Here is a 115,343-nt window from a genome sequence, read left to right as displayed (position 1 = left end):
CCCTGCCAGTCGGCACGCAGGCCTTCGAGCGCCTGGCGCAAGGTATCGCCGGGCATGCCGGGGGCGGACTCGTCGGGCTCGAACATGCGCTTGAGCTCGTTCAGCGACAGCGGTTCCACCGCCACCAGCAACGCGGCTTCCAGCACGCGCTTCAAATCGTCGGGAGAATCATTCGGCTGCAGGTTCATGGATGCTGGTATGAAGCTTCACGTAAATGGGGGCGAAAGGCTCGGCCTGGGTGACATCGAGCAGGGTTTCCTTGGTCAGTTCCAGCACCGCCAGGAACGTGACCACAAGTTCATGTACGGTCGAAGACTCCGGAAACAAGTCCTTGAATTCCATGAACTCTCCGGGCGTCAACCGCTTCAGGATACGGCTCATGTGTTCGCGAATGGAGAGTTCCTGACGGCCGATGCGGTGATGGGTGCGGTTCTTGGCGCGCGACAGGATGGCCAACCAGGCGGCGGCGAGTTCTTCCGGATGGATGCTCGGCAGCTGCTTCGATACGGCGGGAATGAACACGCTGGCGGTATGGAAATCGCGCCCGGCCTGCGGCATGGCATCGACGTGCTGGCCGGCGAGCTTCATCTGCTCGTATTCGAGCAGGCGCCGCACCAGTTCGGCACGCGGGTCGTCGACCTCGTTCGCCTCCTCGGCCTGCTCGCGGCGCGGCAGCAGCATGCGCGACTTGATGTCGATCAGCATCGCGGCCATCAGCAGGTATTCGGCGGCGAGTTCGAGCCGGGTGGCGCGGGCGGCTTCCACGTAGGCCATGTATTGGCGGGTCAGCGCCGCCATCGGGATGTCCAGCACGTCCAGGTTCTGGCGGCGGATCAGGTAGAGCAGCAGGTCGAGCGGGCCCTCGAAGGCGTCGAGAAACACCGCCAGCGCGTCCGGCGGGATGTAGAGATCCTGCGGGAGGTCGGTAAACAGCTCGCCATGCACCTTGATAACAGGTACGGCGACTGTTTCGAGGAGCGCTGGATTCATCAGTTCGGCGGCGTTCATGCCGGCATTTTACCCGACTCGACGGTTTCCAAATCCCCGGTGTGGCGGCACGGCCTGTCCTTCAGTTTTTCTGATGCCAGCGCCATCAGATTTCGTGATTGGTTCCGGCAGCGTCGCACGCTAGGCTTAAAGCCGTTCGCTATTGGAGTCGAAAGGAGTGGACCATGTATATGACCGACGTCGTGCTGCATGTCGATGAAACACTGGACGCGCAGGGCAGGCATGCACTCGAGGATGAAATGCGCGGTATCGACGGCGTGATCTCACCGGGTTTCAGTCCGCGCACGCCCCACCTGATGATCGTGACCTATAACCCCGACCGTATTCCGACCGGGATGCTGCTGCATGAAGTGCAGCGCCGTGGCTATCACGCCCAGCATTGCGGCGGATAAACCGCCCTACCCTCGCCCTGCGGCTGCAGGCGTGCCGAACACCACCGCCGCTACGTCCTGATAGCGCTTGGCAAAGTGCACGGTCAGGCCTGCGCGGATGTGATCGGGCAGTTTGTCGAAATCGCGCCGGTTGGCGTCCGGCAGGATGAGCTCGGTGATGCCGACGCGGCGGGCCGCGATGACCTTCTCGCGGATACCGCCGACCGGCAGCACCTGGCCGGTAAGCGTGAGTTCGCCGGTCATCGCCAGCGGGCGGCTGATGCGGGCTTTCTTCGCCAGCGAAAGCAGCGCCGTCGCCATGGTGATCCCGGCGCTGGGGCCATCCTTGGGGGTGGCACCTTCCGGCACATGCAGGTGGATGAAGCTGCTGTCGAAGTACTTGTCATCGGCCGCAAAGGTTTTCAGGTTCGAAACCACGAAGCTGTAGGCGATCTCGGCTGATTCCTTCATCACGTCGCCGAGCTTGCCGGTCAGCTTGAAGCCGCGCGTCAGGCCATGGATGCGGCTGGCCTCGACCGGCAGCGTGGTGCCGCCCATGGCGGTCCACGCCAGACCGGTGACGATGCCGACACCGCTCATCGGCTTTTCGCGCGTGAACACCGGCTTGTCGAGGTAGGCCTCGACTTCCTTGATGCCGATTTTGATCGGCGTGGCCGCGCCGCCGAGGATTTTGACCACGGCCTTGCGCGCCACCCGCCCCAGCTGCTTCTCCAGATTGCGCACCCCAGCTTCGCGCGCGTAGCCGTCGATCACATGGCGCAGCGCGCCTTCGCTGATGGTGAGCTGGTTCTTCTTGAGGCCGGCGCGGGTCAGCACGCGCGGCCACAGGTGGTGCTTGGCGATGGCGATTTTTTCTTCGGTGATGTAGCCCGACAGGCGGATGACTTCCATCCGGTCGAGCAGCGCCGAGGGGATGGTGAAACCGTTCGCGGTGCAGATGAACAGCGCCTTGGACAAGTCGAAGCGGACGTCGAGATAGTGGTCGAGGAAATCGGCGTTCTGCTCGGGATCGAGCACTTCCAGCAGCGCCGAGGCCGGGTCGCCCTGGTAGTTGGCGCCGATCTTGTCGATTTCGTCGAGCATGATGACCGGGTTGGCCGAGCCGACTTCTTTCAGTGCCTGCACGAACTTGCCCGGCATGGCGCCAATGTAGGTGCGACGGTGGCCTTTGATTTCGGCTTCGTCGCGCATGCCGCCGACCGAGAAGCGGTAGAACTTGCGTCCCAGGGTTTCGGCGATGGATTTGCCGATCGAGGTCTTGCCGACGCCGGGCGGGCCGATCAGCAGCAGGATCGATCCCGCCATTTCGCCGCGCATCGCGCCCACCGCGAGGAATTCGATGATGCGGTCCTTGACGTCGTCGAGGCCATCGTGGTCGCGGTCGAGGATCTTGCGCGCATAGTCGAGATCGATCTTGTCCTGGGTGTGCACGCCCCACGGCAGCACGGTCAGCCAGTCGAGATAGTTGCGGGTGACGCTGTATTCGGGCGAGCCGGTTTCCAGCAGCGCCAGCTTGTGCATTTCCTCGTCGATGCGCTTTCTGGCCGCCTCGGGCAGGCTCAGTTTGGCGATGCGTTCATTGAAGGTGTCGAGCTCGGCGGTCTTGTCGTCCTTGGCGATGCCCAGTTCCTTCTGGATCGCCTTGAGCTGCTGGCGCAGGAAAAACTCGCGCTGCTGCTCGGTCATCTTCTCGTCGACCTTGTCGCGGATGTCCGATTGCAGACGCGCCACGTCGAGCTCTTTCTTCAACAGCACCAGCACTTTTTCCATGCGCTTTTTCAGCGCGAAGGCTTCCAGCACGTCCTGCAAGGCCTGCTTCGATGCGGTGGTGAGGCTGGCGGCAAAGTCGGTCAGCTGCGACGGTTCGTTCGGCCCGAAGCGGTTGAGAAAGAACTTCAACTCTTCAGAGTAAAGCGGATTAAGCGGCAGCAAGTCCTTGATCGTATTGATGATCGCAATGGAATAGGCGCGGATTTCCTCGGACTCCGGCTTGCCGGTTTCGTTCGGATAATCGACCCGCACCTTGAACGGCGCCGTCTCGGACAGCCATTCGACAATGCGGAAACGGCGGCGGCCTTCGGCGATGAACTGCATCTTGCCGTCGGAGCGAACCGGGTGATGGATGCGCACCAGGGTACCGATATTGCGGAAATCCACGCGCTTCACTTCGTCGGTGTTGTCGGGCTTAACCACCACCAGCCCCACCATGTGGTGGCTGGATTCGCCGATGGCCTCGACCGTGGTCAGCCATGGCGCTTCGTTCATCAGCAGCGGCATGGTTTGCGCGGGGAAAAAGGGCTTTTCGGTCAGCGGCAGCAGGTACAGCTCGTTCGGCAACAGCGGATCGACCGGCAGTTGCAGCTCGACTGAAGGCTCGCCTTCGGGCGCAGCGGAATGGGGCATGAGGTCTTGATTCTCGTTGGATTCGGACAGCCGAACCCGAAGTATCGGGCTTATCGGCGGGTTTTCAAGGCCGGATCGGGCTTGCAGTCTTGGCCGCGGGCTGCGCAAGCGGGATTTCTTCCACGGTATCCGGCAAGCTGGAGAGCACCATCAATTCGACGCGGCGGTTGCGCGCCCGCCCATCTTCGGTGTCGTTGGAGGCGATCGGCTTGCTCGCCTCGCTGCCGATCGCCAGCAGGCGCTCCGAATCGATACCGTTGGCCGCCAGCAGGCGCACCACGCTGGTGGCGCGCATCGCGGAAAGCTCCCAGTTCGAGGCAAAGGTCGAATTGCTGATCTGTACGTTGTCGGTGTGGCCGGTAACTTCGAGCTTGAACGGTTCGTTCTTCAAGGCCGCGGCCACGGCTTGCAGCACTTGCAGCGAATGCGGATGCAATTGTGCCTGCCCCGGCTCGAACAGGACATTGGCGTTGATTTCGATGCTGATGCCGCGCCGGCTCTGCGTGACCTTGACCTTGCCCTCCTTCACCAGCGGTCCCATGGCCGCCAGCAGCGTGCTCGCCACATCGGTCATGTGCGTCTGTTCTTCAAAGCGTTGCTGTTGTTTGAGGGTGCGCTGTTTGACCTCGGGTGGCAGTTTGACGGTCGGCAACTCCGGCACGCTGGCGTCTTCGCCAGTGGGCGCCTTGCCGAAGGCGTCGCCCAGCGAATGGGCGAGCACCCGGTATTTGCCTTCGTTGACGGCGGAAATGGCGTACATCACCACGAAAAAGGCAAACAGCAGGGTGATGAAGTCGGCGTAGGAAATCAGCCAGCGGTCGTGGTTTTCATGGTCGTAATTGATCCGCCGCTGCTTGCGCATCAAAGATAGCCTTTCAGGCGCGCTTCGATGATGCGCGGGTTGTCGCCGTGCGCGATACCGATGAGGCCGTCGCAAACGATCTCGCGCTCGGTGACGCGGCGCGCGATGGTGAACTTGATCCGGTTGGCGATCGGCAGGAAGACCAGGTTGGCCAGCCCCACACCGTAGATGGTGGCGACGAAGGCGACCGCGATGCCCGCCCCCAGCCGGCTCGGGTCGGACAGGTTTTCCATGACGTGGATCAGGCCGATCACCGCGCCCAGAATCCCCAGGGTCGGCGCATAACCGCCGGCGGATTCCCACACCCGCGCGGCCTGACGCTCGGTCGTTTCAAACTGGTTGATCTGCACCTCGAGGGTTTCGCGCAGCTTGTCGGCGTCCGCGCCATCCACCAGCAACTGCAGGGCGCCTTTCTGGAACGGGTCATGGGTCATGTTGACATGCCGCTCCAGCGCCAGCACGCCCTCTTTGCGCGTGGCGCCGGACCACAGAACAATCCGGCGGATCAGCGCCGGGGCATCGGATTCGGGCGGACGGAACACCCACTTGGACATGCGCATGCCTTGCAGGAAAACCGGCAGGGGAAAATGCAGCAGCACCGCCGCCAGGGTGCCGAGGACGACGATCACGAAGGCTGCCGGTTGCAGGAACAGGCCGATATGCCCGCCTTCCATCGCCTGGCCGCCGAGTATGGCGACCAGTCCCAGGCCGAGGCCAATCAGACTGCCACGATCCATGCATCCTCCTTGAGTTTGGTGCGAATACGCGCGATCGCCTGGCCGTGCAGCTGGCAGATGCGCGATTCGGTGACGCCGAAGACTTCGCTGATTTCACGCAGGTTGAGTTCCTGTTCGTAATACAGCGACATCAGCAGTTGCTCGCGCTCGGGCAACGCTTCGATGCCGCGGATGATGCAGGCGCGCAAGTTGGCGTCGAGCAGCTGGGGCAAGGGCATGCTGGCTTCGTCTGCCGATTGCTTGTCGAGAAAGGAATCATCCTCGTCGCTGTCGCCGAAATCCTCGAAATACAGCAGCTGATGGCCGCGCGCGTCGCCCAGCATGTCCTGATATTCGGCCAGCGGAATTTTCATCGACTCGGCAATTTCGGTTTCGCTGGGTTGCCGGCCGAGCTTGTGCTGCAAGGCGCCGATGGCCGCCTCGATCTTGCGCATCGACTGCCGGGCGGTGCGCGGCATCCAGTCGGAATGGCGCAGCTCGTCGATCATCGAGCCGCGGATGCGCTGGATGGCGTAGGCCTCGAACTGCGCGCTCTGGGCGTCGTCGTAGCGGCTGATGGCGTCGAGCAGGCCGATCATCCCGGCCTGCACCAGGTCGTCCTCCTCCACGCTGGGCGGCAGCCGGCCCATCATGTGATGCGCCAGCCGCTTGACCATCGGCATGTAGTGCGTCAGCAGTTCGCTTTTTTCGCTTTTTCCGCTCGCGGTGTACACCCTTATCCCCTTCTATAGGCTTCCATCAGACGACCGCCTTCGATCACGCGCTGCATGAAACCGCCGAGGTTGCCGAGGCTGGGGGGCTGCGGCCAGCGCAGCAGACCATCCGCCAGCTTGCGGAACTGCGAGGTTGATTGCGCGACCGGGAAGGCATCCACCACCGAGGTACGCAAGCGGTTGGCGCGGTTGAGGCGCTCGTCCAACGGAATATAGCCGAGGTAGTCCACCGACACACTCAAATAGCGTTCGGCTGTCTGCGCAAAATTGCGCGCCACCGCTTGCGCCTGTTCGGGCGATTCGATGCGGTTGAGCAGCAGACGGAACTGGCGCTTGCCGAAATTTTGCGACAGGCGTTTCACCAGCGTGTAGGCCTGCGTGATCGCGGTGTTGCCCGGCGGCAGCACCACCATGATTTCGGAGGCGGCCAGACCGAGCGGCAGCGCGTCGGGATCGGTGGCCTCTTCCATGTCGACCAGTACCACGTCGACGCCGCACTGCAGCTGGTTGAAGCTTTGCGCCAGCCATTCCTGATCGCGTTCGGACAGGCGGCCAAGGCGGCTGAAGCCACCGCCGATCGGCAGCACCTGCACGTTGTCGGGGCCGGTGAGAATCAGCGCGTCGAGGGTGCAGCGCCCGGCCAGCACGTCCATCACGTCGTGACGCGGCGTCAGTCCGAGCGCGGCGGCGGCGCCCTGCCCCTTGTGGCTCTGGTCGATGATTAGCACGTCGCGTCCGCCGCGCGCCAGCGCGACAGCCAGATTGGCGGTCGCGGCGGTCTTGCCCGCGCCCTGCTGCCCCGACATCACGGTTATCACCTGAAACCCGGCCTGCTGGCCCAGTCCAAGCAGGCTGCGCAGCCCGGCGGCCTGATCGCTGTTGAACTTGTCGCCTTTGAGCTCAGCCATGGGACACCGCGCTTTCGCGATGCTGGGTCGGCTGGCCGCTCAGGGCGAATGCGAGTTCGCTGTCGTCGAGCTGCCACGGCGAAGACAGGGTTCGCGTCTTGAACGCTCGATGGATCAGGTATTGGCGGTTGGCCAGATGCAGGTCTTCGGGCACGCGCTGGCCGGTCGCCAGGTAGTGCACATTGAGCTGGTGACGGATCGCGCAGTCGAGCGCGGGGCCGAGGCTGGCGGCTTCGTCGACTTTCGACAGGATGCAGCCGTCGAGCCCGCGCGACTGGTAGGCGCGCACCACTTCGTCCAGCGTATCGCCGTGGCTGGTGGCGTTGAGCAGCAGCAGGCGCTTGATCGGGTGCTCGGCCTGGCACAGCATTTCGACCTGTTCGGCCACCGCCTGATCGCGCTGGCTCATGCCGACGGTGTCGATCAGTACGGTGTGCTTGTTGCGCAATTCTTTCAGCGCAATGCGCAGGTCGGCGGCGTCGCGCACCGCGTGCACGGTGACGCCGAGGATCTTGCCGTAGATGCGCAACTGCTCGTGACCGCCGATCCGGTAGCTGTCGGTGGTAAGCAGCGCCAACTTGCCGGCGCCGTGGCGGACCACAAAACGTGCGGCCAGCTTGGCGGTGGTGGTGGTCTTGCCGGAGCCGGTCGGGCCCATCAGGGCGAACACGCCGCCAGCGTCGAGCATGTCGGTTTCGTTCTGCATCACCTGCAGGCGCTTCATCAGCGTGTTGCGCATCCACACCTGCGCCTGCTCGGCATCGCTGCGTTCCTCGCCGCGCGGCAGGCTGTCCAGCAGTTCGCGCGCCAGGGTGGCGCTGAAGCCCGCCGCCAGCATGTCGCGCATCAGAGTGGCGCCCGAGGGGTCGCGTCCGGGCAGGTCGCGCCAGGCCAGATCGGCCAGCTGGTTTTCCAGCCGCGACTGCATCATCTTGATTTCGCTGATCACGCTCTTGGCCAGCTGGGCGCCGTCCTGGCTCGGCAGGGCAACCCGTTCCACCAGACGGCGCTTGAACGTCACCTCCGGCAACGGTTCGCTCTGCACGTCGGCCACAGCTTCGCGTGGACGTTGCGCCGCAGCGGGCGTCGCAGTGGCGGTAGGCATATCCACCACCGGCGGCGCCATCGCAGCGATGTCTTCAGCCGGAATCGCCAGCACCTCGACCCCGCCATCGACGGCGCGGTTCGACAGGATGACGGCATCAGGCCCGAGGACTTCGCGCAACTGGCGCATGGCCTCACGGGATGTTTTGGCGACGATACGTTTGACGTTCATGCTGCTCCTCCTACAAGGGAAGTGACTTTGATGTGTTTGCCTTCGGGTACTTCAGCGTGCGAAAGCACTTTGAGTTGCGGCACGGTGCGCCGCAGAAAACGTGCAAGCAAGGGACGCAGGGCAACCGGCGTCAGCAATACGGGGGGATGGCCCAGCGCTTCCTGGCGCTGGGTTGAGGTCTGGGTGCGTTCCAGCAGGGCATCGGCGAGGCCGGGCTCCATCGCGGCGGCGTCGCTGCCGGCCTGCAGGGTCTGCATCAACAGCCGCTCCAGGTTCTGGTCGAGCGCGATCACCGGCAGCTCGCCGACCGAACCGTAAATCTGCTGCACGATGGAACGCCCGAGCGCCACCCGCACCAGCGCGGTGAGCTCGCCCGGATCCTGCACGCGCGGCGCTTCTTCGAGCAGGGTGTCGATGATGCTGCGCATGTCGCGGATGGCCACGCCTTCGATCAGCAGGTTTTGCAGCACTTTCTGCACGATGGAAATCGACAACAGCTTGGGCACCAGGTCTTCCACCAGTTTGGGCGCGCTCTTGCCCAGATGGTCGAGCAGTGCCTGCGTTTCCTGGCGTCCCAGCAGTTCGGCCGCATGCTGCGTTACCAGATGGTTCAGGTGGGTGGCGATCACGGTACCGGGATCGACCACGGTATAGCCCATGGCCTGCGCCTGGTCGCGCAACTCGCCGTCGATCCACACCGCAGGCAGGCCGAACGCGGGGTCGCGCGTGGCCACACCCGGCAGGGTCGCCGTGATGTTGCCCGGATCGATCGCCAGGAACTGGCCGGTACGCACTTCGCCGCTACCGATTTCCACGCCCTTGAGTGTGATGCGATAGCTGTTCGGATTGATTTCGAGGTTGTCGCGGATATGCACGGCGGGCGGCAGGAAGCCGATTTCGCGGGCGAACTTCTTGCGGATGCCCTTGATGCGGCGCACCAGTTCGCCGTCGGCGGCGGCGTCGACCAGCGGGATCAGGCGGTAGCCGACTTCCAGCCCCAGCGTGTCGATGGGAGCGACGTCTTCCCAGCTGGCTTCCTGGCTTTCGACCATGGCGGTCGGGGCCGAAGGCACTTCCTCCGGCACAGCCTGCTTGGCCTTGCTGCTCTTGTTGGCGAGCCAGACCATGCCGCCGGCCAGCAGCAGGAAGGCGAAATTCGGCATGCCCGGGATCATGCCCATCATGCCCAGAATCGCGGCGGTGATGTAGAGCGCCTGGGGTTTGCTGAAAACATTGGACATCACCTGGCCGGCGATGTCTTCTTCGGTGCTGACACGGCTGACGATGAGGCCGGCTGCGATCGAAATCACCAGCGCCGGAATCTGCGCCACCAGGCCGTCGCCAATCGCCAGCAAGGTGTAGTTGCGGGCGGCGTCGGCCAGCGACATGTCGTGTTCCATCAGGCCGATGATGAGGCCGCCGATGATGTTGATCAGCAGGATCAGGATGCCGGCGATGGCGTCGCCACGCACAAATTTCGAGGCACCGTCCATCGATCCGTAAAAGTCGGCTTCCTGCGCGACTTCGGCGCGACGGCGGCGTGCTTCGTCCTCGTTGATCAGGCCGGCGTTGAGGTCGGCATCGATGGCCATCTGCTTGCCGGGCATCGCATCCAGGGTGAAGCGTGCGCTGACCTCGGCGATACGGCCGGCGCCCTTGGTGATCACGATGAAGTTGATCACCACCAGAATCACGAACACGATGATACCGACCGTGTAATCGCCGCCGACCAGGAAATGGCCGAAGGCTTCGATCACCTTGCCCGCTGCGTCCGGGCCAGTGTGGCCTTCCAGCAGCACGACGCGGGTCGATGCCACGTTGAGCGACAAACGCATCAGGGTGGACAGAAGCAGCACCGTGGGGAAGGCAGCGAAGTCGAGCGCCTTTTTGGTGGACAGGCTGACCAGCAACACCATGATCGACAGCGCGATGTTGAAGGTGAACAGGATATCCAGCAGGAAGGTGGGCAACGGCAGCACCAGCATCGCCAGAATCAGGATGATGAAAATCGGTGCGGCCATCGATTTCAGGTTCATCGCCGCGAACGTTTTGGAGAAATTCAGCGTGCCATTCATGGGGTGGCCTGCAAGGGATCAAGTTCGGGGGGAACCGGCAAGGCGGTCGGCGCATTCGGGTAAACCCCGCCCACCTGCTGGTAGTGACGCAACTGGAACACGTAGGCCAGCACTTCGGCCACGGCGGTGTACAGCGTGGCGGGAATTTCATCGCCAAGCTCGGTGTGGCGGAACAATGCGCGGGCCAGCGGTGGCGCTTCCAGCAGCGGCACCCTGTTTTCGGCGGCCAGCTCGCGGATTTTGGCGGCTACGGCGTCGGCCCCCTTCGCCACCACGCGCGGTGCGCCCATCTTGCCTTCGGTGTATTTCAATGCGACGGCGTAATGAGTCGGGTTGGTCACCACCACATCGGCGGTCGGCACTTCGCTCATCATGCGGCGGCGCGACATTTCGCGCTGCTGCGCACGGATGCGCGCCTTGAGGTGCGGGTCGCCTTCCGATTCCTTGGCTTCCTGACGCAGTTCCTCTTTGGTCATCTTCAGCTTGTGGTAGTGATGCCAGAGCTGATACGGCAGATCCAGCGCCACAATCAAAATCATGGCGCCCGAGGCCAGCAGGAACACCTTGCCGATCAGGTCGCCCATGTGCCGGATGGCGGTAGAAGGCGTTTCCAGGCTGAGCGAAAAAATGGCGTCGATATTGGACCAGATCAGCCAGGTCGCCACCACACCTAGCAGGCCCACCTTGGCCAGCGATTTGACCAGCTCGATCAGGCCTTGTGACGACAGAATGCGCTTGATACCCGAGATCGGATTCAAGCGGTTGAATTTCGGCGCAAGCGCCTTGGCGCTGAACAGCCAGCCATGCGTCATGAAAGGCGCAGCCAGCGTAGCGATCACGACCACGGCCAGAAACGGCGCGAGGGCCAGCGCCGCCTCAACCACCTGACTCGAAAACTGGTTCATCACCTGCGCACTGTCGCGTGCAATGGCCGGTTCGAACTGCAGGCCGCCGCGCACGATTCCGGACAGCGTCTGGCCCATGCCGCTGGCCATCATCCACATCGCTGAACCGCCCGCCATCAGAACGACAAACGTAGCCAGTTCACGCGACTGCGGCACCTGGCCTTCTTCGCGTGCTTTGTCCAGTCGTTGTTGCGACGGGGCTTCGGTCTTTTCCTGATCGCTTTCTTCAGCCATCCCTGATTCACCTGTTGAGGGCGCCCGCCACACGAATCAAATCGAGGCGGGCTTTCTTAGACTGGATTATTGGCCATGCCGGGGCCGGGCGATCAGGGGAATAGAGCGGGTTTTGTACTGCTATTTGGCGCCAGACGGCGCCGGCGGCTCATTGAGCCGGGGTGGCGGCGTGTGCCTGGGTAACGGAGTCGCGCACGGCAGCTTCGTCGGCGATGCTGACGCCGCTGGCTTCCTTGGTGACCGCGTCTTCGGTGCGCTTGTTCATGACGATGATGCTGATGCGACGATTGACCGGGTCAAAGGGTTCAGCCTGGTTGAATGCAACTGACGAAGCGAGGCCGACCACTCGCAGCATCTTGGCTTCATCCATGCCGCCCGCAACCAGTTCACGTCGCGAAGCGTTGGCACGATCGGCCGACAGTTCCCAGTTGCTGTAACCGCGACCCTGATTCGAATACGGCGTGGCATCGGTATGGCCCGACAGGCTGATGCGGTTCTGCACATCGTTCAGCACCTTGCCGATCTCGCGCAGGATGATCTTGGTATAAGGCTGCAATTCAGCGCCTGCCAAGTTGAACATCGGCCGGTTCTGTTCGTCGACGATCTGGATGCGCAGGCCTTCGGTCGTGATGTCGAGCAGGAGCTGGCGCTTGAACTGCTTGAGCGTGGGGTTGGCGTCGATTTCCGCTTCCAGCCGCCCTTTCAGCATTTTGAGCTTCTCGGCCTCGACCCGCTCCAGCTCGGCCTTGGCGGCCTCCAGGTTGTAGGACTTTTTCTTGGTGTCGGCTTCGCCATCCTTGACCTGCCCGGTCTTGCGCGACAGGTCCTGACCACCGCCCTTGATCACGCTCGAACTATCACCGCTGCCCGAACCGCCCTGCATGGCGACTTTAAGCGGCGTCTTGAAATATTCGGCAATGCCGTTGAGATCGCCCTTCGCGGTCGAACCCAGCAGCCACATCAGCAAAAAGAAAGCCATCATCGCCGTCACGAAGTCGGCATAGGCGATCTTCCACGCCCCCCCATGGTGGCCGCCGGACACCTTCTTGATGCGCTTGACGATGATGGGCGCTTTTTGTTCGCTCATTGATGCACTTCAGCTCTGGGAAAACTCAAATTGGCGAAAAAAATCAGCGCGACTTGGCGCCCTTGACGTGCTCTTCCAGCTCGCTGAAAGAAGGGCGCTCGGTCGAGAACAGTACCTTACGGCCAAACTCGACCGCAATCGCCGGTGCATAACCATTGATGCTGGCCAGCAGGGTGACCTTGACGGTCTGGAACATCTTGGTCGACTCGTGCAGCTTCTGCTCGAGCAAACCCGACAGCGGGCCGACAAAACCATACGCCAGCAGAATACCAAGGAAGGTGCCGACCAGCGCGTGAGCGATCAGGATGCCCAGCTCGGCCGGCGGCAAGCTCACCGATTCCATGGTGTGCACCACGCCCATCACCGCAGCCACGATGCCGAACGCGGGTAAGCCGTCGCCGAGCTTGGCCACGACGTGCGCCGGCACCTCCCCTTCGTGATGGTGGGTTTCGATTTCGTTGTCCATCAGGTTTTCGATTTCGAAGGCATTCATACTGCCGCTCACCATCAGGCGCAGATAGTCGGTGAGGAATTCAACAATGTGATGGTCGGCCATGATGGTGGGGTATTTGGAAAACAGCGGGCTGTTCTCCGGCGAGTCCACATCGCTTTCCACCGACATCAGGCCTTCCTTGCGGATCTTGGTCAGCAGCTCGTACAGCAGCGCAAGCATGTCCATGTACATGGCCTTGGTGTACTTCGATCCCTTGAACACCGTCGGCAAGGCCTTCAGGGTTGCCTTGATGGCCTTGGCATTGTTGCCCACCATGAATGCACCACCCGCGCCGCCGCCGATCATCAGCAGTTCCAGCGGCTGAAACAATGCGGCCAGGTGTCCACCGGCCAGTGCAAAGCCACCGAACACAGAAACCACGACAACAACATATCCAACTATGACTAGCACGAGCGTCCATCCCTTTTGGTTGTCTCACCGACGGTGGGCAGCGACTTGATTAACCCTGATCCCACGTATGAGATTTCGACAGGATCGGCCGAAACTTGATGCTGCGCAGGCGAAGAATTCCGGCGTCCGTTCACATGCGCCACGCGTAAAGCGTGTGACGCGCGCCTTCAGCCAGGGGGATCACAAGATCCGGTTGCCGCGCCTGCGCTTCGAACGACAGGCTGATGAGCAGACTGCCTTGGCGCATCTGGGACTGCGCCTGCTGCCACAGTTGCGGCATCGCAGCCGGAGAGAGGAAGGCGAACACCACGTCGTATCCGGCCAGATCGAGCGCCGCATAGTCGCGGCGCAGAAACCTCACCCGGCTGTGCCTGATCCAGGATCGAACCCGGCTGATGAGCCAGGGTGCGGGGGCAATCTCGGTGCCGGAAAACTGCGCCTGCGGAAAGCGCGACTCCAGATAGAACGGCACATCGCCGAAGCCGCTGCCGATATCGATAAAGCGAAACGGGGTCGCCTGCGGCAACAGGGGGATGATCGCATCCCAGGCTTTGCGATCGGACAGATACAACGGCACCCGAGTGCGAAAGCTGCTCCAGTAAAACAGCACCAGCAGCAAAAATGCCGCCAGATAAATCCAGGCAGGCAGACTGAATTGCTGTGCCAACACGATGACGGGGAAGAATCCGAAATGCAGCGGCAGCCACCAGACAGGTTGCCGCCACAAGCGGCTCAAGACCGCAGCCGTGGCACCCTGAACCAGGGCGAATTGCCACAGGGCAGCTTGAAAGGGAATCAGGGATCGCAGCAGGAGTGCCAGCAGTGCAACCAGAAGCAAGGCTGCGCACTGGACAAGAAGGGATTGCAGGCTGACCGGCAGACGCGTCATCACCCGCAAGTCTTCACCCACACGGCGAAGCGCGGTATCAGGCCGCGGCCAGAACGGCTTGTGCTTCGGCTTCTGCCTTGGCTTTGCGGGTTTTGCCGGCGCGTGCAGGGACGTTGCACAGGCCGCACACGTAATGGCTATGCAGGTCGTCGGGATGCACCACGAAATTGCCGCCGCAGCAGCTGCAGGCCGCGGTTTCGAGCATGCGGCTTTCAAAGAACCGGTTCAGCGTCCAGGCACGGGTAAAGCTCAAGACTTCTTCGATCTGGTTGGAGTGCAGATATTCCTGGTACAGCCGATAACTTTTGAGGATTGCTTCGATACCGCTGCATTCGCTGTTTTTAACGAGGTAACGATGAATATTGATGAACAGCGAGGAATGCACATTGGGCAGCCAGGTCAGAAACCAGTCGGTCGAAAACGGCAGCATGCCCTTGGGTGGCGACACGCCTTTGACTTCCTTGTAGAGCTTGAGCAGGCGTTCGCGCGACAGCGAGGTCTCCGACTCCAAGACCTGCGGACGGGCGCCCAGTTCGATCATTTCGATCGCCAGCTGGGTGTCGCGCATTTCGGTCAACAGACTTTTTTTACTCATTTGAACGCTCCTCGAAACACCCGACCCGAAATCAGACAAAAGCCGCCTGCCCTGCCATCAGGATCGCTGCATGCGACTGCGCCAGCGCCCGGTCCTTGGTGTAAGACGTCAGCATGTTGAGCACCAGGCCGTCATCGAAGCGGAAACGCGACACCAGCATGCCCGAGCTGGCCAGCTTCAGCACTTGGGCCGGAGTCAAGGTTTCGATCAGGTCGGCCACATCCTGGCTGATGCCCAAACGAAAGACGGCTGCCGCCTTGTCGTGTTGAATCATGTGTTGTGCCAGCATCAGGTAGTTGAGGTTGACATCACGGATTTCGTCCATCATTTCGTCGAGTTTCATGTTGTCTGTCCTTGCTTCGTAGAATTATTTTCGAATTCGCACTTAAGTCAGCGTTGTGAAATCGTTATCGGTCGACACCCTTGAAAGATAATACAGACAAAGAACTAATAAACTGACAGAAAATAACCCAACGTTGTCTTGGTGTTTGTCTTACACGTAATCCGGCAAGCTGCCCGCACGAATCCGTGGGCAGCATCGGATATGCGCGAACAAACCTTTGAATTAAAAGGTGAATTGCAGAAGAAAAACGGCTGCGGGCATTGCACCCGCGGCAGGGTAGCTCAGGCCGGGCTGGTCAGCTTCGCTGGTAAATATCCTCGAAGCGAACGATGTCGTCTTCTCCCAGATAAGTGCCCGACTGCACCTCGATCATGTGCAGGTCGATCTTGCCGGGGTTTTCCAGGCGGTGCGAGGTCCCCAGTGGAATATAGGTGGACTGGTTCTCGGAAAGCAGCGCCACGCTCTCGCCACAGGTCACGCGCGCCGTGCCCGACACGACGATCCAGTGTTCGGCACGGTGATGATGCATCTGCAGGCTGAGTTTCTCGCCCGGCTTGACCATGATGCGTTTGACCTGGAAGCGTTCGCCTTCGTCGATCCCCTCGTACCAGCCCCAGGGGCGATACACCTGCTTGTGGATCAGATGCTCGCAGCGCTTTTCTGCCTTCAGGCGATCGACCAGCTTCTTCACGTCCTGCACCTGGTCCTTGTGAGCGACCAGCACCACGTCGGCGGTCTCCACCACGACCAGATCCGACACCCCCAGCATGGCGACCATACGGGTTTGGGCGCGAACAAAATTGTTATGAGCGTTTTCCAGCATCACGTCGCCGCGGCAGGCATTGCCCTGCTCATCCTTGTCCGCCACATCCCACAAGGCGGTCCATGCACCAATGTCGTTCCAGGCCATGTCGGCAGGCACGACCGCAGCACGCTGGGTGTGTTCCATCACGGCATAATCGACCGAGTCGGAGGGACAGGCTTCGAAAGCCGCCGGATCAAGACGCACGAAATCGAGATCCAGTGTCGCTGCATCCAGCGCAGCACGGCTGGCATCGAGGATATCGGGACGCAAGTCCTGCAATTCCTTCAGGAAATCGCTCGCGCGGAACAGGAACATGCCGCTGTTCCAGAAATACTCGCCGGAATCCACATACTTTTGCGCGGTGACCAGATCGGGCTTCTCGACAAACGCGGCAACCTGATGCGCACCCGCAGCATCGGCCAGTGGCGCGCCCTTGCGGATATAGCCATAACCCGTCTCGGGCTTGGCCGCAACGATGCCGAATGTAGCCAGATGCCCCTTCTGCGCTGCCGCCGCAGCGACCCGGATCGCCGCATGAAAAGCGCCGACATCTCCGATCAGGTGGTCGGCAGGCAGCACCAGCATCAAGGTATCAGGGTCGTCGCGCGACAGCATCAAGGCCGCGACAGCAATGGCCGGCGCCGTATTGCGCCCCACCGGCTCCAGCACGATCGCGCGCGGGGCCGAGCCTATTTGCCGCATCTGCTCGGCGATCATGAAGCGATGTTCGACATTGCACACCATCAGCGGCGCTGCCATCTCCGGCATGTTGGCCAGGCGGGTAACGGTGTCCTGCAGCAGGCTGAAATCGCTTGCAAGCGGCAACAACTGCTTGGGCAAGGCCGCGCGCGACAAGGGCCACAGGCGGGTACCGGAGCCACCGGACAGGATCACGGGATGGATGGGAGTCATATATTGAAGGTCCGTCATCAAATTAATCAATTATCAGAAGTCTGCCACCGCCAGACTACTGCCTTGTTGCAAGCGTTCGAATACCCTATGCACCCGGCTTCGCCGGATGGACGAATGGCCGACATGGTGCGGGATTAACCAGGCCTCGGCAAGTGAAGCCCTGAACAAAAATACCATTCAAGAAAGCGCGAACAACGCCGATACTTATTTCAATGCTTGGTGCTGTGTTGAACGATACGGCGCTTAGTAGATTTCCCTTGTAGATTGTGTCCGGTACGGGGTTTACCCCGGGTGCTCCTCCTCCAGCCACACCGGGCTTTTAACGGCGCTTTATGCGCCGTTTTTGTTTTTCCACTCATGATTTCCCCGCACCAGTCCATTCACCCGCAAGTGAGTACAGCGCCGGCCCATGCGTCATGGAAAACCATTCCATGACGCATGGGCCGCAATATCAGGGCGTGCCCTCGACAAAAGCGCTCACGCCTTTTGACTTGCGGGCTGCTTCAAGCGCTTGCGCGGCTTTTTCCTTTTTCGCCCGCTTGTCCTCCTCAGCAAAAGCGCTCACGCCTTTTGACTTGCGGGCCGCTTCAAGCGCTTGGGCGGCTTTTTCCTTTTTCGCCCGCTTGTCTTCCTCAGCACGCTGCGCAGCCAAAGCGGACAAGCGCTCGGTCTCGGCCTTTTTCTGGGCTTCCTGCGCGCGCTGCTTTTCAAGAGCGACCTGACGCTTATGCAGCTCCGCCTGCTGCGCCGCCTCTCGCTGCGCTTGGGCCTTGGCGGCCGCTTCCCTTTTGGCTTCTTCGGCCTTCTGGGCGTCCAGGCGCGCCCTCGCCTCTTTGAGATCGGCGCGCATCTTGGCGCCGGTCTGGCGAATACGTTCGCTGATCGCGGAAATATCGTCTGAGGACAGTGTGGCGCTTTCCGGGGCCGCATTAGCAGTCGTAGCATCAGCGGAGTGAGCGGTGAGCGGCAACAAAATGGCCAGAGTCGCAGCCGCGAGTCGTATCACCTGAATGGAGTTCATGCGCGTTCCTTTTGTAGACGGGGGTCTAGCAGGCGCGCTTGGCTAATCCGTATGCTCAGCGAAGCTGAAAATACAACATGCCGGCACGCGCCCGCCGATTAACCGCTAACGGCTGCGCATGCACAAAACTTGACGGCTTCAGGCCGGAACGGCCTCTTCAAACTCGAGGCTGATCTTCTCGTGGGCATCCAGATCAATCGTCACCCGTCCGCCCTGCGTCAGCTTGCCGAACAGCAATTCATCGGCCAGTGCCTTGCGGATGGTGTCCTGGATCAGTCGCGCCATGGGGCGCGCGCCCATCAGGGGGTCAAAACCGTTCTTGGCCAGATAGGCCTTGAGGGCGTCGGTGAATACCGCTTCGACTTTTTTCTCGTGCAGCTGCTCTTCCAGCTGCATCAGGAATTTGTCGACCACCTGCAGGATGATCGGCTCGGTCAGCGATGCGAACGGGATGATCGCATCGAGACGGTTCCGGAACTCAGGGGTGAACATGCGCTTGATTTCGCCCATCTCGTCGCCGCTTTCGCGCGAGTTGGAAAAACCGATCGACGCCTTGTTGAGCACTTCCGCACCCGCGTTGGTGGTCATGATGAGCACAACATTGCGAAAATCTGCCTTACGCCCATTGGTGTCGGTCAGGGTGCCGTGATCCATTACCTGCAACAACACGTTGAAGATGTCCGGATGGGCTTTCTCAACCTCGTCGAGCAAGACAACCGAATAGGGCTGTTTGTTAACCGCCTCGGTCAGCAATCCGCCCTGGTCGAATCCGACATAGCCAGGGGGCGCGCCGATCAGGCGCGATACGGCATGACGCTCCATGTATTCGGACATGTCGAAGCGAATGAGCTCAACTCCCAGCACATAGGCCAACTGGCGTGCGACTTCGGTCTTGCCGACGCCGGTGGGGCCGGAAAACAGGAAATTGCCGATCGGTTTTTGCGGATTGCCCAGGCCGCTGCGCGACATCTTGATGGCCGCGGCCAGCATGTCGATCGCAGCGTCCTGCCCGTACACAACGGCCTTGAGATCGCGATCCAGCGTCTTGAGCGCGTTCTTGTCGTTCAGGGAAACCGTTTTGGGCGGAATACGCGCAATCTTGGCGATGATGTCCTCGATCTCGCGCGGGGTAATGACCTTCTTCTGCTTCGACTTCGGCAGAATGCGCTGCGCTGCGCCGGCTTCGTCGATCACGTCAATCGCCTTGTCGGGCAGATGGCGGTCGTTGATATACCGCGCCGACAACTGGGCAGCGGTCGTCAACGCGGCGGCAGTATATTTGACGCCGTGATGATCCTCGAACCGCGACTTCAGCCCGCGCAGGATCGCCACGGTTTCATTGACCGAAGGCTCGGGCACATCGACTTTCTGAAAACGCCGCGACAAGGCATGATCTTTCTCGAAAATGCCGCGATATTCGGCGTACGTAGTCGCACCAATACAGCGCAACTGCCCCGAAGACAGGGCGGGCTTGAGCAGATTGGAGGCATCCAGGGTGCCGCCCGACGCCGCGCCCGCACCGATCAGGGTGTGAATCTCGTCGATGAACAGAATGGCCTTGTCGTTATCCGCCAGTTGCTTCAGCACCCCTTTCAGGCGCTGCTCGAAATCGCCGCGGTATTTGGTGCCTGCAAGCAAAGCGCCCATGTCCAGCGCATACACCGTGCTTTGCGCCAGGATTTCCGGCACCGAGCCTTCGATGATGCGACGCGCCAGTCCTTCGGCGATCGCGGTTTTGCCCACCCCCGCCTCGCCCACCAGCAAGGGATTGTTTTTACGGCGGCGGCACAGGGTCTGGATGACGCGCTCCAGTTCCTGGTCTCGTCCGATCAGGGGATCGATCTTGCCTGCCAGCGCCTGGGTGTTCAGGTTGAGCGCAAAGCTGTCCAGCGGCGAAGCGGACGCAGCCTCGGAACTGGTCTCGGCCGGTTCGTCCGCACGTGGAGGCTGCTCGTTGTTTGCCGTTTTACTGATGCCGTGGGAAATGAAGTTCACGATGTCCAGCCGCGTGATGCCCTGCTGGCTGAGGAAATAAACGGCGTGGGAATCCTTTTCTCCGAACACCGCCACCAGCACATTGGCGCCGGTCACTTCCTTTTTGCCGGACGACTGGACATGCAGGATGGCGCGCTGGATCACGCGCTGGAAACCGAGCGTGGGCTGGGTGTCCACCTCACCCTCGGCGACCACCTTGGGCGTGTGCTCGGTGATGAAATGATCAAGCTGCTCGCGCATGGTCTCGATGTTGGCGCCGCACGCCCGCAAAACTTCCATCGCGGAAGGATTGTCCAGCATCGCCAACAACAGATGCTCCACTGATATGAATTCATGGCGCTTTTGCCGCGCATCCATGAATGCCATATGCAGCGTGACTTCAAGTTCCTGGGCAATCATTTAACTCTCCTCCATCGTACATTGCAGCGGATGCTGGTGCTGCCGCGCGAAATCCACAACCTGCTCAACCTTGGTGCTCGCAATATCCTTGGGAAATACACCACACACGCCTACACCTTCAGTATGCACTTTGAGCATGATTTGTGTCGCGCGTTCTTCGTCAATAGCAAAAAACTTCTTGAGAACATGCACCACGAACTCCATCGGGGTGTAGTCGTCGTTCAGCAGCAAAACCTTGTACAAAGGCGGTGGTTTGACCTTTGCGCTCACCGGTTCCAGCAGGGTAGCGCTTTCTCTCTTGGTTGCCATAGCGGGAATACACCTGAATAAGGCTGTCTATTTTGCGGTGAGACTTGGAATTTTCAAGCCCCTTGCCTGTAAGGCTTAGCCGAAAGCCGATGTGCTGGCCTGCTCAGGGCAGCAGCAGGCTGAAAACCGCGCCCGACTCGTTGTATAGCCGAAGTTCGCCGAGTCGTCCCCGGTTTTCATGGGTTTGCACAATCATCCGGGCGAATTGCAGGCCCAGACCCGTACCCGTGGCACGGTATGGTGTGTTGGTGGCCACGCTGGTCAGGATATGTTCCGGATAGCCGTCCGAATCGTCGCGCACCGACAGCGACAGGCAACCGTCGACCATGGAGGCTTCGATGCGGATGATCGAACGCGCATAGGCCAGCGAGTTCTGGATCGCATTGAGCAGGGCCATCTCAATCAGTTCGCGGTCGAAAAACCAGACAGCGGGGACATCCGCCGCCATCCCTGCGTCTATGTTCAGCCGCCCGCGGGAGAGGGCGCCAGCCCGTTCCACGAGTTCGTGCAGCAGATCATGCGGCGAGTAAGCATCGATGGTCGGCTGCAGCTGCTGGTTATTGGCCTTGTAGAGCAGCAAGGCCTGCTGCAGCCGGTCGATCACGCTCTGGCACAGGAGCCTCGCGTCATTCACGGTACCGTCGTGTTGCGGCTCGACTTGCATCGGAATGCTGTCGAGGGTCATCGACAGCAGGCCGAGGTTGTTTTTCAGCTCATGGATCAGAGCTGCATAAAGGGCGGTACCGTCAAATTTCATCCCTGTTCACCCCATTTCATGTCCGGTTCATGCCAAAACGCGTTTCAACTTCTTTCAAGTGCAGGCGCAGCCCCGAAATACGCGAATGCCCGGGGGCCTGGCGCTCGGCTTCGGCCAGATGCTTGCGGGCAATATTGATCATGTTCTCGTCCATGCCCACCTGGTCGATGTATTTGAGGATCACCCATACCGCGTTCATGATGATGCGCGGGTTGTAAGGCGCCTCGCCGCAGGCGGTAAGCAGCTTTTCGACGGCGGTTTTGTAGTCGCCCTTCTGTGCCAGCACGACGCCTTCGTTGTTGAGTTTGCGCACGTCGGCGGTTGCCGAAGCCAGCACCGCGGCACCGGCATCGCTGCGCCCGGCATCGTCGTAGATTTTGCGGGCCTTGGCCAACAGGGATTCACTGTCATGCGCATTGCGGGCCACTTCGGAAACGATGCCGTCAGCCTCGCCCTCGCGCCCATTGGCCATGCACACGCCAGCCAGATCGAGCATCATCTGCGGATCGCAGCGGGTGCCCTCACTACGCAGGCCGGCGGCTTCGTCCAGCGCCTTGACCGCTTCCTGCAGATTGCCCGCCTGGTTATGCATCATGCTTTGCGACACCGCCATGACCAGCTTGCCTTCGGGACTACCCTGCAGGCTGGATTTATTCTTCTTCAGGGTATCGGCAACCGCTTTCAGATCGCCCTGCTCGACCTGGACCCGGCACAGATTGCCCAGATCGGCAGGCGTGACAAAAATCGAGTGGCGGCCCTTTTCCAGCGTGTTGGTATAGGCCGTGCGCGCAACATCCAGATCGCCATTGCCATAGGCCACCTCGCCCAGCTTTTGCTGGCGACGAACCGTCTTGCCGGAAATCGCCACGCCTTTTTCCAGCGCAGCCTGCGCAGCTGCGCCGTCCTTTTTGGCCAGGCACACGTCGGCCAGCAAGTCGTAGGCCGCAACCATCGAGGGTGCATGTTCCAGCACGTCGCGCAGCTCTTCTTCCGCCGGCTCTTCCTTTTTCTGCAAATGCAGCGACCGTGCGAGCCCCAGGCGCGCCCAGGGAATGGCCCGCATCGCGATGACCTGCTTGTACAAGGCCTCGGCTTCGTCGAAACGCCCCAGCGTGACCAGCAATTCGCCTTTGAAGCGCAGCGCATCGACCACGTATTTAGGGTGGTTCTGCATCATTTCATCGCATGCCACGAGCGCCGATTCCAGGTCCTGTGCCATGAAATGCCGATACACCTCGCGGAAAGCGCGCTTGCGCAACAGAATGTTGTCGAGCCGGCTACGCAGGATTTCCGCGCTGAAGGGTTTGATCATGTAGTCATCCGGTGCCAGCTCTGCGGTCGCCACAACCTTCTCGTAGTACGACTCGGCCGTCACCATCATGAAAACAGTTTCCAGCGAAATCAGGTTGCCGTGGCGCAACTCCTCCAGCAGCTGCTGGCCATCGCGGCCGTCGCCCAGGTTGAAGTCGCACAGGATGAAGTCGAAATCCTTATTCTTGACATGAAACAAGGCCTCGGCCGCATTGGCGGCCAGCTGAACCTTGACCACGCCAAAATTGGACAAGGTCAGCCGCAGGGCATTGCGCATGCCGGGATAGTCATCCACTACCAGCGCACGCAAGGACGCGTAGTCAATGAAGGACTCATTGGCCGACGCCGATGCGGGTACGTTCTTGATGAATGCAGAGGGTAGGCTCATGCCTGTTGTCCCCTGTCGATGAATTGACCCCGACTCACAGCGTAATCACCCAATTTCACGATATCGCCATGAATATCGGCAATTTCCAGACAAACTGAACCGAACATGGGCGTGCCAGCCAGCTGGCAGCGTCAACTCATTCGTGGGTCAGCAGCGCATCGGGCGCCTCCAGCGCCGCCTTTACCGCCACCAGAAACTGCACTGCGTCGCGGCCGTCGATCAGTCGGTGATCGTAGGTCAGGGCCAGATACATCATCGGACGGATCACCACCTGGCCATTTTCAGCGATCGGGCGTTCCTGGATGGCATGCATGCCCAGAATGGCCGATTGCGGGGGATTGAGGATGGGGGTAGACAGCAGCGAGCCGAACACGCCGCCATTGGTGATGGAAAACGTGCCGCCGGAAAGGTCGTCCAGCGTGAGTTTGCTCTCGCGTGCACGTTGCCCGAAATCGGCAATGGCGCGCTCGATCGCGTCCGACGACAAGGCTTGCGCCCCGTGCAGAATCGGCACCACCAATCCGCGCGGGCTGGAAATGGCGATGCCGATGTCCGCAGCGCCGTGCCACACGATGTCGTTGCCGTCGATGGATGCGTTGACGACGGGGAACTGGGCCAGAGCCTGGCACACCGCGCGCACGAAAAACGACATATAGCCGAGCTTGACCCCGTGCCTGACCTCGAACTCAGCCTTGTGGCGCTGGCGCAGTTCATTCACCGCTTGCATGTTCACCTCGTTGAAGGTGGTGAGCATGGCGGCGCTGTGCTGCGCGGCAAGCAGACGCTCGGCCACGCGGCTACGCAAGCGCGACATCGGTTCGCGGCGGAACGCGCCGCTCGATATGACAGGCTCAGCAACCGGCAACGGGATGTTCGTAACAGGCGACGCGCTGGCGGGCGGCGGTTCCACCTTGATGGCAGAAACAGCCGGGGCGACGGGCGCAGGACCGGGCGCAGCGACCGCCTGCACCGGAACGACCGGCTCGGCCAGGTCCTCACGGGTTTCGATCACCGCCACCACCTCGTCCGCCTTGACCACGGCGCCTTCGGGCTGGCGCAATTCGACCAGCGTGCCCGAGGCCGGCGCAGGGATTTCGAGGATCACCTTGTCGGTTTCCAGATCGACCAGCGCTTCGTCACGCGCGACGCTTTCACCGACCTGCTTGCGCCACGGCAGCAAGGTGCCGCTCGCCACCGAGTCGGACAACATCGGTACGCGGACTTCAACTTTCATACGGTGTCTCCAGCGCGTCGTTCAATAGCGCGTCCAGTTCTGCGCGATGGCGCGAAAGATGGCCCGACGCCGGTGCGGCCGCAGGCGGGCGGCCCGTGTAGTGAAAGCTCTGCCGGTTCGGCGTGCAATGATTCAGATGGTGCAGGGTCTGGTACCACGCCCCCTGGTTCATCGGCTCTTCCTGCGCCCAGACAAAAGTTGCGGCCTGCGGATAGGTCTTCAGCGTCGCGCGGAATGCAATTTCAGGGAAGGGATACAGCTGTTCCACCCGGATCAGTGCGACATCGTCCAGTCCCCGCGCCGCGCGCGCCGCCTCGAGATCGAACCACACCCGCCCGCTGCACACCACCACGCGTTTGGCCTGAAGCGGCACGCGTGGGTCGTCGATGACAGGCCGAAATGCGCCTTCGCTCAGATCGGCTAGCGATGACGTGGAGTCCGGATAGCGCAGCAGTCCCTTGGGCGTCAGGATCACCAGGGGCTTGCGCGCAGGCCGCACCAGCTGCCGCCGCAACAGATGGAACATCTGCGCGGGCAGCGTGGGCACGCACACCTGGATGTTGTCCTGCGCGCACAGCTGCAGGAAGCGCTCGAGACGGGCGGAGGAGTGCTCCGGACCCTGCCCCTCCAGTCCGTGCGGCAGCATCAAGGTGAGGCCGCACAGCCGCCCCCACTTGGCTTCGCCGCTGGTGATGAACTGATCGATCACCACCTGCGCACCATTGGCAAAGTCGCCGAACTGCGCTTCCCACACCACCAGGGTGTCGGGGTCGGCGGTCGCGTAGCCATACTCGAAGGCCAGCACCGCCTCTTCGGACAGCAGCGAGTCGATGATGGTGAAATTGCCCTGCCGCGGGTGCAGGTGTTCGAGCGGGATATACACGCCACTCTGGCGGCGTTCGCGCTTCTGGTCGTGCCACACCGCATGCCGATGAAAGAAGGTGCCGCGCGCCGAATCCTGACCTGACACGCGCACGTTGTAGCCCGTATCGAGCAGGCTGGCATAGGCGAGGTTTTCAGCGTAGCCCCAATCGACCGGCAATTCGCCTGCGCGCATTTTGCGGCGGTCATCGAGCACCTTTTGCACCCGTGAATGCAATTCGATTTCGTGTTGCAGGGTGGTGATGCGCTCGCCAAGAAAGTCCAGCCGTTCCGACGCAATGGCGGTTGGCACTTCGCTCTCCGGCTGGCCACTGAAGCGCGCCCAGTCGATGCCATAGATGTGGTTGAAGTCGGATTCCGCCGGCGGATTCAGCGAGCCGCCCTGTTCCAGCCGTTCACGGCAGCGGTCGACCATGTCGTCGGCGCCCTGCTGCGTCAGTACGCCCTCGTCCACCAGCCGCTGCGCATACAGGGTGCGGGTGCTGGGGTGCGACTGGATGCGGCGGTACATCAGGGGCTGGGTGGCCAGCGGCTCGTCCTGCTCGTTGTGGCCATGGCGGCGATAGCAGACCAGGTCGATGAAGACGTTCTTGTGGAAGGTGTAGCGGAAGTCGACCGCAGTGCGCACCGCGAACGCCACGGCCTCGGGATCGTCCGCGTTGACGTGCAGCACCGGCGCCTCGACCATCTTGGCGACATCGGTGCAGTACAGGGTCGAACGCACGTCGCGCGGGTCGGAGGTGGTGAAACCGATCTGGTTGTTGATGACGATGTGGATCGCGCCATGATTGCGAAATCCCCGCGTCTGCGACATGTTGAGGCTTTCCATCACCACGCCCTGCCCCGACAGCGCGGCATCGCCGTGCATGATCACCGGCACCACCTCGTAGCCGAGCACGTCGCCGCGCCGGTCCTGCCGCGCGCGGACCGAGCCACGCACCACCGGATGCACGATTTCCAGGTGCGACGGATTGAATGCCAGCGCCAGATGCACCGGCCCGTTGGGCATGCTCACATCGGTGGAAAAACCCTGGTGGTATTTGACGTCGCCGGACAGCGGCGCGCCATCGCCCGGCTGCGGCTCGGAGTAGAGACTTTCCAGCGACCGCCCCATGATGTTGGCCAGCACGTTGATGCGGCCGCGATGCGCCATGCCCATCACGACTTCCTTCGCGCCATGGCGGGCGCAGCGCGAAATCACCAGATCGAGCAGCGGGATCAGGCTTTCGCCGCCCTCCAGCGAAAAGCGCTTCTGCCCGACGTAGCGCGTATGCAAAAACTTCTCCAGCGTCTCGGCATCGGTCAGACGCTGCAGCAGCTGCTTTTTCAGCGGGATCGACGCGCCGTAGTTGCCCTGTGCCGACTCGAAACGCTCCTGCAGCCAGCGTTTGCGCGCCACATCGGTGATGTGCATGTACTCGATGCCGACATGGCCGCAATACGCGTTGTTCAGCCGCTGCAGGATGTCGGCCAGCGTGGTGCGCCCCACCCCGAACAACGAACCGGTCTCGAAATCGCGTCCCAGGTCCGCATCGATCAGATCGTAATGAGCAGGATCGAGTTCGGGTGTGGGGGGCGGCTCGAACCGCCGCAAGGGGTCGAGATCGGCCTGCCGCACGCCCAGGTAACGATAGGCATTGATGAGCCGGAGCACCGCAACCTGCGCCGCATCCGAGGTTTCCTGGCCCGGCAAGGCCTGCGCCAGCCAGGGGGCCAGGGCGTCATCGCCGAACTGTTCGAGATACGCCGCATTGCCGGCATACAGTGGAGAACTTGGTGACCAGTCGGATGAACTCATCGGCGAGCAGCGTGCGGCTCAGGCGCCGCGCCGATCCATCGGCACGAATTCGCGCCGCGTCGATCCGGTATAGATCTGGCGCGGACGGCCGATCTTGTGCGCGGGATCGGACAGCATTTCGTTCCACTGCGCCACCCAGCCGGCGGTGCGCGCCAGCGCGAACATCGCAGTGAACATGCTGGTGGGTATGCCCATGGCACGGAAGATGATGCCGGAATAGAAATCGACGTTGGGATAGAGCTTGCGCGAAATGAAATACTCGTCTTCCATCGCGATGCGCTCCAGCTCCATCGCCATCTTGAACTGCGGGTCGTCGCGCAGGTCGAGTTCGTCGAGCACCTCGTAGCAGGTTTCGCGGATGATGCGCGCGCGCGGGTCCATGTTCTTGTAGACGCGGTGGCCGAAGCCCATCAGACGGAAGCCGCTGGACTTGTCCTTGGCGCGCGCGATGAATTCGGGGATGCGCGAAATGTCGCCCATTTCGTCGAGCATTTTCAGCACCGCTTCGTTGGCGCCGCCATGCAGCGGTCCCCACAGCGAAGCCATGCCGCTGGCCATGCAGGCGTAGGGGTTGGCGCCACTGGAACCGGCCAGACGCACGGTGGAGGTCGAGGCGTTCTGCTCGTGGTCGGCGTGCAGGATGAAAATGCGATCGAGCGCACGCGCCAGCACCGGATTGGGTTCGTAGGGTTCGCACGGGGTCGAGAACATCATGTGCATGAAATTCTCGGCGTAGGACATCCGGTTTTGCGGATACACGAAAGGCTGGCCTTCGTTGTACTTGAAGCTCCAGGCCGCCACCGTCGGCACTTTAGCAATCAAGCGGTGCGCCACGATCTCGCGTTGTTTCGGATCGAAGATGTTCATGTCCTCGTGATAAAACGCCGACATCGCACCGGTAACGCTGACCATCACCGCCATCGGATGCGCGTCGCGGCGAAAACCGCGAAATACATTTTCCATCTGGTCGTGCAGCATGGTGTGATGACGGATCGACTGCACGAATGCCATTTTCTGCTCTGCCGTCGGCAATTCACCGTGCAGCAGCAGATAACTGACTTCCATGTAATCCGACTTGTACGCCAGCTCTTCGATGGGATAGCCGCGGTAATAGAGCAGGCCTTCGTCGCCGTCGATATAGGTAATGGCCGAGTTGCAGCTCGAAGTCGCAGTGAAGCCGGGGTCGTGGGTGAAGTAGCCTTGTGCGGCCAGGGCGCGGATGTCGATCACCGGCTTGCCGTAGGTACCCTGCTCGATCGGCAATTCGATCGACGGGCTGCCGTCGCTGAAAGTGAGTGTGGCGGTTTTTTTCATTGCAATTCCATTTATTTTGCAGCCCGAAAGTGTTGCAGGCATTGAACAATCGCCGCAAGTTCGGCATCGCCCACGGGCGCCCTGCCTTGCAGCCGGTCTGCAATCTCCATGTCCGACAGCGTCAGCAGCCGCTCGAGCGCGGCTGTCTCATTAGGTTGAAGTGTAGCGCGGTGCGCATCCCAAAAGCCACCCAGCCAGAGATCGAGCTCGAGCAATCCGCGGCGGCAGTGCCAGGCAATGCGGTCGCTGACAGATGAATCAGACACGCCGCTTCACCAGCAGCGACTTGATGCGGCCGATGGCCTCGGTCGGATTGAGGCCTTTGGGACAGGCATCAACGCAATTCATGATGCCGCGACAACGATACAGCCGGTACGGATCTTCCAGGTTATCGAGCCGTTCGGCCGTCGCCTCGTCGCGTGAATCGGCGATGAAGCGATAGGCCTGCAGCAAGCCGGCTGGACCCACAAAGGTATCCGGATTCCACCAGAACGACGGGCACGCAGTGGTGCAGCAGCCGCACAAAATGCATTCGTAGGCGCCATCAAGCAGCGCGCGGTCGGCCGGACTTTGCAGGCGCTCGACTTCCGGCTCGGGCGCGTCATTGATCAGGTAAGGCTTGATCGAACGGTATTGCTTGTAGAACGGCTCCATGTCGACGATCAGATCGCGGATCACCGGCAGGCCCGGCAACGGCCGCACCTCGATCGGCTGCTTCAGTTCGGACAGCGGCGTAATGCACGCCAGCCGGTTCTTGCCGTTGACGTTCACCGCATCCGAACCACACACGCCTTCGCGGCAGGAACGCCGCAGCGACAGGGTTTCGTCCTGCGCCTTGATCGCCAGCAAGGCGTCGAGCAGCATCTTGCCGGCAGGCTCGATGTCGAGCTCGATATCCTGCATGAAGGGCTTTTCACCGGACTCGGGATGGAAGCGATAGAGGCGGAATTTCATCTCAATACACCCGCTCTTTGGGTTTGATCGACTCAACGGTCAGCGGCTTCAAGCGTACCGGCTTGGTATCCACCTGATCCGCTGCCCGCGAGTACAGCGTGTGCTTCAGCCAGTGCGCGTCGTCGCGCTGCGGGAAATCGTCGCGCGTGTGCGCGCCGCGGCTCTCGGTGCGGTTGATCGCCGAGACCAGGGTGGCGCGTGCCACGTCGAGCAGGTTTTCCAGTTCCAACGCTTCGATGCGCGCCGTATTGAATACGCGGCTGCGGTCCTGCAAGCCGGCGTGCTGCAGGCGTTGTTCGAGTTGGTCGAGCTGGGCCAGACCTTCGCGCAGCACCGCGTCGGTGCGGAATACCCCCGCGTGCGCCTGCATCATGCGCCGCAGATCATCGCTGATCGCCGCCACGCGCTCGCTGCCGGGTATCTCCCAGCGCGCCAACCGCGCCAGGCCAGGCTCGGCAGCCGATTCCGGCAGCGGGCGCGGGTAAGGGTTGTCGCGCAGATATTCCTGCATGTGCAGGCCGGCTGCGCGGCCGAACACGATCAGATCGAGCAGCGAATTGCCGCCCAGCCGGTTCGCGCCATGCACCGACACGCAGGCGCATTCACCCACGGCATACAGGCCCGGAACCGGCTCTTCGGGACCGAAGCGCGCCGGAATGACAACCTGTCCGTGCAGATTGGTCGGAATGCCGCCCATCATGTAATGCGCGGTCGGCGCGACCGGAATCGGGGCGCGAACCGGATCGACGCCGGCAAAACGGATCGACAGCTCGCGGATGCCGGGCAGCTTGTCGGCGATCAGCGCCTCGCCCAGATGGTCCAGCTTGAGCTCGACAAAATCGCCCCGCGGTCCACAGCCGCGCCCATCGGCAATCTCGATGGCGATGGCGCGCGCCACCACGTCGCGCCCGGCCAGATCCCTGGCGTGCGGCGCGTAGCGTTCCATGAAACGCTCGCCGTGCTTGTTGAGCAGATAGCCGCCTTCACCGCGCACGCCCTCGGTGATCAGACAGCCGACGCCGGCGATACCGGTCGGATGAAACTGCCAGAACTCCATGTCCTGCAGCGGCAGCCCGGCGCGCAACACCATGCCGAGGCCATCGCCGGTGTTGATCATGGCGTTGCTGCTGTTCCAGAACACGCGCCCTGCCCCGCCGGTGGCGAGCAGCGTGGTGCGCGCTTCGATCACGATGGGCTCGCCGGTTTCGATGCTCATGGCCGTCACGCCGAGGCAATAGCCCTCGGCGTCGCGCAGCAGGTCGAGCGCGAAGTATTCGTCGAAAAACTGGGTGCGGTTCTTAATGTTCTGCTGATACAGCGTATGCAGCAGCGCGTGCCCGGTGCGGTCGGCGGCGGCGCAGGTGCGCGTGGCCTGCTCGCCGCCAAAGTTCTTGGATTGACCGCCAAACGGCCGCTGGTAGATCTTGCCGTTGTCGAGCCGCGAAAACGGCAGGCCCATGTGCTCCAGTTCGTAAACTGCTGAAGCGGCCTCGCGACACATGAACTCGATCGCGTCCTGGTCGCCCAGCCAGTCGCCGCCCTTGATCGTGTCGTACATGTGCCATTCCCAGCGGTCGTCGTCGACGTTGGCGAGCGCCGCCGTGATGCCTCCCTGCGCCGACACCGTATGCGAACGCGTCGGGAAAACTTTCGAGACAACGGCAACGGTGAAATCCGAACGCGCGAGCTGCAGCGCCGCACGCAGGCCCGCCCCGCCGCCGCCAATGATGAGGGCATCGAAACGGCGCCGGTTCATGCCACGCCCCACAACACCGCCGCCAGCCAGACCAGCGTGGCCGCCAGCGTGCCGATCACAGCCAGATAAAGCGCCAGCCGCAGACCCACCGGGCGGACATAGTCCATGAAAATGTCGCGCATCCCGATCCAGGCATGCAAGGCCAGCGCCAAACCCGCCAGCAGCATCGATACGCGCAGCCACAGCGGGGCAAACAGAACCCGCCAGCCGGCAAAATCGACCGGCAGGGCGATCAGGAAATAAACCAGCAAGCCCGGCAACACGAGCGCCAGCACGCCGGCCGTCGCCCGCTGTATCAGCCAGCTTCCGGTTCCGGTATGGGCGCCGGATGCGTTCATGCGAAGAGTCTCCAGGCCGCCAGTAGCGTCACGCCCAGCGTTGCCGCCAGGACCGCGAGGCTGGTCTGCCGTGCGCGCCGCAGGCCCACGCCCCAGTGCGCATCCAGCGCCAGGTGGCGCAGGCCGGCAAACAGATGATGGGCAAACGCCGCGATCAACAGCAGCACCAGCAGCTTGCCCGGTGGCAGCGTTAGCCAGCCCGCCACACGCCGGAAACCGACTTCCCCGGTCAAGGATGCCGACAAAGCCCACACCCCCAAGGGCAAGGCAAGGAAAAGCAGCACACCCGATGCCCGATGCAGGATCGACACCCAGCCGGCAAGCGGCAAATGGATGCGGTACAGGTTGAGGTACACGGGGCGCGCGATCGGTTTCACGGCACGGCTCGAATTGCGATTTGAAACTGACTCAGCGCCGGTTGCCCGATTTCGCAGCCTTCGCCACCGCCTGCGGCACCCGCTCGGCCAGACGCGGATCGAACGGCTTCGGCAGAATGTAATCCGGGCCGAACACCAGCTTCTTCAGCTTGTAGGCTTTCAGTACCGATGCCGGAACCGGCTCGCGGGCCAGTTCGGCCAGCGCATGGACGGCAGCGATCAGCATGGCCTCGGTGATCTCCTTGGCTCGTGCGTCGAGGGCACCGCGGAAAATGAACGGGAAACCCAGCACGTTGTTGACCTGATTCGGAAAGTCCGAGCGTCCCGTCGCCATCACGAGGTCGCTGCGCGCGGCCATGGCTTTTTGCGGCAGGATTTCGGGATTGGGGTTGGCCAGCGCAAAGACCACAGGCTTGTCGGCCATGCTCTTCACCATCGCCGGGCTGACCAGGTTGGCGCCCGACACGCCGACGAATACGTCGGCACCCTGCATCGCTTCAGTGAGCGTGCGCAATTTTGTCTTGCGCGCAAAGCCTTTCTTGAAGCCGTTGAGATCGGTGCGTTCCTTGTGCACCACGCCTTTGGAATCGACCAAGGTGATATTGGCCTTCTTCGCGCCCATCGCCACCAGCAGTTTCATCGATGCAATACCTGCGGCCCCGGCGCCCAGGCAGACAATCTTTGCCGTATCGAGGTTCTTGCCCTGAACGTGCAGCGCGTTGATGAGGCCGGCGCAAATGATGACGGCGGTGCCGTGCTGGTCGTCGTGGAATACCGGAATGTCGAGTTTCTTCTTCAGCGCCGCCTCGATTTCGAAGCAATGCGGCGCGGCGATGTCCTCGAGGTTGATGCCACCGAAGGTTGGGGCAATCGCTTCGACCACTTTGATGAAGTCCTGCGGCGTCTTGGCGTTGACTTCGATGTCGAACACATCAATGCCGGCGAACTGCTTGAACAGCACGGCCTTGCCTTCCATGACCGGCTTGGCTGCGAGCGGGCCACGATTTCCCAGCCCCAGGATCGCAGTACCGTCGGTGATTACGGCAATCAGATTGCCCTTGTTGGTGTAATCGTAGGCGGCCTTGGGATTTTTGGCAATTTCCAGCACCGGCTGCGCCACGCCCGGGGTGTACGCGAGCGACAGGTCTTCCTGGGTCGAACAGGGTTTGGAGGATTCCACCGAGAGTTTGCCCGGCTTGGGCAGGCGGTGGTAATCGAGGGCTTTTTTCTTGAGTTCGGCGGGGGTCATGGCGGCAGGGGCAGGCGTATAAACAAGCCGCCATTATCGCGGATTTATCCGCGTTTCGCCCTGCCTCGCCCGTGTTTCAGGGTGCTGTCAGCTTTTCCAGATCTTGAGCTGGGCGCGCAGCCGTGCCACTGCCTGCGAATGCAACTGGCACACGCGCGATTCGGACACGCCAAGCACCACGCCGATTTCCTTCAGGTTCATATCCTGCTCGTAGTACATGCCCATCATGCTGCGTTCCCGCTCGGGCAGATGGTGAATCGCGGCAACCAGGCTGCCGCGAAAGCCCTCGTCTTCCAGCACGGCGAGCGGGTCGTTGCTGCCATCGACCAGATAGCGTTCCAGGAAACTGGCGCTGTCGTCATCGGCGAAGTCTTCGTAATACAACAGCTGCGAACATTTCACATCGCCCAGCATGGCTTGATACTGGTCGATCTCCATCCCCATCTCGGCAGAAATTTCGTGCTCGGTGGGCGGTTTGCCGTTGCGCTGTTCAAGCTTGCTGATCGTGGCTTCGATCTGCCGCGATTTCTGCCGCACATGACGCGGCAGCCAGTCGGCTTCGCGCAGCTCGTCGAGCATGGAGCCGCGAATGCGCTGGGTTGCATAGGATTCGAATTGCGCGCCCTGGGTGCCGTCGAAACGCCCGACGGCATCCATCAGGCCGATCAGGCCGACCTGGATCAGGTCGTCGACTTCCACGCTGGCCGGCAGGCGCGCCATCATGTGATAGGCGATCCGCTTGACCAGCGGGGCGTATTTGGCGATTTGTTCGTCTTGCGACAGGGGTTTGTCAGCCATTTTTCAAGGCCATGCTTTCGTGATTTTCTATTTCAAAACGTGTCAGGTGACGCGTCTCCTCGCCAAGCATTCTAACGGCAAGCGCTGAAAAAGCAGTATCGCCGTCAGCCGCGCAGTGGATTGTCCGGGCAAATGGCTGCGGAAGAAAGTGGCGCGCGGCCGCATGCAGTTGCGCACAGGCAGCCGGGTCGCCCAGCAAGCCCACCTGCCCTCCGCTGACTGCATGGGACAGGGTTTTGAGCAAGGTGTAGGCACGCAGCAGAGAAGGCTGCGCATCCTGGACCTCGATCAGGAAACGCTGTGTCGCTCCAGGCATCAGTATCAGTTCCGCACCGCTCGATTCCTCGTCGAACAGCAGATGATCGTAAGCCCGCGCCACTTCGCGCAAGGCGGGCACGTCCGCCCGCAGCCCGGGCGCATACCAGCCCTCTCCGGCGCTCAACGGCTGCGTGTGCAGTTCACCCCGCGCAAGCTGCTGCTCCCAGTCGAACAGGCTGCGCGTGGGCGCGCCGGCAAACAAGCGTCCCCGGCGGTCGATCAGCAGCGCGCTTTGGCCGCCCTGCTGCAGCGTATTCGCCAGTTTGGCGAGCCATTCGGCGCTGTCAAAAAAACAGTACGTACAGGCTGGCGGCAGGCGAGCGCTGCGTCGCCGCAGACCGGCTGCCTGATCGGACGGGTTAACCCGCTGCATGACGTTCGGCACGCTCGGCCTCGACGCCCGCGAACAGCGGCCAGTCTTCGGCCTCCAGCGCAAACGGCGTGGCCAGCTGGCCACCTTTCAGCGCACGGTCGATCAGATAGGGCGCATTGGCAAGATGCAGGTCTTCCGGCACGCGCTGGCCGCCGCTGAGGTAAGCCAGCGGCAGGCGATGGCGGATCAGGCTGTCGAGCGCGGCGCCCGGCTGCGGCGCTTCGTCGAGCTTGGTCAGGATGCAGGCCGCCGCGCCTTGTCCGAATCGGGCCATCGCCTGTTCGATCGCCGCACCCTGCTGGCTGGCGGAGATCACCGCGAGACGACGCACGCCCAAAGCGTCGAGCGCGTGCGCATCGCGGGTACGCGGATCCGACGGGGCAAAGCCCGCGGTGTCGATCAGCACCAGTTTTTTGCCCGCAAGCTGCGGCAGCAATTGCACCAGATGGGCGGGATGCTCGGCCACGTACAGCGACACACCAAGCAGATCGGCATACACCGTGAGTTGCGCCGCTGCGCCGACGCGGAAAGCATCTGCCGCCACCAGGGCCACCTGCTCTGCGCCATGCGCATCCACCCCGCGCGCGGCGAGTTTGGCCAGGGTCGTGGTCTTGCCCGAACCGGTCGAGCCCGCCAGCGCATAGCGGCCGCCTTGGGCCAGCCAGCCGGCCGCGCCCGGCAGCAGCGGCAGGTTGCGGATCAGCACCTGCCGCAGCCAGCGTTGCGCTGCCGGCGTATCGAGTCCGCGCGGCAAGCGTGCAGCCAGGGTGCGTGCCAGCGCACTGCCGAATCCGGCCGCGAACAGGGTCTGCATCAACGCGACCCGCTGCGGATCGCGCCGCCGTTCGGCCCCCCAGGCGAAACCCGCCAGCTGGTTTTGCAGCATGCCGCGCAGCCGCGCCAGTTCGCTCAGGATGCGCGAGCCGCTGGCGCTGTCCGGCGCATCGCCTGCTTCTGCGGCTGCCGTGGCCGCCAATTTTCCATAGCCGCTGGCCAGCAGTTCGACGCCCTGCGGATGTGGCCGCGTCGACAGCACCACGGCATCGTCGCCCAGTTCGCGCCGAACTTTTTCCAGCGCCTCACGCGCGCTTGCCGCGATAAAAACCTGCGCACTCATGCGTGTCCTCCAATGGCAAGTTCGCTATTCACCTGCACCGTTTTATCGGCGGGCACTTCGGCATACGCCACCACGGCCAGCTGCGGATAGTTGCGCCGCAACAACCGCGACAGGATGGCGCGCAGACTGGGCGAAGTCAGCAGCACCGGCGGGTAACCCGCATGCTCCTGTTCCGCCACGGCGCGCTCCGCCGCCTCGTTCAGCGCATCCAGCGTGGTCGGCGACAGCAGCGCCTCGCCCTCGTCGCCCATTTCATTCAGCAAACGCGTCTCGGTGGCGGCAGCCAGCCCGATCACATGCAGTTCGTTGCTGCCTTCGAACAGACGATCGACGATGCTGCGCCCCAGCGCAGCACGCACGGTTTCCACCAGATCCTCGATCGACTGGCTGTTCGGCGCACGCGCCGCCAGGGTTTCAAACAGGGTCCGGCTATCACGGATCGAGACGTTTTCCGCGATCAGCTGCTGCAGCACGACCTGCACGCTGGTGAGCGGCAAATGGCGTGGGGTGACATCCTCGACCAGCCCCGGATGGCTGCGCATCAGGGTATTGAGAAGCTGCTGCACCTCGACGCGCCCCAGCAGTTCGGGCGCGTGCTGGCGGAACACCTGCTCGACCTGGCGGGCGATCAACTCGGCTGCAGTGAACACCACGAATCCGCGCAAGGTGGCTTCCTCTTCGCGCCCTGCCTCGATCCAGACGCCGCCCAGGCCGCTCAGCGGATCGACGCCCGGCGCGCCCTCGATACGTCCCAGCACGTCGCCCATGTCGACCGCCAGCACCTGGCCGCTGGGCATCTCACCGTGCGCCACATCCACACCCTTGAGGGTAATGCGGTAGGCGTTCTGCTTGAGATCGAGGTTGTCGCGCACCCGGATGAGCGGCACGACCAGCCCCATGTCCGTTGCAAATCGACGCCGCGCATCGGTGATCCGGGTCAGCGCCTCGCCGCCTTGATTGCGGTCTACCAGCGAAATCAGCCGGTAGCCGACCTCGAGCGCCAGCACATCCACCGGTGGGATATCGTCCCAGGTGACATCGACCGGGGCGGCCGAGTCCTCGATCAAGCCCGGCAGTTCGGCTTCGGGTTGTTCGCGCTGGCGCCGCGCCAGCCACAGTCCCAGCGCACTCAACACTGCCGCGATGGTCAGGAAAGCCAGATGCGGCGTGCCAGGGATGGCGCCCAGAATGGCCAGCACCGCTGCCGCCACATACAGGATGTGCGGCTGGCCGAAAACCTGGGTGGAAAACTCGCGCGACAAATCCTGTTCGCTCGATGCCCGACTGACCACGATACCCGCGGCGGTCGAGATGATCAGCGCAGGGATCTGCGTCACCAGCCCGTCGCCCACCGTCAGCAAGGCATAGCGGCCCACCGCTTCGCCGATGCCGAGATTGTGCTGCAGCAGGCCGATGGCAATGCCGCCGATCAGGTTCACCACCAGGATGATCATGCCGGCAACGGCGTCGCCGCGAACGAACTTGGATGCGCCGTCCATGGCGCCGTAAAAATCGGCTTCTCGGCCGATGTCGTGACGCCGCGTGCGCGCCTCGACTTCATTGATGAAGCCGGCGTTCAGATCGGCGTCGACCGCCAATTGTTTGCCGGGCATCGAATCGAGGGTGAAGCGCGCCGCCACCTCGGCGATGCGGCCGGCCCCTTTGGTGATGACGACGAAATTGATGATCACCAGAATCAGGAACACCACGAAGCCGACCGCAATGTTGCCGCCGACCAGAAAGCTGCCGAAGGACTCGATCACTTTGCCTGCCGCGTCCGGCCCGGTTTGGCCCTGCATCAGGATGATGCGGGTGGAGGCCACATTGAGCGACAGGCGCAACAAAGTGGTCAGCAGCAATACCGTCGGAAATACCGAAAAATCGAGCGGGCGCCGCGCATTCAGGCTGACCAGCAACACGATCATGGCCAGCGCGATGTTGAGCGTCAGCAGCACATCGAGCATCAGGGTGGGCAGCGGCAGCACCATCATGGCCAGGATCAGCAGCACCAGCAGTGGCACCGCCAAACGGTTCACCGGCATGCCCATCACCATGACACCCTGCGCGCTCACCCGATCACCTCATTGATCGAACCGGACAAAACAGGTTTGGCTTCCGCCCCGCTGGCCAGTTCGCCCTGCCCGGCCTGTTGCTGGCGCCCCCGCATCTGGGCACGGATTTCCGGATTGACCTCGGCCTCGCGCGCCTCGGCCAACACCTCCTGCCAGGTCATCGCGTGGCGACGCAGATAACGCCACCAACGCCAGGCGGCATCCAAAGCCGCAGCCAGCGCCAGCGCCGCAGCCAAGGCAAGCAAGCCACGCTCCAGCCAGGCGGCCGCTTGCGCCAGACCAGACGAAGTCCCGGTCAAATCAGCCAGCCCCGCCCCGCTCGCCAGCATCCAGGCGACAGCCGCAGCAGCCAGCGCAAGCTTCAGCAGCGCCAGCGATCCATCGAACCAGGCATCGGCAGAAAACAAACGGGAAAAGGCTTGAAGCGGATTGGCACGCAGCAGATCGAACTGCATGCGCCGGGGTGCGAATACCCAGCCCGAAAGCAGTAGCGGCGCGGCCACGGCGACTGCCAGAACCAAACCCAGCAGCGGCAATAGCGCCCACAGTGCGGACTGGACGGCGGCAAACAAGGCGGGGGAAGAAGGCTGTGCGGCAGTGATAAGTGCTGTCTCGATCATGAACTGCAAGGCAAGCAGCAAACGGGGGGCCAGCCAACCCAGCAAACCCAGCGCGGCCAGCAACACCACCCACGCCGCCAGTTCGGCCGAGCGCGGAACATCGCCCGCCTGCCGCGCCTGCTGCAGACGCTGCGAACTTGCCGGTTCGGTACGGGAAAGATCAGACTCCTCAGCCATGCTCGTCTCAAACTTTTGGGCAGTCTAGCACGATGCCGCAGCCCAGCATCCGGAGCGCGCGCCGGAATCCGGGCTGTCTCCTGACGGCAACGACTCATCAACCACACCTCAGGCGGCTATCTAAATGCAATAAAATCGATTAATCTGCTTGCGCTTCAATCTGGTCAGCGCCAGTACTTGAGCAGCGACCCATCACAACACAAATCTTGGAGGAGTTTTATATGCGCACGATGCATCTGGCCGCCGCAATGGCCGCAGCACTCGCCCTGTCCACCCCCGTATCCGCCGGCTTTTTCGATCTCACCCTGTCGCCCTACATCGGTGCCGGCGCAGGCAAGGCCACCTCGGACATCAGCTGCCCGACCGGCGTGAGCTGCGACGACTCCGACACCGGCTGGAAAATCTTCGGTGGACTGGAAGTCAACGAATACATTTCGATGGAAGTGGGCTACATCGACCTGGGCGAAGTCACCTACAGCGGCACGCAAAGCGGTACGCGCGAAGTCAACGGCATGATCATGGATCTGGTTGGCACCTATGCCATCAATCCCAGCTTCGTCCTGTCGGCCCGCGGCGGCATGAATTTCCTCAATGCCGAAGTCAACGGAACGATTGCCAACACTCCTACCAATAATACAGGTGATACCGACCTCGCCTGGTCGTTCGGCCTCGGCGCGCAATACAACCTCACCCCGGCAGTCGGACTGCGCCTGGATTGGGAACGTTTCTTTGAAGTCGGCAGCTCGATCAGCAATGGCGGCACCGGCGAAGCGGATATCGATCTGCTGTCAGCTGGCGTGGTCTACAAGTTCTAAGCGGATTGACCCAGTCATTCCGGGCAATGAAAAGGGGGCTTCGGCCCCCTTTCATCGCCCTTTTTTTGCTGCGTCCAGGGCGCGCAAATGCGCCAGCTTGTCGGCAATTTTGCCTTCCAGGCCGCGTGGCGTCGGCTGATACCAGTGTTGCTCCGGCACGTCGTCCGGAAAATAGCATTCGCCCGCAGCGTAGGCCTCCGGCTCATCGTGCGCATAGCGATAGGTACGGCCGTAGCCGAGCTCCTTCATGAGTTTGGTGGGCGCATTGCGCAGATGCAGCGGAACCTCATTCGAAGGGTTGGCCGCCACGAAAGCGCGTGCCGCGTTGTAGGCCATGTAGGCCGCATTGCTTTTGGGCGCACAGGCGAGATAAAGACAGGCTTCGGCCAGCGCCAGCTCGCCTTCCGGACTGCCGAGGCGCTCGTAGGCTTCAACCGCATCAAGCGTGATGCCCAGTGCGCGCGGGTCGGCCAGACCGGTGTCCTCGGATGCCATCCGGATCAGCCGCCGCCCCAGATAGCGCGGGTCGGCACCGCCATCGAGCATCCGCACCAGCCAGTACAGCGCGGCGTCGGGCGCGGAACCGCGCACGCTTTTGTGCAGTGCGGAAATCTGGTCGTAAAACGCCTCGCCGCCCTTGTCGAAGCGACGCAGGGATTGCGCCAGCGCATTCTCGACAAATACCGTATCGATCTGGCTCACCTGCGCCGTGCGCGCGGCGCTGTCGAGCTGTTCCAGCAGATTCAGCAGCTTGCGTGCGTCGCCGTCGGCGTAAGCCGCCAGCAGCTGATCGACGCCGTCGGCCAGCTTCAGTTCGGGTAATTCACGCAACGCGTGCTGCAGCAATTCGCCCAGTTCCTCGGGCGACAGCGATTTCAGGACGTAGACCTGGGCGCGCGAAAGCAAGGCGCCGACAACTTCGAACGAGGGGTTTTCCGTGGTGGCGCCAATGAAGGTGAACAACCCACCTTCGACGTGCGGCAAGAACGCATCCTGCTGCGCCTTGTTGAAACGGTGTACCTCGTCGACGAATACGATGGTGGCGCGCCCCATGGACTGGTTCATGCGGGCGCGTTCGACCGCTTCGCGGATGTCCTTGACGCCGGAAAGCACAGCGGAAATGGCGATGAAGTCCGCGCCGAAAGCTTGTGCGGTGAGCCGCGCCAGCGTGGTTTTCCCCACCCCCGGCGGCCCCCACAAAATCATCGAATGCAGCTTGCCTGCATCGAAAGCGAGCTTGAGCGGCTTGCCCGGTCCCAAAAGATGGCGTTGCCCGACGACTTCGCCCAGGGTGCGCGGACGCAGGCGCTCGGCCAGCGGCACATCCATCGAGTGCGCGGGCGCGGCGTGGGATTGGAACAGGTCGTCAGTCACCAATGATGTCGGCCCCCTGGGGCGGAGTGAACTTGAAACGGGACGGTGGAATCAGCGGATTGCGCGAAAACCGGCTCAGTTTAAGCGTGGTGCGCTGGCCAAAATAATCATACATTTCCATTTGCACCAGCACATCGCCCCTGAAGCCCATGCGGATGCGCTCGAAAGTCGTGTCGCGATTCTTCGGGGTGGCGTCCAGCCATTCCAGCCCTCCGCTCTCTCCCGCATTTTTCAGGCTGAAATATTTTTCGATGGCGTTATCGCCGGCCAGCAAGGCCGCCGGCGTACCGGCCACGACGTCGCCCAGCGCCTTGACGGAAACCTGATCCAGATCCGCGTCATAAAGCCACAGCTTGACGCCGTCGCTGACGATGACCTGCTCATAAGGTGCAACATAATCCCAGCGGAACTTGCCGGGGCGGGCAAACATCATTTTCCCGCTGGCTTGCTGGGTGATCCGGCCGGACTTGTCCGAGACGGTCTGGGTGAAATCGGCTTCGGCCGTTTTCGCACCGATGACAAAGGCTTTGAGGCGATCGACTCCACCGGCGTGGGCGGCGCCGCTGAGGGCCAGCGCAAAGGCTACTGAAATGAATCGCATGGAATGTCCCAAAAAAAGTGCGCCCGACGGGCGCACTTTGCATGACCCTGCAGAAGGCTGAAAGTTTATTTCACTTTGCAGGTTTTAATGCCGAACGGCAGGTATGCCGGACACCAGCCGAAGATCGCGGTGAGCAACACAATGAAACCAATCGGGCCGGCAACCATCATCGGACCGGTCGGTGTCATGGCCCAGTAAATCAGGCCAATGCCCACTACAGCACGAACGATACGGTCGATACCGCCTACATTTTTTGCCATCTTCTGCTTCCTCCTATGTTATTTGATAGTCGTCCCGAGTTGCCGGCCAGATGCAGCGCCAGCAAAACAAGACGAAGCTTAACGTATTTCAATCCGCATCGGTTTTACATGATCAGCGGCACGATCAGCAGCGCCACAATGTTGATGATCTTGATCAGCGGGTTGACAGCCGGGCCGGCGGTGTCCTTGTAGGGATCACCCACGGTGTCGCCGGTGACGGCGGCCTTGTGCGCCTCGCTACCCTTACCGCCGAAGTTGCCTTCCTCGATGTACTTCTTGGCGTTGTCCCACGCGCCACCGCCGGTGGTCATCGAAATCGCCACGAAGATGCCGGTGATGATGGTGCCGACCAGCACGCCGCCGAGCGCCTGCGCGCCGAGGGTGAGGCCGACGATGACCGGCACCGCGACCGGCAGCAGCGAGGGTACGATCATTTCCTTGATCGCGGCCTTGGTCAGCATGTCGACGCAGGTGCCGTATTCGGGCTTGGCCGTGCCTTCCATGATGCCGGGGATGCTCTTGAACTGGCGGCGCACCTCCACCACCACAGAACCGGCGGCGCGGCCGACCGCTTCCATGCCCATCGCGGCGAACAGGTAGGGCACCATGCCGCCGATGAACAGGCCGATGATGACCATGTGGTTGGACAGGTCGAAGGTCATGGCCTGGGCAAGCGGGTCGGCCAGCAGCGCCTTGGCATTGATCGCGTGCGTGTAGTCAGCGAACAGCACCAGCGCGGCGAGGCCGGCTGAACCGATGGCATAGCCCTTGGTGACGGCCTTGGTGGTGTTGCCGACGGCGTCGAGCGGATCGGTGATGTTGCGGATGTTGTCCGGCAGACCGGCCATTTCGGCGATGCCGCCGGCGTTGTCGGTGATCGGGCCGTAGGCGTCGAGCGCGACGATGATGCCGGCCATCGACAACATCGAGGTGGCGGCGATGGCAATGCCGTACAGGCCAGCCAGCGCGTAGGCGCCCCAGATGGCAGTACAAACCGCCAGCACCGGCAGTGCGGTGGATCGCATCGACACGCCGATACCCGCAATCACGTTGGTGCCGTGACCGGTGGTGGAAGCCTGCGCGATATGACGCACCGGGCCGTATTCCGTGGCGGTGTAGTACTCCGTGATGACCACCATGGCGGCGGTCAGCGCCAGGCCGATCAGGGTGGCGAAGTACAGGTTCAGCGAGGTCACCAGCTCGCCGCCGATCATCACGCCCTCGCCCAGCATCCAGTTGGTGATGGGATAGAACGCGACCGCGGCCAGCACGCCCGACACGATCAGGCCGCGATACAGCGCGTTCATGATCTTGCCGCCTTCGCGTGCCTTGACGAAGTAGGTGCCGACGATGGAGGCGATGATGGAGAAACCGCCCAGCACCAGCGGATAGATCACCGCTTCGGGCGAACCGGTGATCAGCAGGCCACCCAGCAACATGGTGGCGATGATGGTCACAGCGTAGGTTTCAAACAGGTCGGCGGCCATGCCGGCGCAGTCGCCAACGTTGTCGCCCACGTTATCGGCGATCACCGCGGGGTTGCGCGGGTCGTCCTCGGGGATGCCGGCTTCGACCTTGCCCACCAGGTCGGCGCCGACGTCGGCACCCTTGGTGAAGATGCCGCCGCCGAGTCGGGCGAAGATGGAGATCAGCGAGCCGCCGAAAGCCAGGCCGACCAGCGCGTGGGTCGCGGCTTCGGTGGTTTCTCCCAGCACCAGGGTCAGCACGGCGTAGTAGCCGGCGACGCCGAGCAGGCCAAGGCCCACCACCAGCATGCCGGTGATGGCGCCGCCCTTGAAGGCGACGTTGAGCGCGGCGTTGAGGCCTTGCGAAGCGGCCTGCGCGGTGCGCACGTTGGCGCGCACCGAGACGTTCATGCCGATATAGCCGGTGAGGCCGGAGAGGACAGCGCCGAGGGCGAAACCGACCGCGGTTTGCCAGCCCAACGTAACGAAGATGGCGATCAGCAGGATCACGCCAACGATCCCGATGGTCGTGTATTGCCGGTTCAGATACGCCGATGCGCCTTCCTGCACCGCAGCTGCGATTTCGCGCATGCGGTCGTTGCCGGTCGGCAAACCGAGTATCCATTTGATCGATACAACCCCGTACAGCAGTGCAAGCACTGCCGCGACCAGGGCGAACAGCAAACCTTCATTCATCATTCTTGTCTCCTCCAAACGTCCATAAAAAAACGGCAGCTTGCGCCGCCGTCACCCATCCCTACTATTTCCCCATTGCCAGGCCGCCTTCAAACCGCGTACCCGGCGAAAACCCGAATATCTGGTCGAGATGCAGCTCACGGATACATTCATCCACCGCCGCCTGTCCATGCTCACGCTGCACTTCGGACAGGATCAGCTTGGCCGAATTGCCGTTGTAGAAGCCGCCGAAGTCGGCCTGTACTTTGAGCAGTTGTTTGGCGCGGTCGAGTGTCATTGTTTAGGGGTCAGGATTCAGGGGCCAGGGGTCAGGGAATGTGCGGCTGCGCCGCGATTTAATTTAAGGGCGCGGGCCATGCCCGCACCACCCCTGATCTCTGAATCCTGACCCCTGATCCCCCTCCCTCTTAAAGTTTGAATGCCGCCAGTTTCTTTGCCACGGCGACGTTCTTCAGCGTGACATACACCGGCAGGCCATCCGCGTACTTCGGATAGTCCTCGCCCTGGATCAGCGGCGTCAGGTAACGCTTGCACTTGGGCGTGATGCCGAAACCGTCCTTGGTGATGAAGTCGCGCGGCATGAATTTCTCGACGTTGGCGACATCCTTCAGGTCCGCCACACCGATCTTGTATTTGTACGGCGAATCCGAAATACGGTCGACCGTCGGCATCACCGAGTTATGGCCCTTGATCGCCAGTTCGACGGCTTTCTTGCCGAGTTCGTAGGCCTGCTTGACGTCGGTCTTCGACGCGATGTGACGCGCGGCGCGCTGCAGGTAGTCGGCAACGGCCCAGTGGAACTTGTGACCGAGCGCGTCCTTGATCATGTTGGCAACCACCGGGGCGGCGCCGCCCAACTGGGCATGGCCGAAGGCATCGCGTGTACCCTGCTCGGCGAGGAAGGTGCCATCGGGATAGTGGCAGCCTTCGGAAACCACCACAGTGCAGAAGCCGTGTTCCTTGACCAGCTTGTCGACGCGGGCGAGGAATTTCTTCTGGTCGAATTCGATCTCGGGAAACAGGACGACGACAGGAATGCCATGGTCTTCCACCAGCCCGCCGGCAGCGGCGATCCAGCCGGCGTGGCGACCCATCACTTCCAGCACGAAAATCTTGGTTGAGGTCTTGGCCATCGACTTCACGTCGAAGCTGGCTTCCAGCGTGGACACCGCAATGTATTTGGCGACCGAGCCGAAGCCGGGACAGCAGTCGGTGATCGGCAGATCGTTGTCGACCGTCTTCGGCACGTGGATCGCCTGGATCGGATAGCCCATCGCTTCGGACAGCTGGCTGACCTTGAAGCAGGTATCGGCCGAATCGCCGCCACCGTTGTAGAAGAAGTAACCGATGTTGTGCGCCTTGAACACTTCGATCAGGCGCGCATATTCACGCTTGTTGGCTTCCAGCGATTTGAGCTTGAAGCGACACGAGCCAAAAGCACCCGACGGCGTGGAACGCAGCGCGGCGATTGCGGCATCGGTTTCCTTGGTGGTGTCGATCAGATCTTCGGTCAGCGCGCCGATGATGCCATTGCGGCCGGCATAGACCTTGCCGATCTTGTCCTTGTGCTTGCGCGCGGTTTCGATCACGCCGCAGGCCGAGGCATTGATGACGGCGGTCACGCCGCCGGACTGTGCGTAGAAGGCGTTCATTTTTTTCGCCATGGTGAGTCTCCTCTATTTTTTTGAAAAAGAATGCGTAAAAAAGCCAGCCTCTTGCTGCGGGCTGGCTTGATCGATCAACCGTTGCCGGACACCTCGTCCTCGGCGAGCCGCTTGGCTTCTTCGTCGGCCTGCATTTTCAGCAAGGTGGTGACGCAGTCGCCGATGTCGTCATATTCCTCGCGCCCGGTGGAAAAGCGATCGCGGATGCGGTAGAAAAACATGCTGCGGTAGCGCGAATCGCCGGTCTTCGACAACACAAAGTGACAGCCGCGTTCGAGCCAGTAAAAACCTGGACATAGCGTCAGTTCGCGGTCATCGATGTAAAGGCGGATTTCAGTTTCGACGTCCTGAATTTCGACGTCATGGCCGTAGCGCTCCTTCACCGCGCTGGAGACGATCCAGCGCTCGGTGTCGGTCATCGGCGCAATCTGCTGCGGCATGTGACCCCGGTCAGGCCAGCGCTGCGAAAATCGCGTCGCGAATGCCTTCCACTTTACCGACGCCGGAAACCTTCACGTATTTGGGTGCGCCGGCTTCGCCGCGCGCGGCCCAATCGCCGTAGTACTTCACCAGCGGCTCGGTCTGGGCGTGATACACATCGAGACGCTTTTTGACCGTGTCTTCATGGTCGTCGTCGCGCTGGATCAAGTCGTCGCCAGTGGCGTCGTCCTTGCCGGCCACTTTGGGCGGATTGAACACCACGTGATAAGTGCGGCCCGAAGCCACGTGCACACGACGGCCCGACATGCGCTTGACGATTTCCTCGTCGGCGACATCGATCTCGACCACGTAATCGATCGGCACACCGGCTGCCTTCATCGCCTCGGCCTGCGGAATGGTGCGCGGGAAGCCGTCGAACAGGTAGCCGTTCTTGCAGTCCGCTTCGGTCAGCCGCGACTTGACCATACCGATGATGATGTCGTCGGAAACCAAGCCGCCCGCATCCATGATGGCCTTGGCCTTCATGCCGAGTTCGCTGCCGGCCTTGATCTGCGCGCGCAGCATGTCGCCGGTAGAGATCTGCGGAATGCCGTATTTTTCCTTGATGTAATTGGCCTGGGTACCTTTGCCGGCGCCAGGGCCGCCCAACAGAATCAAACGCATTGCATATCTCCCTTGAATTATGGATGTGTCAAACCGCAGTAGCCTAAGGCAAGCCTCGCCTGCGCAACACTAAAAATTACTTATTGCGGGATTCAAGAGGCTGCTATGCAGCGTCAAACAGCGCACGAACCCGCGTCAGGTCTTCGGGCGTATCGACGCCCGGGGCGGGCGCGCTGGGGGTGACTCCGAGGCTGATGCGGTAGCCATGCCACAACACCCGCAACTGCTCCAGCATTTCGTGGCGTTCCAGCGGCGAGACGGCGAGGCTGGCATACGTGCGCAGAAAGCCGGCGCGATACGCATAGAGGCCGATATGTCGCAGGGCGCCCAGGTCATGCGGCATTGTCTGCTGCGAAGCGAAGGCATCGCGTGGCCACGGAATCGGCGCGCGGCTGAAGTACAGCGCGTAACCGGCCTCGTCGGCCACGACCTTGACGACGTTGGGATTGATAAAATCCGCATGGTCATGGAGCGGGTGAGCCAGAGTCGCCATCACGGCATCCTGGTGCAGCACCAGCTGTCGCGCCGCTTCGCGGATCAGCGCCGGATCGATCAGCGGCTCGTCGCCCTGCACGTTGACCACCAGGGTGTCATCATCCCAGCCCAGAGTTTCGGCAACCTCGACCAGACGTTCGGTTCCCGACTGATGGTCGGGCGAAGTCATCAGGACCGGATAGCCCGCTGCCGCCACCGCCTGTTGCACGCGGCTGTCGTCGGTCGCCACCACAACCGACTCGGCGCCGGCCTGCAGGGCGCGCTCCACCACATGCAACACCATGGGGCGCCCGCCAATATCCGCCAGCGGCTTGCCGGGCAAACGGCTCGACGCGTAGCGCGCGGGAATCACCACCCGGAAATGCATGCTCAGACCTGTCCGTGGATTTCGTCCGCTTCGAGCGGGCGCGCCTCTTCCGGCAACATCACCGGGATGTCGTCACGGATCGGATAGGCGATACGGCACGCCGGGCACACCAGTTCATGGTCGGACTTTTTCCAGTTCAACGGGCCTTTGCAGACCGGGCACACGAGAAGATCAAGAAGTTTCGGGTTCATCTGCAAGGTTCCTGTAAAACGGCTGCGCCTTCGCCTCGGTGGGCTGTTGCGACTTTTTCTGATAAAGGTTGATATCTGCAACCGACAGCAGGGTCATCAGGTCGTGGCCATCCTGCGGCGCGTGAGCCACCCCCAGGCTCACACCCATTGGCAGGCCATTGCTCTGGCTCCATGCCTGGATCCGCGCGTCTATGCGTTCAAATATCTGCTGCATCGCGGCGTCGCTGCGCACGGGCAAAATGGCGACAAATTCGTCGCCGCCCCAGCGGCCACACACCCCCATCTCGACCGATTCGTTGAATATCTGGGCAAACTCGGCCAGCACGCGGTCCCCGACGCCGTGGCCATAACGGTCGTTGACCATCTTGAACTGGTTGAGGTCGGCAAACAGCACCGTGGCCGGGTTGCCTACGTTGGCTTTGTCGAAAAGGCTGTCTGCCGCTGCCAGCAAACCGTGGCGATTGAGCAAGCCGGTCAGGGCGTCAAAGCGGCTGCGGTAGTCGAGTTGTTGGCGCTGACCTTCGATCCGCCCCATCAGGATGTAGGCGTAAAGCGCCAGCGAAATCCAGAACACGCCAAAAAACACATCGCCGGCGCTGATCTCGAAACCGCCCATGCGATAGCGGAAAGCAAACGAAACCGCCATCCCCAGAAAAGCGCCACCGAGCACTTCGGCGAACAGGCGCATGCCGTAGCGCATGCCATTGCCCAGCAACACCATCAGGAAGGCCAGCGCCGACGGCGGGATGGGATTGGGATCATGAATCACGCACAGGGTCACGATCAGGAGATCGGCGGCCATCGCGCCGCGGATATTCTGCAGCGTGACGCCTTTCAGGGCCTGGCGAAAGAACCAGGTGTTGACTGCGAAATAAACCCCCAGCGCGATCAGCAGCTGCTCGATGCTGAACAGCACCGGTGGCACGCTTTCCAGCGTCGAGAAATAAATGACCGCCAGCGCAAAGAACAGGTAGCGCGTAAAGAACTGGGTGACAATTTCCGTACGGTCGGGCATCCAGAAGCCGGCGTCGCCGGCCTCCGACTCCCAGCGGCAGGGATGGCGGCGATCGCTCCAGTCAGAATTGTTCATCTTGCATCTCCCTGCGCACGCGTGAGGGCAGTTCTTGTTCGATGCGTGCACTTAGCCAATCGATGAATCGGGGTTCAGGGGCGACATCCAGCTGCAACGCCCACCATTGGTGTCCCGCAAACGACAGGCATTTTACCGCGTCTTTTTCGGTCATCACCACCGCGCCATCGGCCGGCAGATCCTGTGGCCGAAACGCGTGGTGGTCGGGAAATGCGCGTGGCGTAAAGCGTATGCCCGCTGCCTGCAGCATGTCGAAGAAGCCTTGCGGACGGCCAATGCCGGTCGCGGCGAGCCAGTCTTGCTGCGGCAGCGCGTGCAGCGGGCGGGTTTCCCTGGGGTCGCCCAGCCGGTATGCCGAGCCGGCGCTGAAATCGACGCGCCAGCTCGCCACCGGCAGATCCGTTCGCAGCAGGGTAGCCCCACGCACCACCTGAACCACCGCATCGACCTGCTCGAGACGGCGGCGCGGTTCGCGCAGCGGCCCGGCCGGCAGCGGCCAGCCGTTACCGAGTCCGCTCGCCGCATCCACCACCGCCAGCTCGATGGTGCGCTGCAGGCGGTAGTGCTGCAGGCCATCGTCGGACACCAGCACATCGATCTCCGGATGCCGTTCCAGCAGCATGCGTGCCGCGGCCACCCGATCACGTCCTACCACTACCGGGACAGCTGTTTTGAAACGGATAAGCAACGGCTCGTCACCCACTTCGGCTGCCGGGCTATCGACTTCCACTTCGACGCAGCCGCGCGCTGTCCCGCCATAGCCACGACTGATCACGCCGGGATAATAGCCCTGGCTGCGCAGCCAGTTCACCAGCCAGATGGTCAGCGGGGTTTTGCCGCTGCCGCCCGCCGTGATGTTGCCGACGACAATCACCGGCACGCCTGCGGCACGGGAGGCCAGCCAGCCGCGCCGGTAAGCCAGCCGGCGCAGCCCGGACACGACGGCAAAGAGCAGGGACAACGGAGAGAGCAGCACCGTGAACACGCCCGTGCGCGCCCAGAGATGCTGTAAGGGAAACACGGGGGAACGCTTTAGGGAGCGGTTTGGGTGGCGAACGTAATGCGGACGAGGCCCGCCTGGCGCGCCGCCTCCATCACATTGACCACGGACTGATGCGTCGCGCGCGCATCGGCGTTGATCACGATCACCGGATCGTTCTGGCTGCCGGCGGCCTGCTTCAAGGCCACGGCCAGGGCGTCGACCGAGGCATCGCCAATTGCATTGGCGTCGATCTGGTAACGGCCATTTTCAGCCACCGCCACTTCGATCTGCTTGGGCGGGTTGGGCGTCGGCGCAGCGCTGCTGCTGGGCAAATTGATCTTGAGTTCGGCGAAGCGCGCGTAGGTGGTGGTCACCGCCAGAAAAATCACGATCACCAGCAGAATGTCGATGAAAGGAATCAGATTGATTTCCGGATAGTCTTCCCGACGGCCGCGACGAAAGTTCATGGGATAGAGCCTGTTTCAGTAGGAATCATGCCCCGCGCCGGTTGCCTGCGGGATGCAGTGCAAGGCACGGGGAGCGAAGTTTGGTTGTTCCAAATGAGTGACCCGCAACGCGGCAATGCGCCCGCAGGCAACCGGCCCTTTGGGTTGAGACCAGGATCGGCGTCTGCGGCGTTGCGACGCTTGGCAATGGATGACCATTGCCAGCGCGCCGCGCCTTGCATCCATCCGATCCTGGTCTCAACGCGGGGCATGATTCCTGCTGAACCAGGCTCTCATTTCCGGTCGCCGTGAACGATTTCCACCAGCTTGATCGCCTGCTGCTCCATGTCGACCACCAGCGATTCCACCTTGCTGCGGAAAAAACGGTAGGCAATCATGGCCGGGATGGCGACGATCAGACCGAACGCGGTGTTGTACAGGGCGATGGAAATGCCATGCGCCAACTGGCCGGGGTTGGTGCCGCCGCCCGTCTGCGCACCGAAAATCTCGATCATGCCGATCACCGTGCCCAGCAAGCCCAGCAAGGGCGCCATGCTGGCGATGGTGCCGAGCGAGGTCAGGAAACGGTCGAGCTCGTGAGTCACGGCGCGACCGGATTCCTCGATCGACTCCTTCATCACCTCGCGCGAATTGTTGGAGTTCTTGAGCGCCGTCGCAAAAATGCGGCCGAGCGGCGAGCTCTCGGTCAACTGCTTGAGCAGCTCGGCGGGTACGCCGCGTTCCTGATAGACCTTGATCGTTTCCTGCAGCAGTGTGGCGGGCACGACTTCCTGGGTGCGCAGGCTGTAGGCGCGCTCGATGATGATGGCCACCGCGATGACAGACGCCAGAATCAGCGGAAAGATCGGCCAACCGGCCGCCTCAATGATGGCAAACACTGAATACCACTCCCAATAAAACAACAGACGAAATGTAGCGCCCGCGTACCTGTTTCGGCAAGCACCAATTGTCGAAGCCGATGCGCTGTCGAACCAGTCGAGTTCTCCACAATTGATGTGGATAAGTCTGTGAGGAACCGCCAGACGGGTACGCTAAACGCCCGCCCACAAAGGAAAAAGTGCTTCGGCCCAAAAAATAACCAATGGGCTTAGCTGTTAAATATCAACGGTTTACGATTATTCATTCAACGTCAATAGGGTTTGACACATTATTTTCATGAAAGATTGATGACTGTGAATGAACCCGCCGAAGCCGAACCCGCTATCCTGCGCGCCATGGATTTGATCGACGACCTATTCGACAGCGCCCCTGCCCTGCCCGTCCTCACCGTCAGCGAACTCAACCGCATGGCGCGCCGCGTCCTGGAGTCGCAGCTGCCGCTGCTGTGGGTGGAAGGCGAAGTCTCCAACTTCATCCGCGCGGCATCCGGCCACTGGTATTTTTCGCTCAAGGATGCGGGCGCCCAGGTGCGCTGCGTGATGTTTCGCGGCCGCAACCAGTTTGCCGGCTTTACCCCGGCCAACGGCGACCACGTCGAATTGCGCGCCCTGCCCACGCTGTACGAGGCGCGCGGCGAATTCCAGCTGGCCGGCGAAGCAATCCGCCGCGCCGGCGCCGGGCGCTTGTACGAAGCCTTCCTCAAACTCAAGGCCAAACTCGAAGCGGAAGGCCTGTTCAACCCGGAGAACAAGCGCAGCCTGCCGCGTTTTCCGCGCTGCATCGGCATCGTCACCTCGCCGCAGGCCGCCGCCCTGCACGATGTCCTGACCGCGCTGGCCCGCCGCATGCCGGGTTTGCCGGTGATCCTCTACCCCACGCCGGTACAGGGCGCGGGCGCCGGTGCGCAGATTGCCGCAGCCATCCGCAGCGCCGGGCAGCGCGCCGAATGCGACGTGCTATTGGTCTGCCGCGGCGGCGGCTCGCTGGAAGATCTGTGGGCGTTCAACGACGAAGCCGTGGTGCGCGCGATTGCCGCCAGCCCGATGCCGGTGATCTCCGGAGTCGGCCATGAAACCGATTTCACCCTGGCGGATTTCGCCGCCGATCTGCGCGCGCCCACGCCGACCGCAGCGGCCGAACTGGCCAGCCCGCTGCGCCTGGAACTGCTGTCGCAGCTCACGCAACTGGCGCGGCAACTCCAGCACCACCTCAGCCGCAAACACCAGCACGCCATGCAGCGGCTGGATTTTCTGGCACGCCGCCTGGTTCACCCTGCCGAACACCTGCGCCAGCAGCAGCTTGGCCTCGCGCGTCTCAGCCAGCGGCTCGGCCACAGCATGCGCAACCAGCTCGCCCATGAACAGCTGCGCACAAGCCAGCTCAGGCAGCGGCTGGTCACGCCACGTCGTCGCATTCAACTCGAACAAGTCCAATTGAATGCGCTGCAGACCCGCGTCCAGCGCGCGACGCACACCCTGGCGCTACAACGCCGCTCGAATCTGGCGTGGCTGGGCAGCAGTCTTGCGCATCTCAACCCGGAAGGCGTGCTGGCGCGCGGCTACAGCATCGTCCAGCAGGCGAATGGGCGCGTGGTGCACGATGCGGCCAGCCTGCACGCAGGCGACAGCCTGCACATCCGCCTGCACCGCGGACAAGCCACGGCCACAGTGAATTCTGTGCAGGCGGATTCTGTTCAGGCAGATTCAGTTCAAGCAAACCCCGTTCAGACCGATTCGCCGCCCGAACCGGATCGCAAATGAAGCGCGACGCGGGCGAACGCCTGCGTTTCAAGATCATCCGCCAGACAATCCAGTGCCACTGCATCCGGCCATGAGCGCAGCCAGGTCAGCTGGCGCTTGGCGAGCTGGCGCGTCGCGGCCAGCCCCTGTTCGCGCATTGTGTTCAGATCGATCTCTCCGTTGAGATACGTCCACGCCTGCCGATAGCCCACCGCCCGCATGGCCGGCAAATCGGCCGTCAGCCCGGGCAACTGGCGCAGGGCTTTCACTTCCTCGATCAAGCCTTCGCCGAGCATCGCATCGAAGCGCGCAGCAATGCGCTGGTGCAAAACCGCACGGTCGGATGGGATCAGGGCAAGCTGCAACACCCGGTAAGGCAGCGCTGTTTGCACCCGATCGAGCAGCGCCGACATCGGCTGGCCGGTCAGCTGAATGATTTCCAGCGCACGGCCGATGCGTTGCGCGTCGTTCGGCGCCAGCCGGGCCGCAGTTGGCGGATCAAGCCGCGCCAGATCGGCATGCAGCGCCGGCCAGCCACGCCTGGCCGCCTCGGCTTCCAGTTGCTGCCGCAACTGCGCATCGGCACGCGGCAGGTCGTCGAGTCCACTCAACAGCGCGCGGAAATACAGCATGGTGCCGCCCACCAGCAGTGGCACTTTGCCGCGCGCCACGATGTCGCGCATCAGGCTCAACGCATCGTCGCAAAACGCGGCCGCCGAATACGCCTCGGTGGGATCGCGAATGTCGAGCAGATGATGCGGCGCGCGCGCCAGCGTGGCGGCGTCGGGTTTGGCCGTGCCGATATCCATGCCGCGATACACCAGCGCTGAATCGACGCTGATGATTTCGAGCGGAAAACGTTCGACCAGACTGACCGCCAGCGCAGTCTTGCCGGAGGCAGTGGGACCCATCAGGAAAATGGCGGGGGGAAGGCTGGGTGCAGACATGGGGCGCGATTATCCCCCAGCCTGACGGCCGCTGCCGATGACAGCAAGCGGTTCGGCGCGTCTCGACCTGCGAAATGCATTCATCAGGGTCTACAGTGCTAAGCAAGGGCGTCAACAGATTCCCTAAGCGCATTCATCCTTATCCGAGGGTCACCCCATGAATATTGTCGAACTCAAGTCCGTGGCAAACGCCATCGTGGCGAAGCAAAAGGGCGTGCTGGCGGCTGACGAAAGCAACCCCACGATCAAGAAGCGTTTCGATTCAATCCAGGTGGAATCCACCGAGGAGAATCGCCGGCGCTACCGCGAAATCCTGTTCACCGCCGACGGCATCGAGCAGTACGTCGGCGGCGTCATCCTGTTTGACGAAACCCTGCGTCAGAGCACGCGCGAGGGCGTCCCCTTTCCCACGCTGCTGTCGAGCCGCGGCATCATCCCCGGCATCAAGGTCGACCAAGGCGCCAAGGCGCTGGCGCTCTGCCCCGGCGACAAAGTGACCGAGGGACTCGACGGCTTGCGCGAGCGGCTCGCCGAATTCAGGCAACTGGGCGCGCAGTTCGCCAAGTGGCGTGCGGTGATCGAAATCGACGAGCGCGACATTCCCTCTCAATTCGGTATTCGCGCCAACGCCCACGCGCTGGCGCGCTATGCCGCGCTGTGCCAGGAGGCCGGGCTGGTGCCGATCGTGGAGCCGGAAGTGCTGATGGACGGCGCTCACGGCATCGAGCGCTGCGAGGTAGTGACGGCCCAAGTGCTTGAGGCGGTGTTTGCCGAACTGGACGCCCACCGGGTGCAGTTCGAGGGCATGCTGCTGAAGCCGAATATGGTCATTGCCGGCAAGAAGTGCGCGCGCCAGGCTGGCGTGCAGGAGGTGGCCGAAGCGACGCTGCGCTGCCTCAGACGCTACGTACCAGCGGCGGTGCCGGGGATCGTGTTCCTGTCCGGCGGGCAAAGCGCGGAGGACGCGACCGACCACCTCAATGCCATGAACGCGATGGGCACGCAACCGTGGCAGGTCAGCTTTTCCTACGGCCGCGCGCTACAGGCGCCGGTGCTGGCCGCGTGGCGAGGCCAGGAAAGCAACGCCGCCACCGCGCAGCAGGCGCTGCTCAGACGCTGCGAGTTGAACGGCCTGGCCCGCGACGGAAAGTATGACCGCGCCATGGATCATGGCTAAAAGAACGCGAAAGACATCCATAAAAAAACGGCGGGATGAACTCCGCCGTTTTCACTGTCACGAACCGGATCAGTCCGCGTTGGCGTACTGCTCCTTGGCCTTGCGGGCCGCCGCGATTTCTTCAGGGCCGTAGGCCTTGCCGGACCACAGCATTTCGTAGGCGATTTCCTCGTTGCCGTTTTCGCACAGGTCCAGCACTTTCTGGAACAGCGGCTGGAAGGTGGCGGAACGGTGCGATTTTTCGTGGTTCTCGAACGTCGTCCAGAACGTCACGATCAGCGCTTCCTTGCCTTTCATCTTGCTTTCCACCGCCTGCCCGATGGTCGAGCCTTCGTTGGAAACGTTGCCGGAATTCAGCGCAACAAAACCGCCCACAAAACCGGTATCCGAATGATAGGTCTTGACGTTTTCACACAGGAAAGCGACCCGCTCCTGCAGGTCGTCCACGGAGAATTCGGGTTTCAGGATCACCCGGTTCACTGTGACGACGCCATCGCTCGGGAAATTCGCAATCAGTCCACTCATGGTTCACTCCTTGGGTTGGGTTGAGATGAAACTACGCATTCAGTTTCATATACCCGAGTGATTTAGTCAACTAATTTATTCAAATAATTGATGCGTACATCAATAGAACTGATAAATAGCCGACGCCCAGCCTGTTTGCGGCCCGACGCCGCGGACGATCAGATATAACGCTTCTGTTCGCTGCGCTTGCCGGGGTTCTTTTTCATGATGACCACGCCCTTGGCCACGTCGATGTCCGCCACCGGAATGTTCTCGTAGACCGGGTTCAGCGGCTTCAGCATCCAGCCGTCATCGTGCTTCACGATCTGGCGGAAAATGTACTCATCGTTCACAAACGCCACCACGTAGGATCCGTCCTTCACCAGCCCGGACGGCTCGACCACGATGATTTCGCCTTCGGCAAACTCGGGCAGCATGGAATCGCCCAGCACCATCAGCGCATAGGGTTCGGCGCTGGAACAGTTGCTGGCTTCGTTGATATCCTGAATCGGGATGGTTTTACGTTCGGTGCGTGCGTTCATGGCAATCTCGCTGGTTTAATCAGCCCAAGCTTATATACAAAACGCGCCTGCGCAAAATGCAGGCAGGTGCAGAAAACCGCAATGCATTCAAGGATATTGGCTGGATTTCTGCAAGCATGCGGATGTCATGGCCTTGTCACGCCCACTTGCTAGTTTGAGCCTGCCTCATTCCCGGCTTGCGCAGTATCCTGTTCCCGCCAACCCCGTCTGTTTATCCCCATGACCGAACCCGTTTCCCGCTCGCGCCGCCGCGCCCTGCAACTGCTGACCGGCATGCCGCTGTTGCCGCTGGCGGGCCTGCCTCGCCACGCCGTTGCCACGCTGGAGGGCCAGCCGCTGCGCTACCGGTTCGGCGGAATGGCGGCACCGACGCTGGCCCAGCCGGCGCAGATGGCCGAAGTATTCGTCGCTTCGACGCTGACGCGCGGCAGCGTCGCCGACGCACCGACCTACGCGCTGGGCTACGAAACCTTTTTCCTGACCGGCGACAGCGTGCCGCGCACCGGCGGCGGCCGCGTTGTTGCGGGCGGCTATTTCGACATCCACAACGCGCCCATTCCCGACGCCTCCGCGCCGGACAAGCGCCAGCTGTTCTCCGACTGTCCCGATGGCATGAGCCTGCTGCAGGTGCCGGGCGCGCGCTCGCCGCGCCGCGGCCACAACCGCCTGTTCGCCGTGGTGCAGTTCGAATACGCCAGCAAAAACGCCGCCGGCGAATCGATGTTGCGCCTGCTGCCCTCGCCCATCGCCGTGCTGACGCTCGACCAGCACAGGCAGAGCGGCACGCTCAGCCTGGTGAGCTACGCCCCGGTCGACACCCGCAGCGTGAACGGCCTGTGGATCACCTGCGGTGCCAGCCGTTCGCCCTGGAACACCCACCTGTCGAGCGAGGAATACGAACCCGACGCCACCACCCTCGCCAGCAACGCCCGTTTCAAAACCTTCAGCCAGAATCTGTACGGCGATCCGGACAAGGCCAACCCCTATCACTACGGTCATCTTCCCGAAGTCACCGTGCACCCGGACGGCAGCGGCAGCATCCGCAAGCACTACTGCATGGGGCGCATTTCGCACGAACTGGTGGAAGTGATGCCGGACGCGCGCACGGTGCTGATGGGCGACGACGCGACCCACGGCGGCTTCTTCATGTTCATCGCCGACCGTGCACGCGACCTGTCGGCCGGCACGCTGTACGTGGCGAAGTGGCTGCAGAAGTCTGCCGAAAAAGGCGGTGCGGCCGACCTCAAATGGATTCGCCTCGGCCACGCCAGCAGCGAACAGATCGAAGCGCTGGCCAACCGCTGCCGCGCCGCCGACATCGTCGACGTCAAGACCGCCGACCCGTCCGATCCCGCCTACACCCCGATTCCGTTCAGCGGCAAAACCCAGTGGGTTCGCTTCGTGCCCGGTCAGGAACTGGCCGCGGCCTTTCTCGAAACGCACCGCTACGCCGCCTTCAAAGGCGGCAGCCTCGGCTTCACAAAAATGGAAGGCACCACGCTCAACGCCCGCGACAAGATCGCCTATTCCGCGATCAGCTCCGTGCAGACAGCCATGACCGACGGCTCCGGCGGCATCGCCATCGAGGGGCCGCTGGCCGGCATGGTCTACGCCTGGAAGCTCGACGGCGGCCAGGCCGACGACAGCGGCGCCCCGATCGCCAGCGCGTGGGTCCCGGTCAGCGGCGCCCCGCTGCTGCTCGGCGAAGACCTCACCACGCCCGACGCGCTGGGCAACCTCGCCCATCCGGACAAGATCGCCAACCCGGACAACCTGAAATTCAGCGAAGCGATGCGCACCCTCTTCATCGGCGAGGACAGTGACCGCCACGTCAACAATTTCCTGTGGGCCTACAACGTCGACGACGGCCGCCTGTCGCGCCTCCTGTCCTGCCCGTCCGGCGCCGAATCGACCGGCCTGCAGGCGGTCGGCGACCTCAATGGTTTCAGCTACATCATGAGCAACTTCCAGCACCCGGGCGACTGGGTGCTGAAGGAAAAATCCACCCGGCTGCATGCCCAGGTGCACGCCACGCTGGACCCGATCGTGGCGGCCCGGTACCGCGGCAAATTCAGCGCCGCGGTCGGCTACCTCACCCTGAGCCGCCGCGTTCGGCCGGGCTAGTGGCTACAAGTCCGCCAGCGTCCTGATATGCGCGGCCACGCTGCGCCCCAGTGCGCTGAGCGCATAGCCGCCTTCCAGCACCGAGACGATGCGCCTCCCGGCATGGCGGGCGGCAACGTCCATCACGCGTTCGGTAATCCAGATGTAGTCCGCCTCGACCAGGCCGAACTGCGCCATGTCGTCCTCGCGATGGCCGTCGAAGCCGGCGGAAAAAAACAGCATCTGCGGAGCGAACGCCTCCAGCCGCGGCAGGATGCGCGCGCTGAAGGCTTCGCGGTAGGGCTCGCCGCTGGTGCCCGCCGGCAGCGGCACATTGACGATATGCGGGTTGACCGTGTCGGCACCGCTGTGGGGATAAAACGGATGCTGGAAAGTGGAGCACAACATCACGCGCGGCTCCTCGCTGAAAATGTCTTCGGTGCCGTTGCCGTGATGAACGTCGAAATCAACGATGGCGACCCGTTCCAGCCCGTGCGCCGCCAGCGCATGCGCCGCCGCCACGGCGACGTTGTTGAAAATGCAGAAGCCCATGGCCTGATTGCGGGTGGCGTGATGGCCGGGCGGACGGCAGGCGACGAAGGCGTTGCGGACTTCGCCGCGCATGACCAGATCCACCGCCCGCACCGCGCCGCCGGCGGCGTGGCGCGCCGCGTCCAGGCTGAACGGGTTCATGCTGGTGTCGGGATCCAGCGCGTGGAATCCCTCGCGCGGCGACGCCGCCTCGACAGCGTCGATATAGGCGGCGTCGTGCACCCGCAGCAGCTGGCTGCGTTCAACCGCGGGCGCATCGTGATGCGACAGAAAATCGAACAGCCGGGCGGTATGCAACTGGTCGTCGATCGCGCTCAGGCGCGCGGGGCTTTCCGGATGCCAGCTGCCCATTTGATGCCTGGCGCAGCTGGGATGGGTGATGTAGGCAGTCGGCACGGCGCAAAATAAATAAGGTAAGCGGCTTAACTATACGCCCGGCGGGATGGCGTCGTCATACGGGATGGCCTAGCATGGGCTGTCGCCGCACGGCCCCCTGATTGCACTCACCTGTCCCCATAAAACCATGCCCCAACATTATCTGCACCCCCTGTTCAATGCCCGTTCGGTCGCGGTGTTTGGCGCCAGCGAGCGCGAAGGTTCGGTCGCCAGCATCCTGTTCAACAACCTGCGCACAGCCGGCTACAGCGGGCAGGTTTATGCGGTCAACCCCAAGCACGACACGGTGTACGGCACGCGCTGCTATGCCGACGCCAGCCAACTGCCGGAAACGCCGGAACTCGCGCTGATCGCCACCCCGGCGGCGAGCGTGGTGCAGATCATGGAGGAATGCGGTCAACGCGGCATCCGCCACGCCATCGTGTTGTCGGCGGGTTTCCGCGAGGTTGGCGCCGCCGGCCTGGCCATGGAAGAAGCCCTGGTGGCCGTGGCCAAAAAACACGGCATCCGCTTCATCGGGCCCAACTGCCTCGGCATCCAGCGCCCCGCCATCGGGCTCAACGCCACCTTCAGCCAGGGCGCCACCCTGGTCGGCGACCTCGCGCTGGTATCGCAATCGGGCGCCCTCTGCACCGCCATGCTCGACTGGGCGGAAACCAACGGCATCGGCTTTTCCAGCGTGATCTCCACCGGCGCCTCGGCCGATCTGGATTTCGGTGAAATCCTCGACTACCTGGCCTGCGACAGCCAGACCCGCGGCATCCTGCTGTACATCGAAGGCATCCGCGATGCGCGCCGCTTCATGAGCGCGCTGCGTGCAACCGCCCGCTTCAAGCCGGTGGTCATGGTCAAGGTCGGGCGCCATGCGGCGGGGTCGAAAGCGGTGCTGTCGCACACCGGCTCGCTGGTCGGCTCCGACGCCGTGTTCGACGCGCTGGTGCGGCGCGCCGGCGTGGTGCGGGTGAACACCATCCTGCAGCTGTTCGCCTCGGCGCGCGCGCTGTCCAGCCATATCCAGCCCACCGGCAACCGGCTCGCCATCGTCACCAACGGCGGTGGTCCCGGCGTCATGGCAACCGACTGCGCAGTGGACCTGGGCGTGCGCCTGGCCGAACTGGCGCCGGCCAGCATCGACACGCTCAACGCTGCGCTGCCGGCCAACTGGTCGCACGGCAACCCACTCGACATCATCGGCGACGCCGGCGCCGAGCGTTACCGCGCGGCGATGCAGGCCTGCCTGGCGGACGAAAACGTCGACGGCGTGCTGGTGATGCTGACCCCGCAGGCCATGACCAAACCCACCGAAGCGGCGCAGGCCGTGGTGGAAGTGGCGCAGACCTCAAGCAAACCGGTGCTCACCTGCTGGATGGGCGAAGCGCAGGTGGCAGACGGACGCCGCCTGTTCAAGCAAGCCGGCATTCCCTACTTCACCACGCCGGAACCGGCGGTCGAGGTGTTCTCCTACCTGTCGGCGTTTTACGAAAACCAGCGCCAGCTGATGCAAACCCCCGGGCCGCTGTCGCAGGCCGCCGCGCCCGACGTCGAAGGCGCACGCCTCATCATCGAGAACGCACTGGCGCAAGGTCGCCACCTGCTGAACGAAGTGGAATCGAAGGCGCTGCTGTCGGCCTTCCATATCCCGATTGCACAGACTTTGATTGCCCGCACCCCGATGGAAGCGATGCTGATGGCGCAGCAGATGGGCTTTCCGGTGGTGATGAAAATCAACTCGCCCGACATCACCCACAAATCGGACGTCAACGGCGTGCGCCTCGGCCTGTCCAGCGGCCAGGCCGTGCGCGCCGCGTTTACCGAGATGCTGGCCGACATCGCGCGGCTGCGGCCCGACGCCGCGCTCGACGGCATGGTGATCGAACCCATGTCGGTGCGCCCGCATGCGCGCGAAGTGCTGCTCGGCATGACCTCGGACCCGGTGCTGGGGCCGGTCATCGTGTTCGGCGCGGGCGGCGTCGACGTCGAGGCTTTCAAGGACCGCGCGGTCACCCTGCCGCCGCTCAATCACTACCTGGCCCGCGACCTCATCAAGCGCACCCGCGTCGCCACCTTGCTGGGGCCGTTCCGCAACCGCCCGCCGGCCGACATGGCCGCGCTCGAGAACGTGCTGCTGCGGCTGTCGGAAATGGTCTGCGAGCTGCCCTGGTTGTCCGAGCTGGACATCAACCCGCTGCTGGTCGACGAACACGGCGCCCTGGCGCTCGACGCGCGCGTCATCATCGCGCCGCGCGTCCCCTCCGCCGACCGCTACGGCCACATGGCGATCCATCCCTACCCGGCCCATCTGGTCACGCACTGGCAACTGCCCGGCGGCAACGATGTGCTGATCCGCCCGATCCGACCCGAAGATGCCGAGCTGACGCAGGATTTCGTGCGCAGCCTGTCCGAGGAAACCAAGTATTTCCGCTTCATGGATGCAGTGCGCGAACTGTCGCCCAGCACGCTGGCGCGGCTGACGCAGATCGACTACACGCGCGAAATGGCCTTGCTGGCGCTGACCGAAATCGACGGCAAGGAAGTGGAACTGGGGGTGGCGCGCTATGCCATCAATCTGGATGGCGAATCCTGCGAATTTGCCCTGGTGGTCAGCGACCACTGGCACAAGCAGGGCATCGGCCACAAGCTGATGGACGTGCTGATGGACGTGGCGCGCGGCAAGGGCATCAAAACGATGGAAGGCGAAGTGCTGACGATCAACCACAGCATGCTGCATCTGGTGGAAAGCCTGGGGTTCCATATCGAACCCCACCCCGAAGACGACGGCGTGCGCAGGGTTTCGCGCAGCCTGTAACCCCCCGCCTAGCAGCCTGTCGGGCTTGAAGATAATCGGCTGCAAATCCGCCTGGCCGGTCCATATTTCACCGCTTTCTTGAGCAATAGAACGACTATTGCCCTGCGAAATCGTCAAAATCTGTCCTCGACCAGCCGGATTTTCGCTTCGATTCTTCAAGCCCGACAGGCTGCTAGCGCGCAGGCGGCGCAGCGGGAATCCGCTCCAGCACCGCCACGAAAGCCTCCGGCAGCTGGCCCTGCTCGCGCAGTTCACGCGCCACGTTGTGGATGTGCACCGCTTCCCAGCGCGCCGGAAAACCGCCCATCACCTGGGCGATGCCGATCACTTCCAGCATTTCTTCCGGCGTGACATCGCTGCGCGTCAGCAATTCATAAGCGTGCAGGCGCACCAGCCGCCGCTTGCGCACCACCAGGCTCATCAGCAGCGCGATCAGGTTGTAGAACTTCAGGTTCGTCACCTTCGCGTTGGGTAGATGCGGCCAGTCGGCAAAGCGCTTCCAGTGCGAGGTGTAGGCGTCGAACAGCAGATAGGTGTCGTCGTCGGCCTGCGCGCGCACGTACAGCGCAATCGCCTGCACCGTGCTGATGACCGCTTCCGGCGCCTTGGCGCGGATGGCGCCTTCGATGTGGGTCAACGCGCACACCTCGCAGCCGTCGACGATGGCCGCGCTGTAAATCAGGATTTCGCTCAGGTGCCGCTCCTGCGAAAACACGCCGCGCGAAACCAGCATGCGCGCCATGTCGAGCAGCGCGTCGCCCATTTCGACGCCCTTCTTCACCAGTTTGGCGCGCGCCGGATCGGCCTCCATGCCGGCTTCGGCATATTCCTGCAAAGCCATCAGCAGGGAATTCGCCCCCCCGGCAATGCGGTGCGCGTCGTCCAGATCGAGTTTTCCGTAGGGATATTCGGGACTCATCTCGGGCTTCCTTTTCAGGGTATTAAATGAGGTTGCTTAGAGCGGCATGGCCAGCGCATGCCGCACACGCTTGCTGAATGTGCCGGGATCCGGCGAGATGACCTCTTCGGGAATCCCGAACTTGTGGGTGAGGCGCGCGTGGCTCTCGAAGCCATACGACACGATGAAAGGATGAATGCCGGCAGCCAGGGCGGCCGCGTAGTCCCGGTGCTCGTCGCCGCAGGCGAAGGCGCGCGCCGGGTTGACGTCCAGCTGCTCGCGCACCGCCTTGAAATAATGCAGCTTCTCCTCGTGCAGCGGCAGGTAATGCATGAAATCCAGCTGCCCGATATCGATATCGTGGCGCGCGAACAGGCGGCTCAGCGTGGTCTTCGGTTCGTGGCAAACATTGCGCGTCACCATGCCGACCCGCACGCCGGGCGTATCGATCAGGTCGCGGATCAACTCCGCCATGCCCAGGTACAGCAGCGCCTCGGTTTGATAAACCTCGGTCAGCGTATCCAGCAGTTCCTTGCGAACACGCTTGCCCATGTGCCGCGCCAGATTGCGCGGAAATTCCTTGATGCCGCCGATGTACTTGAACAGATTGCGCCGCTTCTGAAAGCGCTCCAGATCGCCAATGTCCATGCCGTGATGCGCAAACGCGATATCGATGGCAGCAAACGCGTCGACCAGCGTGCCATCGGCGTCGAAGATGATCAGATGGTCGGTGCTTCGGTACATGCGTTTTCCGGGAGAAAGCCAAGCCTGCCGCCGATGATACCTGCAAGCCTGTTACAGAAAATCAGGGATCGAATGAACGATGGACGGCTCGGTGTCCGGTGCAGATATAAGCGTTTCAAAAATCGTCAGCTCAATTCCACCTCGACATAGTGCTCCTGGCGGTCGTCCACCAGGGGGATCAGGCCATGCGGCCGCGCTGATGCATATCCTGCCGGCCCGCCTGCGTCAACTCCATTTGCCACAGCTCCGTTTATCCCGTTTCCGGTTATCCCGGTGCCATCCACCGTTACACGGATCACCCGACCCGTTTGCTCACCGACCCGCTTGATGGTGATGTGGTAGACGGTCTCGCGATAGCGGTAATGGATTTTGTAGGACGCCCAATGGGCCGGGATGCACGGCGCAATGCGCAGATGGTCGACTCCCAGTTGCAGTCCCAGCAGGGTTTCCACGGTCAGCCGGTACATCCAGCCCGCCGCCCCGGTGTACCAGGTCCAGCCGCCCCGACCGGTATGCGGCGACACGCCATAGATGTCCGCGCACATGACGTAGGGCTCAACCTTGTAGCGTGCGATGGCTTCGGGCGTGCTGCCGTGATGGACGGGATTGAGCATGGCGAAGAATTCCCACGCGCGTTCGGTATCGCCCATCATGGCAAACGCCATCGTGGTCCAGATCGCGGCATGGGTGTATTGGCCGCCGTTCTCGCGCACGCCGGGGATGTAGCCCTTGATGTAGCCGGGCTCCAGCGCTGATTTGTCGAAGGGCGGGTCGAGCAACTGGATGATCTGCTTGTCGCGTCGCACCAGGCGCTGGTCGACTGCCGTCATTGCCTGGCGGGCGCGTACCGGATCGCCGCCGCCCGATATGACCGCCCAGCTCTGACTGATCGAATCGATCTGGCATTCGTCGTTGGCGGAGGAACCCAGCGGGGTGCCATCGTCGAACCAGGCGCGCCGATACCAGGCGCCGTCCCAGGCATGCGCCTCGATATTGCTGCGCAACAGGACCGCTTGCTCCCTGCATACGCCGGCAAAGTCCTGGTCGTTGCGGTCACTCGCCAGACCTGCAAACAGCTCGAGGTTTTCGTACAGGAACCACGCCAGCCACACGCTCTCGCCCTTACCATCCTTGCCGACCAGATTCATGCCGTCGTTCCAGTCGCCGCAGCCCATCAGCGGCAATTGATGCGCGCCAAAACGCAAGCCATGCTTGATGGCGCGCACACAATGCTCATACAGGCTGGCGACTTCCGGCGAGCGCTGGGGTTGATCGTAGTAAGCCTCCTCTTCCGGATTCAACGCGCGGCCCTCCAGAAAATGAACCGGCTCGTCGAGTACGCCTGTATCGCCGGTCGCCCGCACATAGCGACAAGCGGCATACGGCAGCCACAGATAGTCGTCGGAGAAATGGGTGCGTACGCCCTGTCCGTTGGGCGGATGCCACCAGTGTTGCACGTCGCCCTGGCTAAACTGGCGTTCGGCGCAGCGGATCAACTGCTCGCGGGCCAGCCACGGTGTCGCATGGATCAACGCCATGGTGTCCTGCAATTGATCGCGGAATCCGTAGGCCCCGCCGGACTGGTAATAACCACTGCGCCCCCACAGCCTGCAGGACAGGGTCTGATAGACCAGCCAGCCGTTGGCCAGCACGTCCAGCGCGGGGTCGGGCGTTTCCACATGCAGCGCGCCCAGGGTGTGTTTCCAGTATTCCCACACGGTTTCCAGTGCCTGCCGCGCGCCGGCCCGTCCACCAAAGCGCTGGATGAAATGGCGCGCCTCGCCAGCGTCGCGCGCGGCGCCGAAAACAAACACGACCTCGCGCGTTTGCCCGGCGGCCAATTCAATCCGGCTCTGGATCGCGGCGCACGGATCGAGCGCCGCACCGGTTCGGCCCGACAGACGTTTGCGACGCATCGCTGCCGGATTGGCGAGCGAACCGTTGCGGCCGATGAACTCGCTACGGCTGCCGCTCATCGACCGCTCGCGCTCGCTGACCTGGGCAAAAACCACCCGATTGGCGCATTCGCGGTTGTAGGCATTGTGGGCAAACAGCGCCCCAGTGTGCGAATCGGTTTCGGTGACGATGTGCATCAGATTGGCATGCCGCCACTCGCCGAGCACCAGTTCCCAATATCCGGTCAACGACAGGTTGCGTGTCTGCGTCGAGGAGTTGCGCAGCTTGATCACCACGAACTTCACCGGCGCGTCCATCGCGACGTAGGTGGAAAGCTCCGAGGCAATCCCGGCTTCGTAATGCTCGAACACGCTGTAACCGAAACCATGGCGACAGACATAGCCGGAGCGGCCGCAGGCGGGCTGCGGGGTCGGCGACCAGAACGCCCCGGTGTCTTCGTCGCGGATATAGAACGCCTCGCCGCTGCTGTCGGAGAGTGGATCGTTGTGCCACGTGGTCAGGCGGAACTCGTGCGCGTTTTCCGCCCAGGTATAGGCGCTGCCGCGCTCGCTGACGACCGTTCCAATGTGCGGGCTGGCGATTACGTTGACCCACGGCGCCGGCGTGTTCTGGCCCGGTTCGAGGGTGATGACGTATTCATTGCCGTCGGGCGTGAAGCCGCCCAAGCCGTTGCTGAAAATGCGCTCGCGCGCCGCCAGCGGGTAAACCGGCTCGATGCTCGCTTGCTGCAAGGGCTCCAGGCGGTCCGAGGTACGCTCTGCCGAGACACGGCGTTCCACCTGTTCGATCAGCGTCTCGGCGGTATCGTTGAAGACGATGCGGGCGACTGTCCGCAGCAGCACCCGTTCGTCCTCGGACAGCTCTTCGGCACGGCGCACAAAGATGCCGCCCGGTTTATCGATCACCTGCGCTTCGGGCCCCGCGTTGATCAGCCCCATGATCAGATCCTGCAGCACCGCCCGGTAGCCCGAGAAATCCTCGTTCACGATCACCAGATCAGCGGTCAGCCCCTTCATGCGCCAATAGGCATGCGCCTGCAGCACCTGCTTGACCAGATCGATGCGGTTGAGGTCGCCGATGTGCAGCAGCACGATCGGCAGATCGCCCGAGATGCCGAAGCGCCACAGCCCGGACTGACCCAGCTGGTTGCGGGCAATGATGCCGGGCGAAGCGCGGCGCAGGGCATTGCAGTAAATGACGGAACTGGCCAGGCGACCAAAAATCTGCGCATCGGCTTCGCTGGCGTTGAGGTGGCGCAGTACTTCCTGGCTCTGGAACCACGCCATTTCGAATGCGCGCTCGACGAAGTGGCGGTCGCAATATTTCTCCAGCAGGGCCAATGCGGCCTCGCGCGTGTCCGCAATCCCGGAAATGATCTGCACGCTCGCCGATTCGTCCGGGGACAAGGTAACGGTGCGGCGGATCGCCACGATGGGATCGAGCACCGAACCCGCCGTGTTGGACAGGGCGGGCGCGCTGTCGCCGTATTCCAGCACCACCGGGTTGGCCGTAGTGCGGCCGCGCCCGATGAAACGGGCGCGGTCGGTTTCGTAGGACGGATCGTCGGCGACTGCGCCCGGTGCGGCCAACAGGTGAAACATCCACGGCACCTGCTCCCCCGGGGTACGCGGGCGCCGCGTGCAAAGAATCGCCTGCCGCTCGGGCAGGATTTCGGTCTGCACGAACAGGTTGCTGAAGCTGCGATGCGCCAGGTCGGCATTCAGCGGCGCCAGCACCACTTCAGCGTAACTCGTCACCTCGATGCGGCGGATGCGGGACGACTGGTTGGTGAGCGTGACGCGACGGATCTCGACGTCGTCTTCAGGTGAAACGGTAATCTCGGTGTGCGTTTCGATCGCCTGGTCGCGCCGCCGGTATTCGGCACGCGCCTGCACGAAGATGGCTTCGTAGTGATCGGCACGACGCAGCGTCGGCTGATGCGCGGTCGACCAGTAGCGTCCGCTGTCGCGGTCGCGCAGATAGATGAAGGTGCCCCAGCCATCGGAGGTGGCATCTTCGCGCCAGCGGGTGATGGCCAGGTCGCGCCAGCGGCTGGTGCTGCCGCCGGCATGCGTTGCCATGACGTGATAACGGCCGTTTGACAGCAGGTGCACTTCGGGGAGCGGCGTGTTCGGGTCGGTAAACACGCGCATGATCGCGCCGGCTTCCGCGGCGGGTGGGCGCGCGGCTGCGCTGACTTCGGCCGCATGCGGATGCAGGGTCGCACCCTGCTTCGGCACCCGCTCCTGCAGCAACAATTCCGTCGCCCGCGCGAGGGGGTCGGACATGAAGCGGCGCTGCATCGGCTGATCAAGCAGGACATGCGCAAAGGCCAGCAGACTCATGCCCTGGTGATGCGCCATGAACGCGCGCACGATGGCATGCGGCTTGCCACGCGGCACCCGCGAGGGCGTGTAGTCGACCGCCTCGTAGAACCCATAGGCACCGAGAAAGCCCTGGTCGGCCAGCGTGCGCAGGTTGCGGCTGGCTTCGCTAGGCATCACCGTCAGCGCCAGTGCGCTGGCGTAAGGCGCGATGACCAGATCGTCGCCCAGGCCGCGCTTGAAGCCGAGGCCCGGCACGCCGAACGCCCGGTATTGGTAGACCTGATGCATGTCGGTGGCGTTGTAACAGGACTCGGAAATCCCCCACGGCACCGCACGTTGCCGGCCATATTCGATCTGCCGCGACACCGCGGCCTTGCAGGTCTGCTCCAACAGGGTGTTCGGGTAGCTCGGCATGATCAGTTGCGGCATCAGGTACTCGAACATCGAGCCGCTCCACGAGATCAGGCTGACTTCGCCGCCGTGACTGGTCAGCAGCCGGCCGAGAGCGAACCAGTGCTTCTGCGGCACCTGCCCCTGCGCGATCAGCAGGAAACTGGCCAGACGCGCTTCCGATGCCAACAGGTCGTAACAGGACGGATCGCGGCGCCGTTCGCCGACGTCGTAGCCGATGGTCAGCAAGCCGCATGCGCTGTCGTAGAGAAACTCGAAATCCATCGCTGCCAGTGCGCGGCAACGGCCCATCAGGCCATCGATGAGGGCGAGCCGCTCCCCTGCGCGCTTGCCTGCTGCGCCCGCTTCACTTAATTCCACCAAGGTCGGGATGGTGCTGTAAGGCTGCGGCTCGGGCACCAGGTATCCCAGTTCATCGCGCAGGGCACGGGATTGCTGGTCGAATGCCTGCGCCCAGTAATACAGTTCGCCATCGATATCGATATCGGTGGGCAACCATGCCACCAGCCCCCCGCCCATACGGTGGATCTCATCCAGCACGCTTTCGGCGGCAACCAGTGTCCGGGGCTGTCCGTCCTGTGTGAACGCACGCAATGTGTCCTGCAGAAATCCGATCTTCTGCGCCAGTTCCGGCGTGGGCGACGCGGGTATGTGCCCGGCCAGAACCTGCAAGGTGTCCTGCAGCCCCTGGAATGCGTTGGTCGACAGCACCGGCTGATTTTTCAGTTCGGTCAGCCCCGCCTGCAGGGTGAGCAAACAGCCGGCCAGGTTGCCGCTGTCCACCGACGAAACGTATTGCGGGTGCAGCGGCTGCAGTGTGCGGGTGTCGTACCAGTTGTAGAAGTGGCCGCGGTAGCGTTCCAGCTGTTCCATTGAAGCCAGCGTGTTGCCGATACGCTGCAGGGATTCTCCGGCCGTGAGATAACCGAAATCGTACGCAGCCAGGTCTGCCAGCAGCGACATGCCCATATTGGTGGGCGAGGTGCGCGAGGCGATGGCCGGCGCCGGATATTCCTGGAAGTTGTCGGGCGGCAGCCAGTTGTCCTGCGGGCCGACAAAGTCGGCGAAGTAGCGCCAGGTTCGTCGGGCCGACGTCCGCAGAAACGCCCGCTGCTCGACGCTCAAATCCGGTGCAGGCGAGGCCAGCGGCCGGCTGATCCACCAACCGACAATCGGCGACACCAGCCACAGCAACAGAATGGGCGCAGAGAAAATCCATTCCATTGGCGGACGGGTCGTGGCCAGCAGCATGCCCAGCGCCACCGCCAGGACAGGTCCGATCCACATCTCCACGACAAAATCGGCCAGCGTGCGGCGCGTGTTGCGGATTGCATAAGCGCGCAGTTGCCACAGCAACAAACCACGGCGGGTGAACAGCATCCGCACCCCCGAGCGCAAAATTGCATCCAGACAAATCAGTGCGTCGTAAGGCAGCAGGACCAAGGCCAGCAAGGCGAGCAGCATCGGGTGCCCCGCGGAGTGGCCGGTCAGTTTCAGGTGCACCAGCCAATCGCGCTCTTCCGGCTTGCGGATGAGCTGGACCGCAATGGAGAGTACGGAGGGCAAGCCCAGCACCGCCACGACCAGCAGAGTCCACAGCCACACCGGCCCCACGTCCAGCAGCCACCCCCCTGCCAGCAGGGCAAGCAGTGACGGCGCGACCAGACTGCGCCGCAGGTTGTCGAACAGTTTCCACCGCGACAGCGCCGAGAGCGGGTTCGCCTGCCGCTTCGTTTTCGCGCCATTCGGGCCGGTGGGGCCTGGCACACGCGGCAGCAGCCAGCCAGCCAGTTGCCAGTCGCCGCGTATCCAGCGGTGGCGCCGGCTCGCCTCGATGGCATAACTGGCCGGATGCTCTTCGATGAGGTCGACATCGGTCACCAGCGCCGATCGCGCATAGCCGCTTTCCAGCAGGTCGTGACTGAGGATGAGATGCTCCGGAAAACGTCCGTCGACGGCCTGGCGAAACGCGTCCACATCGTAGATGCCCTTGCCGATGAACGAGCCTTCGCCGAACACGTCCTGATAGACATCCGACACCTCGCGCGTATAGGGATCCAGCCCCGAGTCGCCGGCGAACAGTTTGGTGAAGCGCGACTGGCCTGCACTGGTCAGACTGATCGAGGCGCGCGGCTGCAGGATCGCATAGCCTTCGACGACGCGTTCCTTGCCGGCGTCGTAGACCGGCCGGTTGAGCGGATGCGCCAGGTTGCCGATCAGGGTGCGCGCCGCGTCGCGCGGCAGCTGCGTATCGGTATCCAGGGTGATGACGTACTGGATCGACCCCAGGATGGACTGATCGCCGACGATGTCGGAGAAAGCAGTGTTCGCCCCGCCCCGGAGCCGGGCATTGAACTGCTCCAGCTTGCCGCGCTTGCGCTCGTAGCCCATCCACACCCGCTCGACCGGATTCCACACCCGCGGCCGGTGGAATAGATAGAAGATGCCCGGACGGTCGTCACGATACGTCGCGTTGAGCGTCTCGACCGCCGTGCGTGCGTAAGCGAGCAAGGCCGCGTCGTCCGGCAGCGTTTGTTCGGGCGCGTCGCGAAAATCCGTCAGCAGCGCAAAGTACAGATTGGGGTCGCGATTGCCGAGATAGCGGATCTCCAGCGCCTCGAGCAGATGATCGATCTCCTGCGGACTGCCCAGCAGGGTGGGGACGATCACCATGGTGCGATGGCAGTCGGGAATCCCCTTGGAGAAATCCATGCGGGGCAAGGCGCGCGGCGACAGGATCAGCGTGACCAGCAGGTTCACCAGCGAAACCGCCAGCGCCGAGGCGCCGATGACGAGAGCAAGCAGCAGCAAGCCGTCCCGCCAGCCACCCTCCCCGAATCCACCGACAACAGACAGGATGCCCGCGGTCACCAGCGCGGTAATCAAAAAGATGGGGCCGAGATACAGGGGCAGGCGGACATGCCGGCTCGCCCGGCTGACCCGCGTTCTCCATGACAAACGACAACCCACGGCACGCTCCAGGCTCTGCCGTCCCTGATCGATCAGGTAGTAGCCGACATGCGCGCGACGATTCTCGGTTCCCCATTGCGCCGCAGCCGCCTGTGCCAGCTCGATGGCTGCGCGTGCCACCTTCTGCTCGCTGCACGAACCGCCGCGCGCCACGTCTTCAATGACGTGACGGTAACGGTCGCGCGTGGCGAAGTCCTGGCTGGCGTGCATGCCCACCGGGTCTTCGCGCAAGCATTGCTCGACCACACTGAGTGACTCGACGTATTCCCGCCAGTCCATGGTGCCGATGAAGCGCAAGCTGCCTATGCTGTTGGCGATGGAAATCTGGTTGGTTGCGGCGGTGCGTCCGGCCGCCTCCGACAAAGCGGTTGCGGTCACGCCTTGTTCGAACAGTTTGTGCTCGACCCAGGTCTGGACGAAGGCCATGGCGGGACCCTGCGCCTGAAGCCTGGCGTAGAACTCTTCCACGAACGGCGCGGTCAGCGGCACATCGGCATTGGCAAACTCGGCCAGCAGCTGGATCAGCTGTTTCGGTTCCTGTTCGGCCGTCACCAGCATGCGGTCGGCCCAGGTGATGGCCGCATCGCGCTCCTCGCGCCGGCGTGCGATACGCAGGCCAACGCGGCGCAGGTTTTCCAGCAAGGCCAGCTGCAGCATGATCGGGAAAGCCCACAACTCGCCCAGCTTCAAGGGTTCGACGGTCTGGTAAGCGGCGATGAACTGGGTGGCGTTGTCGCTGTCGACGCGGCCGTCCATGTGGGAGATCAGCTCCAGCGCCAGATCGTATATGCGAGGGAAACCAGCCGACAGGCCCTCAGCCAGTCGCGGCAGCTGCCGGCTGTATCCACGCGGCAGGTGGCGACGCGCCAGCGTGATCTGCTGCTCGATCAGGTAAAAGTTGTCGAGCAGCCAGGCCTCGGCCGGTACGATCCGTTGTCCCGGCGTCGCGGCGGCAGTCACGACGTCGTAGGCCGCCAGCAGAACCCGCGCATTGTCTGCCAGACGTGGCAGCAAGCGGTCCGGCCCCGGCCGTGGATCGATTCGATGCTGGTCCGCCAGCATGACCGCGTGACGCTTCAGCTGCTCGATGCTAAACAGTTCGGAACGCAACAACTCGGTGTCCCGGTCGTTATGCGACGCATTCCGCATGCGTGACGACAATCCGAACTCTTTGATGACTATGTCACTCTCCTTGCCCGAACTTTGATTGTCCGCATTGAATGCGCTTCAAGTCAGGCTTTTGGGAACGTCCAACTGTCCGCTATTGGATAGCGTTCAATGTAGGTGATTTTGGGGAATCGGGTTTTCAAACGGCTGTTGCGATTGCAGCCCCGCAGGCGTTTGTCAACGGAATGGTTTTGAGGCGGACGTTCTGAGCACATGACGAAACAGCCTGTTTCAGGCCGGGTGCCCCGCTGGTTTTCTGAAACCAGAGCATGGGCCCCAATGTGCTGATTGCCTCGATAGTAAACGCGAATGGCGGTATTGGCCGAAGCCGGGCCTTCGGGGTCACAGCGGCCGTGGCTGCGCAGCCCCGATAGTCGTCGGTGATTCTTGAGACGGCCAGGCAATGTTTGAAACAGTAAAGTCTTTTTCACGTCGTCCTGAGTCGGCCGGTACGTTGAACCGTCTCAATAACACGCTGTTTTTAATGTTTATTGTTTCGGCCTCCCGCGTGGTCTCGCAGTGCCCTGACAAGCTGGGCTTCCGTGCCGTTTCAAACTTCATCAGGCCGAATCAATAACCTGCAGCCCGCAGAGCGGTTTGGGGTCGAGTTGAGTCACTTCCCCCGCCCTCTGCCACAAACCGCGCAACAAACGCGCCCTCGTACCCCGCCGGCAGGGGGATGCTCACGCGGTGACCGCTGCCCGGCGCGACGCTGACCGGGGTGTTGTCCCGGCCTTGCATGCTGGCAATCGTCAGCTCCAGATTGCCGCGCGGATGGATGAGTTCGATGCGGTCGCCGACCGAGAAACGGTTTTTCACTTCGATTTCGGCCTGTCCGGCTGCGTTGTACGCCAGCACGTCACCGACATACAGGCTGCGGTCGGATTCGGAGTGGCTTTTGAGGTAATTCTGGTATTCGCGGTCCGGGTGGCGTTCGTAGAAGCCGCCGGTGTAGCCGCGGTTGGCCAGGCCGTCGAGTTCGCGCAGCAGGGCGGGGTCGAGCGGGCGGCCGGCGATGGCGTCGTCGATGGCCTGACGGTAGCTCTGGCAGGTGCGCGCCACGTAGTAGGGTGATTTGGTGCGGCCTTCGATCTTGAGCGAGTCGACGCCGATTTCGGTCAGCCGCTGCACGTGTTCGATGGCGCGCAGGTCTTTCGAGTTGAGGATGTAGGTGCCGTGTTCGTCTTCTTCGACGGGCAGGTAGCTGCCGGGGCGCTCTTTCTCTTCCAGCAAATACACGTCGCCGTCCGGCGCGACGGTGGCGGGTTTGGTGTCGTATTCCCAGCGGCACGAGTTGGTGCAGGCGCCCTGGTTGGGATCGCGGTGGTTGAAGTAGCCGGAAAGCAGACAGCGGCCGGAATAGGCGATGCACAGCGCGCCATGGACGAAGACTTCCAGTTCCATGTCCGGGCATTCCTGGCGGATCTCGGCGACCTGGTCGAGCGAGAGTTCGCGCGACAGGATGACGCGGCTGATGCCGAGTTTTTTCCAGAAGCGCACTGCCGCGTAGTTGATGGTGTTGGCCTGCACCGAAAGATGCACGGGCATGTCGGGCCAGGTTTCACGCACCATGTCGATCAGGCCAGGGTCGGCCATGATCAGCGCGTCGGGCTTGAGGGCGACCACCGGCGCCATGTCGGCGAGGTAGGTTTTGAGCTTGCTGTTGTGCGGAAAGATGTTGCTGACGACATAGAACAGCTTGCCGCGGCTGTGCGCGTAGTCGATGCCGACGCCCAGCGCCACTTCGTCGCGAAAGCTGTTGTTGCGGACGCGCAGGCTGTAGCGCGGCTGGCCGGCATACACCGCGTCGGCGCCGAAGGCGAGCGCGGTTTCCAGCATGGATTGCGAGCCGGCGGGGGCCAGCAGCTCGGGACGGCGGAGTTCAGTTGCTTTCAAGTGGAGTGACCAGGTGGAATGACAGGTGATATAGGGGGCAAGTGTTAAAGCTTGCGTTCAGCGCCCGCGCATGAACATCGCATCCAGCTCCCTGAGGCTGATCTGAAACCAGGTGGGACGGCCGTGATTGCACTGCCCGGCGCGCTCGGTGGCTTCCATTTCGCGCAGCAGGGCGTTCATTTCGGGCAGCGTCAGGTGGCGGTTGGCGCGCACCGCGCCATGGCACGCCAGGGTGGCGAGCAGTTCGTTGCGGCGGTCGGCGAGCAGGCGCGCCACGCCGAATTCGGCGACTTCGTGCAGCACGGCGCGGGTGAGTTCGACCGGGTCGGCATTCTTCAATAGCCAGGGCACCGAGCGCACCGCCACCGAGGTAGGCGACGTGATCGACACTTCAAACCCGATGCCGCGCAGGCCCTCCAGATGCGGGCTGATTTCCGCCACGTCGCGCGCGTCCACCGTCAGTGCGACGGGGATCAGCAGGGTTTGCGCAGGCACGGCGCGGGCGTCGAGCGCGGCCTTGAGCTTTTCGTAAACGACCCGCTCGTGGGCGGCGTGCATGTCGACCAGCACCAGTCCCTGGGTGTTTTGCGCCAGCACGTAGACGCCGTGCAGTTGCGCGATGGCGTAGCCGAGCGGTGGGGCGTCGCCCTGCCCGCTTGCCGGGAAAGACTGCTCCGCAGGCGCGACAGCCCCCCCTGAATCCTGGCCCCCGACCCCTGACCCCTGACCCAGCGGTGCATAGAAAGCCATCGCCTCGTTCACCTGCAGCGGCATCGCGGTCTGCCAGGGCTGCGGCACAGCAAACGGCGACGCAGCCGCCTGGGTGCCGGTCTGCGGGGAAGCCGGTTCCGTCTCGCCTGCCGCCGCCGGCGCGGCTAGCAGCCGCTCGACCGCATGGAACAGGAACTGGTGCACGCCGCGGCTGTCGCGAAAGCGGATTTCGGTTTTGGCCGGATGCACGTTCACGTCCACGCCGTCCGGCGGCAGGCTGATGAACAGGCAATACGCCGGGTTCAGCTGGTGATGCAGCACGTCGCGGTAGGCTTCACGCAGCGCGTGGACGATCAGCTTGTCGCGCACGTAGCGGCCGTTGACGAACACGTGCTGGCTGTCGCGGCTGGCCGTCGCCGCGCCCGGACGGATCACCCAGCCGGACACGTGCAAGCCGCCCGCCGCGGCGTCGACCGCCACCGTGTTGGATTCGAACGCCTCGCCCAGCACCTGCCGCACCCGCGCGGCGGCGGTGGCGGCCGGAAAACGCAGCTGCACCCGGCCGTTGTGGCTGAGGATAAAGGTGGTGTCGGGGTGCGACAGCGCCTGTCGCCGCACCGCTTCGGCGCAGTGCGCGTATTCGGTGGCTTCGGTCTTGAGAAATTTGCGCCGCGCCGGGGTGTTGAAAAACAGGTCCTGGATATCGAGCGTGGTGCCGGCGCCGCGCGCGGCCGGCGCCGGCTCGCCCAGCTGGCCGCCGTCGACCTGCAGCGCCCACGCATGCCCGGCGCTGGTGGAATCAGCGCCGTTGTGATCAAAGCGGCTGGTGAGCTGCACCCGCGCGATCGCCGCAATCGAGGCCAGCGCTTCGCCGCGAAAGCCCAGGCTGGCGACCTGTTCCAGATCGGCCAGGCTGGCGATCTTGCTGGTGGCGTGGCGGGTCAGCGCAAGCGCGAGTTCGTCGCGCGGAATGCCGCAGCCGTTGTCGCTGACCCGGATCCGTTTGACGCCGCCCTGCTCCAGCTCGATCTGGATTTCGGTCGCGCCGGCATCGAGGCTGTTTTCCAGGATTTCCTTCAGCGCAGCCGCCGGGCGCTCGACCACCTCGCCGGCGGCGATCTGCGAAATCAGCACATCGGGCAGAACGCGGATGCTCACGATGCAGAATCGAATGACACACCGCGCCGCGCCGCCATGGCGCGGCCCAGACGTTCGAGGGCGGCGGCGTCCAGCACCTGGCGCGCCAGCGGCAGCACATGGGTGTTTTCGAATTCGAGATGGGCGCGGTTCATGGCGATGAAGCGCGCCGCCAGCGCGCCATCCAGCTCAGCGGCGGTGCCGGCTTCGATCGGCAGAAACTGCGCCCGCAAGCGCCGCCACAGCATGGCCTGTTCGTCGTGCTCCAGGGTCAGGGTTTCGACCAGGTCGCAGGCGCCGGGAGCGTTCGCCTGTTCCAGCAAAGGAAACAGGTTGCGCTCTTCGTCGTCATGGTGATGCACGGCCGCGGTATCGAAATAATTCAGCACGGCGCGCGCGGCCTGCTGCGCCTGGGCGTCGGCCCCGTGCGCGGGCAGATGCGCCAGCAGCTTCTCGAGGGTGTCGCACTGTTTGGCGATGCGGGCGTGGCAAGCTTCCAGCACGTCCAGCGGGCGGTCGAAGCCGGGCGCGGCAGCGCCGAGCAGGCTGGCGGTCATGCGTGCCCCGCCATCAGGGGTTGCGCGTCAGGCGCGAGGGTGCGGCCAGCGGATGCGTGGCGAAGTAGGTCTTGATGCCGTCGACGATGGCGTCCACCAGCTTGTCCTGATAGTCGGGATCGTTGAGGCGGCGCTCTTCTTCCGGATTGGAAATGAACGCGGTTTCGACCAGGATCGATGGGATGTCCGGTGCCTTCAGCACCGCGAATCCGGCCTGCTCGACATGCGACTTGTGCAGCGTGTTGATGCCGCCGATTTCCTTCAGCACGGCATGCCCGAGCTTCATGCTGTCGTTGATAGTGGTGGTCTGCGTCAGGTCGATCAGGGTGCGCTTGAGCGAAGGATCCTTGACGTCGATATTCATGCCGCCGATGAGGTCGGCCTCGTTTTCCTTCTTGGCCAGCCAGCGGGCCGCCGCCGAGGTGGCGCCGTTTTCCGACAGCGCAAACACCGACGAGCCGCGCGCATGCGGCTTGATGAAGGCATCGGCATGGATCGACATGAACAGGTCGGCCTTCAGCGCGCGCGCCTTGACCACGCGCTGGCCGAGCGGCACGAAATAATCGCCGTCGCGGATCAGTACGCCGCGCATGTTCTCCTGGACGTCGAGTTTGCGCTTGAGCTTCTTCGCCAGCGCCAGCGTGATATCTTTTTCACGCGAGCCGGCAGCGCCGCTCGCGCCGGGATCTTCGCCGCCGTGGCCGGCATCGATCGCCACCGTGATCAGGCGGGCATAGCGCGGCTCGCTAGCCTTGGGCGGTTTGGACGGTTCGGGCTGCGCCGCGATCGCTGGGTTGGCAAGCGGGGGGACGACTGCCTGCGTCGCATTGGTTTGGGCTGGGCTGGTTTGCGTTGGTGCTGCCTGAGCGGGATTGGCTTGAGCCGGGCTCGGCTGAACCGCGTTGGGCTGAACCGCGTTGGGCTGGGCAGGATAGAGGTCGACCACCAGCCGGTGACCATATTGGCCCAGCGGCTGCAGCAGGAAGATCGACGGCTTCACCGGCGTTTTGAGATCGATCACCACGCGCATCACGCCGGGCCGGTTCACCCCGGCGCGGATCGCGGCAATGTAGGGGTCGTCAGCGGCCAGCAGGCTGCCCAGCGCATCCACCGCCGGGCCGGGCTCGACGCCTTCCAGATCGATCACCAGACGGTTCGGATTGGCCAGGCTGAACGATTTGTGCGCCACCGGCTGCGTCGCTTCCAGCGTGATTCGCGTGTAATCGGGCGACGGCCACAGGCGGGTGGCCGACAGCTGCAGCGCCTGCGCCCAACCCGAGGCCAGCACAACACTGCACAACAGAAGCGTTCTCAACAAGGTGTACAACATGTCTCCAGAAATTCGGCGCCGCGCGGGGTTTGGGCTTCGCATTCGATCTCGCGCGCTTCGTCCGTAATGCTCAGACGGACGATCACGTCGGGCAACGGCAACCAGCCTGCGGCCTTGTCCGGCCATTCGATCAGGTTCACTGCCTGGCCGCTGACATCGCGGAAACCGGCATCCAGCCATTCACGCGGATCGTGCAACCGGTACAGGTCGAAATGATACAGCTCAAACGCGGGCAGGCTGTAGGTTTCGGCTAGGGTATAGGTCGGGCTTTTCACCCGGCCCGCGTACCCCAGCGCGCGCAGCACACCGCGCACCAGCGTCGTCTTGCCCGCCCCCAGATCGCCCTCGAGGTAGAACGTCATGCCCGGTTTGAGTTCCCGCGCCAGCCGCGCGCCGAAAGCCAGCGTGGCGGCCTCGTCGGCCAGATGGCAGCGCACGGTATGATCGGTTTTATGCATGGGACGGCTTTAGCGCAACTGGCGCAGCAGATCAAACAGTGGGGACGCGAACTCGGCTTTGCCGGGGTGGGCATCGCCGACTGCGACTTGAGCGTCGCCGAAACCGGTTTGCTGGCATGGCTGGATCAGGGTTTTCATGGCGAGATGGATTATATGGCGGCGCATGGCGTGAAGCGCAGCCGGCCGGCCGAGCTGGTGCCGGGCACGCTGCGCATCATCAGCGCGCGGCTGGATTATTTGCCGCCGATGGCTGCCGATCCGCATGCCGTGATGGCCGACGCCGACGCTGCCTACCTCGCGCGCTATGCGCTGGGCCGCGATTATCACAAGGTGCTGCGCAACCGCCTGCAAAAGTTGGCGGAAAGAATCAGCGCCGAGGCCGGGGCGCATCATTTCCGGGTGTTCACCGACAGCGCGCCGGTGCTGGAAGTCGCGCTCGCCGAGAAGTCCGGCCTCGGCTGGCGCGGCAAGCACACGCTGCTGCTCAACCGCCAACACGGCTCCTGGTTCTTTCTGGGCGAGATCTACACCGACCTGCCACTGCCGGTCGACGCCCCCGAAACGAGCCATTGCGGCAGCTGCCAGGCCTGTATCGACGTCTGTCCGACCCGGGCCATCGTCGCCCCCTACTCGCTCGATGCGCGGCGCTGCATTTCCTATCTGACCATCGAGCTCAAGGGCAGTATCCCGCTCGAACTGCGGCCGCTCATGGGCAACCGCATCTACGGCTGCGACGACTGCCAGCTGGTATGCCCGTGGAACCGCTTTGCGCAGACGGCCGCATTGGCGGATTTCGAGGTGCGCAACGGACTCGACAGCGCGCGGCTGATCGACCTGTTCGCCTGGAGCGATGCCGATTTCAACGACCGCCTGGCCGGTTCGCCGATCCGCCGTATCGGCCATGAACGCTGGCTGCGCAATATCGCCGTTGCGCTCGGCAACGCACCGCCCGCCCCCGCGATTGCTGCCGCGCTCGGCGCACGCCTGGCGCATCCCTCGGCGCTGGTACGCGAGCATGTCACGTGGGCGCTGGCACGCCAGCAGGAAAGTTAAGCCCTCCGCAATTCCTCGCGCGCCTGGCGGATCACCGACGCCCCCGAAGTCAGCGCCAGTCCGGCCAGCACCAGTGCCACCGCGATATCCGGCCAGCCGTGTGCGGTCGCCCATACCCCGGCCGCCGCGCCCATCACTGCCAGATTGCCGAGCGCGTCGTTGCGCGAGCACAGCCACACCGAACGCGCCTGTGCGTCACCCTGGCGATGCGCGTATAGCAGCGCCGCCACACCGACGTTGACCACCAGCGCCAGCAGGCTCACCCAGCCCATAATGAACGGCTCCGGCACCACGCCGGCGCTCCACTGCCAGGCCGACTTGCCAAGCACGAACACGCCGTAGCCGACCATCAGCCAGCCCTTCCACAGCGCGGTGCGCGAGCGCCACACCGGCGCCAGCCCGAGCACGAAGATGGCAATCGCGTAGTTGCCGGCGTCGCCAAGGAAATCGACCGCGTCGGCCAGCAGCGAAACCGACTGCGCCGAAAAACTCGCCGCCAGCTCGACGCCGAACATCAGCGCGTTCAACACCAGCGCAACCCACAGTGCGCGGCGGTAGCCCGGATCGGGCGGCGCCGTACTGCAGACCGAATCGCAACCGCAGCCGCTCATGCTCGCTGCCTCCCCGAAGAATGCAGTGCGTGGCAGCCCTGCGGGTAAAATGCCGTCTTTCTCATCCCGCCATCCTGCCACCCATGTCCACGAATGCACATTCCCCCATCGGCGTATTCGATTCCGGCATCGGCGGGCTGACCGTGGTGCGCGCCCTGATGGAGCGCCTGCCCTACGAAAATATCGTCTATTTCGGTGACACCGCGCGCGTGCCCTACGGCGTGAAATCGGTCGAGACCATCGCCCATTTCACCACCCAGATCGCGCAGTTCCTGCTGGAAAAGGACGTCAAGATGCTGGTCATCGCCTGCAACACCATGGCGGCGGTGGCGGCACAGGTGGTCAAGGATTTATCGCCGGTGCCGGTGCTGGACGTGATCGACGCCGGCGCGGTGTCGGCGCGTGGCGGCAAGAAAATCGGCGTCATCGCCACCCCCACCACCATCAACAGCAATGCCTACGCGCGCGCCATCCATGACTACGCGCCCGATTCGCGCATCCATTCGCAGGCCTGCGCGATGTTCGTGCCGCTGGTGGAAGAAGGCTGGCTCGACCACGAGGTCACCCGCCTGACAGCACTGGATTATCTGAAACCGCTGATGGCCGAACACATCGACACCCTGGTGCTCGGCTGCACCCACTACCCGCTGCTGAAGCCGCTGCTGCGCCAGGTGGTGGGCGACGATGTCGCGCTGGTCGATTCCGCCGAAGCCATGGCGGAACAGGTCGCCGCGGTGCTGGCCGACAAGCAGCTCGCCAACCCCGGCCCCGCAGAGCCGCGCTACGACTTCTACGTCACCGATGTGCCGCTCAGGTTCCAGACCATAGGCGAGCGTTTTCTCGGACGCAGCCTCAACAACGTGCATGTGGTGAAGTGGTAAGCACCGCCGGCTGACATAATCCGTGATGATTCGCGTCAACCCCCAGATCGAGCTCGACGAGCGCGAAATCCAGGAAGACTTCGTGCGCGCCTCGGGCCCGGGCGGGCAGAACGTCAACAAGGTCTCGACTGCGGTGCAGCTGCGTTTTGACGTGGCGCATTCGCCTTCGCTGCCGGAACCGGTGCGTGCGCGCCTGATCACGCTGGCGGGGCGCCGGCTCACCCGCGACGGGGTGCTGGTGATCGAGGCCGAACGCTATCGCAGCCAGCGTCGCAATCGCGACGATGCGCTGGATCGATTGATTGAACTGATTCGTGAAGCCTGCGAAGTCGACAAACCGCGCCGCCCGACCCGCCCGACGCTGGCTTCAAAAAAACGCCGCCTGGAAAGCAAGCAGCGGCTGGGTGAAACGAAGAAACTGCGCAGCCTGAAACCGGGCCGGGATAGCTGAAGCCCGCAGGGCCGCCCGGCGTCTCGGTTTTTCGCCCGTTCTGTTATTCCATTTCGTCGATCCAGGCCATCTGGATCGCTTCGAGAATTTTTTCGCCGGAATGTTCGGGGGCATCGTCGAACTCGGGCAATTCCATGACCCAGCGGTGCAGATCGGTGAAGCGGATCGTACGCGGATCAATTTCGGGATGGGCTTCGGAAAGCTCGATCGCAATGTCGAGGGTGTCGGTCCACTTCATGTCAATGTCCTTCTTTCACCATGTTGATGGTGTACTTGGGGATTTCGATGACCAGGTCGGCCGCGTTCACGCGTGCCTGGCACGACAGGCGCGATTGCGGTTCCAGACCCCATGCCTTGTCGAGCAGATCGTCTTCTTCTTCGGTCGACGCTGCCAGCGTGTTGAAGCCCTCGCGCACGATGACGTGACAGGTGGTGCAGGCGCAGGACTTTTCGCAGGCGTGTTCAATTTCGATGCCATTGGCAAGCAGGGTATCGCACAGCGTGTCGCCGGTTTTGGCATCGATCACGGCGCCCTCGGGGCAGAGTTCGACGTGGGGCAGAACAATCAGTTGAGGCATGGTTTTATGGGGCTACGGGATGAAATTCGGTCAGGCTGCCTGAGCGTGCTGACTGGGCAATGCTTTTAACACACCGTCCCAGAAAAGCAACCGCGCATTGACGGCCGCCTCAGCTGCGGCTTCGGCTTCGCGCCATTTTTCCGCATCGTCGCCACACAGGGCGGCCAGCAGACGCAATGACAGCGGCGCATGAAAATCCTCGTCCAGATGGACGTGGCGGTTGAGGTAGTAATGAAAGCTCGGTGCCTGCGCTTCGGTCACTGCCATGCGCGACAGAAAGGCGCGGAACATCGACGGAATCACATGTTCGCGGCCAAGCGCCAAGGCGGCGGCCACGGTATGCGATTTGCCGCTGTCGAGAAAATCGAAGGTGGTGCCGGTAAAGGCGGCGGAGGGCGCGGGCGCCAGGCCGGTGGCGAGCGCCGCGGCAATGCCCTGCTCCGCCACGATCTGCACGAAGCGCGCCGGAGAATCGGCGTCGGCGCCGATTTCGCGCATCGCGGCGAGGTACAGCATGAAGTGGCTGGTATGGCCTTCATGGCCGGGCAGCGCAATATCGGTTTCTTCTTCCAGCACCAGTTCGTTGATGAAACGCTGCACCGAGGCATCGCCGGCCGGCGTCCACGGCCAGCGTGCGGGGGCGATTTCATTTTGCAGGTATTTGATCAGGGACATGAAGTCCCACACCGAATAGACGTGGTGCTGCATGAATACCCGAAGATCGTCCGGCGTGCGGACGGCCGCGTAGATCGGATGGGCCTCGAGCCGCAGCCGCAGGCTCTCGATAAGGGCGTCGTTCAACATGATGTTTGCAAGCCGAATTAACTAAACGTTTCCAGTTTCTGGCCGGCCATCGCACGGCGCACGTTCTGGTCCATGCGGCGCTGGGCAAAGTCGGTGGTCGCGGTATTCAGGGCCTCGATACCGCGCTTGATTGCCTGATGATCGGGCTGCGTCAGCAGGTTTTCAAGTGCGGCGATGCTGGCCTCGATCGCACCGTGCTCGGCGGGTTCGAGCAGCGCGCCGTCTTCCTGCACCGCTGCGCGGGTCGCGGCGATCAGGCCGTTGGCATCGACGACCTGCTCGTTCAGCGCGCGCGCGTACATGTCGTCCTTGGCGTGGGTGAACGCCTCTTTCAGCATGCGGGTGATGTCGTCGTCCGCCAGGCCGTACGCAGGCTTGACCTGCACGCTGGTCTCGACGCCGGTGCTCAGCTCGCGTGCGGATACCGACAAAAGTCCGTCGGCATCGACCTGGAAGGTGACGCGGATACGCGCCGCACCCGCCACCATCGGCGGGATGCCGCGCAAATCGAAGCGCGCCAGCGAGCGGCAATCGACCGCCAGCTCACGCTCGCCCTGCAGCACGTGCACGCTCATCGCGGTCTGGCCGTCCTTGAAGGTGGTGAACTCCTGCGCGCGCGCGGTGGGGATGGTGGAATTGCGCGGGATGACCTTCTCGGTCAGTCCGCCCATGGTTTCCAGCCCCAGCGACAGCGGAATCACGTCGAGCAGCAGCCAGTCGTCGCCGGCCCGGTTGCCGGCCAGCACGTCGGCCTGCATCGCCGCGCCCAGCGCAACGACCTTGTCGGGGTCCAGATTGGTCAGCGGCGTCTGCTTGAAGAAGTCGGCCACGGCCTGCCGCACGCACGGCATCCGGGTGGAGCCACCGACCATGACCACGCCCTTCACTTCGTCCACGGCGAGGCCGGCGTCGCGCAGCGCCTTGCGGGTGGGCGTCAGGGTTTTGCTCAGCAGGCTCGCCGTCATGGCGTTGAATTCGGTCTGGGTCAGCGTGGCGTCCATCATTTCGCCGGTCGACAACACGGCCGTCACGCGCACTTCGAAATGTTCGGTCAGCGCTTCCTTGGCGTCGCGTGCCTTGGTCAGCAACAGCCGCATGTCGCCTGCCGACAGCGGCTGGAAACGGCCCTTTTCCACCATCCAGCAGAACACGCGCTGATCGAAGTCATCGCCGCCCAGGGCCGAGTCGCCGTTGGTGGCCAGCACTTCGAACACGCCCCTGGACAGTTTGAGGATGGAAATGTCGAAGGTGCCGCCGCCGAGGTCGTACACCGCATACACGCCTTCGGATGCGTTATCGAGGCCGTAGGCAATCGCCGCTGCGGTCGGTTCGTTCAGCAGGCGCAGCACATTGAGCCCCGCAAGCTGCGCAGAATCCTTGGTGGCCTGGCGTTGCGCGTCGTCGAAATACGCCGGGACGGTGATGACCGCGCCGACCAGTTCGCCGCCGAGCGCTGCTTCGGCGCGCGCACGCAGCTGCCTGAGAATTTCAGCCGAGACCTCGACCGGACTTTTGACCCCGGCAATAGTCTTGATCTGCACCATGCCCGGCGCATCGACAAAGTGGTACGGCAGGCTGCCGGCATCGTCAATGTCCGACAGGCCGCGTCCCATGAAGCGTTTCACCGAAATCAGGGTGTTGTGCGGGTCAAGGCTCTGCGCGCGCTGGGCGGGATACCCCACTTCCACCGCGCCATCGGCGTGATAGCGCACCACCGACGGCAGCAGGGCATGGCCTTCGGCGTCGTCGAGGATGGTCGCCAGGCCGGAACGCACGCAGGCGACCAGCGAATTGGTGGTACCCAGATCGATACCGACCGCCAGCCGGTGCTGGTGCGGCGCAGTGGACATGCCGGGTTCAGAGATTTGCAACAGAGCCATGCCTACCTAGCCTTCGAGTTCTTCGTACACATCGCCTACTTCGGCAATGAGCTTGTCCATAAATCGCAATTGGCGCACGGCTTCGCATGCGCCCTCAAAATCCTGCCTCGCATCGAGCAGTTCGGCCAGTTGGGTCTCAATTCGGCGGTGGTCGAGGCGCAATTCGTCGATCAGGGTATCGAGCGCTTCCACGCTTCTGGCCGCGCGCGCATCGTCGATCGCCTCGCGCCACGCCATCTGCTGCATCAGGAATGCCGGCGCCATCTGCGTATTGTGTGCGTCGAGCGCGTCGATCCCCTGCAACTGCAGCAGGTACACGCCGCGGTCAACCGGGTGTTTCAGGGTGCGATAGGCTTCGTTTGCCCGGGTTGCCCACTGCATGGCCACCCGCTGCTCGGCATCGGGCTGTGCCGCAAAACGGTCGGGATGCACGGTGTTCTGCAACTCGCGGTAAGCGCTGTCGAGCTGCTCGCGGTTCAACGCATAGGTCGCTGGCAGGCCGAACAGGGCGAAGTAGGTTTGAGTGAAGTCCATTTTAGGGGCCAGGATTCAGAAATCAGGATTCAGGGGGCAATATGCTGAGCGATTTACATTGGCGCGGCCAAAGGCCGCACAAAAACCTGACCCCTGGCCCCTGAATCCTGACCCCTGCCAATAATCAAACGTTAAATGATTCCCCGCAGCCGCACTCGTTCTTCACGTTCGGGTTATTGAACTTGAAGCCTTCGTTCAGGCCTTCGCGCGCGTAATCCAGCTCGGTGCCGTCGATATAGGCCAAGCTCTTCGGGTCGACAAACACGGTGACGCCATGGCTGGTGAACACCTCGTCGCCATCCGGCACTTCATCGGCAAACTCCAGCTTGTACGCCATGCCGGAGCAGCCCGTGGTGCGCACGCCGAGACGGATGCCGACACCCTTGCCGCGTTTGGTCAGGTAATTCGTGACGTGTTGCGCTGCGCGCTCGGACAGAGTGACTGCCATGATGCTTACTCCAGACCCTTTTTCTGCTTGTAGTCGGCGACCGCGGCCTTGATCGCGTCTTCGGCCAGAATCGAGCAGTGGATCTTGACCGGCGGCAGCGCCAGCTCTTCGGCAATCGCCGTGTTCTTGATTTCCATCGCCTGGTCGAGCGTCTTGCCCTTGACCCATTCGGTCACCAGCGAGCTCGATGCAATCGCCGAACCGCAACCATAGGTCTTGAACTTGGCGTCTTCGATACGGCCGTCTGCACCCACCTTGATCTGCAGCTTCATCACGTCGCCGCAAGCGGGCGCGCCCACCATGCCGGTGCCCACGCCATCGTCGTCTTTCGTGAACGATCCGACGTTGCGGGGATTTTCGTAATGATCGAGTACTTTTTCGCTATAAGACATGGTGGTTCTCCTTCAAACTTTAACTAACAAACTACATGTTTAACAACAGGATACAAACAAAATCGAATCCGGATTGTTAATGTGCGGCCCACTGTACGGAATTGAGGTCGACGCCTTCCTTGAACATCTCCCACAACGGGGACAGTTCGCGCAGCTTGCCGATTTTTTCGTGCAAGAGCTTGATGGCGTAATCGACTTCTTCTTCGGTCGTAAAGCGGCCGATCGAGAAACGGATCGAGCTGTGCGCGAGTTCGTCGCTGCGGCCCAGCGCGCGCAACACGTAGGACGGCTCCAGGCTGGCCGAGGTGCAAGCCGAACCGCTGGAGACAGCCAAGTCCTTGATCGCCATGATCAGCGATTCGCCTTCGACGAAATTGAAGCTGACGTTGAGGTTGTGGGGTACGCGGCGCTCGAAGTCTCCGTTCAGATGCAGCTCTTCGATGTCCTTCAGACCGTCGTAGAGGCGGTCGCGCAGCATGCGGATGCGCTCGTTCTCGGTGGCCATTTCTTCACGCGCAATGCGGAAGGCTTCGCCCATGCCGACGATCTGATGGGTGGCCAGGGTGCCCGAACGCATGCCGCGCTCGTGACCGCCGCCGTGCATCTGCGCTTCCAGGCGCACGCGCGGCTTGCGACGCACATACAGCGCGCCAATGCCTTTGGGGCCGTAGGTCTTGTGCGCGGAGAACGACATCAGGTCGACCGGCAGTTTGGCCAGGTTGATCGGCATCTTGCCGGTGGCCTGCGCCGCGTCGACATGGAACAGCACCCCTTTTTCGCGGCAGAGATTGCCGATCGCTTCGAGGTCCTGAATCACGCCGATTTCGTTGTTGACCGCCATCACCGACACCAGCACGGTGTCCGGACGCATCGCGGCGCGCAGCACGTCGAGATCGAGCAGGCCGTTTTCCTGCACGCCCAGATAGGTCGCCTCGAAACCCTGACGCTCCATCTCGCGCACGGTATCCAGCACCGCCTTGTGCTCGGTCATGACGGTGATGATGTGCTTGCCCTTGGTGCCGGCGTAGAAGTGCGCCGCGCCCTTGATGGCCAGGTTGTTCGACTCGGTCGCGCCGGACGTGAATACGATTTCCTTCGGATCGGCCCCCACCAGGGCGGCCACTTCGGCACGCGCCTCTTCGACTGCCTTGTCCGCCGTCCAGCCATACGGATGCGAGCGCGAGGCCGGGTTGCCAAACTCCTCGGTCAGGTACGGAATCATCTTGGCCGCCACGCGGGGGTCGACCGGGGTGGTTGCGGAGTAGTCAAAGTAGATTGTTTTCATTGAGTTAGCCTTGTTTCTTAAATCTTGGTGTCTTAAATCCTGGCGTCTTGAATCCACTATCAAGCTGCAAGCGTTGCCTTGGGCGCACGACGGTCCTGCATTATTTTTTCCTTACACTCTTCCTGCTTAGCAACCAGCGTGGCAAGGGTGACATTGTCCAGATAATCGTAGATATGGGCGTTGAGGCCCATCCACAAGTCATGCGTCAGGCAGCGGTGGTCGTCGTGGCAGTTTTCCTTGCCGCCGCAATGGGTGGCGTCGATAGGTTCGTCTACCGCGCGGATGATGTCGGCGACGCTGATGTTGCCCAGGGTTCGGGCAAGATAATAGCCACCGCCCGGGCCGCGTACGCTCTCCACCAATTCATGGCGGCGCAAGCGGCTGAAGAGTTGCTCCAGATAGGACAGGGATATGTCCTGACGCTCGCTGATGCCTGCCAGCGTGACTGGATTTTTACCGCCGCGCAGCGCCAGATCCAGCATCGCGGTCACAGCAAAACGACCTTTCGTGGTCAACCTCATCTTGGTTTCTCCTGAATGACACCCGGTTTATCAATGTCCGAGCGATTCGCTCAACTATTCCTTACCTTACTGTTTTAGTCAACTATTTTGTTCAGATAATTCGCATCGAAATCGTCCGGCTTGTCCTGGCCTGCCGGCAGCTCTGCGCCCAACTTGCGCAGCTGCGCGATAACCTGCTCCAGGCGCTCGTCGATATGCGCGGAATGGTCGATCAGGCCATGAATCGCTTTCACCACCGGATCGTTCATGTCGGCGGAAACGGCATACGCCGAGAAACCCAGCTTTTCGGCCCGCTGCCCCAGATTGGCCATCTGCTGCTGGCGCTGCTTTTCCGTCTCGCTGTCGAGGATGCGGGCAGGAATGCCTACCGCCGTCGCATTGTCCGGCACCGCCTTCACCACCACGGCGTTGGAACCGATACGCGCATTGGCGCCGATGACGATGGGGCCGAGGATTTTGGCACCCGCCCCCACCACCACGCCCGGTTTCAGCGTGGGATGGCGCTTGCCCTTGTCCCACGAGGTACCGCCTAGGGTGACGCCGTGATACAGCGTGCAGTCGTCGCCAATCTCGGCGGTTTCGCCCACGACCACGCCCATGCCGTGGTCGATGAATACGCGGCGGCCGATGCTGGCGCCGGGGTGGATTTCGATGCCGGTGAGCCAGCGTGCGATATGCGAGGTAAAGCGCGCCAGCCATTTAAGGCCCTTGCGCCACAACCAGTGCGCCAGCCGATGGATGACGATGGCATGAAAGCCGGGATACAGCGTGATGACTTCCAGCGTCGAACGCGCTGCCGGGTCGCGGTCGAATACGACGGCAATGTCTTCCTTGAATTGGCTGAACAGGCTCATGCGTTAAAGAATGCTATTTCCGAGTAATTGAGTCAACTATTCCGCGTCGGCGTTTCCCTGCCGGCGTACGCCCCGCTTGGCCGCTTGCGCCGCGGTCAGAATGCCACGCAGGATGTTCACTTCTTCCCTGGCCAGCCGGGTGCGCGCAAACAGCCAGCGCAGCTTCAACATCAACTTTCCGGGCGAACCGTGGTTGAGGAAGTCCAGATCGATCAGTGCGGCTTCCAGGTGCGTGTAGAACCGCTCGATCTCGTCACCCGTGGCCGCATCCAGCGCGGGCTGTGGCCAGACCGGGTGCGCCAGCCAGGCCTGGCGGATTTCGTAGCACAGCACCTGCACCGCCGCCGCCAGGTTGAGCGAGCTGTAGTCCGGGTTGGCGGCGATCGTCACCAGTCCCTGGCACAGGCTCAACTCCTCGTTCGACATGCCGCTGGTTTCGTTGCCGAACACCAGCGCCACCGGTGCGGCCTGCGCCTCGGTCAGCAGGCGGCTTGCGGCTTCGGGCGGGGTCAGCACCTCGGTCACGATGTCGCGGCGGCGCGCCGATACGCCCAGTACCAGCGTGGTATCGGCCAGCGCCTCTTCGAGCGTGGCGCACACCCGGGCCTGCGCCAGCAGGTCGGTCGCGCCTGCCGCCATCGCATCGGCCTGGCTATTGGGAAATATCGCCGGATTGACCAGATACAGCTGCGACAGGCCCATCGTCTTCATCGCCCGCATGGCCGCGCCGATATTGCCGGGATGGCTGGTGCGTGCGAGCACGATGCGGATATTGCCGAGAAGTTTTGGGTCAGATCGCGTCATACATCAAGTAAAATGGCGGCTCGTTCTTTGAATTTGTAGCCAGACATCATGCATCCCATGCTCAATACAGCGGTGAAAGCCGCTCGCAAAGCGGGGGCGATCATCAATCGCGCCTCGCTCGACCTCGACCAGCTCACCGTACGGAGCAAACAGGATCGCGATTACGTCAGCGAAGTCGACCAGATGGCCGAACGCGTCATTATCGAAACCCTGCTCGACGCCTATCCGAACCATGGGATTTTAGCAGAGGAGTCTGGCGTCACCGCAGCCAAGAACAACGAGGACTATCAGTGGATCATCGATCCGCTCGACGGCACCACCAATTTCCTCCACGGCCTGCAGCAATATTCCGTCTCGATCGCGCTCAAGCAAAAAGGCCAGATCACCCAGGCCGTGGTCTACGACCCCGCACGCAACGAACTGTTTACCGCCACCCGCGGCCGTGGCGCGTACCTGAACGAGCGCCGCATTCGCGCCAGCATGCGCAACAAGCTCGCCGAATGCCTGATCGGCACCGGCTTCCCCTACACCGACTTCCGCTACGCCGACGCCTACCTCGGCATGTTCCGCGACATGATGCTGGCCAGTTCCGGCTTGCGTCGCCCCGGTTCCGCCGCGCTCGACCTCTGCTATGTGGGCTGCGGCCGCTACGACGGCTTCTGGGAAATGCACCTGAAACCCTGGGATCTCGCCGCCGGCAGCCTGATCGCGCAGGAGTCCGGCGCATTCGTCGGCAACTTCGTCGGCAACGAAGGCTTTCTCGACTCCGGCAACATCGTCGCCGCCACCCCGAAAATCTTTGCGCAGATGCTGCAGATCATTGCGCCGCATTTGCCGCCTGAACTGAAAGTCTAAACAACCCGCCCGTTCGCCCATGTCCAGCAGCAAGGAAACCGCCGCCCACACGCCAATGATGCAGCAGTACCTCGGCATCAAGGCGCAAAACCCGGACATGCTGCTGTTTTACCGCATGGGCGATTTTTACGAACTGTTTTTCGACGACGCCGAAAAAGCGGCGCGGCTGCTCAACATCACCCTTACCACGCGCGGTGCGTCGGCGGGCACCCCGATCAAGATGGCCGGCGTGCCGTATCACAGCGCCGAACAGTATCTGGCGCGGCTGCTGAAGTTGGGCGAATCGGTGGTGATCGCCGAGCAGATTGGCGACCCGGCCACCAGCAAGGGCCCGGTCGAGCGCCAGGTGGCACGCATCGTCACCCCGGGCACGCTGACCGATTCGGGTCTGCTGGACGAAACCTGCGACACCCTGATTCTCGCGATCGTCCCCGACAGGGTTAATGCAGCCCCCGACACGGAAAGCGTCGGCGTGGCCTGGCTGAACCTGGCTGCCGGACGCTTTCAGATCAGCGAAATCCCTCCCGCCGCCCTGCCCGCTTTGCTGGCGCGCGTACGCCCGGCCGAAATCCTCGCGCCCGACGACTTCACGCTGAACGGCTCGCCCTGCGCGGTGCGCCGCCTCGCGCCGTGGCAGTTCGACGCCGACAGCGCGCGCACCCGGCTGGCGCAGCAATTCGACAGCCGTGACCTCGGCGGATTCGGCGTCGCCGACCTGCCGCTCGCGCTGGCGGCGGCGGGCGCGCTGCTCGATTACATCCAGACCACGCAGCGCACCGCGCTGCCGCATATACAAAGCATCCACGCCGAGCGCGACAGCGATTTCGTACAGCTCGACGCCGCCACCCGGCGTAATCTGGAACTCACCGAAACCCTGCGCGGCGAAGCGTCGCCGACCCTGCTGTCGGTGCTCGACACCACCGCCACCGGCATGGGCACACGCCTGTTGCGCCATTGGCTGCATCATCCGCTGCGCGACCGCGGCGTTCTGAGCCGGCGCCGCGACGCCATCGGCGTACTGGCGGAGCAATCCGACACCGCGACCGCACTCACCCGTCTGCTGAAGAGCTGCGCCGATGTCGAACGCATCAGCGGCCGCATCGCGCTCAAAAATGCGCGGCCGCGCGACTTGTCCGGCCTGCGCGACACGCTCGCGCTGCTGCCGGATCTCGCCGCCACGCTGCCCGACGATCGCGCGCACCTGGCCACCCTGCAAGGCGCGCTCGCCGCCCGCCCCGATCTGCACGAACTGCTCGCCCGCGCCGTGCTGCCCGAACCCGCCAGCGTGCTGCGCGAAGGCGGCGTGATCGCCGACGGCTACGATGCCGACCTCGACGAACTGCGCGCGCTGACGCGCGACGCCGGCGCATTCCTGCTCGAATTGGAAACCCGCGAACGCGCGCGCTCGGGCATCGCCACCCTCAAGGTCGAATACAACCGGGTGCATGGCTTTTACATCGAAGTCAGCCGCGCGCAATCGGACAAGGTCCCCGACGACTATCGCCGCCGCCAGACGCTGAAGAACGCTGAACGCTACATCACGCCCGAGCTCAAAGCCTTCGAAGACAAGGCGCTGTCGGCGCAGGACCGCGCACTGGCACGCGAAAAAGCCTTGTTCGAATCCTTGCTGGAGACGCTGACGCCGCACGTGCCGGATTTGCTGGCGATTGCCGCTGCGCTGGCCGAAATCGACGTGCTGGCGAGCCAGGCCGAGCGTGTAGTCACGCTGAAGCTGTGTGCGCCCGACTACAGCGACGAACCCGGCATCGTCATCCGCGGCGGTCGTCATCCAGTGGTCGAAGCGCAGGTGGCTCACTTCATCCCCAACGACGTGCAGCTCACCCGCGCGCGGCAGATGCTGCTGATTACCGGCCCCAACATGGGCGGCAAATCGACCTTCATGCGGCAAGTGGCGCTGATCACGCTGCTCGCCTGCTGCGGCCTGTGGGTACCTGCGAACTCGGCAAAAATCGGCGACATCGACCAGATCTTCACCCGCATCGGCGCGTCGGATGACCTCGCCGGCGGGCGCTCCACCTTCATGGTCGAGATGACCGAAACCGCGCATATCCTGCACAACGCCAGCGCCAACAGCCTGGTGCTGCTCGACGAAATCGGGCGCGGCACCTCGACCTTCGACGGCCTCGCGCTGGCGTGGGCGGTGGCGCGGCATCTGGTCAGCGCGACGCGCGCCTTCACCCTGTTCGCCACCCATTATTTCGAACTGACCCAACTGGCCAACGAGTACAAGCAACTCGTCAACGTCCACCTCGATGCCAAGGAACACGGCGCCAATCTGGTGTTCCTGCACGCCGTCGAAGAAGGCCCGGCCTCGCAAAGCTACGGCATCCAGGTCGCCCGTCTGGCCGGCGTGCCCAGCCCGGTCATCGCCGCCGCACGCCGCCACCTGCGCGAACTCGAAGACGCCCAGCTGCAACCCGGCCCGCAAGGCGACCTGTTCGCAGCCCACCTGCCCAACGACGAACCGCCGCCGCATCCCGCGCTCGACCAGTTGCGCGAGATCGATCCCGATGCACTCACCCCGAAGGCCGCGCTGGATATGCTCTACGCGCTAAAAGCGTTGACCGACACGTCACCATGAAAACCCTGCGCCTCGACACCGCCGAGCTCGGCCTCGACTTTTATGCCGCGCTCAAGCTGGCGACCGCGATCGCCCAGCAGCAACTGGGCGACGACACGATGTTATTGAGCTGGTACGACCGCGAACGCGATCTTGAATCTCCGGCGGGCGTCAGCGAATGCCACGAAGGCTGTGCCACCAAGGGGTCGTGGGACTATGCGCTGAATCGCGGCGCGCGGCTGGCAGTTGAATTTGATGCCGGCCGCTATTTTTTCTACTTTTTGTAACGTGCGGGACTGGCGGGGAAGCATCTGCCCAGCCGGTTAGCCGCCGCGCCGCCGCCACAGATAGCGGTACACGAACCCCGGGTAGGCAAACACCACGAACAAGGAAGCGTTGACCGCGTAGAACTCCCAGTTCTGCTTGTGCACATCGCCCAGTTTGCTCTCCAGCATCCAGGCAATGCCTCCTACGATGAAAAACATCGTCACCAGTTCGAGCAGGCGCCAGGCGAAGTTCTTGCTGGCGGCTTTGGGCTGGACGACAAAGAAAATGCGCTCGACGAGGAACGGCAGGTTGGCGGCGATGAATGCCAGGATAAGCAGCAGGGTGGTCGAAAAATTCACGGTGAATCCGAAATGCCAAATGATGCCGGAGCAGACCTGCTCCGGTGGGGTTTAGTTCAGCTGCACTTGCCTCAAAACGACGCGCCGATGGCGTGGATGCAAAGCGCCATCAACGGCTGCGGCAGGATACCGATTGCCAGCACGGCGAGACCGTTGGCCGACATGATAATGCGGGTGTCAACGCTGGGGGTGATCGGCGAGGTGTCGTGCGGCGCATCGAAATACATCAGCTTGACGATGCGCAGGTAGTAAAACGCGCCGACCAGCGAGAACAGCACCGCCGCCACCGCCAGCCAGACATAGCCCAGTTCGACCACGGCCTGCAGCACCGACAGCTTGGCGTAGAAGCCGACGGTGGGCGGCACGCCAGCCATGGAGAACATCAGCAGCAGCATCAGGAAGGCCAGCCACGGGCTGCGGCGGTTGAGGCCCTTGAAGTCGTCGAGCTGGTCGGCTTCGAAACCGGCGCGCGACAGCAAAAGGATCATGCCGAAGCCGCCCAGGCTCATCAGCGTGTAGATCAGCACGTAGAACATCGCGCTGCCATAGCCATTCTGCGTACCAGCCAGGATGCCCAGCAGCATGAAGCCCATGTGCGAGATGGTCGAGTAAGCGAACATGCGTTTGAGGTTGCTCTGCGCGATGGCTGCGAAATTGCCAAGCGCCATCGACAGCACGGCGAGGATGATCAGCATGTCGCGCCATTCGCCGACCTGCGATTCCAGCCCCTGTCCCAGGATGCGGATCACGAAAGCGAACGCGGCGATCTTGGGCGCGCTGCCGATGAACAGCGTCATCGCCGTGGGCGCACCGTGATAGACGTCGGGCACCCACATGTGGAACGGCACGGCGCCCAGCTTGAAGGCCAGCCCGGCGACCAGGAAAACGATGCCGAACACCAGTGGAATGCGCAGGTCGGTGCCGTCCTGCAGGGCGATGGCGATATCGCCCAGCGCCAGCGAGCCGGTCACGCCGTAGACCATCGACATGCCGTACAGCAGCATGCCGGACGCCAGCGCGCCGAGGACGAAATACTTCATCGCCGCCTCGGTCGCCACGCTGGAATCGCGTTGCAGCGCAACCATGGCATACAGCGACAGCGACAGCAGCTCGAGCCCGAGATACAGGGTGAGGAAGTGACTGGCGGAAATCATCACCATCATGCCCAGCAAGGCGAACAGCGCCAGCACGAAAAACTCGCCTTTATAAAGCCCGCGTTCGCGCAGGTAAGCACGCGAATAAACCAGCACCACGGCGGTGGTCAGGTAGAGAAACAGCTTCAGCACGTCCGACAGCGGATCGTCGATGAACAGGCCGTTCAATGCCAGAACCGGCATGGTGGACAGATCGCGCACAGTGAGGAAAGCAGCACCCGCCAGGGTGGCCAGCGACAACACGTAGGCGAGATAACGCTTGCTGTCGTCGACGGCGGCATCGATCACCAGGATCAGCGACACCATCGCCAATACGAAGATTTCGGGCAGCGCGGGGAGGAAGGCACTCAGGCTCATGGCAGTTTGCTCTGGGCGACGTGCGCCAGGAGATCGACGACGGAGACGTGCATCACGTCGGTGAAGGGTTTGGGATACAGGCCCATGCCGAGCACGCAGACGGCGAGCACGCCGAGCAACAGGATTTCACGCGCGTTGATGTCCGTGAGTTCTTCGACGTGCGGGTTGGTGATCTGGCCGAACACCACCCGCTTGTACATCCACAGTGTGTAGCCCGCGCCGAGGATCAGGGTGGTGGCGGCGACGAAGGCGAACCAGAAATTCACCTGGGTGGCCGACATGATGACCATGAACTCGCCGACGAAGCCGCTGGTGGCGGGCAAGCCGGCATTGGCCATGGCAAACAGCATGAACAGCGCGGCGAACACCGGCATCCGGTTGACCAGACCGCCGTAGTCCTTGATCTGGCGCGAATGCAGGCGGTCGTACATTACGCCGATGCAAAGGAAAAGCGCCGCCGACACAAAGCCGTGCGAGATCATCTGCACCAGCCCGCCTTCGAGGCCGAGCGGATTGAACATGAAGAAACCGAGGGTGACGAAGCCCATGTGCGCAATCGACGAATAGGCGATGAGCTTTTTCATGTCGGCCTGCACCAGCGCAACCAGACCGATGTAGGCGACGGCGATCAGCGACAGCGCGATGACGAACCAGGCGAGTTCATGACTGGCGTCCGGCAGGATCGGCAGGATGAAACGCAGGAAACCGTAGGCGCCGACCTTGAGCGTAATCGCCGCCAGCACCACCGAGCCGCCGGTCGGCGCCTCGACGTGGGCGTCGGGCAGCCAGGTGTGCACCGGCCACATCGGCACCTTGACGCCGAAGGCCAGCAGGAACGCGAAAAACATCAGCGTCTGCGCCGACATCCCCAGCGTGGTGGTGTGCCAGGTCTGGATGTCGAAACTGCCGCCCGACTGGAAGTACAGATAGATCATCGACACCAGCATCAGCAAGGAGCCGGCGAGCGTGTAGAGAAAGAACTTGAAAGCGGCGTACACGCGGTTGGGTCCGCCCCATACGCCGACGATCAGATACAGCGGAATCAGCATGCCTTCGAAGAAGACATAGAACAGGATGCCGTCGAGCGCGGCGAACACCCCGTTGATGAGGCCGGACATGATGAGGAAGGCCGCCATGTATTGCGCGACCTTGTCCTGGATCACCTGCCAGCCGGCGATGACCACCAGCACGGTAATGAAGCTGTTGAGCAGGATCAGTGGCATGGAAATGCCGTCGACACCCAGGTGGTAATGGATATTGAACGCAGGTATCCAGGCTGTGTTCTCGACGAACTGCATGGCCGAAGTCGTGGTGTCGAATCCGCTCGCCAGCGGGATCGCAACGAGCAGCCCGGCAAGCGAACCTGCCAGCGCCAGCCAGCGCGCCAGCACCGCGTTTTTATCCGACCCGGTGGTGAGCACGGCGACGCCCGCAAGAATGGGCACCCAGATGACGAGGGAAAGTATGGAATCCATGGGTCAGTTCAGACGGGCAAACCAGGTCACCAGGGCAAACACCCCGATCAGCATGGCGAAAGCGTAGTGGTAGATATAGCCGGATTGGAAGGCGCGCAGCAGCCGGGCGACGCGCTCGACCAGCCGCGCGGTGCCGTTGATCGTACCGTCGATGACGGCCTGGTCGCCGCCGCGCCACAGACCGCCCCCCAGCAGGCGCGCACCACCGGCAAACAGCCAGCTATAGAGTTCGTCGAACCAGTATTTGTTGACGAGCATGCTGTGGATGAAACTGAAGCGTTGCTGGATCGCTGCCGGAATATCCGGACGTTTGAGATAGAAGTAAGCCGACAGCCCTACCCCTGCCGCCGTCAGCCAGAACGGCAAGGTGGTGATGGCGTGCAGTCCCATCGCCATCGCGCCGTGGAAATGCTGGTTGAGCTCGACCATCACCGGATGGCGATCGGCAACATAAATCGCATTGCCGAAGAAGTCGCCGAACAGCATCGGCTCAATGGTCATGTAGCCGATTGCCAGCGAAGGCAGCGCCAGCGCGAGCAAGGGGCCGGTCACCACCCACGGCGTTTCGTGCGGCGTGCCGGCGCCATGACTGTGCGCATCGCCATGCTCATCCTGCCCGTGGCTGTCGTCGCCATGATGGTGCGCGTTATGGAAACGTTCCTTGCCGTGGAATACCAGGAAGTACATGCGGAAGGAATAGAACGCAGTGACGAAGACGCCGGCCAGCACCGCCCAGTAGGCGATGTCGGCCACCGGCAGGTGCGACAGCTTGACCGCCTCGATGATGCTTTCCTTGGAATAGAAGCCCGACAGGAAAGGCGTACCGATCAGCGCCAACGATCCGATCAGCGAGGTGATCCAGGTGATCGGCATGTATTTCTTCAGGCCGCCCATGTAGCGGATGTCCTGATTGTGGTGCATGGCGATGATGACGCTGCCCGCGGCAAGAAACAGCAGCGCCTTGAAGAAAGCGTGCGTCATCAGGTGGAATACCGCGACCGAGTACGCAGAAGCGCCGAGCGCAACCGTCATGTAACCCAGCTGCGACAGCGTCGAATAGGCCACCACGCGCTTGATGTCGTTCTGCACGATTCCGAGAAAACCCATGAACAGCGCGGTAATGGCGCCGATCACCATGATGAAGCTCAAGGCGGTATCCGACAGTTCGTACAGCGGCGACATGCGCGCGACCATGAAAATGCCCGCAGTCACCATCGTCGCGGCATGGATCAGCGCCGAGATCGGCGTCGGGCCTTCCATCGAATCGGGCAGCCAGACGTGCAGCGGGAACTGCGCGGATTTGCCCATCGCGCCGATAAATAAAAGTATCCCGATCACGCTCATCAACATCCAGGGCGTGTCGAACCAAATGGTGATCGTTTCATTCGCAAGCTCGGGCGCCCTGGCAAACACCGTGGCGTAATCCAGCGAACCAAAATGTGCCAGCACCAGGCCGATGCCGAGGATGAAACCGAAGTCGCCCACGCGGTTGACCATGAAGGCCTTGAGGTTGGCGTAGATCGCCGTCTCTTTCGTATACCAGAAGCCGATCAGCAGATAGGACACCAGACCGACCGCTTCCCAGCCGAAGAACAGCTGCAGGAAATTGTTGCTCATCACCAGCATCAGCATCGAGAAGGTGAACAGCGAGATGTAGCTGAAGAAACGCTGGTAACCGGGATCGTCGTGCATGTAGCCGATGGTGTAGATGTGCACCATCAGCGACACGAAGGTGACGACCAGCATCATCATCGTGGTCAGCGAGTCGATCAGAAAACCGACTTCGAAGCGCAGGTCGCCCAGCACCATCCAGGTGTAGACCGTACCGTTGTAAGTATGGCCGGCGAGCACATCCTGGAACACCAGCACCGAGGCAGCGAGCGACACCGCCACGCCTGCGATGGTGACGACGTGCGACAAGGTCCGGCCGATCAGCTTGCCGAAAAAGCCTGCGACGATCGCACCCAGCAGCGGGGCCAGTGGCACGATGAGATAGAGCATCTGCATGTCCATCCGCATCAGCCTTTCAGATGGTCGAGGTCATCGACATTGATGGTGTGCAAGTTGCGGAACAGCACCACCAGGATCGCCAGGCCGATGGCGGACTCGGCGGCGGCGACGGTGAGGATGAAGAAGACGAAGATCTGGCCGTGGATGTCGCCCAGATAGTGCGAAAAGGCGATGAAGTTCATGTTCACCGCCAGCAGCATCAATTCGATCGCCATCAACAGGATGATCACGTTCTTGCGATTGAGGAAAATGCCCAGCACGGCGATGGCGAACAGGATGCCGCCCAGCACCAGATAATGCGACAGGGAAATCATGCCTCACCCTCCCCGGCTTGCGGCTTCTGCGTGGCCTGCATTTTGACGGCTGGCATTTTTACAATCCGCAGACGGTCATTGCGCTTGACCTTCACCTGTTCGGCCGGGTCGATGTACTTGCTGTCCTTGCGGCGGCGCAGCGTCAGCGCGATGGCGGCGACAATCGCCACCAGCAGGATCACGGCGGCGAGTTCGAACGCATAGACATAATCGGTATACAGCAGCCGGCCAAGTTCCTTGGTGTTGCTGTAATCGGCTGGATGCGGCGCAGGGGCGCCCATGACATCGAGCCCAAAATGGCGGCTGCCGAGTATCAGTACCATCTCGATCACCAGCAGCACCGAAACGAAACCGGCCAGCGGCAGGTAATCCCAGAAACCTTCGCGCAATTTGTCGAGGTTGATGTCGAGCATCATCACCACGAACAGGAACAGCACCATCACCGCGCCAACGTAAACCAGCACCAGCGTGATGGCGAGGAATTCGGCCTCCAGCAGCATCCACAGCCCGGCTGCGGTAAAAAACGCCAGCACCAGGAACAATGCGGCATGCACCGGGTTGCGCGCAGTGATCACGCGCAAGCCGGCAAACACCAGGATGGCAGCGAAGAAATAAAAGATCGCGGTCGTGTAGGTCATAGAGGTCTAACAATGCTTCGCGCTGTATTCATTATCGATACTTCGCATCCTGTGCGCGGTCTTTCGCGATCTGCGCTTCATGCTGGTCGCCGATCGCCAGCAGCATGGACTTGGTGTAATACAGGTCGCCGCGTTTTTCGCCGTGGTACTCGAGGATGCGGGTCTCGACGATGGAATCGACCGGGCAGGATTCCTCGCAGAAGCCGCAAAAGATGCACTTGGTCAGGTCGATGTCGTAACGCGTGGTGCGGCGGGTGCCGTCCTGGCGCTTTTCCGATTCGATGGTGATGGCGAGCGCCGGGCACACCGCTTCGCACAGTTTGCAGGCGATGCAGCGCTCCTCGCCGTTGGGATAGCGGCGCAGCGCGTGCAGACCGCGGAAACGTGGCGATTGCGGGGTTTTCTCTTCGGGGTATTGCACCGTGATCTTGCGCGCGAACAGGTGACGCCCGGTGAGCATCATGCCGCGCAGGAGCTCGATCAGGAGCAGGCTGCCGAAGAATTGGGCGAGTCGTTTCATGGCGCGCTCAATGGAAGAGATAACCATACGGCGTCTGCATCATGGCGCCGACGACGACGATCCAGACGATGGTGATGGGGATGAACACTTTCCAGCCCAGCCGCATGATCTGGTCGTAGCGATAGCGCGGGAAAGTGGCGCGGAACCACAGAAAGAGGAACAGCACAAAACCGGTTTTTGCCAGCCACCAGACGATGCCATCGGGCAGGAAGGTCACTGGCGACAGCCAGCCGCCGAGGAACATCAGCGTGCACAGCGCGGCCACCAGGATCATGTTGGCATACTCCGCGAGGAAGAATACCGCGAAGGCCATGCCGGAATATTCGACGTGGAAACCCGCGACGATCTCGGATTCACCCTCGGCCACGTCGAACGGCGCGCGGTTGGTCTCGGCCACGCCGGCGATCAGATACACCATGAACAGCGGAAACAGCGGCCAGATATACCACTGGTGCACCCCGCCCGACTGGCCCTGCACAATATCGATCAGGTTCAGCGACTGCGCCGCCATCAACACACCGACCAGCGCGAAGCCCATGGCGATTTCATACGACACGATCTGGGCCGCCGAACGCATCGCACCGAGGAAGGCGTATTTGGAGTTGGAAGCCCAGCCGGCGACGATCACGCCATACACGCCCATCGAGGTGATCGCCATGACATACAGCAAACCGGCGTTGATATTGGCCAGCACCAGCGTGTCGGTGAACGGGATCACGGCCCATGCCGCCAGTGCGGGGGCAATCACCAGGATGGGGCCGAGGATGAACAGCCCCTTGTTGGCGCCGGAAGGAATGATGATTTCCTTCATCAGCAATTTCACAGCGTCGGCAATCGGTTGCAGCAGGCCCTGGAAACCGACGCGGTTGGGGCCGATACGCACCTGCATCCAGCCGATGATCTTGCGTTCGGCATAAGTGAGGTAAGCAACGCCGAGCATCAGCGGCACCACCAATGCCATGATCTTGATCAGCGTCCAGACCACGGCTTGTATGGCTGTCCAGTCCAGGTTCATGTCCATCATCAGACGGGCTCCGCCGTAATCGGGCCGAACATCGGGCCGAGGCCTGCAGTCAGCGGATGACCGCTGGGGATGCGCACGCAATTATCGGGCAGCAGATCGTCGCGCTGCACTTTGAGGGTCAGCGCGGAGGCCGTTTGCCGTACCGATACGCGGCCGTTTTCTGTAAGTCCCAGCTTGGCGATCAGCCGGCTGTGCATGCGCGCAACCGGCAGGGCGGCATCGAGCGTCATCTGCAGCGAAGGCGAGCGGCGCACCACCGCATCGGTTTGATAAATCGGTACTTCGGCCACCCGTTCCAGACCTGACCAGGCTTGTTCCGGAACGACCGTGACGCCGCTAATTTCATTATTCAGATAGGCCTGCACATTGCCGATGGGCGTGTCGCCCAAGGCATCGCGCAGCACGTCCTTGGAATCGTTGTGATCAAACCCAGCCAAGCCCAGCAGATTGCCCAGCACACGCAGCACTTTCCACGCGGGGCGAGTCTCGCCAAGCGGTTTCACCACGGCATTGAAGCTCTGCACCCGGCCTTCGGTATTGACGAAGGTGCCCGAGGTTTCAGTCCAGGGCGCAATCGGCAGCAGTACATCGGCATAGTCAAGCGACTTGCCCTTGTACGGCGACATCACCACGACGAACTCGGCCGCGTTGATACTCTTCATCGCAGTCACCGGATCGTGGGTATCGAGTTCGGCCTCGACGCCCAGCATCAGGTAAGCGCGCAGGGGTTGCGCCAACATCTGCTGCGCGTTCAGCCCCTTGACCGCAGGCTGTCCCAGCGGACCGCATACCGGAATCGCACCGACAGCCACCGCCCCGACGCTGTTGGCGGCTTCGCCCAGTACGCCGAAGCTGGCGCCCGCGAGTTTCGCCACAGCCTGCGCCAGCGCGTGGATATGCGAATAACTGGGATGGTGCTGCGCCATGTTGCCCAAAAAGACGGCGCGCGCTTCCACGCCGGAAGCGCCCTGTCCGCCGCCGGACAGGCTCTCGGCCATCTTGCGTGCCGTGTCGTCTGCTACACCGTGCGCGGCGATGTCGGGCACCGGCAGGTTTTTCAGTTCGGCCAGCGCAACGCAGACGCCTGCCAGCGCCGTGGCGAGTTGCGACGGCGCGACGATGCGCTTGGCGTGCACCTTGCCGAGGAATTCGTCCTCGTGCGCATTGATCAGGTTGAGCTGTCCATACCAGCGCACCGATTCGCGGATGCGGTGCGCCATCAACGGATGGTCCTTGCGCAGGTTCGATCCCACCACCAGCATGCGGTTGAGACGCGACATGTAGGTCACCGGCATGCCCAGCCAGAAGCCGCCGTGCGCCTTGGTGTCCAGCGTGAAGTCCGATTGCCGCAGGCGGTGATCGACGTTGCCGCTGCCCATGCCGCGCATCAGTTTTTGCAGCAGGAAAAGCTCTTCCGCCGGACGGTACGGTGTCGACAATGCGCCAATCTGCTCTGCGGGTATCGCTTTCAGTTTGTCCGCGATGAATTCGAGCGCGGTCTGCCAGGTTGTCTCCACCCACTGCCCGCCCTGCTTGATCATCGGCTGGGTCAGACGCTCGGCGGTATTCAGCCCTTCGTAAGAAAAACGGTCGCGGTCAGCCAGCCAGCATTCGTTGACGTCCTCGTTCTCGCGCGGCAGCACGCGCATCACCTTGTTGTCCTTGACGTGCACGGTGAGGTTGGACCCCAGGCTGTCGTGCGGACTGATCGAGAACCGCCGTCCCAGCTCCCAGGCACGAGCCGAATAACGGAACGGTTTGCTAGTGAGCGCGCCCACCGGGCACAGGTCGATGATGTTGCCCGACAACTCGGACGCAACTTGTTGCGCCAGAAAGGGCATCACCTCGGTGTGTTCGCCCCGCCCCGCCATGCCGAGCTCCATCACGCCCGCGATTTCCTGGCCGAATCGCACGCAGCGGCTGCAGTGAATGCAGCGCGTCATGTCGGTAGCGATCAGCGGACCGAGATTCTTCTCGCTCACCACGCGCTTTTCTTCCTGATAGCGCGAAGACGATGCGCCATAGCCCACCGCCATATCCTGCAGCATGCATTCGCCGCCCTGATCGCAGATCGGGCAGTCGAGCGGGTGATTGATCAGCAGGAACTCCATCACGGCCTTCTGCGCGTTGACGGCGTAATCGGATCGGGTCTGCACCTTCATGCCGTCCGTCACCGGGGTGGCACAAGCAGGCAGTGGCTTCGGCGCCTTCTCTACCTGTACCAGGCACATACGGCAGTTGGCCGCGATGGAAAGCTTTTTGTGATAACAGAAATGCGGGATCGCGATACCGGCCTGATTGGCCGCATCCATGATGGTGTCGCCGCTTTCGACCTGAATCGCGCGACCGTCAATTTCGATGTTCAGCGTAGCCATAGCCTTTACCTGTCCCGTCAGACCATGCAGCGCTTGTGCTCGACGTGGTACGCGAACTCATCGCCAAAATGCTTGAGAAAACTTTGCACCGGCATCGCCGCAGCGTCACCGAGCGCGCAGATGGTATAGCCGCCGATTTTTCCTGCCACGCTATTGAGCAACTCAAGATCGTCCGGACGCCCCTGACCATGCTCGATGCGGTGAATCATGCGATACATCCAGCCGGTACCCTCACGGCACGGCGTGCACTGGCCGCACGACTCCTCATGATAGAAATACGACAGGCGCTCCAGCGCACGCACCATGCAAACGGTTTCGTCCATCACGATCACCGCACCCGAACCCAGCATCGAACCGGCTTTGGCAACGCAATCGAAATCCATGGTGCAGTCCATCATGACATGGCCTGGCAGTACCGGCGCCGACGATCCGCCGGGGATCACGGCTTTCAGTTTGTGGCCGTTGCGCACCCCACCGGCCATTGCCAGCAGCTCGCTGAACGGCGTGCCGAGCGGCACTTCATAGTTGCCCGGTTTGTTGACGTGACCCGACACGGAGAACAGCTTGGACCCACCATTGTTGGGTTTGCCCAACTCCAGGAAAGCCTGGCCGCCGTGTTGCATGATCCACGGCACGCTCGCCAGGGTTTCGGTGTTGTTGATCGTCGTCGGTTTGCCGTACAGCCCGAAACTTGCCGGGAACGGCGGCTTGAAGCGCGGCTGGCCCTTTTTGCCTTCGAGTGATTCGAGCAGCGCCGTTTCCTCGCCGCAGATGTAAGCGCCGTAGCCGTGATGCGCATGCAGCTGGAAGCTGAAGTCGGTGCCGAACAATTTGTCGCCCAGATAACCCGCTGCGCGCGCCTCGGCCAGCGCGCGCTCGAAGGACGTATAGACGTCGAAAATCTCTCCGTGGATGTAGTTGTAGCCCACCTTGGCGCCCAGCACATAGCCCGCGATCGCCATGCCTTCGATCAGCTGGTGCGGGTTGTAGCGCATGATGTCGCGATCCTTGAAGGTGCCCGGCTCGCCTTCGTCGCTGTTGCAGACGATGTATTTGTCGCCGGGAAAGGCACGCGGCATGAAGCTCCATTTAAGCCCGGTCGGGAACCCTGCGCCGCCGCGTCCGCGCAGGGCAGAAAGCTTGAGCTGGGCAATGATGTCGTCGCCCGGCACGTTTTCGGTAATGATGCGACGCAAGGCCTGATAGCCGCCATTCGCCACATAAGTCGCAAGCGATGCCGGGTTGTCGAGTTCCTGAGTCCAGGAACAGACCTTGACGCTGGGCACAAGCAGACTCATTTCAGCTGCTCCAGCAATTCGTCTATTTTCTCGGGCGTCAGGCGGGTGTGCATGCAGTGGTTGTTATGCAGACACATCGGCGCATCGCCGCATGCACCCATGCACTCGCCCTCTTTCAGAGTATAGCGACCGTCGGCAGTGGTTTCGCCAAAACCGATGCCCAGTTTTTTCTTGAGGTGCTCGGCAATCTCGTTGGCGCCCATCAAGGCACACGGCAAATTGGTGCACAGCGTGATCTTGTTGCGCCCCACCGACTGGGTGTCGTACATGTTGTAGAACGTCGCCACCTCGTAAGCCGCAATCGCGGGCATGTCGAGATACGCCGCAACAAACTCGACCACGTCGGATTTGAGCCAGCCTTTTTCCGTCTGCGCAATGCGCAGCGCGCCCATCACGGCGGACTGCTTTTGCTCGGCTGGATATTTGGCAATTTCCAGATCGATGAGCGCGAGTGATTCTGAAGACAACATCAGCGGTCAATCTCCCCGAAAACGATATCTTGCGTGCCGATGATGGCGACGACGTCGGCAATCATGTGGCCCCGGCTCATTTCATCGAGCGCAGCCAGATGTGCATAGCCCGGCGCGCGGATCTTCAGCCGGTAAGGTTTGTTGGCGCCGTCCGAGACCAGATAAATACCGAATTCACCCTTGGGATGTTCAACCGAAGCGAATGCCTCGCCTGCCGGGACATGCATGCCTTCGGTGAAGAGTTTGAAATGGTGGATCAGCTCTTCCATGTTCTGCTTCATGTCGATCCGTGAAGGGGGCGCAACCTTGTGGTTGTCGACAATCACCGGGCCGGGATTCTTGCGCAGCCAGTCCACGCATTGCTTAATGATGCGGTTGGACTGCCGGAATTCCTCGATCCGCACCAGATAGCGGTCGTAGCAATCGCCGTTGGTGCCGACCGGAATATCGAAATCCATGCGGTCGTAGACTTCATAGGGCTGCTTCTTGCGCAGGTCCCATTCCACGCCTGAACCGCGCAACATTGGACCGGTGAAGCCCAGTGCCAGTGCGCGCTCGGGCGACACCACCCCGATACCGACGGTACGCTGTTTCCAGATGCGATTGTCGGTCAGCAGGGTTTCGTACTCGTCGACATAAGCGGGAAAACGCTGCGTGAAGTCATCGATGAAATCCAGCAACGACCCCTGACGGTTCGCATTCATCGACTTCATCGTTTCTGCGTTGCGGGTGTGCTGCGCCTGGTATTGCGGCATCGTGTCCGGCAGGTCGCGATACACGCCGCCGGGGCGATAGTAAGCCGCATGCAGACGCGCGCCCGACACCGCTTCGTAGCAGTCCATCAGGTCTTCGCGCTCGCGGAAGGCATACAGAAACACCGTCATCGCACCGACGTCGAGCGCATGCGCCCCAAGCCACAGCAAGTGGTTCAGCACGCGGGTGATTTCATCGAACATCACGCGGATGTACTGCGCCCGCTCCGGCACCTGGATGCCGAGCAGCTTTTCGATCGCCATTACATAGGCATGTTCGTTGACCATCATCGACACGTAGTCGAGACGATCCATGTAAGGAACCGACTGGATGAAGGTCTTGTGCTCGGCCAGTTTCTCGGTGGCGCGATGCAGTAGACCGATGTGCGGGTCGGCACGCTGGATCACTTCGCCGTCGAGTTCCAGCACCAGACGCAGCACGCCGTGCGCAGCCGGGTGCTGCGGGCCGAAGTTCATGGTGTAGTTCCGGATTTCAGCCATTTAAATGCTCCGGGACGACACCCATTAATCTAGCGTAGTTGCGGGCCATTTTGGTTTGAACCGGGGCCATGTCAGCGCCCCGCTCCATAGCTTTCGTCACGCACGATACGCGGTACGATCTCACGCGGCTCGATCGACACCGGCTGGTAAATCACCCGCCGCTGCGTCGGGTCGTAGCGCATTTCAACATTGCCCGACAGCGGGAAATCCTTGCGGAAGGGATGACCGATAAAACCATAGTCGGTCAATATGCGACGCAGGTCCGGATGCCCTTCGAACACAATGCCGTACAAGTCGAACGCCTCGCGCTCGAACCAGTTGGCGGCGGGCCAGATATCGACCATCGAGGCCACAACCGGCAAATCCTCATCCGGACAGAACACGCGCACACGCACGCGCTGATTGTTCGAGACCGACAACAGATGCACCACCACCGCAAAGCGCGCAGCGTCCCATTCACCTTCCCCACCAAAGCCGGAATAGTCCATGCCGCACAAATCAATCAGCTGTTCAAAACGGCACTCGGGGTGATCGCGCAAGGCAAGCATCGCTGCAGCGTAATGCTGCGATTTGATAATCAAGGTCAACTCGCCTAGACGGACAAACGACTGCGCCAACGCATCGCCCAGCACGGTTTCAATCGACAAAGAGAGGGCTTCCACAGTCTGTGTCATCAATTCTTAACGGGCGATTGTGTTGGTACGCTTGATTTTGTTCTGCAACTGGATGATGCCGAACAAAAGTGCCTCTGCGGTGGGCGGGCAACCCGGGACGTAAATATCAACTGGCACGATGCGGTCGCAGCCGCGCACCACCGAGTAGGAATAGTGGTAGTAACCACCGCCGTTGGCACAAGACCCCATGGAAATCACCCAGCGCGGCTCGGCCATTTGATCGTAAACCTTGCGCAATGCCGGGGCCATCTTGTTGCACAGCGTGCCGGCAACAATCATCACATCGGACTGACGCGGGCTCGGGCGAAACACGATCCCGAAACGGTCCAGGTCATAGCGTGACGCGCCGGCCTGCATCATTTCAACCGCGCAACAAGCCAGCCCGAAGGTCATCGGCCACATCGAGCCGGTGCGCATGTAATTGATGAGCTGGTCGGCCTGGGTCGTGACAAAGCCTTGCTCGAGGACGCCTTCGATGCTCATTCTGCCCGCTCCGAAAATCTTGTTTCAGAACCCACCACCTGCGCAGCACCGTCAGGCCTTTTCGTCGAGCCAATCCGCATGCTGCGCGACTGCTCCATCCCCCGCTGGCTCAAATGCCTCATTCCCATTCCAGTGCGCCCTTCATCCACTCGTAGATGAAGCCGACCACCAGAATACCGAGAAACACCATCATGGCGACGAATCCGGCCAGGCCGATTTCCTCCAGCACGATGGCCCACGGAAAAAGAAAGGCGATTTCAAGATCGAACAGGATGAACAGGATGGCAACGAGGTAATACCGCACGTCAAACTTCATGCGTGCATCCTCAAACGCCTCGAAGCCGCATTCATAAGGAGAGAGTTTTTCGCTGTCCGGACGATTCGGCGCCAGCAGGGAACCCGCGACGATCGGGCCAATGCCAAAGGCCAAGCCGACCAGTATGAACAACAGAATGGGGAGGTAATTCTCCAGCACTGATCCTCCGGCGCCCCTTTGCGGGGTGAGTCATTATGGGCGCAGTTTATGTGTGCGCCGCACTCACTGTCAAGCCGAAAAAATAGTCGGATTTAACTTATGGATCAATAAGTTATTTGATGATTTTGACTGATGAATGAATCAGGAAATTTGATGGTGCCGTCGGCGAGACTCGAACTCGCACAACCGAAGTCACTACCCCCTCAAGATAGCGTGTCTACCAATTCCACCACGACGGCCAATGGGTTTGCACCCAATTGTGTACTGCTAGGTATTACGAGGTTTTTGCTACCGAAACTTACTGCGGGATATCCGCAGCTTTGGAACCGCTGTTCTGCGCCGGCACCGGAACGGCGGGTTGACCCGACTTCGCCGGTGCCGCGGTCAGATCCAGAACGCTATCCGGCTTATGTTGCTGCAGACCAAAGTACGCCAAGCCGAGGCTGGTCAGGAAAAACAAGGTGGCCAGTATTGCCGTGCTGCGGCTCAAAAAATTGGCCGAACCCGTGGCACCGAACAGGCTCCCGGAAGAGCCGCTACCGAATGCCGCCCCCATATCCGCTCCCTTGCCATGCTGCAACAGCACCAGGCCGATTACAGCGACTGAAACGATAATGTGAACGACCCAAACCAGTGTTTCCATATTCTTCGACTCTTACTTGGCTGCTGCCCGGCAAATTGCCACAAACTCATCGGCAACCAGAGAAGCACCGCCAATCAGGCCGCCATCAATATCGGGCTGAGCCATTAATTCTGCCGCATTTGCAGCTTTTACGCTACCCCCATACTGAATCACCAACTGTTTGGCAATGTCTGCATCGAGGGCGGCAATCTTGCTTCGAATGAATGCGTGCACGGCTTGCGCCTGTTCAGGCGAGGCCGTCTTGCCAGTCCCGATGGCCCACACCGGCTCATACGCGACAATCGCTTTGGCCAGAGAACCTACGCCAGCAAGCTTGATTACCGCATCCAGTTGACGCGCAACGACCGCCTCGGTCACGCCCGACTCACGCTCGTCCAACGATTCACCGACGCACAGAATGGGGGTCAATCCGGCTGCCTGGGCGGCCACATACTTGCTCGCAACCAACTCATCGGACTCGCCGTACAGACTGCGTCGCTCGGAGTGTCCGACAATTACGTACTGGCAGCCAAAATCCAGCAGCATGGAAGCCGACACCTCGCCCGTGAATGCGCCCTTGCTCTGCTCGGAGAGATTTTGTGCGCCCCAGGCAATGGATGAACCTGCCAATGCTGCCTGCGCTTGCGCCAGATAAGGAAATGGCACGCACACGACAGCTTTGATGCCTTCCAAAGCGGGCTTGAGTGCAGCCAGCAGCGCGGCATTTTCAGCCAGGCTACCGTGCATTTTCCAGTTACCGGCTACGAGCTTTTTACGCATTGGGAGTCCGCCAGACAAAAGTGCGCGATATTAAGCGCAACGCGCCCCTTGGTCAACCGCAGAGACCCTTCTCCGGCTGGAGAATCAGCCAAAACGACCGGTAATGTAGTCTTCGGTCTGTTTCTTGCCCGGACGCATGAAAATCGTGCCGGTTTCGTTGAATTCGATCAGCTCACCCAGGTACATGAAGGCAGTGAAATCGGATATCCGCGCAGCCTGCTGCATGTTGTGGGTCACGATGGCAATCGTGTATTCGCTTTTGAGTTCGTTGATGAGCTCTTCGATTTTGGCGGTGGAAATCGGATCCAGCGCTGAAGTCGGTTCGTCCAGCAGCACAATCTCGGGTTTGACCGAGACCGCGCGTGCGATGCAGAGTCGCTGTTGCTGGCCGCCGGAAAGCGACAATCCGCTCTGCTGCAGCTTGTCCTTGACCTCGGTCCACAAAGCGGCCTTGTTGAGCGCCCATTCGACGCGATCGTCCATTGCGCTCTTCGACAGCCGTTCATACAGCCGGACACCGAACGCAATGTTTTCATAAATCGTCATCGGGAACGGAGTGGGCTTCTGGAACACCATGCCGATCTTGGCACGCACCATGTTCACGTCCTGCGATTTATCCAGCAGGTTCTTGCCGTGAAACATGATCTGGCCCTCCGCGCGCTGGCCTGGGTACAGGTCATACATACGATTGAATGTGCGCAGCAAGGTGGATTTGCCACAGCCCGACGGCCCGATGAAAGCGGTCACCTTGTTGTCGGCAATGTCCATATTGACATTTTTAATGCCTTTGAAATCGCCGTAGAAAAAATCCAGATTGCGGATCTGCAAGGCAGCGTTTTCGCCAGTGGGCACGGCTTGATTGGGCATAGTGGGCATGGCTTGATTGAATAGGGTTTTTAATTAAGCGCAGGATCAGTTGTGATCTTTATTGCGGAAAGCAACGCGCACGCCAATATTGATCGCCAGGACAAACAGGGCGATCAGCAACGCACCGCCCCAGGCCAAATTGACCCAGTTGTCGTATGGGCTGAGCGCAAACTGGTAAATCACGACAGGCAGATTGCCCATCGGTTCAGCCATATTGGTGCTGAAAAACTGATTGTTCAGGGCAGTAAACAGCAAAGGAGCCGTTTCGCCAGTGATACGCGCCATCGCCAGCAACACCCCCGTCACCACGCCCGATTTGACCGCGCGCAAGGTAATTTTGAGCGAGACCTGCCAGCGCGGCGCACCCACCGCAAACGCCGCTTCGCGCAAACTGGTGGGGACCAATTTCAACATGTTTTCAGTAGTACGCACCACCACCGGAATGGCGATCAAGGCCAAAGCCAGTGCGCCGGCCCATCCAGAAAACCCACCGGTGGTCGCGACAAACAGGGCATAAACGAACAGACCGATCACGATGGACGGCGCCGACAACATGATGTCCGTCATGAAGCGGGTAAATGAAGCAAACTTGGACACGCGCCCATACTCGGCCAGATAAATACCCGCCAGAATGCCAATCGGTGTTGCGATCAGCATGGAGAAAAGCAGAATCAGGCCGCTACCGACAATAGCGTTGCGCAAGCCCCCGCCTTCGGATCCCGGAGCAGGCGTGTCCTGTGTAAACATGTCCAGACTCAGGGCAGCAAATCCCCTGGAAAACAGCGTCCACAAAATCCACAACAAAACGGCCAAGCCCACGCTCATGGCCACCATGGACAAGGCGATCCCGACACGATTGGCCCAAAGCCGGCGGCTATACAGGTCCATCATGATCACAAGCCCTCGGAGCCCATGCTGCGGCTGATAAGCCAGCGTGAAATTGCCAGCACGATAAATGTAATGACGAACAGCACCAGCCCCAACTCGAACAGAGCGGAGATATGCAAACCGGGATCGGCCTCGCCGAACTCATTCGCCAGCGTGGATGCGATGGACGTACCCGGTGCAAACAAACTGCCGTTGATGCGGTTGGCATTACCGATCACGAAGGTCACGGCCATGGTCTCGCCCAGCGCACGCCCCAGCCCCAGCATGATTCCGCCGATCACGCCCACGCGGGTGTAGGGCAGCACGATGTTGCGCATCACTTCCCATTTGGTACAGCCAATGCCGTACGCCGACTCTTTCAACACGTGCGGCACGGTATCGAACACGTCGCGCATCACTGACGCAATAAAAGGAATCACCATCATCGCCAGCACGATGCTGGCCGTGAGAATGCCGACACCGATCGGCGGCCCGGAGAACCAGCCTCCGATAACCGGCACATTACCCAGCACAACCTGCATGGGCGGTTGAATATATTCCGCAAACAGCGGGGCAAAAATGAACAGTCCCCAGATGCCGTACACGATCGAAGGCACACCGGCCAGCAACTCGATCGCCGTGCCCAGTGGACGGCGCAGCCAAGGCGGACAGGATTCGGTCAGATAAAAGGCGATCCCGAAGCTCACCGGAACCGCGAACAGCAGCGCCAGCACTGACGTCACCACCGTGCCGTAAATGGCAGCCAGCGCCCCGTACTGGTCATCCGGCACGCTCCAGATATTCGTCCACAAGAATGGCAGACCGAACTCCTTGATACTGGGCCAGGCATCCAGGCCAAGCGCAATCAGTATCCCCAACAACGCCGCCAGCAGGAGCACTGCAAAAAGCTGGGTGGTATGGTGAAAAAGCCTGTCCTGAAACCGAAATTTTCGAATCTGCTCGGCCTGTAAATCGAGTCCGGGTACTGTACTGGGTTCGCTCACGTTTGGCGCCTATCGGTTCGGTTTGTTATCTGCGAAAGAGGCCGTCCGCATGGACAGCCTCTTTCGCAGAACGCCGGGAGTGAAGCCTCTCCCGGCAAAACATCAAGCTTGCTTATTTGATGTTTTTCATCTCTGCTTCAACCATCTTCACCACGCTGGCAGGCAACGGCACAAAGCCCAGTTCTTCAGCCATTTTCTGGCCGTTGTTCAGCGACCAGGTAAAGAAGTCGACTACGCCTTTTTGCTTGGCGGCATCGCTGCCTTTTTCATACGCCAGCATATAAGTAGCACTGGTGATGGGCCATGCGTTTTTGTGGGTTTGATCCAGCAGGTCGGGGGCCATGCCCTTGACCTTGAAGTTGGCTCCTGCAGCCGCATCCGCCACCGCATCCTGGTTCGGCACGATATAGTTGCCGGCCTTGTTCTTCAGCGCGACAAAGTCCATCTTGTTTTTCATCGCGTCAGCGATATCAACATAACCGATCGTGCCCTTGATCTTCTGCACGTTAGCCGCAACGCCGGGGTTACCCTTGCCACCCAGCGCGTTGGCCGGCCAGTTCACGGTATTGCCCGCACCGACGTCACGCAGGAAATCAGCCGACTGCTTGGCCAGATAGTTGGTGAACGCATAGGTGGTGCCGGAACCATCCGAACGGTGCGCCACGGTGATAGCCATATCCGGCAGAGCAACGCCGGGGTTCAGCTTGGCGATGGCAGGGTCATTCCACTTGGTGATGGCGCCACGGAAAATGTTGGCTGCAGTCACGCCATCCAGCTTCAGCTTGCCGGACGCAATACCCGGGACGTTCATGACGATGGTCACGCCGCCCATCACGGTCGGCACCTGAATCAGGCCGGCTGCATCCAGATCGGCCTCTTTAACCGGCGCATCGGAGCCGCCGAAATCAACGGTTTTGGCCTTGATCTGCTTGACGCCGCCCGACGAACCGATGCCCTGGTAATTGACCTTGTTGCCAGTTGCGGTTTGATAGGCTTCAGCCCATTTGGTGTAAACGGCGTAGGGGAAGGTTGCGCCCGCGCCGGTAATGTCAGCGGCCAGTGCGCCAACCGAAAAAGCCAGACCCATGGCCACGGCCAGAGCGCCTTGAGCCAGTTTGTTGAGTTTTTGCATGATTATCTCCAGTAGTAATAGACATTGCCGCATGGGCGACCGCGTCATATTAACGACCGAATATTACAGTTATATTTCAGGTCGGAAAATCACCCCTCCTGGCTTATCCGCCCATTGCAGCTTGCTTGACCACCTCGGCAATCGTTTCGGCCGTGCGGCGAACCTGATCCGCATCGCGACCTTCCACCATGACCCGAATCAGCGGTTCGGTTCCGGAGGCACGCAAAACCACCCGCCCGGTCCCATTCAGTACCGATTCCGCCTCGGCGACGGAGGCACTAACCGCGGGCGAAGCATCCAGCTTGAAGCCTTTGACGATCGGCACATTGATCATGACCTGGGGATAAGTCTCCAGATCAGCCGTAATGGTATCCAGCGATTCGCCCGTTTCACGCAATGCGCGCAACACTTGCAGGGCAGAAACAATACCGTCCCCTGTCGTGTGTTTGTCCAGACACAGGATATGTCCCGAGGTTTCCCCGCCCAGCGTCCAGCCATTGGCCAGCAGGCGTTCCATCACATAGCGGTCGCCCACCTTGGCACGCTCGAACGGAACCTGGGCGCGCCCAAGTGCATGCTCCGTACCCAGATTGGTCATCAAGGTGCCGACTACGCCGCCCTTCATGTAACCGGTCTGGATGCGGTGACGCGCGATCACATAAACCAGCTGGTCGCCATCGTAGATCCGACCCTGTGCGTCGGCCATCATGAGGCGATCGCCGTCCCCATCCAGCGCAATCCCCACATCGGCACGATGGGTCCGTACCGCATCCGCCAAAGTCTTGGTATAGGTGGCACCGCACTCGTCATTGATATTGAAGCCATTGGGTTCATTGCCGATGGCAATCACCTCGGCCCCCAGCTCATGCAACACATGCGGTGCGACGTGATAAGTCGCACCATGCGCACAATCGACCACGATGCGCATCCCGCGCAGGTCGAGGTTATTCGGGTAGGTACTCTTGCAAAACTCGATGTAACGCGCGGCGGCATCCTCAATGCGCCGCGCACGCCCCAACTGGCGCGCTTCAACCGTCACAATCGGGAAATCCAGCCGCGCTTCGATTGCTTCTTCCACGCTGTCCGGCAGCTTTTGCCCGCTGGCCGAAAAGAACTTGATGCCGTTGTCTTCAAACGGATTGTGCGAGGCTGAGATCACCACCCCAGCCTGCAAGCGCAATGCACGCGTCAGATACGCCACCGCAGGTGTGGGCATCGGCCCAGTCATCAGGACGTTCACTCCGGCAGCGGTAAACCCCGCTTCCAGCGCAGCTTCCAGCATGTAACCCGAGATACGGGTGTCCTTGCCGATCAATACCGTCGGATGCTGATTTGGCGGCAGGCTGCCGCGGTCAGCCACCAGTACCTGTCCAGCGGCGTAGCCCAGATGCATGACGAATTCAGGTGTAATCGGCGACTCCCCAACCTTGCCACGCACTCCATCCGTCCCGAAATATTTACGTCCCATTATTTATGTCCCCTCAACAGCGTTCCAAATAGCCAGCGCATCCCGCATGGCCGCAACTTGATGAACCCGCAGCACGCGCGCACCGCGCACCACCGCCATCAGGTGAGCTGCCACACCGGCAAACTCACGTTGATCGATCTCTCGCCCGGTCAATTGACCCAACATCGACTTGCGCGACATCCCCACCAGCAACGGCACATCCAGTTCAAGTAGCCGCTCCAGATGCTGAAGCAAGGCTAGATTGTGTTGCAGGGTTTTACCAAAACCGAAGCCCGGATCAACCAGCAACCGCGTTCGCGGGATGCCGGCTGCTTCACAGGCTCGCACCCTGCCCTCTAAAAACTGCAGCACTTCGTCCACAACATTTCCATAGACGGGCGCCTGCTGCATGGTTTGCGGCTCGCCCTGCATATGCATCAAACAGACTGCCGCCCCTGACTTCGCCACGGCTTCCAGCGCACTGGGCGCCTGCAAGGCCATTACATCGTTCACCATGACCGCACCTGCCTCCAGGGCTGCCCGCATCACTTCCGGTTTTTTGGTATCGACTGACACCACACAACCCTGATATGCGAGCGCC

The 115,343-nt window shown here is 62.2% G+C and carries 108 protein-coding genes and 1 tRNA gene (2 of these 109 cut by a window edge); 12 read left to right on the top strand and 97 right to left on the bottom strand.

The window, feature by feature from the left end:
* Positions 1–188, bottom strand: partial view of an SMC-Scp complex subunit ScpB gene (scpB, locus tag IV098_RS05670; RefSeq protein ID WP_296886878.1) — the beginning only. 484 nt of this gene lie to the left of the window's left edge; 188 of the gene's 672 nt are visible here — the first part of the coding sequence; its start codon is at positions 186–188; its stop codon lies beyond the left edge, outside the window.
* Positions 169–1,008, bottom strand: a complete 840-nt coding sequence (locus IV098_RS05665; RefSeq protein ID WP_296886876.1) for a ScpA family protein — start codon at positions 1,006–1,008, stop codon at positions 169–171. Before IV098_RS05665 ends, scpB begins: the two co-directional genes overlap by 20 nt.
* 164 nt (positions 1,009–1,172) lie before the next feature.
* On the opposite strand from IV098_RS05665, the gene IV098_RS05660 reads away from it, so the two are divergent.
* Positions 1,173–1,400: a hypothetical protein gene (locus tag IV098_RS05660; protein ID WP_296886874.1), complete on the top strand. Its 228-nt coding sequence runs from the start codon at positions 1,173–1,175 to the stop codon at positions 1,398–1,400.
* Positions 1,401–1,406: 6 nt separating this feature from the next.
* Here IV098_RS05660 and lon read toward each other — a convergent pair whose 3' ends face one another.
* From lon to IV098_RS05495, 33 genes are all read right to left on the bottom strand, one after another.
* Positions 1,407–3,803 carry an endopeptidase La gene (gene lon / locus IV098_RS05655; RefSeq protein ID WP_296886872.1) on the bottom strand — a complete coding sequence of 799 codons (2,397 nt, stop codon included), beginning with the start codon at positions 3,801–3,803 and terminating at the stop codon, positions 1,407–1,409.
* Between the two features lie 64 nt (positions 3,804–3,867).
* Positions 3,868–4,665, bottom strand: a complete 798-nt coding sequence (motD, locus tag IV098_RS05650; protein ID WP_296886870.1) for a flagellar motor protein MotD — start codon at positions 4,663–4,665, stop codon at positions 3,868–3,870.
* Positions 4,665–5,402, bottom strand: coding sequence for a flagellar motor protein (locus tag IV098_RS05645; RefSeq protein WP_296886868.1), 738 nt, complete (start codon positions 5,400–5,402; stop codon positions 4,665–4,667). The genes motD and IV098_RS05645 overlap by 1 nt, the downstream gene beginning before the upstream one ends.
* Positions 5,384–6,115 (bottom strand): RNA polymerase sigma factor FliA, encoded by a 732-nt coding sequence (locus IV098_RS05640; RefSeq protein ID WP_296886866.1) that lies wholly within the window; start codon positions 6,113–6,115, stop codon positions 5,384–5,386. Before IV098_RS05640 ends, IV098_RS05645 begins: the two co-directional genes overlap by 19 nt.
* A 2-nt stretch (positions 6,116–6,117) precedes the next feature.
* Positions 6,118–7,023 carry an AAA family ATPase gene (locus IV098_RS05635; protein WP_296886864.1) on the bottom strand — a complete coding sequence of 302 codons (906 nt, stop codon included), beginning with the start codon at positions 7,021–7,023 and terminating at the stop codon, positions 6,118–6,120.
* Complete coding sequence (gene flhF, locus IV098_RS05630; protein WP_296886862.1) at positions 7,016–8,299, bottom strand: flagellar biosynthesis protein FlhF; 1,284 nt, start codon at positions 8,297–8,299, stop codon at positions 7,016–7,018. The genes IV098_RS05635 and flhF overlap by 8 nt, the downstream gene beginning before the upstream one ends.
* Complete coding sequence (gene flhA, locus IV098_RS05625; RefSeq protein WP_296886860.1) at positions 8,296–10,374, bottom strand: flagellar biosynthesis protein FlhA; 2,079 nt, start codon at positions 10,372–10,374, stop codon at positions 8,296–8,298. The genes flhF and flhA (IV098_RS05625) overlap by 4 nt, the downstream gene beginning before the upstream one ends.
* A complete protein-coding gene (flhB, locus tag IV098_RS05620; RefSeq protein ID WP_296886858.1) occupies positions 10,371–11,513 on the bottom strand; it encodes a flagellar biosynthesis protein FlhB in 1,143 nt (380 codons plus the stop codon). The genes flhA (IV098_RS05625) and flhB overlap by 4 nt, the downstream gene beginning before the upstream one ends.
* A gap of 148 nt (positions 11,514–11,661) precedes the next feature.
* Positions 11,662–12,600: a flagellar motor protein MotB gene (gene motB / locus IV098_RS05615; protein WP_296886856.1), complete on the bottom strand. Its 939-nt coding sequence runs from the start codon at positions 12,598–12,600 to the stop codon at positions 11,662–11,664.
* Between the two features lie 43 nt (positions 12,601–12,643).
* Entirely contained in the window at positions 12,644–13,504 is an 861-nt protein-coding gene (motA, locus tag IV098_RS05610) for a flagellar motor stator protein MotA (RefSeq protein WP_296886854.1), read from the bottom strand.
* 130 nt (positions 13,505–13,634) lie between these two features.
* Positions 13,635–14,414 (bottom strand): trans-aconitate 2-methyltransferase, encoded by a 780-nt coding sequence (locus IV098_RS05605; RefSeq protein WP_296886852.1) that lies wholly within the window; start codon positions 14,412–14,414, stop codon positions 13,635–13,637.
* A gap of 16 nt (positions 14,415–14,430) precedes the next feature.
* Positions 14,431–14,988, bottom strand: coding sequence for a flagellar transcriptional regulator FlhC (flhC, locus tag IV098_RS05600; RefSeq protein ID WP_296886850.1), 558 nt, complete (start codon positions 14,986–14,988; stop codon positions 14,431–14,433).
* A 31-nt stretch (positions 14,989–15,019) separates the two neighbouring features.
* The gene (gene flhD / locus IV098_RS05595) at positions 15,020–15,331 is read right to left on the bottom strand and encodes a flagellar transcriptional regulator FlhD (RefSeq protein ID WP_296886848.1); all 312 of its coding nucleotides are present in this window, start codon (positions 15,329–15,331) and stop codon (positions 15,020–15,022) included.
* Positions 15,332–15,626: 295 nt separating this feature from the next.
* Positions 15,627–17,048, bottom strand: a complete 1,422-nt coding sequence (locus IV098_RS05590; protein WP_296886847.1) for a mannose-1-phosphate guanylyltransferase/mannose-6-phosphate isomerase — start codon at positions 17,046–17,048, stop codon at positions 15,627–15,629.
* A 451-nt stretch (positions 17,049–17,499) separates the two neighbouring features.
* A complete protein-coding gene (locus tag IV098_RS05585) occupies positions 17,500–18,069 on the bottom strand; it encodes a hypothetical protein (protein ID WP_296886845.1) in 570 nt (189 codons plus the stop codon).
* Positions 18,070–18,207: 138 nt separating this feature from the next.
* Positions 18,208–20,463 carry an ATP-dependent Clp protease ATP-binding subunit ClpA gene (gene clpA / locus IV098_RS05580; protein ID WP_296886843.1) on the bottom strand — a complete coding sequence of 752 codons (2,256 nt, stop codon included), beginning with the start codon at positions 20,461–20,463 and terminating at the stop codon, positions 18,208–18,210.
* Entirely contained in the window at positions 20,464–20,772 is a 309-nt protein-coding gene (gene clpS, locus IV098_RS05575; protein ID WP_296886841.1) for an ATP-dependent Clp protease adapter ClpS, read from the bottom strand.
* Positions 20,773–20,875: 103 nt separating this feature from the next.
* A complete protein-coding gene (locus IV098_RS05570) occupies positions 20,876–21,529 on the bottom strand; it encodes a HAMP domain-containing sensor histidine kinase (RefSeq protein ID WP_296886839.1) in 654 nt (217 codons plus the stop codon).
* Positions 21,530–21,545: 16 nt separating this feature from the next.
* Complete coding sequence (locus tag IV098_RS05565; RefSeq protein WP_296886837.1) at positions 21,546–23,228, bottom strand: tetratricopeptide repeat-containing response regulator; 1,683 nt, start codon at positions 23,226–23,228, stop codon at positions 21,546–21,548.
* Positions 23,229–23,364: 136 nt separating this feature from the next.
* Positions 23,365–24,462, bottom strand: coding sequence for a dihydrolipoyllysine-residue succinyltransferase (gene sucB, locus IV098_RS05560; protein ID WP_296886835.1), 1,098 nt, complete (start codon positions 24,460–24,462; stop codon positions 23,365–23,367).
* Positions 24,452–27,142, bottom strand: a complete 2,691-nt coding sequence (locus tag IV098_RS05555) for a 2-oxoglutarate dehydrogenase E1 component (RefSeq protein ID WP_296886834.1) — start codon at positions 27,140–27,142, stop codon at positions 24,452–24,454. The genes sucB and IV098_RS05555 overlap by 11 nt, the downstream gene beginning before the upstream one ends.
* Before the next feature lie 18 nt (positions 27,143–27,160).
* A complete protein-coding gene (gltA, locus tag IV098_RS05550; protein ID WP_296886832.1) occupies positions 27,161–28,456 on the bottom strand; it encodes a citrate synthase in 1,296 nt (431 codons plus the stop codon).
* 11 nt (positions 28,457–28,467) lie between these two features.
* On the bottom strand, positions 28,468–28,722 hold the full coding sequence (locus IV098_RS05545; protein ID WP_296886830.1) for a succinate dehydrogenase assembly factor 2: 255 nt from the start codon (positions 28,720–28,722) through the stop codon (positions 28,468–28,470).
* The gene (locus IV098_RS05540; RefSeq protein WP_296886828.1) at positions 28,715–29,410 is read right to left on the bottom strand and encodes a succinate dehydrogenase iron-sulfur subunit; all 696 of its coding nucleotides are present in this window, start codon (positions 29,408–29,410) and stop codon (positions 28,715–28,717) included. Before IV098_RS05540 ends, IV098_RS05545 begins: the two co-directional genes overlap by 8 nt.
* Before the next feature lies 1 nt (position 29,411).
* Positions 29,412–31,166 (bottom strand): succinate dehydrogenase flavoprotein subunit, encoded by a 1,755-nt coding sequence (sdhA, locus tag IV098_RS05535; protein ID WP_296886826.1) that lies wholly within the window; start codon positions 31,164–31,166, stop codon positions 29,412–29,414.
* Complete coding sequence (sdhD, locus tag IV098_RS05530; RefSeq protein WP_296886824.1) at positions 31,163–31,504, bottom strand: succinate dehydrogenase, hydrophobic membrane anchor protein; 342 nt, start codon at positions 31,502–31,504, stop codon at positions 31,163–31,165. The genes sdhA and sdhD overlap by 4 nt, the downstream gene beginning before the upstream one ends.
* The gene (sdhC, locus tag IV098_RS05525; protein WP_296886822.1) at positions 31,501–31,881 is read right to left on the bottom strand and encodes a succinate dehydrogenase, cytochrome b556 subunit; all 381 of its coding nucleotides are present in this window, start codon (positions 31,879–31,881) and stop codon (positions 31,501–31,503) included. Before sdhC ends, sdhD begins: the two co-directional genes overlap by 4 nt.
* Positions 31,882–31,912: 31 nt before the next feature.
* Positions 31,913–33,130, bottom strand: coding sequence for a malic enzyme-like NAD(P)-binding protein (locus tag IV098_RS05520; protein WP_296886820.1), 1,218 nt, complete (start codon positions 33,128–33,130; stop codon positions 31,913–31,915).
* A gap of 87 nt (positions 33,131–33,217) precedes the next feature.
* Positions 33,218–33,928: an RNA polymerase sigma factor FliA gene (locus tag IV098_RS05515; RefSeq protein ID WP_296886818.1), complete on the bottom strand. Its 711-nt coding sequence runs from the start codon at positions 33,926–33,928 to the stop codon at positions 33,218–33,220.
* Positions 33,921–34,619 carry a hypothetical protein gene (locus IV098_RS05510; protein WP_296886816.1) on the bottom strand — a complete coding sequence of 233 codons (699 nt, stop codon included), beginning with the start codon at positions 34,617–34,619 and terminating at the stop codon, positions 33,921–33,923. Before IV098_RS05510 ends, IV098_RS05515 begins: the two co-directional genes overlap by 8 nt.
* The gene (locus IV098_RS05505; protein ID WP_296886814.1) at positions 34,606–35,736 is read right to left on the bottom strand and encodes a flagellar biosynthesis protein FlhF; all 1,131 of its coding nucleotides are present in this window, start codon (positions 35,734–35,736) and stop codon (positions 34,606–34,608) included. The genes IV098_RS05510 and IV098_RS05505 overlap by 14 nt, the downstream gene beginning before the upstream one ends.
* On the bottom strand, positions 35,733–37,784 hold the full coding sequence (gene flhA / locus IV098_RS05500; protein ID WP_296887091.1) for a flagellar biosynthesis protein FlhA: 2,052 nt from the start codon (positions 37,782–37,784) through the stop codon (positions 35,733–35,735). The genes IV098_RS05505 and flhA (IV098_RS05500) overlap by 4 nt, the downstream gene beginning before the upstream one ends.
* 20 nt (positions 37,785–37,804) lie before the next feature.
* On the bottom strand, positions 37,805–38,605 hold the full coding sequence (locus tag IV098_RS05495) for an EscU/YscU/HrcU family type III secretion system export apparatus switch protein (protein WP_296886812.1): 801 nt from the start codon (positions 38,603–38,605) through the stop codon (positions 37,805–37,807).
* Between the two features lie 221 nt (positions 38,606–38,826).
* On the opposite strand from IV098_RS05495, the gene IV098_RS05490 reads away from it, so the two are divergent.
* On the top strand, positions 38,827–39,420 hold the full coding sequence (locus IV098_RS05490; RefSeq protein WP_296886811.1) for an outer membrane beta-barrel protein: 594 nt from the start codon (positions 38,827–38,829) through the stop codon (positions 39,418–39,420).
* A 51-nt stretch (positions 39,421–39,471) separates the two neighbouring features.
* Here IV098_RS05490 and IV098_RS05485 read toward each other — a convergent pair whose 3' ends face one another.
* The 14 genes from IV098_RS05485 to IV098_RS05420 form a co-directional block, all read right to left on the bottom strand.
* The gene (locus IV098_RS05485; RefSeq protein WP_296887089.1) at positions 39,472–40,749 is read right to left on the bottom strand and encodes a replication-associated recombination protein A; all 1,278 of its coding nucleotides are present in this window, start codon (positions 40,747–40,749) and stop codon (positions 39,472–39,474) included.
* A 37-nt stretch (positions 40,750–40,786) separates the two neighbouring features.
* Positions 40,787–41,395, bottom strand: a complete 609-nt coding sequence (gene lolA, locus IV098_RS05480) for an outer membrane lipoprotein chaperone LolA (RefSeq protein WP_296886810.1) — start codon at positions 41,393–41,395, stop codon at positions 40,787–40,789.
* A 65-nt stretch (positions 41,396–41,460) separates the two neighbouring features.
* Positions 41,461–41,655 (bottom strand): DUF2892 domain-containing protein, encoded by a 195-nt coding sequence (locus tag IV098_RS05475; protein WP_296886809.1) that lies wholly within the window; start codon positions 41,653–41,655, stop codon positions 41,461–41,463.
* A 104-nt stretch (positions 41,656–41,759) separates the two neighbouring features.
* Complete coding sequence (locus IV098_RS05470) at positions 41,760–43,817, bottom strand: sodium-translocating pyrophosphatase (protein WP_296887087.1); 2,058 nt, start codon at positions 43,815–43,817, stop codon at positions 41,760–41,762.
* A gap of 64 nt (positions 43,818–43,881) precedes the next feature.
* The gene (locus IV098_RS05465) at positions 43,882–44,094 is read right to left on the bottom strand and encodes a hypothetical protein (RefSeq protein ID WP_296886808.1); all 213 of its coding nucleotides are present in this window, start codon (positions 44,092–44,094) and stop codon (positions 43,882–43,884) included.
* Positions 44,095–44,224: 130 nt separating this feature from the next.
* A complete protein-coding gene (locus tag IV098_RS05460) occupies positions 44,225–45,481 on the bottom strand; it encodes a 6-phosphofructokinase (RefSeq protein ID WP_296886807.1) in 1,257 nt (418 codons plus the stop codon).
* 74 nt (positions 45,482–45,555) lie between these two features.
* Complete coding sequence (locus IV098_RS05455; RefSeq protein ID WP_296886806.1) at positions 45,556–45,921, bottom strand: hypothetical protein; 366 nt, start codon at positions 45,919–45,921, stop codon at positions 45,556–45,558.
* A gap of 10 nt (positions 45,922–45,931) precedes the next feature.
* Positions 45,932–46,585 (bottom strand): adenylate kinase, encoded by a 654-nt coding sequence (adk, locus tag IV098_RS05450; RefSeq protein WP_296886805.1) that lies wholly within the window; start codon positions 46,583–46,585, stop codon positions 45,932–45,934.
* Positions 46,586–46,688: 103 nt separating this feature from the next.
* The gene (gene kdsB, locus IV098_RS05445; protein WP_296886804.1) at positions 46,689–47,447 is read right to left on the bottom strand and encodes a 3-deoxy-manno-octulosonate cytidylyltransferase; all 759 of its coding nucleotides are present in this window, start codon (positions 47,445–47,447) and stop codon (positions 46,689–46,691) included.
* Positions 47,448–47,449: 2 nt separating this feature from the next.
* Positions 47,450–47,638 (bottom strand): Trm112 family protein, encoded by a 189-nt coding sequence (locus tag IV098_RS05440; protein ID WP_296886803.1) that lies wholly within the window; start codon positions 47,636–47,638, stop codon positions 47,450–47,452.
* Positions 47,619–48,728, bottom strand: a complete 1,110-nt coding sequence (locus IV098_RS05435; protein WP_296886802.1) for a diguanylate cyclase — start codon at positions 48,726–48,728, stop codon at positions 47,619–47,621. The genes IV098_RS05440 and IV098_RS05435 overlap by 20 nt, the downstream gene beginning before the upstream one ends.
* Complete coding sequence (gene lpxK / locus IV098_RS05430; protein ID WP_296886801.1) at positions 48,715–49,749, bottom strand: tetraacyldisaccharide 4'-kinase; 1,035 nt, start codon at positions 49,747–49,749, stop codon at positions 48,715–48,717. Before lpxK ends, IV098_RS05435 begins: the two co-directional genes overlap by 14 nt.
* Before the next feature lie 11 nt (positions 49,750–49,760).
* Positions 49,761–50,177 (bottom strand): biopolymer transporter ExbD, encoded by a 417-nt coding sequence (locus tag IV098_RS05425; RefSeq protein ID WP_296886800.1) that lies wholly within the window; start codon positions 50,175–50,177, stop codon positions 49,761–49,763.
* Between the two features lie 272 nt (positions 50,178–50,449).
* Positions 50,450–51,055 carry a MotA/TolQ/ExbB proton channel family protein gene (locus IV098_RS05420; RefSeq protein ID WP_296886799.1) on the bottom strand — a complete coding sequence of 202 codons (606 nt, stop codon included), beginning with the start codon at positions 51,053–51,055 and terminating at the stop codon, positions 50,450–50,452.
* A 336-nt stretch (positions 51,056–51,391) separates the two neighbouring features.
* On the opposite strand from IV098_RS05420, the gene xseA reads away from it, so the two are divergent.
* A complete protein-coding gene (gene xseA, locus IV098_RS05415) occupies positions 51,392–52,816 on the top strand; it encodes an exodeoxyribonuclease VII large subunit (RefSeq protein WP_296887085.1) in 1,425 nt (474 codons plus the stop codon).
* Here the strand turns inward: xseA and miaA are convergent.
* Positions 52,780–53,742, bottom strand: coding sequence for a tRNA (adenosine(37)-N6)-dimethylallyltransferase MiaA (gene miaA / locus IV098_RS05410; protein ID WP_296886798.1), 963 nt, complete (start codon positions 53,740–53,742; stop codon positions 52,780–52,782). The genes xseA and miaA overlap by 37 nt on opposite strands.
* Positions 53,743–53,899: 157 nt before the next feature.
* Between miaA and IV098_RS05405 the strand changes: the two genes are divergently transcribed.
* Positions 53,900–54,919 carry a class I fructose-bisphosphate aldolase gene (locus IV098_RS05405; RefSeq protein ID WP_296886797.1) on the top strand — a complete coding sequence of 340 codons (1,020 nt, stop codon included), beginning with the start codon at positions 53,900–53,902 and terminating at the stop codon, positions 54,917–54,919.
* 69 nt (positions 54,920–54,988) lie between these two features.
* Here IV098_RS05405 and IV098_RS05400 read toward each other — a convergent pair whose 3' ends face one another.
* Positions 54,989–55,444, bottom strand: coding sequence for a ligand-binding protein SH3 (locus tag IV098_RS05400; protein ID WP_296886796.1), 456 nt, complete (start codon positions 55,442–55,444; stop codon positions 54,989–54,991).
* A 158-nt stretch (positions 55,445–55,602) separates the two neighbouring features.
* Positions 55,603–55,965 carry a S24 family peptidase gene (locus IV098_RS05395; RefSeq protein ID WP_296886795.1) on the bottom strand — a complete coding sequence of 121 codons (363 nt, stop codon included), beginning with the start codon at positions 55,963–55,965 and terminating at the stop codon, positions 55,603–55,605.
* A 219-nt stretch (positions 55,966–56,184) separates the two neighbouring features.
* On the opposite strand from IV098_RS05395, the gene IV098_RS05390 reads away from it, so the two are divergent.
* Positions 56,185–58,089 (top strand): alkaline phosphatase PhoX, encoded by a 1,905-nt coding sequence (locus IV098_RS05390; RefSeq protein ID WP_296886794.1) that lies wholly within the window; start codon positions 56,185–56,187, stop codon positions 58,087–58,089.
* A 3-nt stretch (positions 58,090–58,092) separates the two neighbouring features.
* On the opposite strand, the gene IV098_RS05385 is transcribed toward IV098_RS05390, so the two are convergent.
* Positions 58,093–59,016: a histone deacetylase family protein gene (locus IV098_RS05385; RefSeq protein ID WP_296886793.1), complete on the bottom strand. Its 924-nt coding sequence runs from the start codon at positions 59,014–59,016 to the stop codon at positions 58,093–58,095.
* A 127-nt stretch (positions 59,017–59,143) separates the two neighbouring features.
* On the opposite strand from IV098_RS05385, the gene IV098_RS05380 reads away from it, so the two are divergent.
* A complete protein-coding gene (locus tag IV098_RS05380; protein ID WP_296886792.1) occupies positions 59,144–61,822 on the top strand; it encodes a bifunctional acetate--CoA ligase family protein/GNAT family N-acetyltransferase in 2,679 nt (892 codons plus the stop codon).
* A gap of 172 nt (positions 61,823–61,994) precedes the next feature.
* On the opposite strand, the gene IV098_RS05375 is transcribed toward IV098_RS05380, so the two are convergent.
* The 8 genes from IV098_RS05375 to tsaE form a co-directional block, all read right to left on the bottom strand.
* Positions 61,995–62,741 (bottom strand): hypothetical protein, encoded by a 747-nt coding sequence (locus IV098_RS05375; protein WP_296886791.1) that lies wholly within the window; start codon positions 62,739–62,741, stop codon positions 61,995–61,997.
* Between the two features lie 36 nt (positions 62,742–62,777).
* Positions 62,778–63,464, bottom strand: coding sequence for an HAD family hydrolase (locus tag IV098_RS05370; RefSeq protein ID WP_296886790.1), 687 nt, complete (start codon positions 63,462–63,464; stop codon positions 62,778–62,780).
* A 125-nt stretch (positions 63,465–63,589) separates the two neighbouring features.
* Positions 63,590–72,238: a glucoamylase family protein gene (locus IV098_RS05365; RefSeq protein ID WP_296887082.1), complete on the bottom strand. Its 8,649-nt coding sequence runs from the start codon at positions 72,236–72,238 to the stop codon at positions 63,590–63,592.
* A gap of 588 nt (positions 72,239–72,826) precedes the next feature.
* Positions 72,827–74,095 carry a U32 family peptidase gene (locus IV098_RS05360; protein WP_296887080.1) on the bottom strand — a complete coding sequence of 423 codons (1,269 nt, stop codon included), beginning with the start codon at positions 74,093–74,095 and terminating at the stop codon, positions 72,827–72,829.
* Positions 74,096–74,209: 114 nt separating this feature from the next.
* Positions 74,210–76,021 (bottom strand): DNA mismatch repair endonuclease MutL, encoded by a 1,812-nt coding sequence (gene mutL / locus IV098_RS05355; RefSeq protein ID WP_296886789.1) that lies wholly within the window; start codon positions 76,019–76,021, stop codon positions 74,210–74,212.
* Positions 76,018–76,557 carry a hemerythrin domain-containing protein gene (locus IV098_RS05350; protein ID WP_296886788.1) on the bottom strand — a complete coding sequence of 180 codons (540 nt, stop codon included), beginning with the start codon at positions 76,555–76,557 and terminating at the stop codon, positions 76,018–76,020. Before IV098_RS05350 ends, mutL begins: the two co-directional genes overlap by 4 nt.
* A 13-nt stretch (positions 76,558–76,570) precedes the next feature.
* Entirely contained in the window at positions 76,571–77,887 is a 1,317-nt protein-coding gene (locus IV098_RS05345) for an N-acetylmuramoyl-L-alanine amidase (RefSeq protein ID WP_296886787.1), read from the bottom strand.
* Positions 77,869–78,345 carry a tRNA (adenosine(37)-N6)-threonylcarbamoyltransferase complex ATPase subunit type 1 TsaE gene (tsaE, locus tag IV098_RS05340; RefSeq protein WP_296886786.1) on the bottom strand — a complete coding sequence of 159 codons (477 nt, stop codon included), beginning with the start codon at positions 78,343–78,345 and terminating at the stop codon, positions 77,869–77,871. Before tsaE ends, IV098_RS05345 begins: the two co-directional genes overlap by 19 nt.
* Between tsaE and queG the strand changes: the two genes are divergently transcribed.
* Positions 78,328–79,398 carry a tRNA epoxyqueuosine(34) reductase QueG gene (queG, locus tag IV098_RS05335; protein ID WP_296886785.1) on the top strand — a complete coding sequence of 357 codons (1,071 nt, stop codon included), beginning with the start codon at positions 78,328–78,330 and terminating at the stop codon, positions 79,396–79,398. The two genes, tsaE and queG, sit on opposite strands and share 18 nt — an antisense overlap.
* Here the strand turns inward: queG and IV098_RS05330 are convergent.
* Complete coding sequence (locus tag IV098_RS05330; RefSeq protein WP_296886784.1) at positions 79,395–80,009, bottom strand: cation transporter; 615 nt, start codon at positions 80,007–80,009, stop codon at positions 79,395–79,397. The genes queG and IV098_RS05330 overlap by 4 nt on opposite strands.
* 83 nt (positions 80,010–80,092) lie before the next feature.
* On the opposite strand from IV098_RS05330, the gene murI reads away from it, so the two are divergent.
* Positions 80,093–80,890: a glutamate racemase gene (gene murI, locus IV098_RS05325; RefSeq protein WP_296886783.1), complete on the top strand. Its 798-nt coding sequence runs from the start codon at positions 80,093–80,095 to the stop codon at positions 80,888–80,890.
* A 25-nt stretch (positions 80,891–80,915) separates the two neighbouring features.
* The gene (gene arfB, locus IV098_RS05320) at positions 80,916–81,341 is read left to right on the top strand and encodes an alternative ribosome rescue aminoacyl-tRNA hydrolase ArfB (RefSeq protein ID WP_296886782.1); all 426 of its coding nucleotides are present in this window, start codon (positions 80,916–80,918) and stop codon (positions 81,339–81,341) included.
* Between the two features lie 43 nt (positions 81,342–81,384).
* Here arfB and iscX read toward each other — a convergent pair whose 3' ends face one another.
* From iscX to IV098_RS05265, 11 genes are all read right to left on the bottom strand, one after another.
* Positions 81,385–81,585: a Fe-S cluster assembly protein IscX gene (gene iscX / locus IV098_RS05315; RefSeq protein ID WP_296887079.1), complete on the bottom strand. Its 201-nt coding sequence runs from the start codon at positions 81,583–81,585 to the stop codon at positions 81,385–81,387.
* Positions 81,581–81,919 carry an ISC system 2Fe-2S type ferredoxin gene (gene fdx, locus IV098_RS05310; RefSeq protein ID WP_296886781.1) on the bottom strand — a complete coding sequence of 113 codons (339 nt, stop codon included), beginning with the start codon at positions 81,917–81,919 and terminating at the stop codon, positions 81,581–81,583. The genes iscX and fdx overlap by 5 nt, the downstream gene beginning before the upstream one ends.
* 30 nt (positions 81,920–81,949) lie before the next feature.
* The gene (locus IV098_RS05305) at positions 81,950–82,723 is read right to left on the bottom strand and encodes a DUF3050 domain-containing protein (RefSeq protein ID WP_296886780.1); all 774 of its coding nucleotides are present in this window, start codon (positions 82,721–82,723) and stop codon (positions 81,950–81,952) included.
* 17 nt (positions 82,724–82,740) lie between these two features.
* Positions 82,741–84,603: a Fe-S protein assembly chaperone HscA gene (gene hscA / locus IV098_RS05300; protein WP_296886779.1), complete on the bottom strand. Its 1,863-nt coding sequence runs from the start codon at positions 84,601–84,603 to the stop codon at positions 82,741–82,743.
* Between the two features lie 6 nt (positions 84,604–84,609).
* On the bottom strand, positions 84,610–85,137 hold the full coding sequence (hscB, locus tag IV098_RS05295) for a Fe-S protein assembly co-chaperone HscB (protein ID WP_296886778.1): 528 nt from the start codon (positions 85,135–85,137) through the stop codon (positions 84,610–84,612).
* A gap of 124 nt (positions 85,138–85,261) precedes the next feature.
* A complete protein-coding gene (gene iscA / locus IV098_RS05290; RefSeq protein ID WP_296886777.1) occupies positions 85,262–85,585 on the bottom strand; it encodes an iron-sulfur cluster assembly protein IscA in 324 nt (107 codons plus the stop codon).
* A gap of 5 nt (positions 85,586–85,590) precedes the next feature.
* Positions 85,591–85,977: a Fe-S cluster assembly scaffold IscU gene (gene iscU / locus IV098_RS05285; protein WP_296886776.1), complete on the bottom strand. Its 387-nt coding sequence runs from the start codon at positions 85,975–85,977 to the stop codon at positions 85,591–85,593.
* Between the two features lie 76 nt (positions 85,978–86,053).
* Positions 86,054–87,262, bottom strand: a complete 1,209-nt coding sequence (locus tag IV098_RS05280; protein ID WP_296886775.1) for an IscS subfamily cysteine desulfurase — start codon at positions 87,260–87,262, stop codon at positions 86,054–86,056.
* A 59-nt stretch (positions 87,263–87,321) separates the two neighbouring features.
* Positions 87,322–87,783, bottom strand: coding sequence for a Fe-S cluster assembly transcriptional regulator IscR (iscR, locus tag IV098_RS05275; RefSeq protein ID WP_296886774.1), 462 nt, complete (start codon positions 87,781–87,783; stop codon positions 87,322–87,324).
* Positions 87,784–87,857: 74 nt separating this feature from the next.
* On the bottom strand, positions 87,858–88,637 hold the full coding sequence (cysE, locus tag IV098_RS05270) for a serine O-acetyltransferase (protein WP_296886773.1): 780 nt from the start codon (positions 88,635–88,637) through the stop codon (positions 87,858–87,860).
* A 36-nt stretch (positions 88,638–88,673) separates the two neighbouring features.
* Complete coding sequence (locus tag IV098_RS05265) at positions 88,674–89,441, bottom strand: RNA methyltransferase (RefSeq protein WP_296886772.1); 768 nt, start codon at positions 89,439–89,441, stop codon at positions 88,674–88,676.
* Between the two features lie 48 nt (positions 89,442–89,489).
* Between IV098_RS05265 and IV098_RS05260 the strand changes: the two genes are divergently transcribed.
* The 3 genes from IV098_RS05260 to IV098_RS05250 are packed head-to-tail and all read left to right on the top strand — an operon-like array spanning position 89,490 to position 93,164.
* Entirely contained in the window at positions 89,490–90,296 is an 807-nt protein-coding gene (locus IV098_RS05260) for an inositol monophosphatase family protein (protein ID WP_296886771.1), read from the top strand.
* A gap of 19 nt (positions 90,297–90,315) precedes the next feature.
* Positions 90,316–92,898: a DNA mismatch repair protein MutS gene (gene mutS / locus IV098_RS05255; protein WP_296886770.1), complete on the top strand. Its 2,583-nt coding sequence runs from the start codon at positions 90,316–90,318 to the stop codon at positions 92,896–92,898.
* Positions 92,895–93,164 (top strand): AF1514 family protein, encoded by a 270-nt coding sequence (locus IV098_RS05250; RefSeq protein ID WP_296886769.1) that lies wholly within the window; start codon positions 92,895–92,897, stop codon positions 93,162–93,164. The genes mutS and IV098_RS05250 overlap by 4 nt, the downstream gene beginning before the upstream one ends.
* Positions 93,165–93,200: 36 nt before the next feature.
* Here IV098_RS05250 and IV098_RS05245 read toward each other — a convergent pair whose 3' ends face one another.
* The 24 genes from IV098_RS05245 to folP all read right to left on the bottom strand — a co-directional run.
* Positions 93,201–93,503: a DUF2818 family protein gene (locus IV098_RS05245; protein WP_296886768.1), complete on the bottom strand. Its 303-nt coding sequence runs from the start codon at positions 93,501–93,503 to the stop codon at positions 93,201–93,203.
* Positions 93,504–93,574: 71 nt separating this feature from the next.
* Positions 93,575–95,014, bottom strand: a complete 1,440-nt coding sequence (nuoN, locus tag IV098_RS05240) for an NADH-quinone oxidoreductase subunit NuoN (protein ID WP_296886767.1) — start codon at positions 95,012–95,014, stop codon at positions 93,575–93,577.
* Positions 95,011–96,489, bottom strand: coding sequence for an NADH-quinone oxidoreductase subunit M (locus IV098_RS05235; RefSeq protein ID WP_296886766.1), 1,479 nt, complete (start codon positions 96,487–96,489; stop codon positions 95,011–95,013). The genes nuoN and IV098_RS05235 overlap by 4 nt, the downstream gene beginning before the upstream one ends.
* A 3-nt stretch (positions 96,490–96,492) precedes the next feature.
* Positions 96,493–98,502 carry an NADH-quinone oxidoreductase subunit L gene (gene nuoL, locus IV098_RS05230; RefSeq protein WP_296886765.1) on the bottom strand — a complete coding sequence of 670 codons (2,010 nt, stop codon included), beginning with the start codon at positions 98,500–98,502 and terminating at the stop codon, positions 96,493–96,495.
* Between the two features lie 5 nt (positions 98,503–98,507).
* Positions 98,508–98,813: an NADH-quinone oxidoreductase subunit NuoK gene (gene nuoK / locus IV098_RS05225; RefSeq protein ID WP_296886764.1), complete on the bottom strand. Its 306-nt coding sequence runs from the start codon at positions 98,811–98,813 to the stop codon at positions 98,508–98,510.
* Positions 98,810–99,451: an NADH-quinone oxidoreductase subunit J gene (locus IV098_RS05220; protein ID WP_296886763.1), complete on the bottom strand. Its 642-nt coding sequence runs from the start codon at positions 99,449–99,451 to the stop codon at positions 98,810–98,812. The genes nuoK and IV098_RS05220 overlap by 4 nt, the downstream gene beginning before the upstream one ends.
* A 31-nt stretch (positions 99,452–99,482) precedes the next feature.
* Complete coding sequence (gene nuoI / locus IV098_RS05215; protein ID WP_296886762.1) at positions 99,483–99,971, bottom strand: NADH-quinone oxidoreductase subunit NuoI; 489 nt, start codon at positions 99,969–99,971, stop codon at positions 99,483–99,485.
* Positions 99,972–99,978: 7 nt separating this feature from the next.
* Complete coding sequence (gene nuoH, locus IV098_RS05210; protein WP_296886761.1) at positions 99,979–100,995, bottom strand: NADH-quinone oxidoreductase subunit NuoH; 1,017 nt, start codon at positions 100,993–100,995, stop codon at positions 99,979–99,981.
* Positions 100,995–103,370 carry an NADH-quinone oxidoreductase subunit NuoG gene (gene nuoG, locus IV098_RS05205; protein ID WP_296886760.1) on the bottom strand — a complete coding sequence of 792 codons (2,376 nt, stop codon included), beginning with the start codon at positions 103,368–103,370 and terminating at the stop codon, positions 100,995–100,997. Before nuoG ends, nuoH begins: the two co-directional genes overlap by 1 nt.
* 17 nt (positions 103,371–103,387) lie before the next feature.
* Complete coding sequence (gene nuoF, locus IV098_RS05200) at positions 103,388–104,668, bottom strand: NADH-quinone oxidoreductase subunit NuoF (protein ID WP_296886759.1); 1,281 nt, start codon at positions 104,666–104,668, stop codon at positions 103,388–103,390.
* Positions 104,665–105,138 (bottom strand): NADH-quinone oxidoreductase subunit NuoE, encoded by a 474-nt coding sequence (nuoE, locus tag IV098_RS05195; protein ID WP_296886758.1) that lies wholly within the window; start codon positions 105,136–105,138, stop codon positions 104,665–104,667. The genes nuoF and nuoE overlap by 4 nt, the downstream gene beginning before the upstream one ends.
* Positions 105,138–106,391 (bottom strand): NADH-quinone oxidoreductase subunit D, encoded by a 1,254-nt coding sequence (locus IV098_RS05190; RefSeq protein ID WP_296886757.1) that lies wholly within the window; start codon positions 106,389–106,391, stop codon positions 105,138–105,140. The genes nuoE and IV098_RS05190 overlap by 1 nt, the downstream gene beginning before the upstream one ends.
* A gap of 71 nt (positions 106,392–106,462) precedes the next feature.
* Positions 106,463–107,065: an NADH-quinone oxidoreductase subunit C gene (locus IV098_RS05185; protein WP_296886756.1), complete on the bottom strand. Its 603-nt coding sequence runs from the start codon at positions 107,063–107,065 to the stop codon at positions 106,463–106,465.
* A 6-nt stretch (positions 107,066–107,071) separates the two neighbouring features.
* Positions 107,072–107,548 (bottom strand): NADH-quinone oxidoreductase subunit B family protein, encoded by a 477-nt coding sequence (locus IV098_RS05180; RefSeq protein ID WP_296886755.1) that lies wholly within the window; start codon positions 107,546–107,548, stop codon positions 107,072–107,074.
* A gap of 118 nt (positions 107,549–107,666) precedes the next feature.
* Positions 107,667–108,023, bottom strand: a complete 357-nt coding sequence (locus IV098_RS05175; RefSeq protein WP_296886754.1) for an NADH-quinone oxidoreductase subunit A — start codon at positions 108,021–108,023, stop codon at positions 107,667–107,669.
* A 154-nt stretch (positions 108,024–108,177) separates the two neighbouring features.
* Positions 108,178–108,262: transfer RNA gene (locus IV098_RS05170), tRNA-Leu, on the bottom strand.
* A 59-nt stretch (positions 108,263–108,321) separates the two neighbouring features.
* Complete coding sequence (gene secG / locus IV098_RS05165) at positions 108,322–108,666, bottom strand: preprotein translocase subunit SecG (protein WP_296886753.1); 345 nt, start codon at positions 108,664–108,666, stop codon at positions 108,322–108,324.
* 12 nt (positions 108,667–108,678) lie between these two features.
* Entirely contained in the window at positions 108,679–109,425 is a 747-nt protein-coding gene (gene tpiA / locus IV098_RS05160; RefSeq protein WP_296886752.1) for a triose-phosphate isomerase, read from the bottom strand.
* An 84-nt stretch (positions 109,426–109,509) separates the two neighbouring features.
* Positions 109,510–110,292, bottom strand: coding sequence for a phosphate ABC transporter ATP-binding protein PstB (gene pstB / locus IV098_RS05155; RefSeq protein WP_296886751.1), 783 nt, complete (start codon positions 110,290–110,292; stop codon positions 109,510–109,512).
* Positions 110,293–110,337: 45 nt separating this feature from the next.
* Positions 110,338–111,183, bottom strand: a complete 846-nt coding sequence (gene pstA, locus IV098_RS05150) for a phosphate ABC transporter permease PstA (protein ID WP_296886750.1) — start codon at positions 111,181–111,183, stop codon at positions 110,338–110,340.
* Positions 111,184–111,185: 2 nt separating this feature from the next.
* Complete coding sequence (gene pstC / locus IV098_RS05145; protein ID WP_296886749.1) at positions 111,186–112,163, bottom strand: phosphate ABC transporter permease subunit PstC; 978 nt, start codon at positions 112,161–112,163, stop codon at positions 111,186–111,188.
* A 112-nt stretch (positions 112,164–112,275) separates the two neighbouring features.
* On the bottom strand, positions 112,276–113,295 hold the full coding sequence (gene pstS / locus IV098_RS05140) for a phosphate ABC transporter substrate-binding protein PstS (protein ID WP_296886748.1): 1,020 nt from the start codon (positions 113,293–113,295) through the stop codon (positions 112,276–112,278).
* A gap of 103 nt (positions 113,296–113,398) precedes the next feature.
* Positions 113,399–114,763 carry a phosphoglucosamine mutase gene (gene glmM / locus IV098_RS05135; protein WP_296886747.1) on the bottom strand — a complete coding sequence of 455 codons (1,365 nt, stop codon included), beginning with the start codon at positions 114,761–114,763 and terminating at the stop codon, positions 113,399–113,401.
* A 3-nt stretch (positions 114,764–114,766) separates the two neighbouring features.
* A protein-coding gene (gene folP / locus IV098_RS05130; protein WP_296886746.1) for a dihydropteroate synthase crosses the window boundary here: on the bottom strand, positions 114,767–115,343 show its 3' portion. Its footprint extends 251 nt past the window's final position; only the last 577 of its 828 coding nucleotides appear in the window; its start codon lies beyond the right edge, outside the window; its stop codon occupies positions 114,767–114,769.

The sequence above is a fragment of the Thiobacillus sp. genome (genome assembly GCF_018780105.1).
Lineage (GTDB): Bacteria > Pseudomonadota > Gammaproteobacteria > Burkholderiales > Thiobacillaceae > Thiobacillus.
Note: the sequence above shows the minus strand (reverse complement) of the source record. Positions and strands in the feature narration are given on the sequence as shown.

Excerpts from the sequence above, each read along its gene's own strand:
- IV098_RS05665 (WP_296886876.1), bottom strand. The coding sequence starts at position 1,008 with ATGAACGCCGCCGAACTGATGAATCCAGCGCTCCTCGAAACAGTCGCC.
- IV098_RS05660 (WP_296886874.1), top strand. The coding sequence starts at position 1,173 with ATGTATATGACCGACGTCGTGCTGCATGTCGATGAAACACTGGACGCG.
- lon (WP_296886872.1), bottom strand. The coding sequence starts at position 3,803 with ATGCCCCATTCCGCTGCGCCCGAAGGCGAGCCTTCAGTCGAGCTGCAA.
- motD (WP_296886870.1), bottom strand. The coding sequence starts at position 4,665 with ATGCGCAAGCAGCGGCGGATCAATTACGACCATGAAAACCACGACCGC.
- IV098_RS05645 (WP_296886868.1), bottom strand. The coding sequence starts at position 5,402 with ATGGATCGTGGCAGTCTGATTGGCCTCGGCCTGGGACTGGTCGCCATA.
- IV098_RS05635 (WP_296886864.1), bottom strand. The coding sequence starts at position 7,023 with ATGGCTGAGCTCAAAGGCGACAAGTTCAACAGCGATCAGGCCGCCGGG.
- flhF (WP_296886862.1), bottom strand. The coding sequence starts at position 8,299 with ATGAACGTCAAACGTATCGTCGCCAAAACATCCCGTGAGGCCATGCGC.
- flhA (WP_296886860.1), bottom strand. The coding sequence starts at position 10,374 with ATGAATGGCACGCTGAATTTCTCCAAAACGTTCGCGGCGATGAACCTG.
- flhB (WP_296886858.1), bottom strand. The coding sequence starts at position 11,513 with ATGGCTGAAGAAAGCGATCAGGAAAAGACCGAAGCCCCGTCGCAACAA.
- motB (WP_296886856.1), bottom strand. The coding sequence starts at position 12,600 with ATGAGCGAACAAAAAGCGCCCATCATCGTCAAGCGCATCAAGAAGGTG.
- flhC (WP_296886850.1), bottom strand. The coding sequence starts at position 14,988 with ATGAGTAAAAAAAGTCTGTTGACCGAAATGCGCGACACCCAGCTGGCG.
- flhD (WP_296886848.1), bottom strand. The coding sequence starts at position 15,331 with ATGAAACTCGACGAAATGATGGACGAAATCCGTGATGTCAACCTCAAC.
- IV098_RS05590 (WP_296886847.1), bottom strand. The coding sequence starts at position 17,048 with ATGACTCCCATCCATCCCGTGATCCTGTCCGGTGGCTCCGGTACCCGC.
- IV098_RS05585 (WP_296886845.1), bottom strand. The coding sequence starts at position 18,069 with ATGAACTCCATTCAGGTGATACGACTCGCGGCTGCGACTCTGGCCATT.
- clpA (WP_296886843.1), bottom strand. The coding sequence starts at position 20,463 with ATGATTGCCCAGGAACTTGAAGTCACGCTGCATATGGCATTCATGGAT.
- clpS (WP_296886841.1), bottom strand. The coding sequence starts at position 20,772 with ATGGCAACCAAGAGAGAAAGCGCTACCCTGCTGGAACCGGTGAGCGCA.
- IV098_RS05570 (WP_296886839.1), bottom strand. The coding sequence starts at position 21,529 with ATGAAATTTGACGGTACCGCCCTTTATGCAGCTCTGATCCATGAGCTG.
- IV098_RS05565 (WP_296886837.1), bottom strand. The coding sequence starts at position 23,228 with ATGAGCCTACCCTCTGCATTCATCAAGAACGTACCCGCATCGGCGTCG.
- sucB (WP_296886835.1), bottom strand. The coding sequence starts at position 24,462 with ATGAAAGTTGAAGTCCGCGTACCGATGTTGTCCGACTCGGTGGCGAGC.
- IV098_RS05555 (WP_296886834.1), bottom strand. The coding sequence starts at position 27,142 with ATGAGTTCATCCGACTGGTCACCAAGTTCTCCACTGTATGCCGGCAAT.
- gltA (WP_296886832.1), bottom strand. The coding sequence starts at position 28,456 with ATGAAAAAAACCGCCACACTCACTTTCAGCGACGGCAGCCCGTCGATC.
- IV098_RS05540 (WP_296886828.1), bottom strand. The coding sequence starts at position 29,410 with ATGAAATTCCGCCTCTATCGCTTCCATCCCGAGTCCGGTGAAAAGCCC.
- sdhA (WP_296886826.1), bottom strand. The coding sequence starts at position 31,166 with ATGAACCGGCGCCGTTTCGATGCCCTCATCATTGGCGGCGGCGGGGCG.
- sdhD (WP_296886824.1), bottom strand. The coding sequence starts at position 31,504 with ATGAACGCATCCGGCGCCCATACCGGAACCGGAAGCTGGCTGATACAG.
- IV098_RS05520 (WP_296886820.1), bottom strand. The coding sequence starts at position 33,130 with ATGACCCCCGCCGAACTCAAGAAAAAAGCCCTCGATTACCACCGCCTG.
- IV098_RS05515 (WP_296886818.1), bottom strand. The coding sequence starts at position 33,928 with ATGGCTGACAAACCCCTGTCGCAAGACGAACAAATCGCCAAATACGCC.
- IV098_RS05510 (WP_296886816.1), bottom strand. The coding sequence starts at position 34,619 with ATGCAGCGGGTTAACCCGTCCGATCAGGCAGCCGGTCTGCGGCGACGC.
- IV098_RS05505 (WP_296886814.1), bottom strand. The coding sequence starts at position 35,736 with ATGAGTGCGCAGGTTTTTATCGCGGCAAGCGCGCGTGAGGCGCTGGAA.
- flhA (WP_296887091.1), bottom strand. The coding sequence starts at position 37,784 with ATGGGCATGCCGGTGAACCGTTTGGCGGTGCCACTGCTGGTGCTGCTG.
- IV098_RS05495 (WP_296886812.1), bottom strand. The coding sequence starts at position 38,605 with ATGGCTGAGGAGTCTGATCTTTCCCGTACCGAACCGGCAAGTTCGCAG.
- IV098_RS05490 (WP_296886811.1), top strand. The coding sequence starts at position 38,827 with ATGCGCACGATGCATCTGGCCGCCGCAATGGCCGCAGCACTCGCCCTG.
- IV098_RS05485 (WP_296887089.1), bottom strand. The coding sequence starts at position 40,749 with ATGGATGTGCCGCTGGCCGAGCGCCTGCGTCCGCGCACCCTGGGCGAA.
- lolA (WP_296886810.1), bottom strand. The coding sequence starts at position 41,395 with ATGCGATTCATTTCAGTAGCCTTTGCGCTGGCCCTCAGCGGCGCCGCC.
- IV098_RS05475 (WP_296886809.1), bottom strand. The coding sequence starts at position 41,655 with ATGGCAAAAAATGTAGGCGGTATCGACCGTATCGTTCGTGCTGTAGTG.
- IV098_RS05470 (WP_296887087.1), bottom strand. The coding sequence starts at position 43,817 with ATGAATGAAGGTTTGCTGTTCGCCCTGGTCGCGGCAGTGCTTGCACTG.
- IV098_RS05465 (WP_296886808.1), bottom strand. The coding sequence starts at position 44,094 with ATGACACTCGACCGCGCCAAACAACTGCTCAAAGTACAGGCCGACTTC.
- IV098_RS05460 (WP_296886807.1), bottom strand. The coding sequence starts at position 45,481 with ATGGCGAAAAAAATGAACGCCTTCTACGCACAGTCCGGCGGCGTGACC.
- IV098_RS05455 (WP_296886806.1), bottom strand. The coding sequence starts at position 45,921 with ATGCCGCAGCAGATTGCGCCGATGACCGACACCGAGCGCTGGATCGTC.
- adk (WP_296886805.1), bottom strand. The coding sequence starts at position 46,585 with ATGCGTTTGATTCTGTTGGGCGGCCCTGGCGCCGGCAAAGGTACCCAG.
- kdsB (WP_296886804.1), bottom strand. The coding sequence starts at position 47,447 with ATGCATTTCCGGGTGGTGATTCCCGCGCGCTACGCGTCGAGCCGTTTG.
- IV098_RS05440 (WP_296886803.1), bottom strand. The coding sequence starts at position 47,638 with ATGAACCCGAAACTTCTTGATCTTCTCGTGTGCCCGGTCTGCAAAGGC.
- IV098_RS05435 (WP_296886802.1), bottom strand. The coding sequence starts at position 48,728 with ATGAACAATTCTGACTGGAGCGATCGCCGCCATCCCTGCCGCTGGGAG.
- IV098_RS05425 (WP_296886800.1), bottom strand. The coding sequence starts at position 50,177 with ATGAACTTTCGTCGCGGCCGTCGGGAAGACTATCCGGAAATCAATCTG.
- xseA (WP_296887085.1), top strand. The coding sequence starts at position 51,392 with ATGGATTTGATCGACGACCTATTCGACAGCGCCCCTGCCCTGCCCGTC.
- miaA (WP_296886798.1), bottom strand. The coding sequence starts at position 53,742 with ATGTCTGCACCCAGCCTTCCCCCCGCCATTTTCCTGATGGGTCCCACT.
- IV098_RS05405 (WP_296886797.1), top strand. The coding sequence starts at position 53,900 with ATGAATATTGTCGAACTCAAGTCCGTGGCAAACGCCATCGTGGCGAAG.
- IV098_RS05400 (WP_296886796.1), bottom strand. The coding sequence starts at position 55,444 with ATGAGTGGACTGATTGCGAATTTCCCGAGCGATGGCGTCGTCACAGTG.
- IV098_RS05395 (WP_296886795.1), bottom strand. The coding sequence starts at position 55,965 with ATGAACGCACGCACCGAACGTAAAACCATCCCGATTCAGGATATCAAC.
- IV098_RS05390 (WP_296886794.1), top strand. The coding sequence starts at position 56,185 with ATGACCGAACCCGTTTCCCGCTCGCGCCGCCGCGCCCTGCAACTGCTG.
- IV098_RS05380 (WP_296886792.1), top strand. The coding sequence starts at position 59,144 with ATGCCCCAACATTATCTGCACCCCCTGTTCAATGCCCGTTCGGTCGCG.
- IV098_RS05375 (WP_296886791.1), bottom strand. The coding sequence starts at position 62,741 with ATGAGTCCCGAATATCCCTACGGAAAACTCGATCTGGACGACGCGCAC.
- IV098_RS05370 (WP_296886790.1), bottom strand. The coding sequence starts at position 63,464 with ATGTACCGAAGCACCGACCATCTGATCATCTTCGACGCCGATGGCACG.
- IV098_RS05365 (WP_296887082.1), bottom strand. The coding sequence starts at position 72,238 with ATGCGGAATGCGTCGCATAACGACCGGGACACCGAGTTGTTGCGTTCC.
- IV098_RS05360 (WP_296887080.1), bottom strand. The coding sequence starts at position 74,095 with ATGCTGGAAACCGCGCTCGCCTTCGGCGCCGACGCGGTGTATGCCGGC.
- IV098_RS05350 (WP_296886788.1), bottom strand. The coding sequence starts at position 76,557 with ATGACCGCCAGCCTGCTCGGCGCTGCCGCGCCCGGCTTCGACCGCCCG.
- IV098_RS05345 (WP_296886787.1), bottom strand. The coding sequence starts at position 77,887 with ATGTTGTACACCTTGTTGAGAACGCTTCTGTTGTGCAGTGTTGTGCTG.
- queG (WP_296886785.1), top strand. The coding sequence starts at position 78,328 with ATGATCGGTTTTATGCATGGGACGGCTTTAGCGCAACTGGCGCAGCAG.
- tsaE (WP_296886786.1), bottom strand. The coding sequence starts at position 78,345 with ATGCATAAAACCGATCATACCGTGCGCTGCCATCTGGCCGACGAGGCC.
- IV098_RS05330 (WP_296886784.1), bottom strand. The coding sequence starts at position 80,009 with ATGAGCGGCTGCGGTTGCGATTCGGTCTGCAGTACGGCGCCGCCCGAT.
- murI (WP_296886783.1), top strand. The coding sequence starts at position 80,093 with ATGTCCACGAATGCACATTCCCCCATCGGCGTATTCGATTCCGGCATC.
- arfB (WP_296886782.1), top strand. The coding sequence starts at position 80,916 with ATGATTCGCGTCAACCCCCAGATCGAGCTCGACGAGCGCGAAATCCAG.
- fdx (WP_296886781.1), bottom strand. The coding sequence starts at position 81,919 with ATGCCTCAACTGATTGTTCTGCCCCACGTCGAACTCTGCCCCGAGGGC.
- IV098_RS05305 (WP_296886780.1), bottom strand. The coding sequence starts at position 82,723 with ATGTTGAACGACGCCCTTATCGAGAGCCTGCGGCTGCGGCTCGAGGCC.
- hscA (WP_296886779.1), bottom strand. The coding sequence starts at position 84,603 with ATGGCTCTGTTGCAAATCTCTGAACCCGGCATGTCCACTGCGCCGCAC.
- hscB (WP_296886778.1), bottom strand. The coding sequence starts at position 85,137 with ATGGACTTCACTCAAACCTACTTCGCCCTGTTCGGCCTGCCAGCGACC.
- iscA (WP_296886777.1), bottom strand. The coding sequence starts at position 85,585 with ATGGCAGTCACTCTGTCCGAGCGCGCAGCGCAACACGTCACGAATTAC.
- iscU (WP_296886776.1), bottom strand. The coding sequence starts at position 85,977 with ATGTCTTATAGCGAAAAAGTACTCGATCATTACGAAAATCCCCGCAAC.
- IV098_RS05280 (WP_296886775.1), bottom strand. The coding sequence starts at position 87,262 with ATGAAAACAATCTACTTTGACTACTCCGCAACCACCCCGGTCGACCCC.
- iscR (WP_296886774.1), bottom strand. The coding sequence starts at position 87,783 with ATGAGGTTGACCACGAAAGGTCGTTTTGCTGTGACCGCGATGCTGGAT.
- cysE (WP_296886773.1), bottom strand. The coding sequence starts at position 88,637 with ATGAGCCTGTTCAGCCAATTCAAGGAAGACATTGCCGTCGTATTCGAC.
- IV098_RS05265 (WP_296886772.1), bottom strand. The coding sequence starts at position 89,441 with ATGACGCGATCTGACCCAAAACTTCTCGGCAATATCCGCATCGTGCTC.
- IV098_RS05260 (WP_296886771.1), top strand. The coding sequence starts at position 89,490 with ATGCATCCCATGCTCAATACAGCGGTGAAAGCCGCTCGCAAAGCGGGG.
- mutS (WP_296886770.1), top strand. The coding sequence starts at position 90,316 with ATGTCCAGCAGCAAGGAAACCGCCGCCCACACGCCAATGATGCAGCAG.
- IV098_RS05250 (WP_296886769.1), top strand. The coding sequence starts at position 92,895 with ATGAAAACCCTGCGCCTCGACACCGCCGAGCTCGGCCTCGACTTTTAT.
- nuoN (WP_296886767.1), bottom strand. The coding sequence starts at position 95,014 with ATGAGCCTGAGTGCCTTCCTCCCCGCGCTGCCCGAAATCTTCGTATTG.
- IV098_RS05235 (WP_296886766.1), bottom strand. The coding sequence starts at position 96,489 with ATGGATTCCATACTTTCCCTCGTCATCTGGGTGCCCATTCTTGCGGGC.
- nuoL (WP_296886765.1), bottom strand. The coding sequence starts at position 98,502 with ATGGACATGCAGATGCTCTATCTCATCGTGCCACTGGCCCCGCTGCTG.
- nuoK (WP_296886764.1), bottom strand. The coding sequence starts at position 98,813 with ATGATTTCCCTGTCGCATTATCTGGTGCTGGGCGGCATCCTGTTCGCC.
- IV098_RS05220 (WP_296886763.1), bottom strand. The coding sequence starts at position 99,451 with ATGACCTACACGACCGCGATCTTTTATTTCTTCGCTGCCATCCTGGTG.
- nuoI (WP_296886762.1), bottom strand. The coding sequence starts at position 99,971 with ATGAAACGACTCGCCCAATTCTTCGGCAGCCTGCTCCTGATCGAGCTC.
- nuoH (WP_296886761.1), bottom strand. The coding sequence starts at position 100,995 with ATGATGGACATGAACCTGGACTGGACAGCCATACAAGCCGTGGTCTGG.
- nuoG (WP_296886760.1), bottom strand. The coding sequence starts at position 103,370 with ATGGCTACGCTGAACATCGAAATTGACGGTCGCGCGATTCAGGTCGAA.
- nuoF (WP_296886759.1), bottom strand. The coding sequence starts at position 104,668 with ATGAGTCTGCTTGTGCCCAGCGTCAAGGTCTGTTCCTGGACTCAGGAA.
- nuoE (WP_296886758.1), bottom strand. The coding sequence starts at position 105,138 with ATGTTGTCTTCAGAATCACTCGCGCTCATCGATCTGGAAATTGCCAAA.
- IV098_RS05190 (WP_296886757.1), bottom strand. The coding sequence starts at position 106,391 with ATGGCTGAAATCCGGAACTACACCATGAACTTCGGCCCGCAGCACCCG.
- IV098_RS05185 (WP_296886756.1), bottom strand. The coding sequence starts at position 107,065 with ATGACACAGACTGTGGAAGCCCTCTCTTTGTCGATTGAAACCGTGCTG.
- IV098_RS05180 (WP_296886755.1), bottom strand. The coding sequence starts at position 107,548 with ATGAGCATCGAAGGCGTCCTCGAGCAAGGCTTTGTCACGACCCAGGCC.
- secG (WP_296886753.1), bottom strand. The coding sequence starts at position 108,666 with ATGGAAACACTGGTTTGGGTCGTTCACATTATCGTTTCAGTCGCTGTA.
- tpiA (WP_296886752.1), bottom strand. The coding sequence starts at position 109,425 with ATGCGTAAAAAGCTCGTAGCCGGTAACTGGAAAATGCACGGTAGCCTG.
- pstB (WP_296886751.1), bottom strand. The coding sequence starts at position 110,292 with ATGCCCAATCAAGCCGTGCCCACTGGCGAAAACGCTGCCTTGCAGATC.
- pstA (WP_296886750.1), bottom strand. The coding sequence starts at position 111,183 with ATGATGGACCTGTATAGCCGCCGGCTTTGGGCCAATCGTGTCGGGATC.
- pstS (WP_296886748.1), bottom strand. The coding sequence starts at position 113,295 with ATGCAAAAACTCAACAAACTGGCTCAAGGCGCTCTGGCCGTGGCCATG.
- glmM (WP_296886747.1), bottom strand. The coding sequence starts at position 114,763 with ATGGGACGTAAATATTTCGGGACGGATGGAGTGCGTGGCAAGGTTGGG.